Source organism: Pseudomonas fluorescens, assembly GCF_902497775.2.
Lineage (GTDB): Bacteria > Pseudomonadota > Gammaproteobacteria > Pseudomonadales > Pseudomonadaceae > Aquipseudomonas > Aquipseudomonas putida_F.
Genome location: NZ_OZ024668.1, coordinates 1 through 112,284, shown reverse-complemented (window position 1 = coordinate 112,284; position 112,284 = coordinate 1). Strand labels below are relative to the sequence as shown.

115 protein-coding genes, 5 tRNA genes and 1 riboswitch (1 of these 121 only partly in view) are annotated in these 112,284 nt (G+C 60.7%); of the genes, 30 read left to right on the top strand and 90 right to left on the bottom strand.

Features of this window, described 5'->3' with window-relative positions:
• From F8N82_RS00600 to ppa, 3 genes are all read left to right on the top strand, one after another.
• Positions 1 to 212, top strand: partial view of a DedA family protein gene (locus tag F8N82_RS00600; RefSeq protein ID WP_038998563.1) — the end only. The gene continues 439 nt to the left of window position 1, outside the view; the window shows 212 of its 651 coding nt (coding positions 440-651); the start codon falls outside the window, past its left edge; it ends in the stop codon at positions 210 to 212.
• A gap of 9 nt (positions 213 to 221) precedes the next feature.
• Complete coding sequence (locus tag F8N82_RS00595) at positions 222 to 1,037, top strand: zinc-dependent peptidase (protein ID WP_038998562.1); 816 nt, start codon at positions 222 to 224, stop codon at positions 1,035 to 1,037.
• 91 nt (positions 1,038 to 1,128) lie between these two features.
• Positions 1,129 to 1,656, top strand: coding sequence for an inorganic diphosphatase (gene ppa / locus F8N82_RS00590; RefSeq protein ID WP_038998561.1), 528 nt, complete (start codon positions 1,129 to 1,131; stop codon positions 1,654 to 1,656).
• A 156-nt stretch (positions 1,657 to 1,812) separates the two neighbouring features.
• Here ppa and F8N82_RS00585 read toward each other — a convergent pair whose 3' ends face one another.
• On the bottom strand, positions 1,813 to 2,079 hold the full coding sequence (locus tag F8N82_RS00585) for a DUF3077 domain-containing protein (protein WP_038998560.1): 267 nt from the start codon (positions 2,077 to 2,079) through the stop codon (positions 1,813 to 1,815).
• Complete coding sequence (locus F8N82_RS00580) at positions 2,076 to 2,363, bottom strand: hypothetical protein (protein ID WP_038998559.1); 288 nt, start codon at positions 2,361 to 2,363, stop codon at positions 2,076 to 2,078. Before F8N82_RS00580 ends, F8N82_RS00585 begins: the two co-directional genes overlap by 4 nt.
• 407 nt (positions 2,364 to 2,770) lie before the next feature.
• Between F8N82_RS00580 and F8N82_RS00575 the strand changes: the two genes are divergently transcribed.
• The 4 genes from F8N82_RS00575 to F8N82_RS00560 all read left to right on the top strand — a co-directional run bounded on the left by F8N82_RS00575 (position 2,771) and on the right by F8N82_RS00560 (position 5,675).
• Complete coding sequence (locus F8N82_RS00575) at positions 2,771 to 3,481, top strand: LexA family transcriptional regulator (RefSeq protein WP_038998558.1); 711 nt, start codon at positions 2,771 to 2,773, stop codon at positions 3,479 to 3,481.
• A 393-nt stretch (positions 3,482 to 3,874) separates the two neighbouring features.
• On the top strand, positions 3,875 to 4,504 hold the full coding sequence (locus tag F8N82_RS00570) for a LysE family translocator (protein WP_038998557.1): 630 nt from the start codon (positions 3,875 to 3,877) through the stop codon (positions 4,502 to 4,504).
• A gap of 62 nt (positions 4,505 to 4,566) precedes the next feature.
• Entirely contained in the window at positions 4,567 to 4,998 is a 432-nt protein-coding gene (locus F8N82_RS00565) for an Lrp/AsnC family transcriptional regulator (RefSeq protein WP_038998556.1), read from the top strand.
• Between the two features lie 62 nt (positions 4,999 to 5,060).
• Positions 5,061 to 5,675 (top strand): glutathione S-transferase family protein, encoded by a 615-nt coding sequence (locus F8N82_RS00560; RefSeq protein WP_038998555.1) that lies wholly within the window; start codon positions 5,061 to 5,063, stop codon positions 5,673 to 5,675.
• On the opposite strand, the gene F8N82_RS00555 is transcribed toward F8N82_RS00560, so the two are convergent.
• Positions 5,656 to 6,543, bottom strand: coding sequence for a LysR family transcriptional regulator (locus F8N82_RS00555; protein WP_038998554.1), 888 nt, complete (start codon positions 6,541 to 6,543; stop codon positions 5,656 to 5,658). The genes F8N82_RS00560 and F8N82_RS00555 overlap by 20 nt on opposite strands.
• 97 nt (positions 6,544 to 6,640) lie before the next feature.
• On the opposite strand from F8N82_RS00555, the gene F8N82_RS00550 reads away from it, so the two are divergent.
• Complete coding sequence (locus F8N82_RS00550; RefSeq protein WP_080764830.1) at positions 6,641 to 7,543, top strand: DMT family transporter; 903 nt, start codon at positions 6,641 to 6,643, stop codon at positions 7,541 to 7,543.
• Here F8N82_RS00550 and F8N82_RS00545 read toward each other — a convergent pair.
• From F8N82_RS00545 to F8N82_RS00525, 5 genes are read right to left on the bottom strand one after another with little or no spacing between them, the layout of a single operon-like run.
• Entirely contained in the window at positions 7,502 to 7,810 is a 309-nt protein-coding gene (locus F8N82_RS00545) for a hypothetical protein (protein ID WP_038998551.1), read from the bottom strand. The two genes, F8N82_RS00550 and F8N82_RS00545, sit on opposite strands and share 42 nt — an antisense overlap.
• 58 nt (positions 7,811 to 7,868) lie before the next feature.
• Positions 7,869 to 8,900: a DUF6708 domain-containing protein gene (locus tag F8N82_RS00540; RefSeq protein WP_080764829.1), complete on the bottom strand. Its 1,032-nt coding sequence runs from the start codon at positions 8,898 to 8,900 to the stop codon at positions 7,869 to 7,871.
• 49 nt (positions 8,901 to 8,949) lie between these two features.
• The gene (locus F8N82_RS00535) at positions 8,950 to 9,747 is read right to left on the bottom strand and encodes a nucleotidyltransferase domain-containing protein (RefSeq protein ID WP_038998550.1); all 798 of its coding nucleotides are present in this window, start codon (positions 9,745 to 9,747) and stop codon (positions 8,950 to 8,952) included.
• 13 nt (positions 9,748 to 9,760) lie between these two features.
• The gene (locus F8N82_RS00530; RefSeq protein WP_038998549.1) at positions 9,761 to 10,966 is read right to left on the bottom strand and encodes an RtcB family protein; all 1,206 of its coding nucleotides are present in this window, start codon (positions 10,964 to 10,966) and stop codon (positions 9,761 to 9,763) included.
• Positions 10,967 to 11,020: 54 nt separating this feature from the next.
• Positions 11,021 to 12,166: a slipin family protein gene (locus F8N82_RS00525; RefSeq protein ID WP_038998548.1), complete on the bottom strand. Its 1,146-nt coding sequence runs from the start codon at positions 12,164 to 12,166 to the stop codon at positions 11,021 to 11,023.
• A gap of 597 nt (positions 12,167 to 12,763) precedes the next feature.
• On the opposite strand from F8N82_RS00525, the gene rtcR reads away from it, so the two are divergent.
• The 3 genes from rtcR (at position 12,764) to ribB (ending at position 16,457) form a co-directional block, all read left to right on the top strand.
• Entirely contained in the window at positions 12,764 to 14,356 is a 1,593-nt protein-coding gene (rtcR, locus tag F8N82_RS00520) for an RNA repair transcriptional activator RtcR (RefSeq protein ID WP_038998547.1), read from the top strand.
• Between the two features lie 70 nt (positions 14,357 to 14,426).
• Complete coding sequence (locus tag F8N82_RS00515) at positions 14,427 to 15,515, top strand: alpha/beta hydrolase (RefSeq protein WP_038998546.1); 1,089 nt, start codon at positions 14,427 to 14,429, stop codon at positions 15,513 to 15,515.
• 67 nt (positions 15,516 to 15,582) lie between these two features.
• A riboswitch (FMN riboswitch) is annotated at positions 15,583 to 15,727 on the top strand.
• 79 nt (positions 15,728 to 15,806) lie between these two features.
• Positions 15,807 to 16,457 carry a 3,4-dihydroxy-2-butanone-4-phosphate synthase gene (gene ribB, locus F8N82_RS00510; protein WP_026001301.1) on the top strand — a complete coding sequence of 217 codons (651 nt, stop codon included), beginning with the start codon at positions 15,807 to 15,809 and terminating at the stop codon, positions 16,455 to 16,457.
• A gap of 211 nt (positions 16,458 to 16,668) precedes the next feature.
• On the opposite strand, the gene F8N82_RS00505 is transcribed toward ribB, so the two are convergent.
• From F8N82_RS00505 to F8N82_RS00495, 3 genes are read right to left on the bottom strand one after another with little or no spacing between them, the layout of a single operon-like run.
• Entirely contained in the window at positions 16,669 to 17,874 is a 1,206-nt protein-coding gene (locus F8N82_RS00505) for an SGNH/GDSL hydrolase family protein (RefSeq protein WP_038998545.1), read from the bottom strand.
• Positions 17,874 to 19,025, bottom strand: a complete 1,152-nt coding sequence (locus tag F8N82_RS00500; protein ID WP_038998544.1) for an SGNH/GDSL hydrolase family protein — start codon at positions 19,023 to 19,025, stop codon at positions 17,874 to 17,876. Before F8N82_RS00500 ends, F8N82_RS00505 begins: the two co-directional genes overlap by 1 nt.
• The gene (locus tag F8N82_RS00495; RefSeq protein ID WP_038998543.1) at positions 19,012 to 20,415 is read right to left on the bottom strand and encodes an MBOAT family O-acyltransferase; all 1,404 of its coding nucleotides are present in this window, start codon (positions 20,413 to 20,415) and stop codon (positions 19,012 to 19,014) included. The genes F8N82_RS00500 and F8N82_RS00495 overlap by 14 nt, the downstream gene beginning before the upstream one ends.
• Before the next feature lie 243 nt (positions 20,416 to 20,658).
• Between F8N82_RS00495 and F8N82_RS00490 the strand changes: the two genes are divergently transcribed.
• From F8N82_RS00490 to F8N82_RS00475, 4 genes are all read left to right on the top strand, one after another.
• On the top strand, positions 20,659 to 20,901 hold the full coding sequence (locus F8N82_RS00490; protein ID WP_038998542.1) for an exodeoxyribonuclease VII small subunit: 243 nt from the start codon (positions 20,659 to 20,661) through the stop codon (positions 20,899 to 20,901).
• A complete protein-coding gene (gene ispA, locus F8N82_RS00485; protein WP_038998541.1) occupies positions 20,898 to 21,785 on the top strand; it encodes a (2E,6E)-farnesyl diphosphate synthase in 888 nt (295 codons plus the stop codon). The genes F8N82_RS00490 and ispA overlap by 4 nt, the downstream gene beginning before the upstream one ends.
• A gap of 140 nt (positions 21,786 to 21,925) precedes the next feature.
• Positions 21,926 to 23,824, top strand: coding sequence for a 1-deoxy-D-xylulose-5-phosphate synthase (dxs, locus tag F8N82_RS00480; RefSeq protein WP_038998539.1), 1,899 nt, complete (start codon positions 21,926 to 21,928; stop codon positions 23,822 to 23,824).
• Positions 23,825 to 23,901: 77 nt separating this feature from the next.
• Positions 23,902 to 25,755, top strand: coding sequence for a TonB-dependent receptor domain-containing protein (locus tag F8N82_RS00475; RefSeq protein ID WP_038998538.1), 1,854 nt, complete (start codon positions 23,902 to 23,904; stop codon positions 25,753 to 25,755).
• Here F8N82_RS00475 and F8N82_RS00470 read toward each other — a convergent pair.
• The 12 genes from F8N82_RS00470 to nrdR all read right to left on the bottom strand — a co-directional run bounded on the left by F8N82_RS00470 (position 25,733) and on the right by nrdR (position 34,422).
• Positions 25,733 to 26,542: a cobalamin-binding protein gene (locus tag F8N82_RS00470; protein ID WP_038998537.1), complete on the bottom strand. Its 810-nt coding sequence runs from the start codon at positions 26,540 to 26,542 to the stop codon at positions 25,733 to 25,735. The two genes, F8N82_RS00475 and F8N82_RS00470, sit on opposite strands and share 23 nt — an antisense overlap.
• Positions 26,542 to 26,961 (bottom strand): hypothetical protein, encoded by a 420-nt coding sequence (locus F8N82_RS00465; RefSeq protein WP_038998535.1) that lies wholly within the window; start codon positions 26,959 to 26,961, stop codon positions 26,542 to 26,544. Before F8N82_RS00465 ends, F8N82_RS00470 begins: the two co-directional genes overlap by 1 nt.
• Positions 26,958 to 27,575: a GTP cyclohydrolase II gene (gene ribA, locus F8N82_RS00460; protein WP_010222848.1), complete on the bottom strand. Its 618-nt coding sequence runs from the start codon at positions 27,573 to 27,575 to the stop codon at positions 26,958 to 26,960. Before ribA ends, F8N82_RS00465 begins: the two co-directional genes overlap by 4 nt.
• A gap of 113 nt (positions 27,576 to 27,688) precedes the next feature.
• Positions 27,689 to 28,441 (bottom strand): substrate-binding periplasmic protein, encoded by a 753-nt coding sequence (locus F8N82_RS00455; protein ID WP_038998534.1) that lies wholly within the window; start codon positions 28,439 to 28,441, stop codon positions 27,689 to 27,691.
• 12 nt (positions 28,442 to 28,453) lie between these two features.
• Complete coding sequence (locus F8N82_RS00450; RefSeq protein WP_038998532.1) at positions 28,454 to 28,957, bottom strand: phosphatidylglycerophosphatase A family protein; 504 nt, start codon at positions 28,955 to 28,957, stop codon at positions 28,454 to 28,456.
• Positions 28,954 to 29,919: a thiamine-phosphate kinase gene (gene thiL, locus F8N82_RS00445; RefSeq protein ID WP_338918543.1), complete on the bottom strand. Its 966-nt coding sequence runs from the start codon at positions 29,917 to 29,919 to the stop codon at positions 28,954 to 28,956. The genes F8N82_RS00450 and thiL overlap by 4 nt, the downstream gene beginning before the upstream one ends.
• Before the next feature lie 18 nt (positions 29,920 to 29,937).
• The gene (gene nusB, locus F8N82_RS00440; protein ID WP_038998530.1) at positions 29,938 to 30,438 is read right to left on the bottom strand and encodes a transcription antitermination factor NusB; all 501 of its coding nucleotides are present in this window, start codon (positions 30,436 to 30,438) and stop codon (positions 29,938 to 29,940) included.
• Complete coding sequence (gene ribH, locus F8N82_RS00435) at positions 30,435 to 30,911, bottom strand: 6,7-dimethyl-8-ribityllumazine synthase (RefSeq protein WP_010222842.1); 477 nt, start codon at positions 30,909 to 30,911, stop codon at positions 30,435 to 30,437. Before ribH ends, nusB begins: the two co-directional genes overlap by 4 nt.
• Before the next feature lie 89 nt (positions 30,912 to 31,000).
• Positions 31,001 to 32,095, bottom strand: coding sequence for a bifunctional 3,4-dihydroxy-2-butanone-4-phosphate synthase/GTP cyclohydrolase II (ribBA, locus tag F8N82_RS00430; RefSeq protein WP_038998529.1), 1,095 nt, complete (start codon positions 32,093 to 32,095; stop codon positions 31,001 to 31,003).
• Between the two features lie 18 nt (positions 32,096 to 32,113).
• Positions 32,114 to 32,779 carry a riboflavin synthase gene (locus F8N82_RS00425; protein WP_038998528.1) on the bottom strand — a complete coding sequence of 222 codons (666 nt, stop codon included), beginning with the start codon at positions 32,777 to 32,779 and terminating at the stop codon, positions 32,114 to 32,116.
• Positions 32,780 to 32,824: 45 nt separating this feature from the next.
• A complete protein-coding gene (ribD, locus tag F8N82_RS00420) occupies positions 32,825 to 33,955 on the bottom strand; it encodes a bifunctional diaminohydroxyphosphoribosylaminopyrimidine deaminase/5-amino-6-(5-phosphoribosylamino)uracil reductase RibD (RefSeq protein WP_038998527.1) in 1,131 nt (376 codons plus the stop codon).
• Positions 33,956 to 33,957: 2 nt separating this feature from the next.
• The gene (gene nrdR, locus F8N82_RS00415; protein ID WP_010222838.1) at positions 33,958 to 34,422 is read right to left on the bottom strand and encodes a transcriptional regulator NrdR; all 465 of its coding nucleotides are present in this window, start codon (positions 34,420 to 34,422) and stop codon (positions 33,958 to 33,960) included.
• Positions 34,423 to 34,529: 107 nt separating this feature from the next.
• Between nrdR and F8N82_RS00410 the strand changes: the two genes are divergently transcribed.
• The 3 genes from F8N82_RS00410 to trxA are packed head-to-tail and all read left to right on the top strand — an operon-like array spanning position 34,530 to position 36,539.
• Positions 34,530 to 34,976, top strand: coding sequence for a lipoprotein (locus F8N82_RS00410; protein ID WP_038998525.1), 447 nt, complete (start codon positions 34,530 to 34,532; stop codon positions 34,974 to 34,976).
• Positions 34,976 to 35,635: a class I SAM-dependent methyltransferase gene (locus tag F8N82_RS00405; protein ID WP_038998524.1), complete on the top strand. Its 660-nt coding sequence runs from the start codon at positions 34,976 to 34,978 to the stop codon at positions 35,633 to 35,635. The genes F8N82_RS00410 and F8N82_RS00405 overlap by 1 nt, the downstream gene beginning before the upstream one ends.
• 31 nt (positions 35,636 to 35,666) lie before the next feature.
• On the top strand, positions 35,667 to 36,539 hold the full coding sequence (gene trxA, locus F8N82_RS00400) for a thioredoxin (RefSeq protein WP_038998523.1): 873 nt from the start codon (positions 35,667 to 35,669) through the stop codon (positions 36,537 to 36,539).
• 67 nt (positions 36,540 to 36,606) lie between these two features.
• On the opposite strand, the gene F8N82_RS00395 is transcribed toward trxA, so the two are convergent.
• Positions 36,607 to 36,951, bottom strand: coding sequence for a hypothetical protein (locus F8N82_RS00395; protein WP_095163161.1), 345 nt, complete (start codon positions 36,949 to 36,951; stop codon positions 36,607 to 36,609).
• Positions 36,952 to 37,083: 132 nt separating this feature from the next.
• On the opposite strand from F8N82_RS00395, the gene F8N82_RS00390 reads away from it, so the two are divergent.
• From F8N82_RS00390 to F8N82_RS00370, 5 genes are all read left to right on the top strand, one after another.
• On the top strand, positions 37,084 to 37,662 hold the full coding sequence (locus tag F8N82_RS00390; RefSeq protein ID WP_095163160.1) for a DUF2796 domain-containing protein: 579 nt from the start codon (positions 37,084 to 37,086) through the stop codon (positions 37,660 to 37,662).
• A gap of 46 nt (positions 37,663 to 37,708) precedes the next feature.
• Positions 37,709 to 38,428: an ABC transporter ATP-binding protein gene (locus F8N82_RS00385; protein WP_038998521.1), complete on the top strand. Its 720-nt coding sequence runs from the start codon at positions 37,709 to 37,711 to the stop codon at positions 38,426 to 38,428.
• Positions 38,428 to 39,693 (top strand): ABC transporter permease, encoded by a 1,266-nt coding sequence (locus F8N82_RS00380; protein WP_038998520.1) that lies wholly within the window; start codon positions 38,428 to 38,430, stop codon positions 39,691 to 39,693. Before F8N82_RS00385 ends, F8N82_RS00380 begins: the two co-directional genes overlap by 1 nt.
• 8 nt (positions 39,694 to 39,701) lie before the next feature.
• Positions 39,702 to 40,214, top strand: a complete 513-nt coding sequence (locus F8N82_RS00375) for a DUF3299 domain-containing protein (RefSeq protein ID WP_038998519.1) — start codon at positions 39,702 to 39,704, stop codon at positions 40,212 to 40,214.
• A gap of 110 nt (positions 40,215 to 40,324) precedes the next feature.
• On the top strand, positions 40,325 to 41,008 hold the full coding sequence (locus tag F8N82_RS00370) for an OmpW/AlkL family protein (RefSeq protein WP_038998518.1): 684 nt from the start codon (positions 40,325 to 40,327) through the stop codon (positions 41,006 to 41,008).
• Positions 41,009 to 41,086: 78 nt separating this feature from the next.
• Here F8N82_RS00370 and F8N82_RS00365 read toward each other — a convergent pair whose 3' ends face one another.
• Together F8N82_RS00365 and F8N82_RS00360 are read right to left on the bottom strand one after the other, a co-directional pair.
• Entirely contained in the window at positions 41,087 to 42,016 is a 930-nt protein-coding gene (locus tag F8N82_RS00365; RefSeq protein WP_038998517.1) for an NAD-dependent epimerase/dehydratase family protein, read from the bottom strand.
• Positions 42,009 to 42,893, bottom strand: coding sequence for a sugar nucleotide-binding protein (locus F8N82_RS00360; RefSeq protein WP_095163158.1), 885 nt, complete (start codon positions 42,891 to 42,893; stop codon positions 42,009 to 42,011). The genes F8N82_RS00365 and F8N82_RS00360 overlap by 8 nt, the downstream gene beginning before the upstream one ends.
• 295 nt (positions 42,894 to 43,188) lie before the next feature.
• Between F8N82_RS00360 and F8N82_RS00355 the strand changes: the two genes are divergently transcribed.
• Genes F8N82_RS00355 through F8N82_RS00345 form a run of 3 tightly spaced genes read left to right on the top strand, consistent with a single transcriptional unit; the run spans position 43,189 to position 45,116 of the window.
• Positions 43,189 to 43,455: a hypothetical protein gene (locus F8N82_RS00355; RefSeq protein ID WP_038998515.1), complete on the top strand. Its 267-nt coding sequence runs from the start codon at positions 43,189 to 43,191 to the stop codon at positions 43,453 to 43,455.
• Between the two features lie 17 nt (positions 43,456 to 43,472).
• A complete protein-coding gene (locus F8N82_RS00350; RefSeq protein WP_038998514.1) occupies positions 43,473 to 44,267 on the top strand; it encodes a TSUP family transporter in 795 nt (264 codons plus the stop codon).
• A gap of 9 nt (positions 44,268 to 44,276) precedes the next feature.
• A complete protein-coding gene (locus F8N82_RS00345; protein ID WP_038998513.1) occupies positions 44,277 to 45,116 on the top strand; it encodes an alpha/beta hydrolase in 840 nt (279 codons plus the stop codon).
• Between the two features lie 6 nt (positions 45,117 to 45,122).
• Here the strand turns inward: F8N82_RS00345 and F8N82_RS00340 are convergent, their stop codons facing one another.
• Entirely contained in the window at positions 45,123 to 45,941 is an 819-nt protein-coding gene (locus tag F8N82_RS00340) for a Cro/Cl family transcriptional regulator (protein ID WP_038998512.1), read from the bottom strand.
• Positions 45,942 to 46,117: 176 nt separating this feature from the next.
• Here F8N82_RS00340 and F8N82_RS00335 point away from each other — a divergent pair, with 176 nt between their 5' ends.
• Both F8N82_RS00335 and F8N82_RS00330 read left to right on the top strand, forming a co-directional pair.
• Complete coding sequence (locus F8N82_RS00335; protein ID WP_038998510.1) at positions 46,118 to 47,560, top strand: alanine/glycine:cation symporter family protein; 1,443 nt, start codon at positions 46,118 to 46,120, stop codon at positions 47,558 to 47,560.
• A gap of 1 nt (position 47,561) precedes the next feature.
• A complete protein-coding gene (locus tag F8N82_RS00330) occupies positions 47,562 to 48,554 on the top strand; it encodes an asparaginase (protein WP_038998509.1) in 993 nt (330 codons plus the stop codon).
• A 4-nt stretch (positions 48,555 to 48,558) separates the two neighbouring features.
• On the opposite strand, the gene F8N82_RS00325 is transcribed toward F8N82_RS00330, so the two are convergent.
• The 7 genes from F8N82_RS00325 to fdnG all read right to left on the bottom strand — a co-directional run bounded on the left by F8N82_RS00325 (position 48,559) and on the right by fdnG (position 57,715).
• Positions 48,559 to 48,654: transfer RNA gene (locus F8N82_RS00325), tRNA-Sec, on the bottom strand.
• Positions 48,655 to 48,662: 8 nt separating this feature from the next.
• On the bottom strand, positions 48,663 to 50,582 hold the full coding sequence (gene selB, locus F8N82_RS00320; RefSeq protein ID WP_038998508.1) for a selenocysteine-specific translation elongation factor: 1,920 nt from the start codon (positions 50,580 to 50,582) through the stop codon (positions 48,663 to 48,665).
• Entirely contained in the window at positions 50,579 to 52,009 is a 1,431-nt protein-coding gene (gene selA / locus F8N82_RS00315; protein ID WP_038998506.1) for an L-seryl-tRNA(Sec) selenium transferase, read from the bottom strand. Before selA ends, selB begins: the two co-directional genes overlap by 4 nt.
• Positions 52,010 to 52,121: 112 nt before the next feature.
• A complete protein-coding gene (fdhE, locus tag F8N82_RS00310; protein WP_038998504.1) occupies positions 52,122 to 53,045 on the bottom strand; it encodes a formate dehydrogenase accessory protein FdhE in 924 nt (307 codons plus the stop codon).
• 4 nt (positions 53,046 to 53,049) lie between these two features.
• Complete coding sequence (locus F8N82_RS00305) at positions 53,050 to 53,703, bottom strand: formate dehydrogenase subunit gamma (RefSeq protein ID WP_038998503.1); 654 nt, start codon at positions 53,701 to 53,703, stop codon at positions 53,050 to 53,052.
• Positions 53,700 to 54,650, bottom strand: a complete 951-nt coding sequence (gene fdxH / locus F8N82_RS00300) for a formate dehydrogenase subunit beta (protein ID WP_038998502.1) — start codon at positions 54,648 to 54,650, stop codon at positions 53,700 to 53,702. Before fdxH ends, F8N82_RS00305 begins: the two co-directional genes overlap by 4 nt.
• Complete coding sequence (gene fdnG / locus F8N82_RS00295) at positions 54,650 to 57,715, bottom strand: formate dehydrogenase-N subunit alpha (RefSeq protein WP_141231080.1); 3,066 nt, start codon at positions 57,713 to 57,715, stop codon at positions 54,650 to 54,652. The genes fdxH and fdnG overlap by 1 nt, the downstream gene beginning before the upstream one ends.
• Positions 57,716 to 58,061: 346 nt before the next feature.
• Here fdnG and F8N82_RS00290 point away from each other — a divergent pair, with 346 nt between their 5' ends.
• On the top strand, positions 58,062 to 64,550 hold the full coding sequence (locus F8N82_RS00290) for a DUF5801 repeats-in-toxin domain-containing protein (protein WP_338918538.1): 6,489 nt from the start codon (positions 58,062 to 58,064) through the stop codon (positions 64,548 to 64,550).
• 155 nt (positions 64,551 to 64,705) lie between these two features.
• Here the strand turns inward: F8N82_RS00290 and F8N82_RS00285 are convergent, their stop codons facing one another.
• The 6 genes from F8N82_RS00285 to F8N82_RS00260 all read right to left on the bottom strand — a co-directional run bounded on the left by F8N82_RS00285 (position 64,706) and on the right by F8N82_RS00260 (position 72,543).
• Positions 64,706 to 65,422, bottom strand: a complete 717-nt coding sequence (locus tag F8N82_RS00285; protein ID WP_038998497.1) for a response regulator transcription factor — start codon at positions 65,420 to 65,422, stop codon at positions 64,706 to 64,708.
• Between the two features lie 488 nt (positions 65,423 to 65,910).
• Positions 65,911 to 67,305 carry a TolC family outer membrane protein gene (locus F8N82_RS00280; protein WP_425328532.1) on the bottom strand — a complete coding sequence of 465 codons (1,395 nt, stop codon included), beginning with the start codon at positions 67,303 to 67,305 and terminating at the stop codon, positions 65,911 to 65,913.
• A complete protein-coding gene (locus F8N82_RS00275) occupies positions 67,302 to 68,615 on the bottom strand; it encodes an HlyD family type I secretion periplasmic adaptor subunit (RefSeq protein WP_038998495.1) in 1,314 nt (437 codons plus the stop codon). Before F8N82_RS00275 ends, F8N82_RS00280 begins: the two co-directional genes overlap by 4 nt.
• Positions 68,596 to 70,386, bottom strand: a complete 1,791-nt coding sequence (locus F8N82_RS00270; RefSeq protein WP_038998494.1) for a type I secretion system permease/ATPase — start codon at positions 70,384 to 70,386, stop codon at positions 68,596 to 68,598. The genes F8N82_RS00275 and F8N82_RS00270 overlap by 20 nt, the downstream gene beginning before the upstream one ends.
• A 237-nt stretch (positions 70,387 to 70,623) precedes the next feature.
• A complete protein-coding gene (locus tag F8N82_RS00265) occupies positions 70,624 to 71,139 on the bottom strand; it encodes a single-stranded DNA-binding protein (protein ID WP_038998493.1) in 516 nt (171 codons plus the stop codon).
• 9 nt (positions 71,140 to 71,148) lie between these two features.
• Positions 71,149 to 72,543: an MFS transporter gene (locus tag F8N82_RS00260; protein ID WP_038998492.1), complete on the bottom strand. Its 1,395-nt coding sequence runs from the start codon at positions 72,541 to 72,543 to the stop codon at positions 71,149 to 71,151.
• A 129-nt stretch (positions 72,544 to 72,672) separates the two neighbouring features.
• Here F8N82_RS00260 and uvrA point away from each other — a divergent pair, with 129 nt between their 5' ends.
• The gene (gene uvrA / locus F8N82_RS00255) at positions 72,673 to 75,507 is read left to right on the top strand and encodes an excinuclease ABC subunit UvrA (protein ID WP_038998491.1); all 2,835 of its coding nucleotides are present in this window, start codon (positions 72,673 to 72,675) and stop codon (positions 75,505 to 75,507) included.
• 130 nt (positions 75,508 to 75,637) lie between these two features.
• Here uvrA and bfr read toward each other — a convergent pair whose 3' ends face one another.
• The 50 genes from bfr to birA all read right to left on the bottom strand — a co-directional run bounded on the left by bfr (position 75,638) and on the right by birA (position 112,180).
• Positions 75,638 to 76,102, bottom strand: coding sequence for a bacterioferritin (gene bfr / locus F8N82_RS00250; protein WP_038998490.1), 465 nt, complete (start codon positions 76,100 to 76,102; stop codon positions 75,638 to 75,640).
• Positions 76,103 to 76,257: 155 nt separating this feature from the next.
• Positions 76,258 to 77,706 carry a catalase gene (locus tag F8N82_RS00245; protein WP_038998489.1) on the bottom strand — a complete coding sequence of 483 codons (1,449 nt, stop codon included), beginning with the start codon at positions 77,704 to 77,706 and terminating at the stop codon, positions 76,258 to 76,260.
• 173 nt (positions 77,707 to 77,879) lie between these two features.
• Positions 77,880 to 78,266 (bottom strand): 50S ribosomal protein L17, encoded by a 387-nt coding sequence (gene rplQ, locus F8N82_RS00240; protein WP_002555463.1) that lies wholly within the window; start codon positions 78,264 to 78,266, stop codon positions 77,880 to 77,882.
• A 43-nt stretch (positions 78,267 to 78,309) separates the two neighbouring features.
• Complete coding sequence (locus F8N82_RS00235; RefSeq protein WP_003186012.1) at positions 78,310 to 79,311, bottom strand: DNA-directed RNA polymerase subunit alpha; 1,002 nt, start codon at positions 79,309 to 79,311, stop codon at positions 78,310 to 78,312.
• Positions 79,312 to 79,333: 22 nt separating this feature from the next.
• Positions 79,334 to 79,954, bottom strand: a complete 621-nt coding sequence (gene rpsD, locus F8N82_RS00230) for a 30S ribosomal protein S4 (RefSeq protein ID WP_010220321.1) — start codon at positions 79,952 to 79,954, stop codon at positions 79,334 to 79,336.
• A gap of 15 nt (positions 79,955 to 79,969) precedes the next feature.
• Complete coding sequence (gene rpsK / locus F8N82_RS00225; RefSeq protein ID WP_002555466.1) at positions 79,970 to 80,359, bottom strand: 30S ribosomal protein S11; 390 nt, start codon at positions 80,357 to 80,359, stop codon at positions 79,970 to 79,972.
• Between the two features lie 30 nt (positions 80,360 to 80,389).
• Entirely contained in the window at positions 80,390 to 80,746 is a 357-nt protein-coding gene (rpsM, locus tag F8N82_RS00220) for a 30S ribosomal protein S13 (RefSeq protein ID WP_038998488.1), read from the bottom strand.
• A 131-nt stretch (positions 80,747 to 80,877) separates the two neighbouring features.
• Positions 80,878 to 80,994 (bottom strand): 50S ribosomal protein L36, encoded by a 117-nt coding sequence (gene rpmJ, locus F8N82_RS00215; protein ID WP_002555468.1) that lies wholly within the window; start codon positions 80,992 to 80,994, stop codon positions 80,878 to 80,880.
• Positions 80,995 to 81,022: 28 nt separating this feature from the next.
• Positions 81,023 to 82,354, bottom strand: coding sequence for a preprotein translocase subunit SecY (gene secY / locus F8N82_RS00210; protein ID WP_010220319.1), 1,332 nt, complete (start codon positions 82,352 to 82,354; stop codon positions 81,023 to 81,025).
• The gene (gene rplO, locus F8N82_RS00205) at positions 82,355 to 82,789 is read right to left on the bottom strand and encodes a 50S ribosomal protein L15 (protein WP_010220318.1); all 435 of its coding nucleotides are present in this window, start codon (positions 82,787 to 82,789) and stop codon (positions 82,355 to 82,357) included.
• Between the two features lie 3 nt (positions 82,790 to 82,792).
• Positions 82,793 to 82,969 carry a 50S ribosomal protein L30 gene (gene rpmD, locus F8N82_RS00200; RefSeq protein ID WP_010220317.1) on the bottom strand — a complete coding sequence of 59 codons (177 nt, stop codon included), beginning with the start codon at positions 82,967 to 82,969 and terminating at the stop codon, positions 82,793 to 82,795.
• 2 nt (positions 82,970 to 82,971) lie between these two features.
• Positions 82,972 to 83,472, bottom strand: coding sequence for a 30S ribosomal protein S5 (gene rpsE, locus F8N82_RS00195; protein ID WP_010220316.1), 501 nt, complete (start codon positions 83,470 to 83,472; stop codon positions 82,972 to 82,974).
• Positions 83,473 to 83,475: 3 nt separating this feature from the next.
• A complete protein-coding gene (gene rplR, locus F8N82_RS00190; RefSeq protein ID WP_009397496.1) occupies positions 83,476 to 83,826 on the bottom strand; it encodes a 50S ribosomal protein L18 in 351 nt (116 codons plus the stop codon).
• Positions 83,827 to 83,836: 10 nt separating this feature from the next.
• Positions 83,837 to 84,370 (bottom strand): 50S ribosomal protein L6, encoded by a 534-nt coding sequence (gene rplF / locus F8N82_RS00185; protein ID WP_010220314.1) that lies wholly within the window; start codon positions 84,368 to 84,370, stop codon positions 83,837 to 83,839.
• A 12-nt stretch (positions 84,371 to 84,382) separates the two neighbouring features.
• The gene (rpsH, locus tag F8N82_RS00180) at positions 84,383 to 84,775 is read right to left on the bottom strand and encodes a 30S ribosomal protein S8 (protein WP_010220313.1); all 393 of its coding nucleotides are present in this window, start codon (positions 84,773 to 84,775) and stop codon (positions 84,383 to 84,385) included.
• Positions 84,776 to 84,984: 209 nt separating this feature from the next.
• Complete coding sequence (gene rpsN / locus F8N82_RS00175; protein WP_038998487.1) at positions 84,985 to 85,290, bottom strand: 30S ribosomal protein S14; 306 nt, start codon at positions 85,288 to 85,290, stop codon at positions 84,985 to 84,987.
• A 13-nt stretch (positions 85,291 to 85,303) separates the two neighbouring features.
• A complete protein-coding gene (rplE, locus tag F8N82_RS00170) occupies positions 85,304 to 85,843 on the bottom strand; it encodes a 50S ribosomal protein L5 (RefSeq protein ID WP_010220311.1) in 540 nt (179 codons plus the stop codon).
• A 20-nt stretch (positions 85,844 to 85,863) separates the two neighbouring features.
• Positions 85,864 to 86,178, bottom strand: coding sequence for a 50S ribosomal protein L24 (gene rplX, locus F8N82_RS00165; protein ID WP_009397501.1), 315 nt, complete (start codon positions 86,176 to 86,178; stop codon positions 85,864 to 85,866).
• A gap of 11 nt (positions 86,179 to 86,189) precedes the next feature.
• Positions 86,190 to 86,558 (bottom strand): 50S ribosomal protein L14, encoded by a 369-nt coding sequence (rplN, locus tag F8N82_RS00160; RefSeq protein ID WP_002555479.1) that lies wholly within the window; start codon positions 86,556 to 86,558, stop codon positions 86,190 to 86,192.
• 23 nt (positions 86,559 to 86,581) lie between these two features.
• Positions 86,582 to 86,848: a 30S ribosomal protein S17 gene (rpsQ, locus tag F8N82_RS00155; protein ID WP_028944481.1), complete on the bottom strand. Its 267-nt coding sequence runs from the start codon at positions 86,846 to 86,848 to the stop codon at positions 86,582 to 86,584.
• A gap of 2 nt (positions 86,849 to 86,850) precedes the next feature.
• On the bottom strand, positions 86,851 to 87,042 hold the full coding sequence (rpmC, locus tag F8N82_RS00150) for a 50S ribosomal protein L29 (RefSeq protein ID WP_002555481.1): 192 nt from the start codon (positions 87,040 to 87,042) through the stop codon (positions 86,851 to 86,853).
• Entirely contained in the window at positions 87,042 to 87,455 is a 414-nt protein-coding gene (gene rplP / locus F8N82_RS00145; protein WP_003255479.1) for a 50S ribosomal protein L16, read from the bottom strand. The genes rpmC and rplP overlap by 1 nt, the downstream gene beginning before the upstream one ends.
• A 12-nt stretch (positions 87,456 to 87,467) precedes the next feature.
• The gene (gene rpsC / locus F8N82_RS00140; RefSeq protein ID WP_010220308.1) at positions 87,468 to 88,154 is read right to left on the bottom strand and encodes a 30S ribosomal protein S3; all 687 of its coding nucleotides are present in this window, start codon (positions 88,152 to 88,154) and stop codon (positions 87,468 to 87,470) included.
• Between the two features lie 13 nt (positions 88,155 to 88,167).
• On the bottom strand, positions 88,168 to 88,500 hold the full coding sequence (rplV, locus tag F8N82_RS00135; protein WP_003103908.1) for a 50S ribosomal protein L22: 333 nt from the start codon (positions 88,498 to 88,500) through the stop codon (positions 88,168 to 88,170).
• Positions 88,501 to 88,511: 11 nt separating this feature from the next.
• The gene (gene rpsS / locus F8N82_RS00130; RefSeq protein ID WP_002555486.1) at positions 88,512 to 88,787 is read right to left on the bottom strand and encodes a 30S ribosomal protein S19; all 276 of its coding nucleotides are present in this window, start codon (positions 88,785 to 88,787) and stop codon (positions 88,512 to 88,514) included.
• Positions 88,788 to 88,803: 16 nt separating this feature from the next.
• Positions 88,804 to 89,628 carry a 50S ribosomal protein L2 gene (gene rplB, locus F8N82_RS00125; RefSeq protein ID WP_038606161.1) on the bottom strand — a complete coding sequence of 275 codons (825 nt, stop codon included), beginning with the start codon at positions 89,626 to 89,628 and terminating at the stop codon, positions 88,804 to 88,806.
• Between the two features lie 14 nt (positions 89,629 to 89,642).
• Positions 89,643 to 89,942: a 50S ribosomal protein L23 gene (rplW, locus tag F8N82_RS00120; protein ID WP_010220306.1), complete on the bottom strand. Its 300-nt coding sequence runs from the start codon at positions 89,940 to 89,942 to the stop codon at positions 89,643 to 89,645.
• On the bottom strand, positions 89,939 to 90,541 hold the full coding sequence (gene rplD, locus F8N82_RS00115; protein WP_010220305.1) for a 50S ribosomal protein L4: 603 nt from the start codon (positions 90,539 to 90,541) through the stop codon (positions 89,939 to 89,941). Before rplD ends, rplW begins: the two co-directional genes overlap by 4 nt.
• 12 nt (positions 90,542 to 90,553) lie before the next feature.
• The gene (gene rplC / locus F8N82_RS00110; protein ID WP_010220304.1) at positions 90,554 to 91,189 is read right to left on the bottom strand and encodes a 50S ribosomal protein L3; all 636 of its coding nucleotides are present in this window, start codon (positions 91,187 to 91,189) and stop codon (positions 90,554 to 90,556) included.
• 80 nt (positions 91,190 to 91,269) lie between these two features.
• Positions 91,270 to 91,581, bottom strand: coding sequence for a 30S ribosomal protein S10 (gene rpsJ, locus F8N82_RS00105; RefSeq protein WP_003186070.1), 312 nt, complete (start codon positions 91,579 to 91,581; stop codon positions 91,270 to 91,272).
• 143 nt (positions 91,582 to 91,724) lie between these two features.
• Entirely contained in the window at positions 91,725 to 92,918 is a 1,194-nt protein-coding gene (tuf, locus tag F8N82_RS00100; protein WP_038998486.1) for an elongation factor Tu, read from the bottom strand.
• 30 nt (positions 92,919 to 92,948) lie between these two features.
• Positions 92,949 to 95,096, bottom strand: coding sequence for an elongation factor G (fusA, locus tag F8N82_RS00095; protein WP_038998485.1), 2,148 nt, complete (start codon positions 95,094 to 95,096; stop codon positions 92,949 to 92,951).
• A gap of 30 nt (positions 95,097 to 95,126) precedes the next feature.
• A complete protein-coding gene (gene rpsG / locus F8N82_RS00090; RefSeq protein WP_008089143.1) occupies positions 95,127 to 95,597 on the bottom strand; it encodes a 30S ribosomal protein S7 in 471 nt (156 codons plus the stop codon).
• Between the two features lie 120 nt (positions 95,598 to 95,717).
• A complete protein-coding gene (rpsL, locus tag F8N82_RS00085; RefSeq protein ID WP_003186084.1) occupies positions 95,718 to 96,089 on the bottom strand; it encodes a 30S ribosomal protein S12 in 372 nt (123 codons plus the stop codon).
• Between the two features lie 210 nt (positions 96,090 to 96,299).
• The gene (rpoC, locus tag F8N82_RS00080; RefSeq protein ID WP_038998483.1) at positions 96,300 to 100,499 is read right to left on the bottom strand and encodes a DNA-directed RNA polymerase subunit beta'; all 4,200 of its coding nucleotides are present in this window, start codon (positions 100,497 to 100,499) and stop codon (positions 96,300 to 96,302) included.
• Between the two features lie 64 nt (positions 100,500 to 100,563).
• On the bottom strand, positions 100,564 to 104,637 hold the full coding sequence (gene rpoB / locus F8N82_RS00075) for a DNA-directed RNA polymerase subunit beta (RefSeq protein ID WP_038998482.1): 4,074 nt from the start codon (positions 104,635 to 104,637) through the stop codon (positions 100,564 to 100,566).
• A gap of 219 nt (positions 104,638 to 104,856) precedes the next feature.
• The gene (gene rplL, locus F8N82_RS00070; RefSeq protein WP_033703494.1) at positions 104,857 to 105,222 is read right to left on the bottom strand and encodes a 50S ribosomal protein L7/L12; all 366 of its coding nucleotides are present in this window, start codon (positions 105,220 to 105,222) and stop codon (positions 104,857 to 104,859) included.
• Positions 105,223 to 105,300: 78 nt separating this feature from the next.
• Positions 105,301 to 105,801, bottom strand: a complete 501-nt coding sequence (rplJ, locus tag F8N82_RS00065) for a 50S ribosomal protein L10 (protein ID WP_038998480.1) — start codon at positions 105,799 to 105,801, stop codon at positions 105,301 to 105,303.
• A gap of 200 nt (positions 105,802 to 106,001) precedes the next feature.
• On the bottom strand, positions 106,002 to 106,697 hold the full coding sequence (gene rplA / locus F8N82_RS00060) for a 50S ribosomal protein L1 (RefSeq protein WP_010220296.1): 696 nt from the start codon (positions 106,695 to 106,697) through the stop codon (positions 106,002 to 106,004).
• Positions 106,697 to 107,128 (bottom strand): 50S ribosomal protein L11, encoded by a 432-nt coding sequence (gene rplK, locus F8N82_RS00055; RefSeq protein WP_010220295.1) that lies wholly within the window; start codon positions 107,126 to 107,128, stop codon positions 106,697 to 106,699. The genes rplA and rplK overlap by 1 nt, the downstream gene beginning before the upstream one ends.
• 119 nt (positions 107,129 to 107,247) lie before the next feature.
• The gene (gene nusG, locus F8N82_RS00050) at positions 107,248 to 107,781 is read right to left on the bottom strand and encodes a transcription termination/antitermination protein NusG (RefSeq protein ID WP_010220294.1); all 534 of its coding nucleotides are present in this window, start codon (positions 107,779 to 107,781) and stop codon (positions 107,248 to 107,250) included.
• 9 nt (positions 107,782 to 107,790) lie between these two features.
• Positions 107,791 to 108,159 (bottom strand): preprotein translocase subunit SecE, encoded by a 369-nt coding sequence (secE, locus tag F8N82_RS00045; protein WP_028944936.1) that lies wholly within the window; start codon positions 108,157 to 108,159, stop codon positions 107,791 to 107,793.
• Positions 108,160 to 108,204: 45 nt separating this feature from the next.
• Positions 108,205 to 108,280: transfer RNA gene (locus F8N82_RS00040), tRNA-Trp, on the bottom strand.
• A gap of 53 nt (positions 108,281 to 108,333) precedes the next feature.
• Positions 108,334 to 109,527, bottom strand: a complete 1,194-nt coding sequence (gene tuf, locus F8N82_RS00035) for an elongation factor Tu (RefSeq protein ID WP_038998479.1) — start codon at positions 109,525 to 109,527, stop codon at positions 108,334 to 108,336.
• An 85-nt stretch (positions 109,528 to 109,612) separates the two neighbouring features.
• A tRNA-Thr gene (locus F8N82_RS00030) sits at positions 109,613 to 109,688 on the bottom strand.
• A 26-nt stretch (positions 109,689 to 109,714) separates the two neighbouring features.
• Positions 109,715 to 109,788 (bottom strand) — tRNA-Gly (locus F8N82_RS00025).
• A 24-nt stretch (positions 109,789 to 109,812) separates the two neighbouring features.
• Positions 109,813 to 109,896, bottom strand: a tRNA-Tyr gene (locus tag F8N82_RS00020).
• Between the two features lie 152 nt (positions 109,897 to 110,048).
• Positions 110,049 to 110,477, bottom strand: a complete 429-nt coding sequence (locus F8N82_RS00015) for a hypothetical protein (protein ID WP_038998478.1) — start codon at positions 110,475 to 110,477, stop codon at positions 110,049 to 110,051.
• A gap of 7 nt (positions 110,478 to 110,484) precedes the next feature.
• The gene (locus tag F8N82_RS00010) at positions 110,485 to 111,231 is read right to left on the bottom strand and encodes a pantothenate kinase (protein WP_038998477.1); all 747 of its coding nucleotides are present in this window, start codon (positions 111,229 to 111,231) and stop codon (positions 110,485 to 110,487) included.
• Complete coding sequence (gene birA, locus F8N82_RS00005; protein WP_038998476.1) at positions 111,221 to 112,180, bottom strand: bifunctional biotin--[acetyl-CoA-carboxylase] ligase/biotin operon repressor BirA; 960 nt, start codon at positions 112,178 to 112,180, stop codon at positions 111,221 to 111,223. Before birA ends, F8N82_RS00010 begins: the two co-directional genes overlap by 11 nt.
• Positions 112,181 to 112,284 lie beyond the last annotated feature (104 nt).

Here is a 112,284-nt window from a genome sequence, read left to right as displayed (position 1 = left end):
TGCATTACCCGCGTTTTCTCGGTTTCAGTGTCGCCGGCACCGTGCTCTGGGTCGGCGGCCTGGTTACCCTGGGTTACTTCTTCGGCAACGTGCCGTTCATCAAGCAGAACCTGTCGCTGATGATCGTCGCCATCATCCTGTTGTCGCTGGTACCGATGATCATCGGCATCGTGCGCAGCCGCATGGGCCGCAACGAAGCCAAGGTTCACTAAGCCCGGCTTATGTGGTCGCTGAGCGCCTGGCGCCGTCGCCGCACCCTGGCCCGACACCCGCTCGACCCGCAGCGCTGGCAGCGGGTGCGCGAGCGCCTGCCGCTGCTCGATGGCCTCAGCGACGAAGAGGACCGGTGGCTGCGTGAAGCCTGTGTATTGTTCCTCGACAACAAGCACCTGACCGCCCTGCCCGGGGTCGAACTGGACGGCGAGCAACGCCTGTTTCTTGCCGCCCAGGCGCAACTGCCGCTGCTGCACCTTGGCGAGCTGAACTGGTACCAGGGTTTTCACGAAATCATCCTCTACCCCGACGACTTCGTGAGCCCCCAGCGCCATCGCGACGCCAGCGGCATCGAACACGAATGGGACGGCGAGCACAGCGGCGAAGCCTGGCAGCAGGGCCCGGTGATCCTGGCCTGGCCCGGCGTGCTGGCCAGCGGCGGCTGGGAAGGCTACAACCTGGTGATTCACGAACTTGCGCACAAGCTCGACATGCTCAATGGCGATGCCAATGGCCTACCGCCGCTGCACAACGATTTGCGCGTCAGCGACTGGGCCCAGGTCATGCAAGCGGCCTTTGACGACCTCAACGCCCAGCTCGACCGCACCCCCGACGCCGAGACTGCCATCGACCCTTATGCCGCGGAAAACCCGGCAGAATTCTTTGCCGTCACCAGCGAATACTTCTTCAGCGCCCCCGACCTGCTCAACGACGCCTACCCCGCGGTGTACCAGCAATTGCGCGGCTTTTACCGCCAGGACCCGCTGGCCCGCCTGCAGCAGTTGCAGCGCCACCACCCGCATTACCAGGACGCGCAGGACTGAGCCTGCCGGACATCCGGCCGGGCGTGGCAAGCGCGCTGGAATGTGCCTATAATCGCGACCAATTTTTGGCCAAACATGGGGGCACTGCCCAATGAGCTACAGCAAGATTCCGGCTGGCAAAGACCTGCCGAACGACATCTACGTCGCCATCGAGATTCCAGCCAACCACGCGCCGATCAAGTACGAGATCGACAAGGACAGCGACTGCCTGTTCGTTGACCGTTTCATGGCTACCCCGATGTTCTACCCGGCCAACTACGGCTACATCCCTAACACCCTGGCCGACGACGGTGATCCCCTCGACGTACTGGTTGTTACCCCGTACCCGGTAGCGCCAGGCTCGGTCATCCGCGCCCGTCCGGTCGGCATCCTGAACATGACCGACGACGGCGGCGGCGACGCCAAAGTCATCGCCGTACCGCACGACAAACTGTCGCAACTGTACGTCGACGTCAAAGAATACACCGACCTGCCTGCCCTGCTGATCCAGCAGATCGAGCACTTCTTCGCGAACTACAAAGATCTCGAGAAAGGCAAGTGGGTCAAGATCGAAGGCTGGGATGGCGCTGACGCCGCCCGCGCTGCGATCATCAAATCGGTTGCCGCTTACAAAGGCTAAGCAACCCTCAACAAAAAGCCCCGCACCTGCGGGGCTTTTTGTTTCAGGGCAAGAACACCCCATCACGGTGGGAGCGGGCTTGCCCCGCGATAGCTGACTGTCAGCCACATCGCATCGCGGGGCAAGCCCGCTCCCACAGCACAGGCAGCTACCTTCTTAAGCCCTATTCATTCCCAAACCCACATCATCAACAATCGCCTTGGCGAACCCGCTCAGATAAAAAGCGGCCCACATCATGTCGCCGTCTTCATCCATACCCCCCGCCCGGATCAGCTTGTGCACACATCCCAGCAGGGTTGAAGCCTGCTCCAGCGCGTAATCGCACGGCACGCCCGGCGTAATCCGAAACAGCCCCATGGGCAATTGCTGGCTGCTGATAAAGCTCGCGATACCTACCGTCTCGTCGTACGAATCCTTGCTCATGCCATTACTCCCTCTTCCACGGCCTGCAGCTTGCTCAACGCATGCTCGACCAGCGCCCTGGCCATCTCGGCCGAATGCAGCACATTCATCAGCATGCCCTGGCCGGGTGCATTGGCGTGGGCTCGGCAGAATTCGTCGGTAGTGTCGTGGATACCGCGCAGCAGTTCGCTGGCAAAGGCCAGGGAGTCAGGAGGGATCAGGTCGCTGTGGATGGAGAAGTAGGGGGTGGTGATGTTGTCGCGGGATATATCGGAATACGGTGGGTCGGGGACGATCTTCTTCATGACGTACCTCCTATATCTATCAGGAGCTACCTCCGCATCCCTCTCACAGGATTAGGGTGGCAGCCGTACGCGGGGTGAGAGACCGGTAGACATAGGAAACCCGGCCAGACCGAGGTCTGCCCGCGCACAGCTGCCATAACTAGCTGCTTCTACTATCTACTCGAGCTCTCACACCCGGTCGCCAACGTAGCGACCCGAGGAAACTAGCCCTGTAGCACCTTTATCACAACAGTGAAAAGGCAGCAGCATGCGTAGGATAGTTCCGAACGCCATCCAAGTGGATTTTTTTGCCAGGAAACCTCCTACGCAAGCCTAAGCAAACGCCTGTAAGCCAGCCATTTTCCCGCCTTGAAAATGAACTTCGCGTTTATAGCCTGGGCCGTGCAAGCCCACTAGACTCGGGCCTCATGAATACATCTGGTGATCGACTCAAAGCGCTCCTGAGCGAGTGCAACCTGTCCCCTTCCGACTTTGCCGCGCAGCGCAAGGTTACGCCGCAGCACGTCAACAACTGGTTCAAGCGCGGCGTGCCCCTGGCCCGGCTGGATGAAATCGCTGAACTGCTGTGCGTGCGCAGCCGCTGGCTGCGCAACGGCGAAGGCCCCAAACACCCCAACCCCTTGCCACGCCTCAACAGCCAGGCCGCCCGTCCCGGCGTCGAAGGCCCCGATGCTGGCCTGCTGGCGGCGCACAACCACAACGACATCCAGCTGCCGTTCTACAGCATCCAGGCCCGCCAGCTAAAACCCGTCGAAGACCGTTACCTGCGCCTGCCCCTGCGCGCCCTCGACTCTCTGGGCGTCGACCCGGGCGATGCCCTGTGCCTGAACATGCCCGGGCACAACATGTGCCCGCTGCTGCCGCGCGGCACCACCCTGGCCATCGATCGCAGCCTCACCCGCGTGGTCGAAGGTGAAATCTACGCCCTGCTGCACAACGGCCGCCTGCGCATCAACAGCCTCAGCCGCCGTGCCAATGGCGCCTTGCGCCTGCACAGCCAGGACAGCGACGAATACCCCACCGAAACCTACAGCCCGGCGCAACTCAAGACCCAGCACCTGGAAGTATTTGGCTGGGTGTTCTGGTGGGGGCATCTGCGCGACAGCCGCCCGGCCTGAGCGCCGCGGGTGATTTTTTGCTGGGCATCGCCGGCCAATCCCAGTATGCTACGCCGCACATTTAGCCCGACGGCCCAGCCCGTCCGCGGCCCTGGCGCGGCACTCCACAGCTTGCCCGCCACCTCCCGGCCCCAGCGCCGGAGCAACGATTTTAAGGCGGTTGCGGCTTACCAAAAATTAGCCAAGCCCGTCCCCGGAAGCCGGCCACAAGCCGGCTTTTTAATGCCTGCGATTCCCCACCGCTCGGCCACGTACTCGCCTACCCATTTTCAGCAACCAAGCCGCCGCCGCCTTAAATCCTTCCGTCATCCCCGTAGAAAACCTTCAATCCCACATTAACCAAGCGCACCTGCGGCTTTAGCCTTGAGTCACCGCTCACCGGAGGCTCCGCCCATGTTGCTGTTCCTGAAATCCCTGCTCATCGGCCTGTGCATCGCCGCCCCAGTCGGCCCGATTGGCTTGCTGTGCATTCAACGCAGCCTCGCCCAGGGCTGGCGCGCCGGGTTTGCCACTGGCTTGGGCGCGGCAACGGCGGATGCGATCTATGGATTTATCGGAGCACTGGGCATCAGCGCGTTAGTCGCAACGCTGGTGGGCTGGAAACCCTGGCTGTGCATGTTCGGCGGTGCTTTTCTGGCTTATGTGGGCTATCGAATCATCAGGTCTGAAGCCGCTTCGAACAGGTCATCCGGGGAGTACTTCAAACCGCTTAAGGCCTACTCCTCGACCTTGTTGCTGACCTTGTCCAACCCGATGACCATCCTGTCGTTCATTGCCATATTCGCCGCACTCAGCGATGGCGTCGGTGCTGGCCAAAGTAGCAAGTACAGCCTTGGTTTGATGGTCGCAGGCATCTTCCTCGGCTCCGCCGCTTGGTGGCTGGGGTTGAGCGGATTTTCGTCGCTGTTCGCCAGCAGGCTCTCAAATGCCAGGCTAAAGCTGATCAACATGCTTTGCGGCTCGACCATCACCCTGCTGGGTGCCTACCAGATCATCACCGGCGTTCTGCTGCGGGGCGGTTAATTTCAGATTGCTCAAGGCTTGCAAGTTTCACTACTGTCAGTGTTCTTGCAGAGGAGATCGACATGGACCGTATCGACAGCAAAATCCTCGCCGCTGTGCAGCGCTCGGGACGGATGTCCATCACCGAGCTGTCAGGCCATGCCGGGCTGTCGATTCCGGCCACCACCGAGCGCCTGCGCAAGCTCGAAGAGGCAGGGGTGATCAAGGGCTATGGCGCCCTGGTCGATCCAGTGAAACTTGGCTATGGTGTTTCTGCGGTGGTGGGCATGACCACCTTCAAGCCGGCCAAGGCCAAGTTGCTCGCCTTGCTTGAACAAATCCCTGAAGTGGTCGAGTGCCTGCATGTTACCGGCAACGACTCCTACCTGATCCGCCTCTATGCAAGGTCCATGGCCGACATCGAAAGCATCATCGCCAGGATCAACCCGTACGGGGAAACCCGCACCAGCATCGTGCTTTCCGAACCCATCGAGCGGCGCAACCTGGTGCCGTGAGGTACAGCGCCAATTTTCAACTACCTTCTACCCAGCCCGGATTTTTCTGAAATGGAGGCCTCATGAAACTGATCGGCATGCTCGACTCCCCTTACGTGCGCCGCGTTGCGGTATCGCTGGAGCTGTACGGCATCACCTTCGAGCACCAGAGCTTGTCGGTGTTTCGCAATTTTACCGAGTTCGCCGCGATCAACCCGGTGGTCAAGGCGCCGAGCCTGGTGCTGGACGACGGCACGGTGCTGATGGATTCGACGCTGATTCTGGACTACTTCGAAGCCCTCGCCGTGCCTGCCAAAAAGCTCATGCCGCAAGACGCGCTGGCGCGTGCCAGCGATTTGCAGGTGATCGGCCTGGCGCTGGCAGCCAGTGAGAAGTCGGTGCAGATTTACTACGAACACAACCTGCGCCCGCAGGAGAAACTGCACACGCCCTGGCTGGAGCGGGTGACCGGGCAGTTGCTGGCGGCGTATGCGCAGCTCGACGGTTTGCTTGCCGAACAGCCGACCAAATGCCCCAGCCTGCCCTTGAGCCAGGCAGAAATCAGCACGGCGGGGGCTTGGTCATTCACGCAATACGTATGCGCCGAGGTAGTTGCGGCCAGCGACTATCCGCATGTGCAGCGCCTGGCTCAGAAGATCGAAGCGCATCCGGCGATGCTCAAGTACCCGATCGAATAGCGCCGGGCGCCAACCCCTCGCGCAGCATCTGCACGAAGGCATCCCTTGCCGGATGCCTTCCTGCCTGGGCATGCCAGTAGAAGGCATTGCTGATGGCCTTGAGTTCGGCGAACTCATGGCCGCTCCAGCCGGCGCCCTTGCGGTATTGCTCGAAGATGCCCCGAGGCACCAGCGACACGCCGGCGCCCGCACTGACGCAACTGACGATGGCGCCATAGCTGGCAATGCCGACAATCGGCAGCTTTTGCCCCTGCTCAAGCAACCAGTGCTCCAACGCCGCACGATACGGGCAACCTTCCGGCCACATGAAAATGGTCTTGCCCTGCAGGTCTTCGGCGCTGCGGATCGCCCCCAGGGATTCGGGGGCGATCAGCACCAGGTCTTCCTGGTACATGGGCGTGCGCTTGAGCAATGGCCGCTCGACCTCGACCGCGACAATCGCCCCATCGAGGCGATGGTTGAGCACGTCATCGAGCAGTTGCGACCAGGTGCCCGTGCTCAGTTCCAGTGAAACCTGCGGGAAGCGCGCATGATACTCGGCCAGCAATCGCGGAAGCCGGCCACTGGCCGAGGACTCGATAGCGCCAATGCGCAAGCGTCCACTGGGCACGGCTTGTGGGCTCAAGGCTGCCTTGGACTCTTCGGCCAGGGCGAGCATTTTGCTGGCGTATTCGAGGAAGGTTTCCCCCGCCGGGCTGACCTTCAAGCCGCGCCCATGGCGAAAGAACAACGCCACGCCCAGCTCCTCTTCCAGCGCCTTGATCCGTGCGGTGATGTTCGACGGTACGTAGTGCAACACCTCGGCCGCACGAGCGATGCTGCCGGTATCGTAAACCGTCTTGAACATGCGAATCTGCATCAGCTCCATACATCACCCAAAGTGAACGATCAGCTCAGTATAAGTCGATTGTGGTGAGCAGAGGCCTTTCTGATACTGAAGCTCCCTGCCTCTGGAGCGACTTTCAATGCCACGCACCCACCCCCTGAAAATCGTCCTGGCGACACTGTTCGTGGTGATGTGCTGGGCGTACTCACCCGCCGGTATTCATATCGCCCTGCAAGGTTACGACCCAGGCCATCTGGCCCTGGCGCGGTTTATCGTGGCGTCGGTGTTCATGGCGATTGTCGCGCTGTGGCGCGGCATCAGCCTGCCGCAGCTCAAGGACCTGCCGCTGTTGATGCTGCTTGGGCTGTTCGCGGTGTTTTTGCATCATGTGGCGATTAATTTCGGCCAGCGCGGGATCAGTGCCGGGGCGTCCAGTGTGCTGGCGCAATCCACACCGTTGTTCAGCCTGTTGATAGCCTGTTTTGTCCTGCGCCAGAAGGTCAGTGCCTGGCACTGGGGCTGCCTGGTGCTGGGTATGCTCGGCGCAGCGATGGTCGTTGCAGGTGATCACGGAGTAGGAGCGCTCGACGCCCATGGCCTGCTGGTACTGTTGGCCGCGCTGTCTTGGAGTATCTACTTCACCCTGCAGAAACTGCACGGTCATCGTTACGACGGCCTGACCATGGTCAGCTACACCATCTGGGCCGGCACGGCACTGCTATTGGTGTACTTGCCAGGCCTGGCCGCTGCGGTGAGCGCCGCGCCGCTGCAGGCAAACCTGGCCGTGCTGATGCTGGGTGTATTTCCCAGCGCCCTGGCCTATCTGGGCTGGGCTTATGTGCTGAGCCACACTGAGGTCAGCCGGGCAACCATGGCGCTGTACCTGATCCCACCCTGCGCCATGCTGATCGCGGCCTTGCTGCTCGGTGAGCAACCTTCGCTGCTGGTGATAGCCGGCGCTGTGGTTGTGTTGATCAGTGTGCTGGCATTGAACGCGCCATCAAGGTTGCGTATTCAGCGGCCTGAACAACTGCACCAGTAGCCGGCCGAGCATATAGAGCAGCGGCGCGGCGAACAGCAGGCCGAACAGCACGATGTTCATCGCCTCACCCATGATGACCTGCGGATCACAACTGATCGGCCCGCTAGTGCCACGGCCCAGACGAATGCAACCGGATGTGGGGTTGGCCGTCCAGATCGCCGCCCCGATGCACAACCCGACCATCACTGAAAGCAGCAGCATCACCACCTGATCGCTGCCGCTTATCTGCAAACGTTGCCAGCGTTCTCGCAAGCGCAGTTTCAACATGCTGCCCTCTCAACCACGTCCTTGTTCATGCTCAATTCCTATGAATAACACCGAACGGTTAGGCCGGTTCGGCAAATTTCACCTTGAAGTAATCCAGCAGGTTCTGCCCACGGCGAAAGGCCTTGCGCACCTCGTCACTTTCTTTGAGTAGCGCCTCGCTGGGCCGCGCATGCTGGTCCACCGGCAAGGGTTTGGACCACTCCCGCACCGCTTTGGGAAACTTTGCTCTGGGGCGATTGTTAACCCAGTTGGAGAGATGGCACGGCAAGGTCCAGCCACCGAACGCCTGAACGAACAGAAAGCCAAACACATACTGCAGCCACGGAAAGTTGTCGCGATAGCCGATGCGGGCCATGTGGAAAAACGCCACCGTGCCCTCTTCGAACTCTTCTGACGGCGGTTCCGGCAAGGCTGCCGGGCCCTCTTCCATGTAGGCGCGAATCGCCTCCCATTCGGCCACTGCACCGCGCAGGCTGCCACAGGCCACGGTCAGCCACAGGACATTGCCGCTTGTGGCGTCACGCAGGCCGATCATCAGTTTGAACTCGGGCATCACCGCGTATTCGGTGACCAGTTGCCCGGCCGAGACACAGGCGATGACCTCTTCCCAGGGCACATACTGGGGTGCGACGCCCTTCTTCGGCACCATGGCCACTTCACGGCGCTGGCGATTGAAGCGGATCGGCGGCTGGACGCTGAGCTGGCGCACGGCCAGGCAAAATATGACCACGTACATCGACGCCAATAGCCCAATAAAACCCCAGATAGGCGGTGTTGCGAGAAAGTCGTAGACCCCCTCCCAGAACGGCTCACGCATACGCCGCACCCAGGCCCCGAGAAACGCCGTCATCACAAAGCAGCTCACCACAGCCATAACGGCGGCGATACCGCAGCGGGCCATGAATTCGAAGTTGCCCCGGCCGATACCGAAGTCCAGGTAAACCTCATTGGCATCACGATGCAAATGCCGGTAGCTGTAGGCTTCTACACCCGTGGGCAACGGCTTGGGCGACAGGTAGACGATCTGGGTACCGGAGACGTGTTCGAAGTCTCCGGCATGGGGGAGGCGCTGGTATTTACTGTCAGGCATGAAAACGTTTCGAGTCCTTTCGACAGGGAAGACACGCCAGGCGCGCTTCCTATGAATAACACCGCACAGTATCGCGCAAATAGTCATCCAGCAGTTGCGTATCACCGCGCAACCTCGGCAACGTCGGCGAGGTTTCAGCACGCAGCAACGCATTATCGATGAACTGGTGCAGCAACACCCGCCGAGGCCCGTAGTCAGCCTCGACCGCCTGGCGCTTGATACGCAGCAACTCATCGATCTCGGCGAGCATTTGCGGCTCGCTCAAGGTGCCCGCCAGCAGATCGGCAAAGGCCGTCGGCGGCATGCCCAGGCCCAGGTCGATCCAGCGCACGGCCAACAGCGAGCGCAGTACGTACAGGTACTTTTTGAAGCGCACCTGCGCGCCCTGGAGGAAGTCGCGGTGGTTCTTTTTCGCCATCGACAGGTAATGATGCCGCGCGGCCCTTGCGCTGTAGAACCTCAGCGCCAGCGCGCGCAGTGACTCCACCGCACCGGGCTCGGCACGATACACCAGCGGCGAACCGAGCCACTCAAGCAGGGTCGGGTTGGAGTTGCGCAGCAGCTTCAAGGTCTTGCGCAGTTCCCAGCCGCTGATGTCCAGCTCGTCGGTCAGTGGCCGTTCGATCACGTCGCGCGGCTCATCGACGCGCAGGTACCAGTCCTGGCGCGGCACGTAGATGAAGCGCACGTCGAAGTCGCTGTCGGTGGAGGCAAAGCCCCAGGCGCGGCTACCGGATTCGCAAGCGTAGAGCACGGTAACGTCGTGCTCGCGCTCGACCCGGCGCAACTCATCAAGCACCCACTCGCGCATGGCGCCCGGCAGTGGGTGACGGTCTTCCTTGTTCATGGTGTATCCCTTCCTATCCCTTTACGCACACTACCTGACGCAGGGTGTGCACCACTTCCACCAGCTCGCGTTGGGCTTGCATCACCGCGTCGATGTCCTTGTAGGCCATGGGGATCTCATCGATCACGTCCTTGTCCTTGCGGCATTCGACATGGGCAGTGGCGCGGCGCTGATCCTCGACGGTGAACGCCTGCTTGGCCCGGGTGCGGCTCATCACCCGCCCGGCACCGTGACTGCAGGAGCAGAACGCCTCTTCGTTGCCCAAGCCGCGAACGATGAAACTCTTCGCCCCCATGGAGCCAGGAATGATCCCTAGCTCACCCTTTTGGGCCGACACCGCGCCCTTGCGGGTGACCAGCACGTCGTGGCCAAAGTGATGCTCGCGCTGCACATAGTTGTGGTGGCAGTTGACCGCTTCGAGGTTGGCCTCGAAGGGTTTGCCAAGCACTTTGCGCGTCGCGGCGATCACCGCATGCATCATCAACGCACGGTTCTGCCGGGCGAAGTCCTGGGCCCATTCCACCGCTTCGACGTAGTCGGCAAAGTGCCGGCTGCCTTCTTCGAAATAGGCCAGGTTGCGGTCCGGCAGGTTGGCGATGTGCTGGCGCATATCAGCCTGGGCCAGTTCAATGAACAGGTTGCCGATGGCATTGCCAACCCCGCGCGAACCGCTGTGCAGCATGAACCAGACGCGGTTGGCTTCATCCAGGCACACCTCGATGAAATGATTGCCGCCGCCAAGGGTGCCCAGGTGCTGGCGGTTGTTGGTTTTCTCAAGCTTCGGGTACTTGTCGGTGATCGCCTTGAAGCGCGCCGCCAGGTCGTGCCAGGCATGGTCGGCCAGGCTCGGTACGCTGTCCCAGGCGCCCTGGTCGCGACGCCCGAAGGTCTTGCCGTGGGGCACGGCCTTTTCGATCGCCGAGCGCAGGCCGTGCAGGTTGTCCGGCAGGTCGCTGGCGGTCAGCGAGGTACGCGCAGCGATCATGCCGCAGCCGATGTCGACGCCGACCGCCGCCGGGATGATTGCGCCCAGGGTCGGGATCACGCTGCCGATGGTCGAGCCCTTGCCCAGGTGCACATCGGGCATCACCGCCAGGTGCTTGAAGATGAACGGCATCTTCGCGGTGTTCAGCAGTTGCTCACGGGCGCCCTCATCCACCGGGACGCCGTCGGTCCAGAGCTTGATCGGCTTGCCGCCGGCCACTTCAAGTATGTTCATTGTCGTATTTCCAGTTTTATCTGTTGCTGCCGGGCTGCTTGAGCCCGGCAAACCTCATCCGGCCTTGATGCTGACCAGACCATTCAACACCTGATCCAGGCCGCCGAACACCGAAATCCGGTCGATGCGCTCGGCTACCCGCTCCAGGGTTTCCAGTTCCTTCAGGCGCAGGGCCGTCGGGTTGTCTTCCATGACCTTGGCGGTGTTGAGCAGCGAACGGGTCGCCGAGGTCTCTTCACGGCGGCGGATGACGTTGGCTTGCGCCGCTTTCTCCGCCTCCACCACCTGCGCCAGCAAGGTTTTCATCTCGCCCGGGAGGATGATGTCGCGCACCCCCAGGCCGCTGACTTCGATGCCGCTACCGGCGAGTTTTTCCTGCAGGTACTGGCCGACCGAATCGTCGATCAACTGCTTGTTTTCCAGCAACTCATCGAGGGTGCGGGTGCCCACCGCCGCCCGCAGGCCGAACTGCACCTCGCGGTACAGATGCTCCAGCGGCTTGCTCAACTGCGCGAACGCACCGAGCACATCGCTGTAGCGCCAGTTGGCCGCAAGATTCAGGCGCAGGCTGACTTTGTCGCGGGTAAGGATTTCCTGCCCGCTGATTTCCATGGCCTGGATACGCATATCGACCATCTCGACGCTGACCTGACGGTTGAAGCGCCAGAAGCCGTACTGCCCGGCCCCGAGCAATTCGACCACCACGCCATCGACCTTGAGCACACCCACATGGAACGCAGGGACCGCCGCCAACAACGCCGCATCCAGCCCGGCCAGATTACGGCCACGCAGTTTCGGCTGGTTGAGCTGGGCCACCAGGGTGGCATCCAGGCGATAGGTCTGGCTCAGGTCGATGCGCTGCAGGGTCTGCGCGCTCTGGCCTTTCCAGTACAGCTGGCGGCTGCCGGGGGCCAACAACTCGACCAGGGCGCCGTCTTCAAAACGCAGGCCGGCTTCGTTTTCCGCCAGGTCCATGCGCTGGAAATACTGCTCGACCAGGGCCGGCTCGCTTTGGCGCAGGTAGCCGGCCAGGCGATGTTCGAACAGCGAAGTATTGAGGCTGAAGGTTTCTACCGTCAGCCGGTTGTGCAGGTCGAAACGCTTGTGCACGCCCGGCTCCAGGATCGACACAAAGTCGCCTTCGCAAAACAACAGGCCGCGTTCGTTCTTTTTCACGATAAAGCGTTTCAACAGTTTCATCTGGGTCATCCTGTGCAATTAAGTCCTTGGTGCCGGTGTTGCCAAAGAGCCGAGCGTTGCGGGCGTGGCCCGGAGGAGTCGGTTGCCGGGACGTCCTGTCCACTGACCGCGTCCTGCGGTCCGGCAACTGCCTTGCTCCGGGCCCGGCCGGCAAGCCGGGCAAATCGGCGGTGGGCGTGTACGCTCCTTGCGCACCTTGCAGCCTTCCCTGGCTACGCCCCACCGGCGGGTACAACATTCGAGATACCTTGGAGGGTATGAGAGGTTCGAGTCAGGCCTCGAGACCAGCGTCTCCGTGAGGAGCCACGCTAGCGACTGCTCGTTGCGGCGGCGGCATGCACGACACCAACACCTGGGGTGGGCTCGTGCACCGGCGGGGATGTAAACCCCGTCCCGTTGGCCTGCTTGGCGATGCGGTCGAGGAAGATATTGCGAGGGGCGTGCCAGGTTTTGAATTCAGAGCCGAATTAACTTTTAACTTATTGATTTATATAAGTTTTATTTTTAATTTTTTGATCTCTTGTATTTTTTTGGCCCACAGAAGACAAGATTTTTATATATCATCAGATACGTATTTATCTCTTGAGCTAAAACGACATGGACAAGCGTAGCGTCGCCATCGGCTTTCTTGGCACCACACTCGATCGCAACGGCAAAGGCGCGGCGCGCTGGCAACGCTGGCGACCGACCATCAGCCTGTGCCAGCAAGCGAGCATGCCGATCGATCGCCTGGAACTGATCCACGGCACCAGCGCCCGCGACCTGGGCCTGGCCGAGCGCATTCGCGACGACATCCAGAGCATCTCGCCACACACCGAGGTGCGCCTGCAGCCCCTGGTGCTGCGCAACCCCTGGGACTTCGAGGAGGTCTACGGCGCGCTGCACGATTTTGCCAGCGCCTACCCGTTCGACACCGAGCACGAGGACTACCTGGTGCACATCACCACCGGCACCCACGTCGCGCAGATCTGCTGGTTCCTGCTCACCGAAGCGCGCTACCTGCCGGCGCGACTGATCCAGACCTCGCCAGCGCGCGGCAAGGAAGACACCGCCGACCCGGCCGGCACCAGCACGCTGATTGACCTCGACCTGTCGCGCTACGATCACATCGCCTCGCGCTTTCAACGCGAGCAGGCCGACAGCCTGAATTTTCTCAAGGCCGGCATCGCCACCCGCAACGCCGCCTTCAACCGCTCCATCGAGCAGATCGAGCGAGTGGCCTTGCGCTCGCGGGCGCCGATGCTGCTGGTCGGCCCGACCGGCGCCGGCAAGTCCTTCCTGGCCCGGCGCATCTATGAGCTCAAGCGCGGTCGCCATCAGCTGGAGGGGCGCTTTGTCGAGGTGAACTGCGCCACCTTGCGCGGCGACGGCGCCATGTCGACGTTGTTTGGCCATAGCAAAGGCGCCTTCACCGGCGCCCAGAACGCCCGCGAAGGCTTGCTACGCGCAGCCGACGGCGGCATGTTGTTCCTCGATGAAATCGGCGAACTGGGCGCCGACGAACAGGCCATGCTGCTCAAGGCCATCGAAGAAAAACGCTTCTTCCCGCTGGGCTCGGACCGTGAAGTCGAGAGCGACTTCCAACTGATCGCCGGCACCCACCGCGACCTGCGCAGCCGGGTTGCCGAAGGGCTGTTCCGCGAAGACCTGTACGCGCGCATCAACCTGTGGACCTTCGAGCTGCCGGGGTTGGCCGGGCGCCGCGAAGACATCGAGCCGAACATCGATTTCGAACTGCAGCGCCATGCCCGCGAACAGAACCGCCAGGTGCGCTTCAATCTCGAAGCCAAGCGCCGCTACCTGGCCTTTGCCAATTCGCCGCAGGCGCGCTGGGCCGGCAACTTTCGCGAGCTGTCGGCCTCGATCACGCGCATGGCCACCCTGGCCGACAGCGGGCGTATCGACGAAGTGCTGGTGCTGGAGGAAATCCAACGCCTGCAGCATGCCTGGGGCCTGGCCCAGGAGGCCGACCCGCTCGCGGCATTGCTCGGCGACAAGGCGCTGGACCAGTTCGACCGCCTGCAACTGCAAGCCGTGCTCAAGGCTTGCCGCAACGCCCGCACCTTGTCCGAAGCCGGGCGCCAGCTATTCGATGTGTCACGCCTGGAAAAGGACAAACCCAACGACGCCGACCGCCTGCGCAAATACCTGGCCCGTTTTGGCCTGGAGTGGAATCAACTCAAGGACTGAACAGGGTGCTAGAATCCGCGCCCTCTTCGGCCGCACCTGGCCGAGCACTACCGAAAAAGGACTCTCGGCCATGTCATTGCTGACAGCGACCCGCCTGCACCTCTGCTCCTTCGGCCTGCTGGCCAGCCTCAGCCTCACCGCCACCACCGCCTTCGCCGACGAAGCCACCGACCAGGCCCTGCACAAAGGCCGCTGGCAAGGCATGGCCGCCATGGCCAACCTGTACCTCAACGACGCTACCCCGGCCGAGTTCATGGATGCCGGTGACAAAGAAAAGAGCGAACACGACAACTATGCCGGCGCCCTGGCCTTCTACCTGACTGCCGCCCGCCTGGACCCGAAGAACGCCTTCGCCGCCTACCAGGCCGCTGCCGCACTGTCGTCCATGGACAGCCCGGAACTGGCCGCGCAATACCTCGACGAAGCCCGCGAGCGCGGCTTCTGGCAAGCAGTGATCCTCAAGGAAGACGACGAACTGGAGCCGATGAAAAACGACCCGGCCTACCAGAAGCTGCTGCAAGCCGCCGAGAAGAACTACCCGATCCAGGCCAAGGACGCCGGCCTCGCCGCGTTCAGCATCCCTGAAGGCAAGGCCCCGGCCGGCGGCTGGCCAGTGGTGGTGTGGCTGGCAGGCTTCGGCACCGAAGGCGTCAAGGGCACCAAGATGCGTGCCGACCTGGTGGGCGACAAGGCCGTACTGGTGGCCCTGAACGGCACCCTCAAGCGTGACGAGCATCAGTTCATGTGGCAGCAGCAGTCGGTCGAGCCGACCGAGCAAGCAGTGGCCGCAGCCCTGAAGAAACTGGAAAAAGACACCCGCATCGACCGCTCGAAAGTCGCCCTGATCGGTTTCTCGCAAGGCGCCGAACACGCCGCCCACCTGATCGCCCAGTACCCGCAAAACTACAGCGGTGCGGTGCTGCTGTCGCCTGGCGGCTTCAAGATCCCGTTCACCGTGCAAAAGGCCAAGGACAAGCGCCTGGTCGTGGTCCACGGCGCCCAGGAGCATGAAAGCAACCTGCAGCTGACCGCCACCACCGAAAAAGCCTTCGCCAGCAACAACAAGGTACAGAGCCACGAACACCCTGAAGGGCACACCTTCCAGGACGACTGGCGCAAAGCCTACCCGGGCTACCTGGATTACGCCCTGGGCCTGTAACGGTCGAATTAGACCTAGGTCGTAAGGCTGGGACTTGCAAACCTGATGGCACTCTGATGTATGCTTGGTCGGTCTTCAGGGCGGGGTGCAAGTCCCCACCGGCGGTAAATCGAAAGATGAGCCCGCGAGCGCTTCGGCCTTTTGGTCGAGGGTCAGCAGATCTGGTGAGACTCCAGAGCCGACGGTTATAGTCCGGATGAAAGAAGGCGTCAGGTCAGGGCCATCAGGCGCCCTGGCGCACGCATTTTGTTCGCCCTGAAACGTTCATCGATCACTTACGAGGAGCGTTTCATGTCCCCTTTGCACCGCAAGCAATTCCCTAACGTCGCTGCCGCCGTCGCTGCCTACCAGGCCGGTAAACCCGTGCTGTTGCTCGATGACGACGACCGCGAGGACGAGGCGGATATCATTGCCGCCGCCGAAAACATCAGCCTCGAAACCATGGCCATGATGATCCGCGATTGCAGCGGCATCGTCTGCCTGTGCCTGGATGAAACCACCGTTGACGAGCTGTCGCTGGCACCCATGGTGCCGAACAATCGCGCCCGCCACGGCACCGGATTCACCGTGACCATCGAAGCCGCTGAAGGTGTGTCCACCGGCGTCTCGGCCCAGGACCGCATCACCACTATCCAGGCAGCACTGGACTCGACCAGCGCCGACATGCGCATCGTCAGCCCTGGCCACGTGTTCCCGCTGCGTTCGCGTGATGGTGGCGTACTCACCCGCCGCGGTCACACCGAAGGCTCGGTGGACCTTGCACGCCTGGCGGGCCTGCGCCCAGCGGCAGTGCTGTGCGAACTGATGAACCCCGACGGCAGCATGGCCCGTGGTGAACAGGTGGCCGTGTACGCCAAGCAGTATTCGCTGCCGGTGCTGACCATCGACGAGCTGGCGCGCTATCGCCAGGCCGCCTTGACGCCAGCCCTGGAAAGCGCCTGAAAAATATTCTGTTCGAGAAAATTTACAGCCCTGCAGACAGCTACTAAGGTGAATGCAGAGGAGTGAATCGCGGCTGATTCAAGGCAGTCGCATCGTGCTGAGCGGGAGCAGTTTCATGCCCCCGGATTTGCCTCTATTAGGGGGCGGGAAGACGACTTCATGGGGCGCCGCAAGCCAACCCGGAGTCGTCCCCGCCTCTACTTTTTTCTGCTTACTTCAAGCCCAGCTGAGTGCGCAAAAAGTCGTGCAGGCCGACTGCGCTTTTCTTGTAGCCGTCTGCAGTCAGGTGCACCAGATCGCCACGGGCCAGTCCCGAAGCCTGCCAGCCGGCAATCGAACACTGCCCGCCCATATACGCCTGCCAGTCCCAGAACAGCGCGTTGGCCTGCTTGGCCGCCTGACGCTGGATGCGGATCACCTGGGCCAGCTGTTGCGGCTGGCGCGCGGCGCAGCTACGGGCCTTGCGCTGCTTGATCGAATCCGGCGGACCGACCAGCAGTATCACCGCGCGCGGCAGGTCCTTGCGCAGGCGCTTGAGGGTATTGCGCAATTGCGTCTGGTACAGGCTCAGGTCCAGGGTGTCGTCAAAGGCTTCGTTGGTGCCGTAGGCAAGGATCACCAGGTCCGGGCGCAGGGTCTTGAGGTTGTCCTGCCAACCGGCCTGCCATTTGTCCTGCACGTCAAGGCGCGCGCCATTGATGCCCAGCGCCGAATAGATCACCCCGGCATTCTTCTGACTCTGGATGTACCAGCCACCCAGCAGCGTGCCTGGCCGACTGTTGACGGTCAGGTCCAGCGGCAGGCCAAGGTTGCTGACCTGCGGACCGAAGCGCCACTGCCCGCCGGTGGCCGCCAGCATGCGCTGGTTACGGCTACGGCCATCGCGCAGCACCAGGCTGCTGTTCTCGCGCGCCTGGTACAGGGCCTGCACCCGATAGCGTTGCGCGGTAGGCTCGCGGGCCTCGATACGTACGCTGGGGTTGGCCGCCGTCGGCACCGACAGGTAACCGCCAAGCGGGAACTGGGTGCTCTGCTGATTACGCGCCGACACCAGCTCCCACTGGCGCTTGGCGGTTTTCAGGATGACCTGGTCGTAGCGGGTGCCCGGCACTGGCGAGGCAGCGATCAGGCCGATGCCGCCGTCGCCATAGCGTGCTTGCAGCAGGCGGCGCATCTCGCCACTGAACAGGTCGGCAGCGGTATGCGAGTCGCCGAACTGGATGATATTGACCGGCGCGCGGTTGGCGTTCTTGAACTTGCCCGCCAGTACCGCCAGGTTGCCATCGACGCGGTTGGCCGGGGCTTTGGCCGCCGTATTGGCTGGCTTGGCCGTGGTATTGACCGCCGCCACCGGGCTACAGCCCGGTAGCGCGCAGATCAGCAGGGCCAGCCCCAGAATGTTGTGCAGTCGCCGCATCAGTGTCCCGTTACAGTGAGGCCGGGAAAGGCGATCATCGAGAGAATCCGTTCCGAGATCAGCTTCTGTCCGGTGGTGGTGAAATGGATGCCGTCATCGACCCGGGTCTTGATCCGTTTACCCTCTGCGTTCTGCAAGGTATAGGAGAAGCTGTCGTCGGTGTAACCGAGGACCGGGTTGGCCGAGACGTAATGCTGTTGATACAGGCCGGCCTGTTGTTCGTACAGCCCGCTCAGATAAGCCATGGCCGTAGACAGCTTGGGCTTCTGCATGTTCGGTGGCCCGACCCAGATCACCTGCACATTGTGCGCACGGGCCTGTTCGAGGATCGAGTCGATACGCTGGCGGTAGGTGACTTCCCACTCCGGCGATTTGAAGCGCAAGAACGGCTTGCCCTTGCCCTGGGGCATGTCCCACGGGTCGTTGGGGCCGAGGAAGATCACCATCAGGCGAATGTTCGGCTCGCTCTCCAGGGTCTTGGCCACGGTCTGCGGCCAGTTGAAGAAACCTGGATAGGCAAGGCCGGTGCTCTGCCGGCTGAGGTTGACGCTCTTGATCTGGTAGCGCTTGCGCAGGCTGTTGGCCAGGTGCGGGGCAACGCCCTGCATCAGCGAATCGCCGACCAGGAACACTTCATCCCCCGCCGCCAGGGACACCACGGTGCCCGCTTGCAGAGGCGCCGCCTGGGTAACCGGTGCAATCGGCTGGGCCACAGGGGCTGCGACAGGTGCCGCCACCGCCGGCGCAACGGCCACGACCTTGACTGGCGCCGGCTTGCTGACCGCCGGGTGGGCAGCGACTGGTGGTTTGTCCAGATGCACCGGAACCACCGGCATCGGCAACGGCAGCTCGACCGTGTCGCTGGCCTCAACCTTGGCGACCATCACCGCTTCGCTGCGTTTATCCAGGCTGTCGATGAAGCTGTCGCGGGCATCGCCCAGGGCATGGGTCAGGTTGCCGCCCAGGCGCCAGGCCGGGCTCTGGCCGAGCACCGGCAGCTCGCAGCTCTGGTGATACTTCTGCTGGCAGTACAGGCTGATCGAGTCCTGGTTCAGCCAGAACAACAACAGCGTGGTGATGACAATGGCGTAGAAAGCCTTGGCGGCTCCCAGCTGCGAAGACAGCAAACGACCGGCATTAGAAGCTTGCATAGATGAACCCCGGCACGCCCGATTGCGAAGCAAAAATGACCAAGGAAATGAACAGCCCCAGCGGTATTGGATACAGCTGCCAGGGCAAGCGCGTAGTCGTTGCGAAGAACTGGCGCAGCAGCACCAGCAACTGCGGGTAGACGGCAACATACAGCACGCTCACCAGCAACAGCAGGCCCGTGCTGGAGAACAATCCATCGAAGCTCAGACCGCCAATACCGGCAAGCATGTCCATGGCTTCATCAAGGCTCGCGTTGCGGAAGAAGATCCAGGCAAAGGCCACGTAGTGGAAGGTCAGCAAGCGCGCCGCCAAACCGGCGCCCGGCCAGCGCATCGGCTGCGGCAGGATGTAGGTCGAGGCCTTGTACAGCGCCAGACCGATGCCGTGCAGCGCACCCCAGATGATGAAGTTGATGCTCGCCCCGTGCCACAGGCCGGAAATCAGCATCGCCAGCAGCATGTTCAGGTTGCCGCGCCACACTCCCTGGCGATTGCCGCCCAGGGGAATGTAGACATAGTCGCGAATGAACAGCGACAGGCTGATGTGCCAGCGGCCCCAGAATTCCTTGAGGTTGTGCGCGGCATAAGGGGCATTGAAGTTGTCAGGCAGGCGAAAGCCCAGCAGCAAGGCGATGCCGGTGACCAGGTTGGTGTAGCCGCTGAAGTTGAAATAGATCAGGAAGCTGTAGCCATACACGCTCAGCAGGATCTGCTCGGGCGAGTAACTGCCCGGCGTCTCGAACACCGGGTCGACCCACTCGCTGGCCAGCCAGGCGCTGCAGAAGAACAGCTTGACCACTGCCAGGGCAATCAGGCCCAGGGCCCGTTGCGGCTCGAGCACTTCACGGATACTGCTTGAGCGAATCTGCGGCAGCATATGGCTGGCGCGGTTGACCGGGCCGGCAATCAGGCTGGGGAAGAACGCCAGGTACAGCGCCAGGTCGAACGCCGAGGCCGAGGGCATTTCGCGGCGATTGATCGACACCAGGTAGCTGACCGAGTGAAAGGCGTAGAACGACAGGCCGATCGGCACCAGCACTTCCAGCACCGGCAACGACACATCGAGCCCGGCACTGGCCAGGGCGCCCTGCACGCCACCGACAAAAAATTCCTGGTACTTGAACAGATAAAAGCAACCGAGCACCAGCAGCAACACCAGCAAATAGCTGAAGCGCCGCCCGGGATAACGCTCACCGACCAGGCCCAACAGGTACACCAGGGCGCTGTAGCCCAGCAGGATATACAGGGAGTTGAAGCTGAAACTGGCCACCAGGCCGTAACTGGCCGCCAGCAGCAGGACGTTCTGCAGGCGGACGCTCCAGCACAGGCTCCAATAGACGATGAAAAACAGTGTGAAGCAGAGGCCGAACTCGATCGAAAGGAAGCTCACAACGTAGTCCATTACGTGACAACAGAAATAGGAGGCTTCACCGCCAGAAAGCCACGGGGTAAAGCGGGCGCGATTATGGCAGAGAGCCACAACCCCTCACAATGCGAGCCCTGCAGAAAAATCAAGACTTCGTCGCTGGCCTTTGTGCAACAGAATGCGACCAAAGATCGCCCCTATCGATTTGCTCCCCCCGCCCCGCTCTGCTAGTGTCGCGCCGTTTATACTGCCACCGAGACAGCCGCCATGGCCCGAAAAAAAGCCTCCATTGATTTCGAGCAATCCCTCGCCGACCTGCAGGTCCTGGTCGAGCGCCTGGAGAACGGCGAGCTGTCGCTGGAAGACTCGCTGACCGCCTTCGAACAGGGCATCAGCCTGACCCGCGACTGCCAGAGCGCCCTGGCCCAGGCCGAACAGAAGGTCCAGGTGCTGCTGGAGCGCGATGGCGAGCTCGCTGCCGAGCCTTTCGACGCGGACCAGCCAGAATGATCGGCGCGTACCAGGCCAGTTGCCAGGCGCGGGTCGATGCCGCCCTCGAACAACTGTTCATCGCCCCTTCGGTTGAGCTTACCCGCCTCTATGAAGCCATGCGCTACAGCGTCATGAACGGCGGCAAACGGGTGCGCCCGCTGCTCGCCTACGCCGCTTGCCAAGCCCTTGGGGCAGCGCCGGAACAGGCCAACGGTGCGGCCTGCGCAGTTGAACTGATTCACGCCTATTCGCTGGTGCACGACGACTTGCCGGCCATGGACGATGACGACCTGCGCCGCGGACAGCCAACCACCCACAAGGCCTTTGATGAAGCCTGCGCGATCCTCGCTGGCGACGGTCTGCAGAGCCTGGCCTTCAGCGCCCTGCTCGACCCGCAGCTGAGCCCGCAGCAAGACAGCATCCGCCTGGCCATGGTCCAGACCCTGGCGTTGGCGGCAGGCCCGGCCGGCATGGTCGGCGGCCAGGCCATCGACCTGGGTTCGGTGGGCCTCAAGCTCGACCAGACGGCGCTGGAGTTCATGCACCGGCACAAGACCGGCGCGCTGATCGAAGCCAGCGTCAGGCTCGGCGCCCTGGCCAGCGCCCGCGCCGACCAGACCCAGCTCAAGGCCCTGCAAACTTATGCCCAGGCCATCGGCCTGGCCTTTCAAGTCCAGGACGATATCCTCGACGTCGAGAGCGACACCGAAACCCTGGGCAAGCGCCAGGGCGCCGACATTGCCCGCGACAAGCCGACCTACCCGGCCCTACTCGGGCTCGACGCGGCCAAGGCCTATGCCCTGGAACTGCGCGACCAGGCCCTGCATGCCCTGCGTCCGTTTGACGCGGCGGCCGAGCCGCTGCGCGAACTTGCGCGTTATATCGTTGAACGGCGTAATTAAGCGCAAACCGCATCGCGGGGCAAGCCCGCTCCCACAGAGATCACTGTAGGAGCGGGCTTGCCCCGCGATTAGCTCAAATGGGCAGCCAACACCGCAATAAGGTAAACTGCCGCCACTTCATATCTATAACGATTCGCCTGATGCCCACGACGTTTCAAGAGATCCCCCGCGAACGCCCGGTCACGCCGCTGCTTGACCGTGCCGATACGCCCGCCGGCTTGCGCCGCCTGGCTGAAGCCGACCTGGAGAGCCTGGCCGACGAGTTGCGCCAGGAATTGCTCTATACCGTTGGTCAGACCGGCGGGCATTTCGGTGCCGGCCTGGGCGTCATCGAGCTGACGATCGCCCTGCACTACGTCTTCGACACCCCGGACGACCGCCTGGTGTGGGACGTCGGTCATCAGGCCTATCCGCACAAGATCCTCACCGGTCGCCGCCAGCGCATGAACACCCTGCGCCAGAAGGACGGCCTGGCCGCCTTCCCGCGCCGCGCCGAGAGCGAGTACGACACCTTTGGTGTCGGTCACTCCAGCACCTCGATCAGTGCGGCCCTGGGCATGGCCATCGCCGCCCGTCTGCAGAACGATCCGCGCAAGTCCATTGCCGTGATCGGCGACGGCGCGCTGACCGCCGGCATGGCGTTCGAGGCGTTGAACCACGCCCAGGAAGTCGACGCCGACATGCTGGTGATCCTCAACGACAACGACATGTCGATTTCGCGCAATGTCGGCGGCCTCTCCAACTACCTGGCCAAGATCCTCTCCAGCCGCACCTACTCGAGCATGCGCGAGGGCAGCAAGAAGGTCCTGTCGCGCCTGCCGGGCGCCTGGGAAATCGCCCGGCGCACCGAAGAGTACGCCAAGGGCATGCTGGTGCCCGGCACCCTGTTCGAAGAGCTGGGCTGGAACTACATCGGCCCGATCGATGGCCACGACCTGCCGACCCTGATCACCACCTTGCGCAACATGCGTGACCTCAAGGGCCCGCAGTTCCTGCATGTGGTGACCAAGAAAGGCAAGGGCTTCGCCCCGGCCGAAGTCGATCCGATCGGCTACCACGCGATCACCAAGCTCGAGCCTGTGGACAAACCCGCCACCGCGCCGAAACAAGCCGCTGGACCGAAGTACTCGGCAGTGTTTGGCCAATGGCTGTGCGACATGGCAGCCGCCGACCAACGCCTGGTCGGCATCACCCCGGCGATGAAAGAAGGCTCCGACCTGGTGGCCTTCAGCGAGCGTTACCCGGATCGCTACTTCGACGTGGCCATCGCCGAACAGCACGCGGTAACCCTGGCCGCGGGCATGGCCTGCGAAGGCGCCAAACCGGTGGTGGCGATCTATTCGACCTTCCTCCAGCGCGCCTACGACCAGCTGATCCATGACGTCGCGGTGCAGAACCTCGACGTGCTGTTCGCCATTGACCGCGCCGGCCTGGTCGGCGAAGACGGCCCGACCCACGCGGGCAGCTTCGACCTGTCGTTCCTGCGCTGCATCCCCGGCATGCTGGTGATGACCCCGAGCGACGAAAACGAGCTGCGCAAGATGCTCAGCACCGGCCACCTGTACAACGGCCCGGCAGCGGTGCGCTACCCACGTGGCAGCGGCCCGAACGCGACCATCGAGAGCAACCTCGAGCCGCTGGAAATCGGCAAGGGCATCGTGCGCCGCCAAGGCAGCAAAGTCGCCCTGCTGGTATTCGGCGTGCAACTGAGCGAAGCCCTGAAGGTTGCCGAGCAGATCGACGCCACCGTGGTCGACATGCGTTTTGTCAAACCACTGGATGAGGCCCTGGTGCGCGAGATCGCCGGCAGCCACGAACTGCTGGTGAGCATCGAAGAGAACGCCATCATGGGCGGCGCCGGTGCGGCCGTGAGCGAGTTCCTCACGCGTGAAGCCGTGCTCAAGCCGATGTTGCACCTGGGCCTGCCCGATGTGTATGTCGAGCATGCCAAGCCTGCCCAGATGCTCGCCGAGTGCGGCCTGGATGCGGCCGGGATCGAGGCTTCGGTGCGTCAGCGGATGCAACTGCTCGGTCTTTAGGACCTCATCGCGGGTCAAGCCCGCTCCTACAGGTCTTGTAGGAGCGGGCTTGACCCGCGATAGCAATGGAACACCCCATGCCCTACCTGCGCCTCGCCCCCTTCCTGCTATGCCTGCCGAGCACCCTGCTGGCCGCCCCGATCGACCGCGAAAGCGCCCTGAAGCTGCCCAATACGCTGATCAGCGCCAACCGCCAAGTCGAAGACCGCACACAAACCAGCGCCGCCAACACGGTCTTCACCCGTGACGACATCGACCGCCTGCAGCCTTCCAGCGTCACTGACCTGCTGACCCATGTACCCGGCGTTCAGGTCTCGCGCACCGGCGGACGGGGCAGCTTGCCCGGTATCTTCATTCGCGGCACCAAGTCGGCCCAGAGCCTGGTACTGGTCGACGGCGTACGCATCGCCAACACTTCGTCCGGCGACAGCGGCCTGCAGTTTCTCAACATCGATCAGATCGAACGGATCGAAGTGCTGCGCGGTTCGCGCTCGGCGATCTACGGCAGCGATGCGATTGGTGGGGTGATCCAGATCTTTACCCGCCGCGCCGCCAAGCCCGGCCTGCAACCACGCCTGCACCTGGCCGGCGGCAGCAACCAGAGCTGGCAACGAGACGTTGGCCTCTCGGGCGGTGACGAGCGCACCCGTTTCAACCTCGCCGCCGGTCTCGACGAAACCGCCGGCATCAACGCCACCCGTGAGTCGTTCCCGGCCAACGGCGATCACGATGCCTACCGCAACAAGAGCCTGAGCCTGAACCTCAGCCATGTCGCCAGCGACGCGCTGGAGCTGGGCCTGAACCTGCTCGACAGCCGTGGGCGCAGCGAGTACGACAACCTGTTTGGCGACCGCAGCCAACCCTATACCGACTTCAATCTCAGCAGCATCGGCACCTACGCCGACGCACAGCTCACCGAGATGTGGCATTCACGCCTGGAACTGGGCCACAGCGAGAACCGCGATACCAAGCGCGACTCATTGCAGCCGGGCGGGAGCGAGTTCAACACCTACCGCGACTCGATCAACTGGCAGAACGATCTGAGCCTGGATGAGCGCAACAACCTGCTGCTGGGTGGCGATTGGTACCAGGACCGTCTGCACGCCAGTACGCCTCTGGACGAAGACAGCCGCTGGAATCGCGCCGCCTTCGTGCAACATCGCTACAAGGGCGACAACTTCAGCACCGAAGTGGGCGTGCGCCGCGACCAGAACCAGCAGTTCGGCAGCCAGAACAGCTGGAGCGCCAGCCTTGGCTTGCCGCTCAACGCCGACAACGACCTGCTGCTGTCCTACAGCGAAGGCTTCCGTGCGCCGACTTTCAACGATCTCTACTACCCGGACTACGGCAACCCTGACCTTAAACCCGAACGCTCGAAGAGCTACGAGCTGCAATGGCGCAGCCAACTGGCTGAAACCACCCGGCTGGAGGCGTCGCTGTACCGCACCGACCTGCGCAATGCGATCTCCCTGGGCCCCAACTTCATCCCACACAATGTCGGCTCGGCGCGCATCAATGGTGTTGAAGCGAGCCTGCATCAGGATTGGTTCGGCTGGCAGAGCAGCCTCGGCCTGGCGCTGATCGACCCACGTGACCGCGACTCCGGGCACACCCTGGAACGCCGCGCCCGCCGCACCCTGAGCCTGGACCTTGATCGCCAGTTCGAACGCCTGGGCCTCGGCGCCAGTTGGCAGGCGGTCAGCAGCAGTTACGCGGACGCCGACAACAAACGCTCACTCAGTGGCTACGGCCTGCTCGGCTTGCGCGGCAGTTGGAACCTGAGCCGCGAGATTCGCCTGGAGCTCAAGGCCGATAACCTGCTGGATAAAGCCTACAGCCGCGCGCAGTACCGTTATGGCGCAGGCTTCGCTGACTACCGCGAAGAAGGTCGCACCTGGCTGCTGGGCGTCACCTGGACGCCGGCGCTTTAGCCTGCAGCAGCGCACACAGCTTCGCCGTCGCTTCGATCATCTGCCCGCTGGGACGCTCAAGACCCTTGTCCGGTACCTGCAACAGCAGGCCATCGCGCACGGCAGCGACGTGCGGCCAAGCCTTCCAGGCATCGAGCTGAAGCTGGTCGGGAGCGAGGATCACCTGGGGATTGCGCGCCAGCACGGTCTCCAGATTGACCTGTGGCGCCGGCTGAGTGAGGTCGGCAAACACGTTACGGGCACCGCAGACGCTCAGCGCATCGGAGATGATCTGGTAACCGCCAACGGTATACAGCGGCTTGTCCCAGACCTGATAGAACACTGTCAGGGCACGCTCGCGATGGTACTGCTGGCGCAGCGCGGCAAGGCGGTTGCGCAGGGCTGCGGACAGCTGCCTGCCTTGCTCCTTGCGCCCGATGCGCACACCAATTTCGTCGACCTGGGACACCAGGTCATCCAGCTCGTACACATCGACGCTATACAGCGGGATACCCAGGCGTTCGAGCTGCGCACGCTGGGCCGCCGGCACGCTGCCCGGCCAGTACAACACCAGGTCCGGGCGTACGCTGAGCAGGCGCTCCATGTCCAGCTGACCGTAGCGGCCCACCAACGGTACGGCGCTTAACTGTGCCGGTCGTTCGTGCCACTCGGCCATGCCTACCAGCAGGTCGGCGGCCTGCAGGTCGAGGATGATTTCGCTGATCGAGGGCGCCAGGCTGACCACCCGCGGCGCTGCCGCCAGCGGCATGCCGAGGGCCAGGAGCAACAACCACAGGTAACGGCGCATCAGCCGAGCTGGCGAGGGATACGGTAGAGGTAAAGCAGGACCACGCTGGAAATCGCCAGGAGGATCTGCGGCACCGCCTCAAGCCCGACGAATACCGACAGCGCGGCAACCCAGGCCGGCAGGCAGGCGAACAGCATGCCCAAGCGACGAATGCGCGCCAGCTCGATCCAGGCCGCAGGCTCGTCGTCTGTATTGAGGGCTTTCTGGGTGGCGATCAACCCATGCTTGTAGGCGCCGAAGCGCGGCAGGCTGAGGAACATTGAGGCCACACCGGCGATGAACATCGGCATGGCCAGGATCGGGATCAGCGCCTGCACACCGCCAAAGGCCCAGGCAAACACCAGCAACGGCGCCAGCGCCACAGCCAGGTACTGCCACCAGGCCAGCTCCAGGCGACGACGAACCTGGGCACGGGTCACGCCCGACCGGCCTCGCCCTGGTGCTCGTTGCCCATCATGTGGCCGAGCTTGCCGGCTTTGGTCGCCAGGTAGTGTTTGTTGTGCGGGTTGTGGCCGGTGTGCAGCGGCACACGCTCGGCAACCGGGATACCCATGCCGGTCAGCGCTTTGACCTTGCGCGGGTTGTTGGTCATCAGCCGCAGCGACTTGACCCCCAGGTGTTCGAGCATCGGCTGGCACATGCCGTAGTCGCGCTGGTCGGCGGCAAAGCCCAGGCGCTCGTTGGCTTCGACGGTATCGGCACCGCCATCTTGCAGTTCGTAGGCGCGGATCTTGTTCAGCAGGCCAATGCCCCGACCTTCCTGGCGCAAGTACAGCAGCACGCCCCGGCCTTCACGAGCGATGGCCTGCAGCGCGGCCTCAAGTTGTGAACCGCAGTCGCAGCGTTGGCTGAACAAGGCATCGCCGGTCAGGCATTCGGAATGCAGGCGCCCCAGAACCGGCTGTCCGTCGGCCACATCACCCAGGCTGAGCACGACGTGCTCGCGACCGGTGGCTTCATCGAGAAAACCATGCATGGTGAAGGTTGCAAACGGGGTAGGCAGCTTGGAAGCGGCAACAAAAACGACGGGCACGTTGTGCTCCTGATCTGAAAGCTTGATAAAAAAAGTCAACCGATTGTATCAGTATGTGGCCGGGGTGCTCAGGTGGAATGTTTGTTCAAACCCATCGAGACGTACGATTGGACCTACTCAGCCCGGCCTCCCTTGTCGAACGGATAAGGCTGCGACCAACGACGGAAAATATCGCGCAGCTCACCACTGGCGACCAGCTTGTCCATGCGCTGGTCGAACAAGTTGCGCAATGCCTTGCCTTCGGCACTGCGGGAAAACGCCAGGTACAGCGGCAATTCGGCCAGGTGGGAGCGGCGAAAAAGCTGCGGTTTGGCGGCCTGCCCGAGCACATAGTCGACTTCGGTCAGGGCATCGATGTAGAAGTCGACGCGATCATGTTCAAGCATCGGCAGGATGCCCTCGCGACGTTGAATCTCACGAAAGCGCCCGACATTGGGCAGGTAATTCTTGTAGTCGTAGCCACGCACCCAGGCCAGGCGAAACTGCCCGAGGGTCTGTTGGGTGGGGACAGGACGGGTCGCCAGGCCCAGGGCATAGATATGGTCCATATCGAAATGCCAACGCGGGTAGAGGTTATCGGCGTTCTCTTCGTGATAGGAGCCAACCCAGGCATCCGCCTCACCGCGCTTGACCAGACCGACCGCACGGCTGTAAGGCGCACTCTGGATCCGGACCTTGACCCCGGCCGGCTCGAACACCTTGCGCAGCACTTCCCAGGCCAGGCCGCTGCCATCGGCGTTGGTGTAGTCGAGCCACTCCTCACTGACCAGGCGGACCTGACCCGGCGTCGTTGCAGGCGCATCAGCCGCCCGTACCGCACTTCCCACCAGGACCAGCAATAACAGCAACAGCCGCCATCCAGTCATCGCCCAGCTCCCTTAAGTAAAGCTCCATACCAGAACCTGCATGCCCAGCCAGGCAAATACCCCGGCCAGCACGTCGTCGAGCATGATACCCACACCGCCATGCACATGGCGGTCAACCCAGCGAATAGGCCAGGGCTTGAGGATGTCGAAAAAGCGGAACATCAAAAAGCCCGCCAGCAGCCACTGCCACCCTTCCGGCACCAGCCACAGGGTAATCCACATGCCGACCATTTCGTCCCAGACGATGCCTTCGTGGTCGTGCACTTTCAAATCGTCGGCAACCTTGCCGCACAGCCAGAAGCCGAACAGCATGGTCAGGCCGAGCATCAGCCAGTAGCCCCAGTCGGGCAGCATCTGCCACAACGGGATAAAGGGTAGAGCCACCAGCGAACCCCAGGTTCCCGGGGCCTTGGGCAAGGTCCCGGAGCCGAAGCCGAAAGCCAGGAAATGCCAGGGATTGCGCCAGACCGACGGCGGAACGAACTCCGCTGGCACCTGTTTGGGGTGATCGGTCACGGTGTCTCCTTAAAATGTTGATAGCCCCGGGTATGCGGGGTGATGTCCTGGCCACAGCCATCGAGCAGGCGCACGCCGATGCCGGCAGTGACCCGCCCGACCACATGGATCGGCCAGCCGGCCGCCAGCAGCGGCGCAAGTTCGGTTTCGGGCAGGGTAAAAGCCAGGACGTAATCGTCGCCCCCGGCCAGTGCCGCCTGTTGCGCGCCTTCGCGGCCGCAAAAGGCCTGCAAGGCCGCCGACAACGGCAGCCGCTCCAACTCGACCTGCAAAGCCACCTGCGACGCCTTGGCGATATGGCCACAATCAGCGAGCAGGCCGTCGGAGATGTCCAGTGCAGCCGTAGCCTTGCCGCGCAGCGCCTGGCCCAGTGCCAGTTGCGGCTGCGGCGACCAGTATTGAGCGAGCAGCGGACCTGCTTGCACAGCATCGCCCGAGCGCTCGCCCAGCACCAGCGGCAAGGCCCCAGCGGCATTGCCCAGGTCGCGGCCAACGCACAGCAGGTCACCGGCGCGGGCACCGCCGCGGGTCAGGGCCTGGCCAGCCGGGACGCGGCCGAAAACGGTCATGGTCAGGCTCAGCGGGCCACGGGTGGTGTCACCGCCGATCAGGCTCAGGCGGCAGCTTTCAGCCATCTGGTTCAAACCACGGGCATAGCCCTGCAGCCAGTCGGCGCGAACCTCCGGCAGAGTCAGGGCAAGGGTAAAACCGATGGGCGTGGCGCCCATGGCCGCCAGGTCACTGGCAGCGACGGCCAGCGAACGCTGACCGAGCAGAAAAGGGTCGCAGACAGCCGGGAAATGCACCCCGGCCACCAGCGTATCGGTGGAGATCGCCAACTGTTCGCCAGGCGGCAGGCTGAGCAAGGCGCAATCATCGCCTATACCCAGTGCCACATGTTCGCCGCCTTGCGCACAGGACGCGGCGGCGAAGTAATGACGGATCAGCTCGAACTCACCCATTGGTGCAAAGCGCCGGAATCAGCGCTTGAACGCCTTGACTTCGGCTTCACGCAGGCGTGGTGCCAGCTTGTCGAGCACGCCGTTGACGAACTTGTGGCCGTCGGTGGCGCCAAACACTTTGGCCAGTTCCACGCCTTCGTTGATCACGACGCGGTACGGCACATCCGCGCGCATCATGAACTCCCAGGTGGACAGGCGCAGCACCGCCAGCTCAACCGGATCGAGCTCTTCAAGGGCCAGGTCCAGGCAAGGCTTGAGTGCTTCGTCGATTTCGACTTTCTTCGTCGGAACTCCGTGAAGGATTTCGCGGAAGTAGGCACCGTCGACATCGGTGAAATCGTTATCGACCCGGAACTGCGCTTCGATCTCGTTCAGCGACTGCTTGGCCATGTGCCATTGGTACAGGGCCTGAGTCGCGAGCTGACGGGCTTCGCGACGCTTGGCGCTTTTCGATGGCTTGCCAGCATCCGCAGGTTTTGGATCGCGCGGGTTGAAACGATCGCTTTCGTCGCTAATCACTTGGCCTCCAACTGCGCCAGCAGGCTGACCATTTCCAGAGCGGACAGGGCAGCTTCGGCGCCCTTGTTGCCGGCCTTGGTGCCGGAACGCTCAATGGCCTGTTCGATCGAATCGACGGTCAGGACACCGAAGGAGACCGGCACGCCGAACTCCATGGACACCTGGGCCAGGCCCTTGGTGCATTCGCCCGCAACGTATTCAAAGTGCGGAGTACCACCACGGATCACGGCGCCCAGGGCGATGATCGCGGCATATTCGCTTTGCTGGGCGACTTTCTGTGCTACCAGCGGGATTTCGAAGGCACCCGGGGCACGGATGATGGTGATGTCGCTTTCGTTCACACCGTGGCGAACCAGGGCGTCAACGGCACCGCTCACCAGGCTTTCGACGACGAAGCTGTTGAAGCGGCCAACCACCAAAGCATAGCGACCTTTGGGGGCGATGAAGGTACCTTCGATGGTCTTCAGGGTCATTCCGGAGTTCTCATCTTAAAGAGCCAGGCCGCAAACGGGCGGCCTGTGGGGGTTTGGGACACGAATGGCAGCGCGACAAACCGCCTGCTTTATTCGGAGGGCACGTATTCTACAACTTCCAGATCGAATCCGGATATCGCATTGAACTTCATTGGCGAACTCATCAGACGCATTTTGCGCACGCCGAGGTCGCGCAGGATCTGCGAACCTGCACCCACAGTGCTGTAGGTGGTCGGGGTTTTCGCTTGCGCGCCAGCGTCGGCGCTTTCGCGAATGTGCGCCAGCAGCACGTCGCCATCGAGCGGGTGACCGAGCAGCAGCACCACACCGCTGCCAGCGTCTGCAACGGCGCTCATGGCCGCGCGCAGGCTCCAGCGGCCCGGTTGCTTGACCATCAGCAGGTCGCGCAGCGGGTCCATGTTGTGCACCCGTACCAGGGTCGGTTCTTCGGCGCAGATGTTGCCCAGGGTCAGGGCCATGTGCACGTCGCCCTCGACCGAATCACGGTAGGTGACCAGGTTGAAATGGCCCAGCTCGCTGTCCAGCGGCTGCTCGGAAACCCGCTGAACGGTACGTTCGTGGATCATCCGGTAGTGGATCAGGTCGGCAATGGTGCCGATCTTGATGTTGTGTTCGGCAGCGAAGGTCTCAAGCTCGGCGCGACGGGACATGGTGCCGTCATCGTTCATCACCTCGCAGATCACCCCGCTCGGCTCGAAACCGGCCATGCGCGCCAGGTCGCAGGCCGCTTCGGTGTGACCGGCACGGGCCAGGGTACCGCCAGGCTGAGCCATCAGCGGGAAGATGTGGCCGGGGCTAACGATGTCTTCGGCCTTGGCATCACGGGCGGCGGCCGCCTGCACGGTGCGCGCGCGGTCGGCGGCGGAAATGCCGGTGGTGACGCCGGTGGCGGCTTCGATCGACACGGTGAACTTGGTGCCGAAGCCCGAGCCATTGCGTGGGGCCATCAACGGCAGCTTGAGCGTTTCGCAGCGCTCGCGCGACATCGGCATGCAGATCAGACCACGGGCGTGCTTGGCCATGAAGTTGATGTGTTCGGCCTTGCAGCACTCGGCGGCCATGATCAGGTCGCCTTCGTTCTCGCGGTCTTCGTCATCCATGAGGATGACCATTTTGCCCTGGCGAATGTCTTCGACCAGTTCTTCGATGCTGTTGAGCGCCACTGGGCACCCCCTTTCAAATCAGGATTTCAGGTAGCCGTTGGCGGCCAGGAAACTTTCGGTGATACCGCTGCCTTTACTTGGCTCGGCGGCCTTGTCACCCAGCAGCAGGCGCTCCAGGTAACGTGCCAGCAGGTCGACCTCAAGGTTCACCCGACGACCTGGACGGTAGTCGGCCATGATAGTTTCGGCCAAGGTGTGCGGGACGATGGTCAGCTCGAACTCGGCGCCATCGACCACGTTCACCGTCAGGCTGGTGCCGTCGACGGTGATCGAGCCCTTGTGGGCAATGTATTTGGCCAGCTCTTTGGGCGCACGGATGCGGAACTGGATGGCGCGGGCGTTATCGCTGCGCGAGACCACTTCGCCAACGCCGTCGACGTGGCCGCTGACCAGGTGACCGCCCAGGCGGGTGGTCGGCGTCAGGGCTTTTTCGAGGTTGACCCGGCTGCCGCTTTTGAGCTCGCTGAAAGCGGTGCAGTCGAGGGTTTCACGGCTGACGTCGGCCCAGAAGCCATCGCCAGGCAGCTCGACCGCAGTCAGGCACACGCCGTTGACGGCGATGCTGTCGCCCAGTTTGACGTCGCCCAGGTCGAGCTTGCCGGTTTCGACATACACCCGCACGTCACCGCCTTTGGGGGTCAGAGAACGGATGCTGCCAATCGATTCGATGATGCCGGTGAACATGGAGTCCTCCTCGAAAACAGGGCTGCGCGTGGCGCTAGCCGCAAATTATACGCCGGGCGCAGGCTTGGGTACTGCAGTGACTCGCCAGTCATCGCCTACTGCGCGCATTTCGGTGATCTGCAAATGGGGCGCCTGGCTCATTGTATCCAGGGGCCAGTCGAGCAATGGCCGGGCACTGGAGCCAAGAATGCGCCCGGCGACAAAAATCTGGTACTCGTCGATCAGGCCTTGGCGGGCAAAGGCGCCAACCAGGCCGGCACCGGCTTCGACCAGCACTTCGCTGGCGCCGCGGGCCGCCAGCTCGAGCATCAGCGCCGGCAGGTCGACGCGGCCATCGCGGCCGGGCAGGCTTAGCAGCTCATGGCCGGCCTGGGCATAGCGCGGGTCGGCTGCCGCAGCAGTCACCACCAGGGCCGGACCGGCTGTAAAGAACGGCGCATCCAGCGGCACACGCAAGCGGCCGTCGATCAACACCCGCAAAGGCGGACGGGCCAGGGCCAGCGCAGTAGTTTCAGGGTCCAGGCCCAGCTCGTCACCGCGCACAGTCATCCGCGCGTTGTCGGCCAGCACGCTTTCGGCGCTGGTCAGCACCACGCTGGAACGTGCGCGCAAACGCTGCACTGCCGAGCGCGCCGCCGGGCCGGTAATCCACTGGCTCTCGCCGCTGGCCATGGCCGTGCGGCCGTCCAGGCTCATCGCCAGCTTGGCCCGAACGAACGGCAGGCCGTGTTCCATGCGCTTGAGAAAGCCCGGGTTCAAGGCGCGGGATTCAGCTTCGAGCACACCGCTGGCGACCTCGACACCCACATCGGCCAAACGCTTGAGGCCGTTGCCGGCGACTTGCGGATTGGGGTCTTGCATGGCTGCTACCACCCGCGCCACACCAGCCTTGACCAGCGCCTCGGCACAGGGCGGCGTGCGCCCGTGGTGGCTGCACGGCTCAAGGGTGACGTAGGCGCAGGCGCCGCGGGCCAGCTCGCCGGCCTGGCGCAAGGCATGCACTTCGGCATGGGGCTCGCCGGCACGCACGTGCCAGCCTTCGCCGACGATCTGGCCGTCACGGACGATCACGCAGCCGACGCGCGGGTTCGGGTGGGTGGAGTACAGGCCCTTGCGGGCCAACTCGATGGCCCGGGCCATGTAATACGCATCAAGGACCGCGCGTTCGCTGGACATGCTCACTCTTTAGCCGGCACACGGGCCAGGCGGTCGATTTCTTCACGGAACTCGTTGAGGTCCTGGAAGCGCCGGTACACGGAGGCAAAGCGGATATAGGCGACTTCATCGAGCTTTTGCAGTTCGGCCATCACCAGCTCGCCGACGACCAGCGACTTGATCTCGCGTTCGCCGGTGGCCCGCAGCTTGTGCTTGATGTGCGCCAGCGCCGCTTCCAGGCGCTCGACGCTGACCGGACGTTTTTCCAGGGCGCGCTGCATACCGGCGCGCAGTTTTTCTTCGTCGAAAGGCTGACGGCTGCCGTCCTGCTTGATCAGCCGGGGCAGAACCAGTTCGGCGGTTTCGAAGGTGGTGAAGCGCTCACCGCAGGCTACGCATTCGCGCCGACGGCGCACTTGCTCGCCCTCGGCAACCAGTCGCGAGTCGATGACCTTGGTGTCGTTGGCACCGCAGAAGGGACAGTGCATGGTGGCAGGCAACAAAAAAAGGGAGGGCCATGGTAGCGCATCCCACTGGCAAGACAAGCCAAAGGGGTTACCATCCAGTGAGGAAATATGCCGCGAAGGAATTCCCCATGCCATTAAGAGCGCTTGTCGTGCTCAGTTTCGCCGCCCTGCTGGCCGCTTGCAGTAGCGATAAACCCCAGCCAGTACCGGCACCAAAAGCCCCTGTAGCCAGCAAACCGGCCAAGGAGCTCGGGCCCTTGCCGGCCTATCAGCGCGAGTTGAGCGGCACCTTGCTGAACATCCCGGCCGGCGCCGACGTCGAACTGGCCCTGCTGGTGATCGATGAACGTGGCCGCCCGCAAGGCTTGCTGGCCAGCAGCTCGTTCAGCGGCAACGGCCTGGACCTGCCGTTTCGCCTGCGTTTCAACCCCGAGGCCTTTCCGGCCGGGGCGCGGGTTGAGCTGCGTGGTCGCGCGAGCAAATCCGGACAACTGATTCTGCACCTGCCGCCTCTGCGTATCGCCCAGGCCCAAACCCAGGCCACCGGCCCGCTGCGCTTCGAAAAGGCGCCATGATGGCACCGGCTCCGCTGCAACAGGCCTTGAGCGAACTGCTAGGTGACGCGCAACTGGTGGTCAGCGAACTGCCCGAGTGCGCGTTGAAATTGTGGTTGATCGACGCACGGAACATGGACCGCGCCTTCAGTTCCGAGGAAACCCGGCGCATCCTCCACGAGCCGCCATACTGGAGCTTCTGCTGGGCCAGCGGCCTGGCCATGGCGCGCTACCTGGATGAGCATCGGCATTGGGTAACAGGCAAGCGCGTGCTGGATTTTGGCGCAGGCTCCGGGGTTGCCGGGATTGCTGCCGCCAAGGCCGGCGCGCTGGAAGTGGTGGCCTGCGATCTTGATCCGCTGGCGCTGCAGGCCTGCCGGGCCAATGCCGAGCTCAATGAGGTAGAACTGAGCTATTCCAGCGATTTCTTCCAGGAGGCCGACCGTTTCGACCTGATCCTGGTCGCCGATGTGCTCTACGACCGCGCCAACCTGCCGCTGCTGGATGAGTTCCTCAGCCGTGGCCAGCAGGCCTTGGTGGCCGATTCGCGGGTACGGGATTTCAGTCACCCGCTGTACCGGTCGCTGGGTGTGCTGGACGCCCTGACCCTGCCGGACCTGGCCGAGCCCCACGAATTGCGCCGGGTCAGCCTGTACCACGCCAGCCGTCAGCCTTTATAGTGATGCCATTCACGGATTTTCGAGAGTCGCGATGAACCCTGCCACCCCGTACATATTCGACGCCACTGCCGCCGACTTCGATCAGTCGGTGATCCAGAACTCTTTCCACAAACCAGTGCTGGTCGACTTCTGGGCCGAGTGGTGCGCGCCGTGCAAGGCGCTGATGCCGTTGCTGGCGCAGATCACCGAGAGCTATCAGGGCGAGCTGCTGCTGGCCAAGGTCAATTGCGATATCGAGCAGGACATCGTCGCCCGCTTCGGCATCCGCAGCCTGCCGACCGTGGTGTTGTTCAAGGATGGTCAGCCGGTCGACGGCTTTGCCGGTGCCCAGCCGGAGTCGGCGATTCGCGCCCTGCTCGAGCCCCATGTGCAGATGCCACCACCGGCTGCCGCCGATCCGCTGGAACAAGCCCAGGCGCTGTTTGCCGAAGGTCGTTTCAGCGAAGCCGAAAGCACCCTCAAGGCGCTGCTCACTGAAGACAACAGCAATGCCGGCGCGCTGATTCTCTATGCCCGCTGCCTGGCTGAACGGGGCGAGCTGGGTGAAGCCCGGACCGTGCTCGATGCGGTCAAGAGCGACGAGCACAAGGCCGCCCTGGCCGGCGCCAAGGCGCAGCTGACCTTCCTGGGCCTGGCCGCCAGCCTGCCGGAAGTCGCCGACCTGAAAGCGCGCCTGGCGCAGAATGGCGAAGATGATGAAGCGGCCTATCAGCTGTGCATCCAACAGCTGTCGCGCCAGCAATACGAAGCGGCGCTGGAAGGCTTGCTCAAGCTGTTCAAGCGCAATCGCGGCTATGACGGCGCAGTGGCGCACAAGACCTTGCTGCAGGTGTTCGACCTGCTGGGTAACGAGCATCCGCTGGTCGGCACCTACCGCCGCAAGTTGTTTGCTGCCTTGTATTGAATTGATCGCGGGGCAAGCGCGCTCCTACAGATTTTGTAGGAGCGCGCTTGCCCCCGCGATACCCTCATCACCCCACCCAGTGATAAACCGGCGCATCCGCCCCGCTTTGCACCTTCACCTCGGCACTATGACGCAGGCGCACCAGCAAGCGCTTGCCGGCCGCGGTATTCCCCGCCAGCCCTTCCAGATGCTCGAGCAACTCCGGCCCGTTGAGCTGCCCGGCCTTGCGCAGCACCTCGCGCGCCGCCTGCCATAACGCATCATCCGGCCGCGCCGCTGCCACTGGCGCTGCAGCCAGCGCAGGCGCTGGCGTCACCGCGGCCAGCTGACCGCCCAGTTGCGCCCATTCCGCCGGGTCCAGCTCCAGGGTCAGGTCTACCGGCCAGTCGCCGATGTGTCCGCGAATTCGCATGGGTGTGTCCTTGTGCGCAATCAATGGGCCCATGCTCCCACGCCGACGCCTCATCGCCAAGCACACTGGCGCACGCAGAACAAGTTGTTATAACATTACTAAACCTATCCAGTGCCTCTGCGGAGTCCGCCCATGCGTCGTCTGTTGCTTGCCTTGCCGTTTGCCTTGTTGCCCCTGGCCGTCGCCCATGCCCATGAAGACCACGACCACGATCATGACCACGCCCATGGCAGCCTCGCCGCCCATGAGCACGGCGCCGCGCGCCTGAATGTGGTGCTGGACGACAAGACCCTGGAGCTGGAGCTGGACAGCCCGGCGATGAACCTGCTCGGCTTCGAGCATCCGGCCACCAGCGCCGCCGACAAAGCCAAGGTCGCGGCTGTGCGCACACAATTGGAAAAACCATTGGCCCTGTTCGGCCTGGCCAAGACAGCCAACTGCAGCGAAAGTGATCAGGAACTGGAAAGCCCGCTGTTCGGCGACAAGCCGGCAGCCGATGATGACGGCGACGCGCACGAAGGCCACGAGCACAGTGATATCCATGCCCATTACCGGCTGGTCTGCGACAAGCCCGGCGAGCTCAAGAGCCTCGACCTGAGCCCATTGTTCAAGGCGTTCCCCGCCACCCAGAAAATTGCGCTACAACTGATCGGACCCAACGGCCAGCAAGGTGTCGAAGCGACCCCGGCCAAGGCCACGATCAACTTCTGATAGCCCTTTTGCAGCGAAACGCCCGGGGTAACCCAGGCGTTCATTTATGAGCCAGGCACTGATTGAACTGACCGACCTGGGCTTTGCCTGGCCGGGCCAAGCCCCTTTGCTGGATATTCCCGCCCTGCGCCTGGAAGCCGGCGAATCGTTGTTTCTCAAAGGCCCCAGCGGCAGCGGCAAGACCACCCTGCTCGGCCTGCTCGGCGGCGTGCAAAAGCCAGATCGCGGCAGCATCCGCTTGCTCGGCCAGAACCTGAGCGAATTGAAACTGGCCGCCCGCGACCGCTTTCGGGTCGATCACACCGGCTATATCTTCCAGCAGTTCAACCTGCTGCCGTTCCTCTCGGTACGGGAGAACGTCGAACTGCCCTGCCGCTTCTCGCGCAGCCGCGCGCAACGCGCCGCCGAGCGTCACGGCAGTATCGACCAGGCCGCCGCCAGCCTGCTCGCGCACCTGGGCTTGAAAGACCCGGCGCTGCTCGCCCGCCGTGCCGACAGCCTGTCGATCGGCCAGCAGCAGCGCGTTGCCGCTGCCCGCGCCTTGATCGGCCAGCCGGAACTGGTGATCGCTGACGAGCCCACGTCCGCCCTCGACGCCGACACCCGCGAAGCGTTCATCCGCCTGTTGTTCGCCGAGTGCCGGGCGGCTGGCTCCAGTTTGCTGTTCGTCAGCCACGACCAGAGCCTGGCACCGCTGTTCGACCGCCAGCTGTCCCTTGTCGAACTCAACCGCGCGGCCCAGCCGGCCAACGACCTGGAGGCCTGATGTACCTGCTCCGCCTTGCCCTGGCCAGCCTGGCCAACCGCCGCTTCACCGCATTCCTGACCGCCTTTGCCATCGCCCTCTCGGTGTGCCTGCTGCTGGCGGTGGAGCGGGTGCGCACCGAAGCTCGCGCCAGTTTTGCCAGCACCATCAGCGGCACCGACCTGATCGTCGGCGCCCGTTCAGGTTCGGTGAACCTGCTGTTGTATTCGGTGTTTCGCATCGGCAACGCCACCAACAACATTCGCTGGGAAAGTTTCGAACACTACGCCAGCGACAAACGGGTGAAATGGGCCATCCCCCTCTCCTTGGGCGATTCGCACCGCGGCTACCGGGTAATGGGCACCGACGCGCGTTACTTCGAGCACTATCAGTACGGCCGCAAGCAGAACCTGCAACTGGCCGAGGGCCGGCCCTTCGCCAGTGATCCGTTCGAGGTGGTACTCGGCGCTGAAGTGGCCGATGCCCTGCACTACAAGCTTGGCGACAAGCTGGTGCTGGCCCATGGCGTGGCGGCCATCAGCCTGGTCAAGCACGATGACAAGCCCTTCACCGTGGTCGGCGTGCTGCAACGCACCGGCACCCCGGTCGACCGCACCCTGCACATCAGCCTTGGCGGCATGGAAGCCATTCACATCGACTGGCATAACGGCATGCCGGCCCGTGGCGCCGGGCGCATCAGCGCCGAACAGGCACGTAACATGGACCTCAAGCCCACCGCCATCACCGCCTTCATGCTCGGTCTGAACAACAAAGTGGCAACCTTCAGCCTGCAGCGGGAAATCAACGAGTACCGCGGCGAACCGCTGCTGGCGATCCTCCCGGGCGTCGCCCTGCAAGAGCTCTGGAGCCTGATGGGCACGGCTGAGCAGGCGCTGTTCGTGGTCTCGTTGTTCGTGGTGCTGACCGGCCTGATCGGCATGCTCACGGCGATCCTCACCAGCCTCAATGAACGGCGCCGGGAAATGGCCATCCTGCGCTCGGTAGGAGCGCGCCCCTGGCATATTGCCGGACTGCTGGTGCTCGAAGCCCTGGCCCTGGCGGTGGCGGGTATCGTCGCCGGGCTGGCCTTGCTGTACGCCAGCATCACCGTGGCCCAGGGCTACGTGCAGGCCAACTACGGCCTGCTGCTGCCGCTGGCCTGGCCGAGCGCCCATGAGTGGACCCTGCTGGGCATCATTCTTGGCGCCGCCCTGCTAATGGGCAGCGTGCCGGCCTGGCGCGCCTATCGCCAGTCACTTGCCGACGGCCTGTCCATTCACCTGTGAGCACTTCGATGACCCGCGCCCTGCTGCTGTTGCTGTTGATCGCCTCGCCCTTATGGGCAGCCGAACCGCGTACCCTGGAATGGCAGCAACTGATCCCGGCCGGGGCGCCGGTGATCCAGCCGCAGCTGGCGCCGCTGCATGACCTCTCGCAATTGAGCGACGCCCTGGCCGCCGAAGCGGCGCCAGCGGCGCGGCAAACCGCGCCGAATGCACCGGTGGTCAAGGCCCTGGATGGCCAGCAGGTAAAACTGCCGGGCTATATCGTGCCGCTGGAAGTCAGCGAAGAAGGCCGCACCACCGAGTTCCTGCTGGTGCCTTACTACGGCGCCTGCATTCATGTGCCGCCACCGCCGTCGAACCAGATCGTTCACATCTTCAGCGAGATCGGCGTGAAGGTCGAAGACCTCTACCAGCCGTACTGGATCGAAGGCCAGATGCAGGTCAAAGCCACCAGCAGCGAACTGGCCGATGCCGGATACCAGATGGAAGCCGAGAAGATCTACGCATACGAGCTAGAATGAATGGCCGCGTGTCAGCCTTTGACGATTTCATTGAGCTGCGTCAAAAGTCACCGTCCGTCAGCTCCTTACCATTGGACTCATTAAATTCTAAACGTCCTTTGGGAGCTTCCATGAACAAGTCCTTGCTTGGCGCCTCGCTCGTTGCTCTGGCGCTTGCAGCCCCTGTTGCCCACGCCCACCAGGCTGGCGACTTCATCCTGCGTGCCGGTGCGATCACTACCGCTCCCAACGAGAACAGCGGCGACATCAAGCTCGACGGCACCAAGATGTCCGGGACCAAGGCAACTTTGGATAGCGACACCCAGTTGGGCCTGGCTTTCGCCTACATGCTGACCGACCACATCGGCCTCGAGCTGCTGGCCGCCACTCCGTTCCAGCACACCGTGGGCGTCAAGGGCCTGGGCGCTGGCCTGGATGGCAAGCTGGGCGACATCAAGCAACTGCCACCGACCCTGTCGCTGCAGTACTACCCGATGGAAGCTTCGTCGAAGTTCCAGCCTTACGCGGGTATTGGCCTGAACTACACCATGTTCTTTGACGAAGACCTGAGCAGCAACCGCAAGGCTCAAGGCTTCAGCAACATGAAGTTGAAAGATTCGGTCGGCCTGGCCGGTCAGTTGGGCATGGACTACATGATCAACGACAACTTCCTGATCAACGCCGCGGTCTGGTACGTCGATATCGACACCAAGGCCACCATCGACGGCCCGAGCGCCCTGGGCGTTGGCAAGACCAAGGTCGACGTCGATGTCGATCCATGGGTCTACATGGTAGGTGTGGGTTACAAGTTCTAAACGTCGTTTAGACGCACATCGCGGGGCAAGCCCGCTCCTACAGAGGCATGTAGGAGCGGGTTTGCCCCGCGATGCGTTTCAACGGCCTAAAAGACGCGCCAGCCCAACGTGCAGTGGCGTCGGTTCGGGAAATTCAAAACGCGCCAGCAAGCGCTGATTGCTCGCCCGCGAGTGGCGGATATCACCCGAGCGCGCCGGCCCATGGCTGATCGCCGGCAGGTCACCGACCACCGACTTCAACGCGGCCAGCAACTGGTTCAGCGAAGTGGCCTGGTTCAGGCCAATGTTCACCGCCCCCTCCTCGACTTCGGCCAGCTCCAGCGCCTGGACCATGACCGTGACCAGATCGCCGACATAGAGAAAGTCGCGGGTCTGCTCACCATCGCCAAACAGGGTGATCGGCGTACCGTTCAAGGCACGCTCGCAGAAAATGCTGATGACCCCGGAATACGGCGAGGAAGGATCCTGGCGCGGGCCGAAGATATTGAAGAAGCGGAACACCACCGGTTCCAGGCCATGCTGACGGCGATAGAAGTCCAGGTACTGCTCGCTGGCCAACTTATCCACAGCGTAAGGGGTCAACGGCGCCTTGGGCGTGTCTTCCTCAATCGACTGGCCTTCGCCATTGTTGCCATACACCGCTGCGCTGGAGGCGAAAAGCACGCGTTTGATGCCGGTCAGACGCATGGCCTCGCACACGTTGAGGGTGCCGATAAAGTTGCTCTGGTGAGTTTTCACCGGGTCTTCCACCGACGCCTGCACCGAGGCGACAGCGGCCAGGTGCACGACCGCCTGGCAACCGGCTGCGGCGCGCTTGACCAGCTCCGCGTCGGCGACGTCGCCTTCGAGCAGGTGCAGGCGCGGATTGTCCATCTGCAGGTTGCTGCGCTTGCCAGTCGACAGATCGTCGAGAATGCGCACGGTGTAGCCTTTTTCCAGCAACGCATCGCTGAGGTGAGAACCGATGAAGCCGGCGCCACCGGTGATCAGAATAGGGGCATCAGCCATGACGATAGAAGCGATCCAGTAAGGGCGGCAAACCGGCGCGCCAGGCGCGGGGTTTGATGCCAAAGGTGTGGAGGATTTTCTTGCAGGCCAGTACCGCGTGTTGCGGTTCTTCGCTGGCGTCCGGACGCGCGGCATGGGCCTGCGCGGTCGGAGCCTGTACCGCCAGCTTATGCAACTGGGCCGCTTCAGTGAGGATAGCCTGCCCCAGCACCAGCGGCGTGGTCGCCTCGTTGCCGGCGTAGTGATAGGTGCCCCACAAGGGCGCGGCGCAATCGAGTTGCTTGAGCACGGACAGGATTACCCGCGCGGCGTCATCCACCGGCGTCGGGTTGCCGCGACGGTCATCGGCCAGCAGCAGCTCCTGCGGTTGCTCGGCGCGGGTCAAGAAGCGCCCCAGCACGCCATCGATGCTCTCGTCGAGTACCCAGCCAAAGCGCAGCAATACATGTTGCGGGCAGGTGGCGCGCACGCTTTGCTCGATGCGCCACAAAGCCTGGCCACGCAGGCCCAACGGCACCGGTTCGTCCTTTTCGCTGTAGGCCGTGGCCCGCGAGCCATCGAAGACCCGGTAGCTGGACGGCTGGACAAGGATGATGTTGTGGTGCTGACACAGCTCGGCCAGGCGCTCGACGGCACGCTCCTGCTGGGCCAGGCGCTGCTCGCTGACCGCTTCGGCCTGGAACCAGTCGAAATAGTAGGCCAGGTTGATCAGCGCATCGGGGCGGGTGTCATCGAGCAACTGGGTCAGGCTGGCCGGATCCCAACCGCTGTCCGGCGGGCGCGGCGCCAGAAAGCCGATATCTTCCTCGGCCCCGAGGCGAATCAGCGCTTGCCCGAGGGCACTTCCACCACCCAACAGCATCAGGCGCATTCGCATAGAGTCAGCAGGTCCGATCAGATTATTGGAAGAGAGCCTTCATTTTGCGGTTTCCGGCAGGGGAAGTCCAACACAGGGGCGCCCGTACCGCCCGCGGCTGTGTCGAGGGCAAGGTTTTTTCTGCACTTACACAACTCCGGAAACTGCCTATACTGCGCCCGGAATGAGCTGACTCGCCTGGATGGATTAACCAGGAGAATAATTAGCTTTTTCGTTCGCCGGGGAGCAGAAGCGTTTTCTCAAACCCGGTCGGCACGGATTACCAGATAAAACCAATAACAAAGGAATGTTTCCCATGCAGGATTCGGAAGTCGCGTACCTGAGTTTCGACCAGGACCAGGCCCGTACGCTGGCAACTGCCAGCCAGCACCTCGCAGAATTCGGCGGCCCTCAGGCAGCCGGCGTCACCAGCAAGGCCCGCCAGTGGGCACAGCGCCTGCACCTTACCCTCGATACCAGCAAGAAGGCCGCGCTGCAACGCTTTGACGATGGCCAGCTGTCGGCCCTGATGTGCTCGCAGATAACCTGTCCCGGTAGCGATCCACTACGGGTACGTGGCTGAACAAGGGAACCTCCCAGATGATGGAAATTGATATCACCCTGCTGCTAACCCTGGCGTCGGTGGCGCTGATGGCCGGCTTTTTCGATGCCATCGCCGGTGGCGGCGGCCTGATCACCCTGCCGGTGCTGTTCGTTGCCGGCATTGACCCGCTGGCCGCGATCGCCACCAACAAGTTCCAGGCCGCTTCGGCTACGGTCTCGGCAACATTTGCCTTTGCCCGCAAGGGCATGATCGACTGGAAAAGCGGCCTGCCCATGGCCGCCATGGCCTTTGCCGGTGGCGCCCTGGGAGCGCTGTCGGTCAGCCTGGTGCCCAAGAGTTTCCTCCAGGCCTGTGTACCAGTGCTGCTGATTCTGGTGGCCGCCTACTTTGCCTTCAGCCCCAAGCCGGACGAGCAGCAGCGCAAGGCGAGGATCTCGATCAGCCTGTTCTGCCTGGCGGTGGCGCCTGTGATCGGCTTCTACGACGGGGTGTTCGGACCGGGAGTCGGCTCGTTCTTCATGGTGGCCTGCGTGATCCTGCTCGGCCAACCCATGCTACGCGCGGTGTGTAACAGCAAGCTGCTCAATGCTGCCTGTAACCTCGGGGCGCTGTCGGTGTTCTCCCTCAGCGGGGCGATCGTCTGGCCCCTGGCCCTGGCGATGGCCTGTGCAGCCTTCGTCGGCGCACAACTGGGGGCTCGCTGCGCGGTGCATTTCGGTCCTAAACTGATCAAGCCGCTGCTGGTCTGCGTGTGCTGCATCATGGCCCTCAAGCTGCTGCTAAGCACTGGCAATCCACTCGGCGAATGGCTGCATCATCAGTTTCTATAGGCAGTGTCCATGCACCTGGAAGCAATCTCGACGCAACGCTCCACTTGGCAATACGACGAACCCGCGCCCGCTACCGAGCGCTTTATCAGCGAAACCTTCGATGGTTTCCAGCAACAGGCACGGCTGCTGATACCTGATCAGGAGCGCGTCGCGCCACTGTTTGTGATCGGTGGTGCACGCTCTGACTTCACCCGCCTCAACCCGCTGCTGTATCGCCTGCAGCAGCAAGGTATCGGCTCGCTGACCGGCAACCTCTCAGGCCACAGCCTGGCGGCCGAGCCCGGCGCGCCGCAGCCGTCACTGACCACCAACCTGGAGGAAGCGCAGCGCTTTCACCAGCATATCGCCGATCGCTGCCAGACCCTGCTCGGCCATAGCCTGGGCGGCGCCATCGCGCTGAAACTGGCTGCGCAGACACCAGCCATCGACAAGCTGGTGCTGATCTGCCCGGCGGTTTATCCGGACGCCGCCCACCAGGCGCCCTTCGGCCCGGCCTTCACTGCGGCGATTCGCCAGCCCTTCGGATTTCTCGATTGCGACAGCTACGAATTCCTGCGTACGTTTCAGGGGCGGGTGCTGCTGGTGATCGGTGAGTTCGACGGGCTCAACTCCAAGACCTACGGGCAAGCCGAAGGCACCTCGGCCGGCACCTTGTGGCTGGCCGGCGCCCAGCGTTACAGCCCGATCCCCGAAGAAGTCACCCAGGCCCTGCTGCGCGCCGTGCCCGCGCCGCACCTGGAATGCCTGCTACTGACCGATTGCGATCACGGTATCGCCGCGCATCTACGCGACAAGCCGGCCGTAGCCGATCAAGTAGCGCAGGTGGTGGCCGAGTTCATCCTTGGCTGAGCGCGATCATTCGATCTCGAACAGGCCATTGCGGATCGGCCCGGCGCTCAGACGTTCGCGCACGTCGTCGTCGATGCGCGGATCATCCGGGCGGTACAGCTTGACCTGGCGATAAGCGCTGATGCGGTTGATCTCGGTGCCCAGGTATTCCCACACCACCCGGGTGCAAGCCGGGGTGCGCCGGTCACCGCTGGAAACCCCGGTCTTGAGGCCGTTGAGGCGGGTGATGCGGCTTTTGAAGCTGGGAATCAGGATGGTCTGGCTCATCTCGTTGACGGTCAGCGACTCGTAGTCGAGCAGGAACAACCGGTCCTGCAACTGAAACGCCGCGCCCAGGTAACGGCAGCGCACCCAGTCTTCGGCCTGGACGTCCGTGCTGCTGGAGCGTTCCTGGCGCTCCTGGCGCTCGAACAGAAAGCTGCCACGCTCTTCGCGCAGGTGCACCAGCGACAGCAGGATCGAGCCAGGCACCGACATGCAGTTGGAATATTCGAAGTAGTAACCGCAGTAGCGCGACAGGTTGCCGGCGTGTTCACGCAACGGCCGCAGCAGTTCGGCCAGCGGGTCGTCCTGGCTGACCGCAAGGTTCGCTGCGCTGCGGGCACCGATCAGGCGGGCGAACTGTTCCGGCGGCAAACCCAGCTCGTAATCTTCGACACCAAAAAAATCACCGATACGCTTGAGGTTGTACGCCGTCGGCTGGCTTTGCCCGCTCAAGTACTTGTTGAACTGTGCGCGGTTGAACGACAGCTGGCGGCAAACTTCCGAGATAGAGCGGTAGTGGCTGCAGGCAAGCTTGAGATTGGTGCCAAGATTTTCGCTCATGCGAGCCGTTCCAAGTGATGCGACAGACGCCAGTTTAGCATCAAGTCGCATCAACTCAGAGCAACCCGCGAAATTGTAACCAGCCTTGTCATGACCAACCATGCGCCCCCACGGACACGGCGCATCGACGCCGACCTGTCGTCTTTCATACGAAGAATAAGAATCGAGGTCATTTCATGCTCGAAGCGCTCAACGATTTCCTCTCGGGGAAACTCCTCATCGTGCTTATCGTCGGACTCGGCAGCTACTTCACCCTGCGCTCCCGTTTCGTCCAGTTCCGCCATTTCGGCCACATGTTCAGCGTCTTCAAGGAATCCCTGCGCGGCCAGGCAGGCCAACTGAGCTCGTTTCAGGCCCTGATGCTGAGCCTGGCCGGCCGTGTCGGGGCCGGTAACATCGCCGGTGTCGGTATCGCCGTGACCCTCGGCGGCCCGGGCGCGGTGTTCTGGATGTGGGTGACCGCGCTGGTGGGCATGTCCAGCAGCTTTTTCGAGTGCACCCTGGCTCAGGTCTACAAGCGTAGCGACGGCGACGGCCTGTACCGTGGCGGCCCGGCATACTACATCCAGCACGGCCTGAAGCTGCGCTGGATGGCGATGGTGTTCGCGATCCTGCTGCTGGTGACCTACGGCTTCACCTTCAACGGCCTGCAGTCCTACACCGTGACCCACTCGCTGCAGAACGCCTTCGGCTTCGAGCCCAAATACACCGGTATCGCCCTGGCGGTGCTGCTGGGCCTGGTGTTCCTCGGCGGCATCAAGCGTATCGCCTCGGTCTCGGACCTGCTGGTGCCGATCAAGACCCTGGCCTACATCGGCGTAACCCTGTACGTGATCTTCACCCAGATCGAACACGTGCCCGCTATGCTCGAAACCATCATCAAGAGCGCTTTCGGCCTTGATCCGGCCTTTGCCGGCCTGCTCGGCAGCGCCATCGTCATGGGCGTGAAACGTGGCGTGTTCGCCAACGAAGCCGGCCTAGGCAGTGCGCCGAACGTCGCCGCCGTTGCGGCTGTGCGCCATCCGGCGGCCCAGGGCGTGGTCCAGGCCTTCTCGGTGTTCCTCGATACCTTCGTGATCTGCACCTGCACCGCGCTGCTGATCCTGCTCTCGGGCTTCTACACCCCGGGCTTCGAAGGCGACGGCATCGCCCTGACCCAGAACTCCCTGGCCGCAGTGGTCGGTGACTGGGGGCGGATCTTCGTCAGTGTCGCGCTGTCGCTGTTCGTCTTCACCTGCATCCTCTACAACTACTACCTGGGCGAAACCAGCCTGCAGTTCTTTACCCGTAACCGCCTGGTGCTGCTGGGCTACCGCGGCCTGGTACTGCTGCTGATCCTCTGGGGCTCGGTGCAGAACCTGTCGACCGTATTCGCCTTCGCCGACATCACCATGACCTGCCTTGCCTTCGTCAACCTGGTAGCCCTGGCCCTGCTGTTCAAGGTCGGCCTGCGGGTAATGCGCGACTACGACGAACAGCGCCGCGCCGGGGTCGCCCAGCCGGTGTTCGATGCGTCGAAGTTTTCCGACCTGGACCTGGACCCGGCTGCCTGGCCAGTGAACCCGCAAGTCCAGCCCCAGACCGAAGTCAACGTCGCCAGCGCACAGACGCAGAACTGACATGCGCGCCGTCAACAACCTTCTGGTGCTGTACACCGGCGGCACCATCGGCATGCTGGAAACACCCCAGGGCCTGGCGCCTGCCGGCGGCTTCGAAGCGCGCATGCGTGAACACCTGCAGCAGTTGGCCGACGCGCCGCAGCTGAGCTGGCGCCTGCACGAGCTGCGGCCGTTGATCGACAGCGCCAACATGCAGCAAGGCAACTGGCTGGCCATGCGCGAAGCGATTGTCGAAGCGGTGGAGCGCGATGGCCACGACGGCATCCTCCTGTTGCACGGCACCGACACCCTGGCCTACACCGCAGCGGCACTGTCGTTTTTGCTGCTCGGCCTGCCAGTACCCGTGCTGCTGACCGGCTCGATGCTGCCGGCCGGCGCGCCCGACAGCGACGCCTGGGACAACCTCTGCGGCGCCCTGCGCTTGATGGCGACAGGTATCGACGATGGCGTGCAGCTGTATTTCCACGGCCAGTTGTTGCACGGCGCGCGCGCTTCGAAGCTGCGCAGCGAGGCTTTCGATGCCTTCGCCGCGTTGCCGCGTGAGCGCGATGGGCAACGGCTTGAAGCGATCCCGACCTGCCTGGATTACCGCCAGCCACGCCAAGCGGTAAACCTGATGGTCTTGCCGGTGTTCCCCGGGCTTCAGGTCGGCCATTTGCGCGACCTGCTGGCCAGCGGCGTGCAAGGTTTGCTGCTGGAGTGTTATGGCAGCGGCACCGGGCCGTCGGACGATCAGGACCTGCTCGATGCACTGCACGATGCGCGCCAGGGGGGCGTATTGATCGCGGCCATCAGCCAGTGCCCGGAAGGTGCGGTGCACTTCGACACCTACGCGGCCGGCAGTCGCTTGCGCGACACCGGCCTGGTCAGCGCTGGCGGCATGACCCGCGAAGCTGCATTGGGTAAGATGTTCGCCTTGCTCGGCGCCGGGCTGGATGTGCAGGCGGCGGAGCACTGGTTCGCCCTGGACCTGTGCGGCGAGCGCGCTCAGTAGAAATTGGCGGAAGGCAGCGGGAGTCGAACCTGCCCGGGAACGGCTGCCGTCCCCAACCGGGTTTGAAGCCCGGCCGCGCCACCGGGCGCGATTGCCTTCCTTGAACAGTTACTGCCCGGGCGCTTGGGCCAGGGCATTGTCGGCGCGAATCTGGCGTCGATCACCAACACGCCGGGTCAGGCCGATACGGTCAAAGTACTCGAGTATCTGCACGCTGCGTTTGCGTCCAATCCCCAGCACATCGCGAAACGCCGCAACCTGCACCACCGGATCGTCGCTGGCCAGTTGCAAGAGCATAGCCGCCATTTGCCGGATCGTGGCCTCAGGATAGAACAGATCGCGCACCACCTGGTGCACCAGGCCCAAACGCCCAAGCTTGCGCAGCAACAAGCGCACGTCGGCTTCATCGGTTTTTACTGACCTGGCCAGATCACGCACCCAGGGCGGATCGAAGGTGCCTTCTGCAAGCAACGGTTGCAACTGGTTCCACAGTTGCGAGTCATCCTCGCTCAGGCGTATCTGGTGCTCGGGCAGATGGAGCCAGGGCCCACTGCTGACCAACTTGCCGCTGGCGAGCAACTCATCCACCAGGCTGATAAAGGCCGGACGCTCCAGAGCCAGGGCAATGAAGCGCCGCAAACGGTCGCGATCAGGACCGAGCTGATCCGGTTCCTGCGCGTGAAAGCGCGCCAACCCTTCCAGCACCGAGGCTTGTAATGCTTGCCAATGCTCATCCGTGAACAGCAGCGGGCCTTGCCGGGTGGCGATGACCTGGACGTTGGCGGCCAGTTGCCAACTACTGCGCAGGCGGTTGAACTGACGCTCCAGGCGTTGTGGATCCAGACCCATATCGTCGCTGGCGAGCAGCGCCGGCAAGGCCTGCTCCAGGCTGGTGGCGCCGGCCAATGCCTGCAACTGGGCAATGCGCGCATCGCTACGGCGCTGGCGGGCAGGCGCAAAGGGATCGAGCACGCGACCACCACCGAGGGTGCGTTGCGCACGCTGGTCACGCAGCACCAGCCGATCACCATGCACCGCTTGCAACGGTGCATTGGTGAGCAACTGGGCGAACATGCGCCCGCCCGGCAGCAACTGCTCACCTTGCAACAACGCCACCCGGGCGGTGACGTCCTGGGTCCCCAGGTGCACGTGCACCGGGCTGAAATGCTCAAAGGCGCGCAGTTCGCTGGCCAGTAGCTGCAACTCGATATCCACACGCTGGGTTGGCGCGTGCAGCCACTCGGCAAGCAGCCAGTCGCCACGGTGGATCTGCTCAAGTGCCAGGCGTTCGGCACTGATGTTCAAGGCCACCCGCTGCCCGGCATGGGCCTCGGCGGCCGCCTGGTTCTGCGCATGCAAGCCACGCACCCGCACCGGTTTGCCGGCCTTGCCCAGCAACAGGGTGTCGCCCAGTTGCACACGCCCGTCCAGGGCGGTGCCGGTGACCACGATACCGGCGCCAGCAACGGCGAACGCGCGGTCGATGGCCAGGCGAAAACCGCCCTGGCTGCTGCGCTGAGACACCTCGCCCTGGGCCGCCAGCAAGGCCAGGCGCAGCGGTTCGATACCCTCGCCGGTCACGCTGGAAACCACGTACTGCCTCGCCCCCGCATAAGGCCCGGCGGCCAGCAACACGCTGAGCTGGGCTTGCACTTTCTGTATCCGCTGCGGCTCGACCCGATCACACTTGCTGATCACCACCAACGCCCGGGGAATACCGAGCAATTCGACAATCGCCAGATGCTCGCGGGTCTGCGGCATCACCCCGTCATCGGCGGCCACGACCAGCAGCACCAGGTCGATGCCCTGGGCGCCCGCGAGCATGTTGTGGATAAAACGCTCGTGGCCGGGCACATCGATAAAGCCGCTCAGAGCTGCACCAGGGCTCAGGGCGGCATAGCGATAACCGAGGTCGATGGTCATGCCGCGCTCGCGCTCTTCCCGGCGCTGGTCGCCAGCCTGGCCGGTCAGGGCTTCGAGCAAGGCGGTCTTGCCGTGATCGATGTGCCCGGCGGTTCCGACGATCACGCCTCAAGCTCCGGCAACTGCAGCTGGGGTAACTGCGCCAGCCAGCCTGACTCGTCATCCAGTTGGCGCAGATCCAGCCACAAGGCATCGTCATCAATGCGCCCGAGCACCGGGATCGGCAAGGCCCGCAGCGCACTCTCCAGCCCGTGCAAAGTGCGCCCGCGCAAGCGCTTGGACACCTGCGGGCGCAAACACAAGGCCGCACTGGGCAAGCGCGCCACCGGCTGGCTGCCGCTGCCGATCATGCCCAGCGCAGGTTCGGCACTGACCGTCCAATGCTCGCCCAACTGTCGCGCCAACGTCGGCAGCAAGCGCTCGGCCTGCTGCTGGATATCGGCTTGCGGCCGAGTCAGCAGGCGCAGGCTGGGCAGGCGCTCGGCCAGTTGATCGGGGTTGCGGTACAAACCCAGCACGGCTTCAAGCGCCGCAAGAGTCAGTTTGTCGACCCGCAGGGCGCGTTTAAGCGGGTTCTTCTTGATCCGCGCGATCAAGTCCTTATGCCCGACAATGATGCCGGCCTGGGGCCCGCCCAGCAGCTTGTCACCGCTGAAGGTGACGATATCGGCGCCATCGGACAGGGCCTGGCGCACGGTGGGCTCGGCTGGCAGGCCCCAACGGGTAAGGTCGAGCAAGCTGCCGCTGCCCAGGTCTTCCAGCAATGGTAATCCATGGCAATGAGCCAACTGCGCCAGTTCCACGGTCGGCACCTGGGTGGTGAAGCCCTGAATGCTGTAGTTGCTGCAATGCACGCGCATCAACAGGCCGCTGCGCGGGCCGATGGCCGCTTCGTAATCGCGGGCGTGGGTGCGGTTGGTGGTGCCCACTTCATGCAGCTTGACCCCAGCGCGGGCCATGATATCGGGAATGCGAAAAGCGCCACCGATCTCGATCAGCTCACCGCGCGAGATGATCCCCTCCTTGCGTGCGCCCAGGCTGTTGAGCGCCAACAGCACGGCAGCGGCGTTGTTGTTGACCACGGTAACGGCTTGGGCGCCGGTGAGTTCGCGGATCAGCCCTTCGATCAGGTCATCGCGGTCACCGCGCTTGCCGCTGGCCAGGTCAAACTCGAGGTTGAGCGGGTAGCGGGCCGCCAGTTGCACGGCGTCGATGGCTTCCTCGGGCAGCAAGGCCCGGCCCAGGTTGGTGTGCAGCACTGTGCCGGTGAGGTTGAAGACCCGCCGGACCTGGCTGCGGTGCTGAGCAATGAGGCGCTCGCCGGCGCGGCCAAGCAGCACGGGCGCGGCCAGCTCGGCGGCGGCCAATTGACCGCGCCTGGCGTCGTCACGCAGATCGTCGAGGAGCTGGCGCAGGCTGGCCAGCAGCGCATCGCGGCCGTAGCGGTCGATCAGCGGCTGGCTGGCGGGGTGGCGCAACAGGGTGTCGATGGAGGGCAGGCGGGTCGGGAGCTTGGCGAGGTTGGACGACATTCAGAAAATCACCTTCGACAGGGGCGGCCTGATCGCGGGTCAAGCCCGCTCCTACAGGCGCCTGTGGGAGCGGGCTTGACCCGCGAAGCAAAACCTCAGTGTAGACCCGATCTCACTCCCCTCCCGGCGCCAGCAACAGGTTCGGCGCCAGGCGCTGGAATCCCTCCTGATCCAGGCGCATATCCAACGCCAGGCTGGCGAGGTCCGCCGACAGCGCTTCGGCATCGGCGTCGTTTTCCAGGTAGATGTGCTTGAGGTAGGTGTTGCAGCCTGGGCAGCACTCGGCCTGCAGCGGCGCCTTGCCGCTGGCGTAACGATCATCCTCGAGGTTGAAGTACTTGAGGTCCTTGCTCTGCTCGCAATACACGCATTTGACCCGCACCACATGCCATTCGCAGGCACACAGCGAACACACCAGGTACCGCAGGCCGTTGTACCTGCCGCGATGACGGATGACCCCGGCCATGGCCGGCGAGCCACAGGCCGGGCATTGGCAGAGGCTGTCTGCGGCTTTGAGTTCGACACCCTGCAGGCTCAGCAGCCAATGGCTCCAGGCTGCCTGCAGCGCCGCGCCGAGAAACGGCACCAGCGCCGCCGGTACCAGGCTGAACTGGCCCGCGAGCAAGGCAATGGCCCACAGCTTGCGCTGCCCGTCTGCGGCCCTTTGCAGCGTTGACACGGCATCGGCCACTGCGCCACTGGAAGCCGGATAGCACTGCAACAACGCCTGCAGATAATCCAGCCAATGCCCATCGCGCACCAGGCTGTCGGCCGCCAGCGGTGGCAAGCCGTGCTCGACACACAGGCGCTGGCGCTCGATGTCGCTGGGGGCTGCGGCAGGCGGCTGGTCCAGCAGGTTCTGCTGTACCAGGCAAAGGCCGGCGAGCAGCCGCAGGTAATCCGCCAGCGGATTGCCTTCGGCCAGTTGTTCCAGGCGCTGCGCGCGCAGGGCGAACAGGTTTTTCGGTGGCAGGTAGAGGAACGGCGGCGTACTGGCCGCCGCTTCGATCTGCCCGGGTTCCAGAAGGGTGCTCAAGCGCTCATCCTTTTTTGTTGATCGGCGGCTCCGGCTGCTTGTCGCCGGTTACGTCCCGATACCATAGCTCATGATGCTTTTTCGCCCAGGCACGGCTGACCCAGCCATGCAGCATGGCGCTGACCGAACCCTTGATCCAGATGCCGGCATAGATGTGGACGATGATGCTCAGCACCAGCACGAACGCCGCCAGGGCATGCAGCAGGGTTGCCAGGCGAATCGAGCCGATGCCGAAGTAGCTGCTGAAGTAGGCGCGCCAGATCACCACGCCGCTGATCAGCAGCACCAGCATGCACAGCAACAAGGTCCAGAACAGCAACTTCTGCCCCGGGTTGTACTTGCCGATTGGCGGCACCCCCTCCTCTTCGTTGCGCATCACCCGATCGATGCGCTTGAGCCACAGACGGTCGTTGGCGATGAAGTAATTGGCCCGCCAGAAGCGCAGCACCAGGCCGAGAAAGAACACGAACATCAACACACCCATGAACGGGTGCAGGATGCGCGTCCACGGCCCGCCGCCGAACAGATGGCTGAGCCAGAACAGCGCCGGATGGAACAGCGCCAGCCCCGACAACGCAGCCATGATGAACAGGATCGCCACCAGCCAGTGGTTGGTCCGCTCGTTGGCGTTGTAGCGCAGGATAGGTTTGTCGTTCATGGTCGTTCCTCCCCTTGCCCTGCTGGCCGGTTCGGGTCATAGACATGCACCGCAGGGTCGACCACCTGCACGCTGGTATCCGGCGGGCTCGGGTGTTCATCCTCTTCGACCCGTTGCGGGCCGACGCGCACATAGTGGAAGAACCCGGCCAGCACTGCCGCGCCCATGGCCAGCAACGCCAGCGGCTTGGTCACGCCCTTCCACAGGCCCACCAGCGGGCTGATGATCGGCTGGTCCGGCAGGCCCGCATACAAGCGCGGCGTATCGGCGTGGTGCAGCACGTACATCACGTGGGTGCCGCCGACACCGTCGGGGTCATACAGGCCGGCGTTGTCGAAACCGCGCGACTTGAGGTCGACGATGCGCTCGGCGGCATGCTCCTTCATGTCCTGCTTGCTGCCGAAGACGATGGCGCCGGTCGGGCAGGTTTTTACGCAGGCCGGCTCCAGCCCCACCGAAACACGGTCGGAGCACAAGGTGCACTTGTAGGCCTTGTGGTCCTTCTGCGAGATCCGCGGGATGTTGAACGGGCAACCGGTGATGCAGTAACCGCAGCCGATACAGTGGTCCTGGTTGAAGTCGACGATGCCGTTGGCGTGCTTGATGATCGCCCCCGGGCTCGGGCAGGCTTTCAGGCAACCTGGCTCGGCGCAGTGCATGCAGCCGTCCTTGCGGATCAGCCACTCCAGATTGCCTTCGCTGGTCTCATGCTCGGTGAAGCGCATCAGCGTCCAGGTTTCGGCGCTCAGGTCCTGCGGGTTGTCGTAGGTGCCATGGTTGTGACCGACCTCGTCACGCAGCTCGTTCCATTCCGAGCAGGCGACCTGGCAGGCCTTGCAACCAATGCACTTGGTGGTGTCGATCAGCTTGGCCACCTCCTCCAACTGGCGTATCGACGAGGGCGACGTGGTGGTGGCCGAACGGGCGACGATGTCTTGGCTAGCCATCAGACTTTCTCCACGTTGACCAGGAATGACTTCGATTCCGGCGTCTGGGTGTTGCCGTCACCGAGGAACGGCACCAGGGTGTTGGTCAGGTAGCCGTGCCGGGTTACCCCGGTAAAGCCCCAGTGCAACGGGATGCCGATCTGGTGCACGGTCTGGTTGTTGACCTGCAGCGGACGAATCCGCTTGGTCACCACCGCCACGGCTTCGATATGCCCCCGTTTGCACGAGACCCGAACCCGGTCGCCTGCGGCAATGCCCTTTTCCTTGGCCAGGACTTCGCCGATTTCGACGAACTGCTCCGGCTGGGTCACGGCGTTGATCGGGCAATGCTTGGTCCAGAAGTGGAAGTGCTCGGTCAGCCGGTAGGTGGTCGCGGCATACGGGAAATCCTTGGCATGGCCCAGGGTGTCCCATACCGAATCGAACACCCGGCCCGCCGGGTTGCTGATCGCCTGCTTGTTGTTCGGGTGCAGCGGGTTGACCCCGATGGGCGTTTCGAATGGCTCGTAATGCTCGGGGAACGGCCCCTCGGCCATCTTGTCCAGGGCGAAGAAGCGCGCCACCCCTTCGGGATTCATGATGAACGGGTTCATCCCCGACTCCGGCGCCGCATCAACCTTGAAGTCAGGCACATCCGTACCGCCCCAGGCCTTGCCGTTCCACCACACCAGGCGCTTGTTCGGCGCCCAGGGCTTGCCTTGCGGGTCAGCCGATGCACGGTTGTAGAGAATCCGCCGGTTCATCGGCCAAGCCCAGGCCCAGCCCAGGTTCTGCTTCATCCCGTACGGATCGGCGTTGTCACGTCGGGCCATCTGGTTACCTTGCTCGGTCCAACTGCCACAGAAAATCCAGCACCCGGACGCGGTGCTGCCATCGTCCTTGAGTTGGGCGAAGCCGGCCAGTTGTTGCCCGGCCTTGACCACCGCCCCCGAGGCATCGGTGACATCGGCCACGGCGTAGCCGCTGAATTCTTTGGCGATCTCTTCCGGCGACGGCTCTTCGGGCACTTTGTAAGGCCAGTTGAGCTTGAGGATCGATTCGGCCCAGGCACCACCGTCACGCTGATACCGCTCGCGCAGACGCAAGAACAGCTCGCTCATGATGCGCACATCGGTACGCGCCTGACCCGGCCCTTCCGCGCCCTTCCAATGCCATTGCAACCAACGGCTGCTATTAACCAGCGAGCCGTCCTCCTCGGCAAAACAGGTCGTCGGCAGGCGGATGACTTCGGTCTGGATATTGGCCGTCTGGACATCGTTGAACGGCCCGGCGTTGCGCCAGAACTCCGAAGTCTCAGTGGCCAACGGGTCCATCACCACCAACCATTTGAGCTTGCTCAAGGCCGCGGTAACACGGTTCTTGTCCGGCAAGGCGGCAATCGGGTTGAAGCCCTGGCAGAAGTAGCCGTTGACCTGTTCCTTGCCCATCATGTCGAACATCTTCAACACGTCGTAGCCAGGAATATCCAGCTTCGGCAGGTAGTCGTAGCCCCAATGGTTCTCGGCCGTGGCATTCGCGCCGTACCAGGCTTTCATCAGGCTGACGTGGAACTTGCCGTAGTTCTGCCAGTACGAAAGCTGCCCGGGGCGCAGTGGCTTGGGCGCACGTTTGGCGATATAGGTGTCGTAGTCCTGCTCGGCATCCGCCGGCAGGGTCAGGTAACCGGGCAGCAAGTTGGACAACAGCCCCAGGTCGGTCAGCCCCTGGATATTGGAGTGCCCACGCAAGGCGTTAACTCCGCCACCCGGCATGCCGACATTACCCAGCAGCAACTGGACCATCGCCGCACTGCGGATCATCTGCGAGCCGATTGAGTGCTGGGTCCAGCCCAGGGCGTAGAGAATCGTCATGGTCTTGCCCGGTTGCGAGCAGGTGGCGATCTCTTCCCAGATCTTGCGCATGCTGTCGACCGACATGCCGCAGATCTGGCTGGCCAGTTCCAGGGTGTAACGGCTGTAGTGCTGCTTCATCAACTGGTAGACGCAGCGTGGGTCCTGCAGGGTCGGATCAACCTTGGCAAAGCCGTCCTCGCCGATTTCGTAGCCCCAGCCGGACTTATCGATATAGCTGCGTTTGGCCGCGTCGTAACCGCTGAACAGGCCATCTTCAAAGCTGAATCCGGCTTTGACGATAAACCCCACGTCGGTGTAGTTGCGCACGTACTCGTGCTGGATCTTGTCGTTGCTCAGCAGGTAATTGATCAGGCCGCCCATGAAGGCGATGTCGCTACCGGTGCGGATTGGCGCGTAATAATCGGCCACCGACGCGGTTCGGGTAAAACGCGGGTCGACCACAATCAGCCGGGCCTTGTTGTGGGCCTTGGCCTCGGTTACCCATTTGAAGCCACACGGATGGGCTTCTGCAGCGTTGCCACCCATCACCAGGATCAGATTCGCGTTGGCGATATCGGTCCAGTGGTTGGTCATGGCTCCACGGCCGTACGTCGGGGCAAGACTTGCCACCGTCGGGCCATGTCAGACACGTGCCTGGTTATCGAACCCCAGCATGCCAAGACTGCGAACAACCTTGTGGGTCATGTACCCGGCTTCGTTGGATGACGCCGACGCCGCCAGGAAACCCACGCTCAGCCAGCGATTAACCGTCTGGCCCTGGGCGTTCTTCTCGATGAAGTTGGCGTCGCGGTCGGCCTTCATCAGGTCGGCGATGCGGTCCAGCGCCTCATCCCAGGAAATCCGCGTCCACTCGTTGCTCCCGGCCTTGCGCACCTGCGGGTACTGCAGGCGGTTGGGGCTGTGGACAAAGTCGAGCAGGCCGGCGCCTTTCGGGCACAGTGTGCCGCGGTTCACCGGATGATCGGCGTCACCCTCGATATGGATGATGTTCTGCGCAACGTTCTTGGCCCCATCGCCCTGGCTGTACAGGATCAGGCCGCAGCCGACCGAGCAATAGGGGCAGGTGTTGCGGGTCTCGATGGTGTGCGCCAGCTTGAAGTGGCGCACCTGCTCGGCGAAGGCAGGTGTCGGGGCCATGCCCAACGCCGCCAGGCTCGAGCCTCCAAGGCCTACAGCTGCGACCTTGAAGAACTGCCGACGGTTGAGATCCATCGTGCACTCCTGATCAGGTGGTGGACGCGCGGGTCGTTGCCGGCGTCTCTTGAACGATCACGGTGGCGACACTGGTAGTAGTCACCAGTTGATACTGTAGTCAAGATTCCTGACCAGCGTGCTGAAAATGGCTCATTGCCGCTGGTATTGCTCGTTACAGGTTGCGCACGACATTGAGCAGCTGCGCTGCGTCATCGCGCTTCCCCTCCCAAGTAGTCCGAAACTCCCATCTCGCCTGGGAGTATCGGCCGATGCACAAGTTCCGACGCTTATCCATAGTTGCAGCGTGTATCGGAACTAGGTCCACGGTCCAGCCCCTATGCCTGGAGTTGCTCTGGAGAATGTCATGACTACCCGCAAAAAAATAACAACACCCACGAGCGACCTGACCGGTGACAGCAGTACCGATCTGTTACCCATTCACCAGAATGCCGTTGCGAGCAAAGACCAAAACGCTACAGTCGTAAGCGATCCGCCGCCCCAACAGACGCCGACCGTCACAACCGATCAAGCAGATTACGCCCCCGGCAGCACGGCCATCATCACGGCCAGCGGCTTCGCCGCCGGCAGCACAGTGGCGCTCGAAGTGGAGCACGCCACCGGCCCCGGCGCGGATAACCTGTGGGGCACGCCTGACGATGTACTCAAAACCAACACCGGCGAGGGACATGAGCCTTGGTACGTGACCGACGGCGGAGCCGGCGATCTCGACGGCCAAGTCAACGGCAGCATCACGACCTCGTGGTACGTGAATCCTGACGACTCGGCAGGCGCGACGTTCCTGCTCACCGCAGCCTCTGCCGGTGCCGATGGCAAGTTTGCTACCCGTGACGACGTCGTCGCGACAACGTCGTTTACCGACAGTGCCCTGAGTGTCGTGGCGACGGGGGTGAACGTGTCGTTGGACGAAACAGCCGGTTTGCAGAACAGCACGGCCACCCCAGCCCCTGCGGGAGACGCTGACGACAATGACATTCTGCTGACGGCGCTGCCCTCGGCCTTCGCTACCCGGCTGACAGCGCTTGGGGCAGGCACCGCAACAGGTGCGGCCTTGAGTGGCTATACGGGGGCGGTGGGCAACACGGGCAGCAATGCGTTCACCATCACCGCAGCGCCCGGAGCCAGCGTTACCGATATCAGCTTCACCGACAGCCTTGGCGCAGCGCTCAATGGCCTGGACAGCGGACTCGATACCCTCAATGGCACCGATATCCTTCTTTATACCGATACCAATAACAACATCCTGCTCGGCCGAGCCGGGGGCCCGGCCGGCGCGATCGTGTTCGCGGCCTACATTGAAGAAACCGGATCACCGGCCACCGGCGGCAAGATCTGGACCGTGGAATACCAACCGCTCAAGCATCCGGACGCCAGCAACCCGGACGATGCCCTCAACCTGCTGAACAAGGTGTTCATCGGTGCTAGCCAGGACCTGGTATTCAGCCTGGCCAATGCGCCTTCCGGGCAAAACCTGTTCCTGATGTTCACGACGGCGAACCCGACCGTTGTCGACGTAGGTGGGGTCTTGCGGATCACGGACCCGACAATTATCGCCACCGGCAAGAACCCCGCTGACCAGTCGAGCGGCGCCAATATAACGACTGGCGACACGATCAATACCAGCCAGGCGGGTGGCCCGACCACCTTCGGCACCAACAATCAGATGATTACGGAACAGGAAGGCATCCGCTTTTCGTTCGTCACCGGTGCCAGGCAGAATGTGACCATTCCTAACCTGGATCAGAACGAAGCCGATGTTGAATCCAACATCGACTTCACCGCCGTGTTCAATACGAGGTCGGCCACTTTCGACGTCGTGCAGTTGCAAAGTGGTAAGAGCGCGGTGGTAAAAATCAGCGCATTCAGCACCGCGGCTGAACCTGGCGTGAATTTCATCAACGGCTATGTGGGTGATACATCGGTTGCAATCGGTAATGTCCGCGTCATCAACATCAGCACCGGGCTGGTGATCGAGAACTCGGACGGATCGGCGAATGATCCGGCCATTGTCATCAGCTTTGCTTCCGGGGTTGCAACCATCACCGGCGTTAAAGCCGGCTACAAGATTGAATACACCACAACGGCAGACCACAATCGCGTGCTCATCGAGAACGGCGCGGCCACCGACGCCAAGGGCAATAACCACGCCGATTTCGATATCGGTGGCTTCAAGCTGCTCCAAGCCTCTACTACGACCGCCGAAATTGGTTCGAAGATGATCTTCGAGGACGACGGCCCGAGCATCAGCACCACCGGCACGGAACCGACGCTGACAGTCGACGAAACCGTGCTGGCAACCAACGCCACGCAGAGCTTCGCCGCCAACTTCACCTCGGCGTTTGGCGCCGATGGCGCCGGTACGTTGACCTATGCACTGGGCGCGGTAGCGGGGGCTTCCGGGCTGACCGACTCCGCTACCGGTGAGGCAGTGAATCTGTCGCTCAATGGCGGCGTGGTGGAAGGCCGCACGGCCACGACTAACGAACTGGTGTTCACCGTCAGCGTCGCCACCAACGGTGACGTCACCCTTGACCAACTGCGCGCCGTAGTACACCCCAACACGACCAATCCGGATGATTCGACCAGCCTGACCTCGGACAACCTGGTTACCCTCACCGCAACCAAAACCGACAGGGACGGTGACAGTGCCCAAGCCACCTTGAACATCGGGCAAAACCTGGTGTTCAAGGACGACGGCCCGAGCGTCAGCACCACCGGCACCGAGCCGGTGCTGACAGTCGACGAAACCGTGCTGGCAACCAACGCCACGCAGAGCTTCGCCGCCAACTTCACCTCGGCGTTTGGCGCCGATGGCGCCGGCACGTTGACCTATGCGCTGGGCGCGGTAGCCGGGGCTTCCGGGCTGACCGACACCGCCACCGGTGAGGCCGTCAACCTGTCGCTCAACGGCACCGTAGTTGAAGGCCGCACCGCCACGACCAACGAGCTGGTGTTCACCGTCAGCGTCGCTGCCAACGGTGACGTCACCCTTGACCAACTGCGTGCCGTAGTACACCCCAACACGACCAATCCGGATGATTCGACCAGCCTGACCTCGGACAACCTGGTTACTCTCACCGCAACCAAAACCGACAGGGACGGCGACAGCGTCCAGGCCACCCTCAACATCGGGCAAAACCTGGTGTTCAAGGACGACGGCCCGAGCGTCAGCACCACCGGCACCGAGCCGGTGCTGACAGTCGATGAAACCGTGCTGGCAACCAACGCCACGCAGAGCTTCGCCGCCAACTTCACCTCGGCGTTTGGCGCCGATGGCGCCGGTACGTTGACCTATGCCCTGGGCGTGGTAGCGGGGGCTTCCGGGCTGACTGACACCGCCACCGGTGAGGCCGTCAACCTGTCGCTCAACGGCACCGTAGTCGAAGGCCGCACCGCCACGACCAACGAGCTGGTATTCACCGTCAGCGTCGCCGCCAACGGTGACGTCACCCTCGACCAACTGCGTGCCGTAGTACACCCCAACACGACCAATCCGGATGATTCGACCAGCCTGACCTCGGACAACCTGGTTACCCTCACCGCAACCAAAACCGACAGGGACGGTGACAGCGCCCAAGCCACCCTCAACATCGGGCAAAACCTGGTGTTCAAGGACGACGGCCCGAGCATCAGCACCACCGGCACGGAACCGACGCTGACAGTCGACGAAACCGTGCTGGCGACCAACGCCACGCAGAACTTCGCTGCCAACTTCACCTCGGCGTTCGGCGCCGATGGCGCCGGTACGTTGACCTATGCACTGGGCGTGGTAGCGGGGGCTTCCGGGCTGACCGACTCCGCTACCGGTGAGGCAGTCAACCTGTCGCTCAACAGCACCGTAGTCGAAGGCCGCACCGCCACGACCAACGAGCTGGTATTCACCGTCAGCGTCGCCGCCAACGGTGACGTCACCCTTGACCAACTGCGTGCCGTGGTACACCCCAACACGACCAATCCGGATGATTCGACCAGCCTGACCTCGGACAACCTGGTCACTCTCACCGCAACCAAAACCGACAGGGACGGCGACAGCGTCCAGGCCACCCTCAACATCGGGCAAAACCTGGTGTTCAAGGACGACGGCCCGAGCGTCAGCACCACCGGCACCGAGCCGGTGCTGACAGTCGATGAAACGGTACTGGCGACCAACGCCACGCAGAGCTTCGCCGCCAACTTCACCTCGGCGTTTGGCGCCGATGGCGCCGGTACGTTGACCTATGCCCTGGGCGTGGTAGCGGGGGCTTCCGGGCTGACTGACACCGCCACCGGTGAGGCCGTCAACCTGTCGCTCAACGGCACCGTAGTCGAAGGCCGCACCGCCACGACCAACGAGCTGGTATTCACCGTCAGCGTCGCCGCCAACGGTGACGTCACCCTCGACCAACTGCGTGCCGTAGTACACCCCAACACGACCAATCCGGATGATTCGACCAGCCTGACCTCGGACAACCTGGTTACCCTCACCGCAACCAAAACCGACAGGGACGGCGACAGTGCCCAAGCCACCCTCAACATCGGGCAAAACCTGGTGTTCAAGGACGACGGCCCGAGCATCAGCACCACCGGCACGGAATCGACGCTGACGGTAGACGAAACCGTGCTGGCGACCAACGCCACGCAGAGCTTCGCCGCCAACTTCACCTCGGCGTTTGGCGCCGATGGCGCCGGTACGTTGACCTATGCCCTGGGCGTGGTAGCGGGGGCTTCCGGGCTGACTGACACCGCCACCGGTGAGGCCGTCAACCTGTCGCTCAACGGCACCATAGTCGAAGGCCGCACCGCCACGACCAACGAGCTGGTATTCACCGTCAGCGTCGCCGCCAACGGTGACGTCACCCTCGACCAACTGCGTGCCGTAGTACACCCCAACACGACCAATCCGGATGATTCGACCAGCCTGACCTCGGACAACCTGGTTACCCTCACCGCAACCAAAACCGACAGGGACGGTGACAGCGCCCAAGCCACCCTCAACATCGGGCAAAACCTGGTGTTCAAGGACGACGGCCCGAGCATCAGCACCACCGGCACGGAACCGACGCTGACAGTCGACGAAACCGTGCTGGCGACCAACGCCACGCAGAACTTCGCTGCCAACTTCACCTCGGCGTTCGGCGCCGATGGCGCCGGTACGTTGACCTATGCACTGGGCGTGGTAGCGGGGGCTTCCGGGCTGACCGACTCCGCTACCGGTGAGGCAGTGAATCTGTCGCTCAATGGCGGCGTGGTGGAAGGCCGCACGGCCACGACTAACGAACTGGTGTTCACCGTCAGCGTCGCCACCAACGGTGACGTCACCCTTGACCAACTGCGCGCCGTGATCCATCCCGACGCGACCAATCCGGATGATTCGACCAGCCTTGCGTCCGACAACCTGGTCACTCTCACCGCAACCAAAACCGACAGGGATGGCGACAGCGCCCAGGCCACCCTGAATATCGGGCAGAACCTGGTTATCAAGGACGACGGCCCGGCACTCGCCTTTGGCAACCTGATCGGGACCGGTAGCGTCCTTGCGCAATACGGCTTCTGGAGCATGGCCGCCGGCGCTGATGGACTGGGGGCGGCGGGTCTGGACATCTCGTTGGTCAATGGCCAGTTCACCCTTGTCAGGCCAGACAACACGACCACGACCGGGACCGGCACGCTCACCGAACTGGTGCCCTCGCCGGACGTCAATGGTGCGTACCAGTTCGCCGGGACGTTGACCGGCGACTTCGACAACAACGCAGCAACGGCGAACACCACCGTCGACTACACGCTGACCGCCTATGCCAATGGCAGCTATGCACTGGATCTGGTGCAAGGTTTTGCTTCGACGATCGTGCTCAGCAGTGCCGACGGCTCGCTCGGTGCCGGCGGCCCGGACCCCGTGCGCACCTTGTTGATTCCGGCGCAGGATCCGCCGACTATTCCTTCGCCATCTGAGGAGATTGTGTTCTTCGGTGTTAACGCGACCACTAGCGCAAGCGATATATTTTCTGCCATCACCCCGGGAGCGTCCGACCTCACCGAAGCACAGATAGAGGCTGGCGGGTTTGCATTCATCGGCAGCGCGAACATGAACGTCAGCACGTCCGGCATTGGCATTACCAACAACAATCTGGATGGAAACGGGACGGCAGGCATCAATGCCGGTGACGAGAGCTTCGTCATCAATCCCGAGACCCTGTTGACGGGCATGAAGATTTTCATCGACAACTCGGTCCAGGGGTACAACCCGGCAACGGAGGAGCTGTACTACACGATCTTCTACGATGACGGCACGACGTCAGGTTCGCCGACGAAAGTTCTTGCCGCCGATCTGACCTCGGAGGATGGAGGACAGACGTCCTTCGTCATCGAAAGATCGGACTCGAAGCTCATTGACGCGGTCCAGCTCACCATGGGCCTGGGCGTGATCAAAATACCGGTGATCCAGTTCATCCAGGAGAGCGAGAGCCTGGCCAGCGATATCAAGCTGGCGTTCAATGCGACACTGACAGACAAGGACGGGGACACGGCGACCAGTGCATTCGACGCCAACCTGTTCGCCAACGACTCGGCCGAGGCAGAATTCGACTTCACCCTGGTCGGCACGGGCGGTGAGCGGGATGCCTTCAACATCGATCTGTCGGTCGCCGAGAACCTGTACCAGGTCACCGGCTTCGATGCGGGCCTGAGCCTGCGCGACACGCTGGTGCTCAACGGCGACCAGAGCGCCGTTGTCCAGTCGATCGACAACAGTGGCGCAAACAGCATCGTGACGGTTGCCGAGACTGGCGGACAAACAACGACCATCACCTTGGTCGGAGTCGACCTTCTCAATAGCGACATTGTGTTTGGCGGCGCCTGAGGCAGCGCAAGTGTGAAAGGATGCGAGGGTGGCGTGACAACTACCCTCGCATTGCTTTTTGAACCTGCGACAACGTTATCTCCATCAACCAGGGGCCTCGGTGGTTGCCTAGACGCCAAAAAGATCGCTCAGAGCGTGTTGTTTTGACGTGAAGCTCAATCGCGCTCCACCCGAATAGACTCGGGTGGTTCTTCGTTATTGGTAAGCCCGTGTTTCAGCGCATACATCAGCAAATCGATGCGATTGATCAGATTGAGCTTTTGATAGATGTTGCTGAGGTGGTTGTGCACGGTGTGCTCACTGATCCCCAGGCGCCCGGCGATGCTCACGTATTTGGCGGAGGGGTCCCCCACGATGGCGCGAATCAGTTCCCTCTCGCGCAGCGTCAGCCGCGCCTGCTTCGCCCGCTCCAGATTGCACTTCAAGGGGGTATGCACGGTCGCGGCATATCCGGAAAGCCCACCGACCCAGGCCCTGTCCAGCCCACTGTTGTGATGATGGGCCTTGATGATGGCCTGGATAATCGATTCCGTCGGGTCTTCCGCCAGCACGATGCCGCGTGCGCCCGCCTCTATCGCCTGGACAAAGGGGACGGCTTCGTACAGGCCTTTGAGCACCAGCACTTTGGTTTCAGCGCTGCGAGCCAACCCCGCGACGACCTCCAGCGGGTTCAGCGCATCCGGAAAGAAACTGAAAAGAATGACATTGGGATGCAACTGATCGGCAAGATCCAGCGCATTGGTATAGGTGCTGGCCTCACAGCTCACCTCCATCCGCGGCTTCCTGGCATTGATCAAGTCATGAAGCCCCATGAGAACCAGGGGACGACAATCGACCAACATCACACGTATCGGTTTTCTGTGGTTAGGCATGATGTTCCTGCCTCCCATGAAAAACGATCTATGACCTGCATCCGTTGAGCGTTCTGAGTCAACGACCCTGGAAGCATTTTTACCTGTGGTATCGAAAAGGGTTGCAGACGTTTTCCATCGCTGGAAGACGCCACCGAGACAATACAAATACAAATAACTATCAATAGCTTACGCACGATTCTGTGCTCCCTAGAGCCCTCTACTGAGTCTAGGTCAGCACAACACGCCGCCTGTACAGCCACCCACCAGCCATTGACTCGAACCTTAGGCGAGTAGCCGGGTTGATGTTTCTGGGAGTTGGCCCTAGTCCTCGGAAATCAAGGTCTTAGGCGGGCCACAGGCGACCTGCAAGCAGCGTTTGACAGCGAGCAGAATCGTCAATTAACAGACGAATGGTGTGTAGTTACATGCCCTAAAAATGCACCTGTCAATTTCTCGTCCAAACCGCTTGGCGATTCATCCGCTGGAATGGCCAGGCACGCTTTCTACTAATAATCGGATCCAACGCCCGCTGCTTGGGACGGGCTGCCGGGGCTCAACCAGTTGTTCACACTGCCTACACTTTCGGCTGGTGGTTTTCCCGCCCAACGGTTGAGGGTAAACACATTGCTGAGGAACTCGTATTGCGTCTTGAGCAGGTCACGCCTGGCGCGGAATTCGTTGCGTACACTGGCCAGAACATCGACGGCATTGACCATTCCATAGGTCAACGCTTTCTCTGCCGCCACCCTGGAAAGTTTTGCCGAGTCCAGGGCCAGACGATTTGCGTCGATTTTCTCGCCGTTCGAATTGGCAGTCAGGTAAGCGCTGGTGATCTCCTTGACCACCCGGCGCCGAATCGCTTCCAGCTCCTGCTCGGCGGCCAACTGATCCTGGTAAAGCCCACGGACCCGCGCCGAGGTCGAGCCGCCGCTGTACAGCGGCACCTGAACGCCGACGCCAGCGACATAGCTGTCAGTTCGCGGCGCCAGGGAGTTGTTGTAGCCCTCGTTGGTTTCTTGTGCGCTCAGGTTCAGGCTCACGGTCGGATAGTGCCCACCCTTGCCACTGCGCAACGCTGCACCCGCTGCTTCGACTCCACTCTCGCTGGCCTTGAGCGCCGGGTTTAGCGCTATACCCTCGCGGACCCAGTTTTCCAGACTCTGCGCCGAAACCCGTAGGTGTGCGTCATCGCGAATGCGGTTGAGCTTCTCTTTGACCGGCCGGCCGACGATCTCCGCCAGCGCCTCACGACTGATTCTGGCCTGGTTGCGGGCATCCACTTCCTGCGCCGCAAGTAAATCCACCCGGGCCTTGAGGTCGAGCTGATCCGTCACCAACGCCAGCTGCTTTTCGTACAACGCATTGACTCGATCCAGGCTCTTTTGCGTGGTTCGGCGTTCCGCCCTCACCAACTCCAGCTCATCCTCGGCCGCCAACGCAGTGAAGTAACGCCGCGCCAACTCCACAGCGGCCTCGGCTTGGGCATCCAGCGCTTGCGACTCCGACTGCCTGGCCAGGCTTTTGAATTTCTGATAGTTCTCCCACGCGGCCTTGTTGTAGAGATACTGACGCAGTACCAGGCTGTAGCTTTCACTATCGTAACTCTGCTGTATCAGGTCGTTTTCCTGGTGAATACGGTTCGATCCGGCATTGAGTGATAATTGCGGCAACAGTGCCCCCATGGCCTCGCGCTGATGTTCCTTGCCCGCCTGCGCTTGCGCAAAAGAGGCCAATACCTGCGGGTCCTCCAGTCGCGCCTCGCGATACAACTGCATGAGATCGGTGGAGAACGTAGAGGCACTGACCCCGGTCGACGCTTGTGCAGCGGGTTGCCCCAGGGCAGCCCCCACTGCAAGCATGCACACTCCCCCCAGAAGAACCGACGACATACCCACGGTCATTCCTCGATCATCGATTGAGACATGACATCGCGGGCCGGCTGCATCAAGTACTGCAATAGCGTGCGTTGCCCGGTGATGATCAACACGTCCGCCGGCATCCCTGGCAACAACTTGCGCTCACCCAAGGTGCGCGCGCCCTTCTCGGTTACCCGGACCCGCGCCAGGTAATAGGCAGCCCCGGTCTTTTCGTTGGTCAGCCGGTCAGCCGACACGCTGCTGACCTCACCTTCGATCACCGGGGTGGTCGAACTCTTGAACGCACCGAAACGGATATCGGCGCGTTTGCCGATGGCGATGCGATCAATATCCACCGGTGCCACCTGGGCCTCTATGACCAGCTCGGAAACCGATGGAACGATGTCCAGCAACGGCGTCGCTGGGCGCACGACACCACCAATGGTGTGCACTGTCATGCCAATCACCATGCCCGCGTCGGGCGCGCGGATGACGATATGGTTGAGCCGGTCTTCCAGGGCCGAGGTTTTCTCTTGCAGGTCGTATATCCGGGTCTGGACCTCAGCCAGCTGCTTGGCAACATCGGCATTGAAGTCCTTGTCGACTTGCAGAATCTGCAACTGCGTTTCGTTGATTTGCAGGCGCGTCCTGTTAATAGCGGAACGGTGATCAGCCACCTCCGACCTGAGCATCCCCAGCTTGCGCTCCTGCTCAAGCAGACGTTGTTTGTCGACGAACCCCTGCTGCAGCAGATCGGTCAATTCATTGATTTCACCGCTGTAGGATTTCTCCAGACCAACCTTGGCAGCAATCATCGACTCCAATCCCTTGATCTGTTGATTCAATTGGCCAATGCGCTCACGCAGCACCGCTATCTGGCCCAGCCGCGAACCCTGCCGGGCGTTGAAAACCTGAGTCTCGCCCTGGCGCGCTTCCTCTCCTCGCAGGCTGGCGGGGTCGGCGATCTGTCCAAAACCGATCACCGGGAGCGTGTCACGCTCGGCGATGAGCCTCGCCTCCATGGCACTGGCCGCAACAAGCTGGCCTCTGGCCATCTCGTACTCGAAGCGCAGCTGGGAATCATCGAGAATGATCAACGGGTCATCACGCTTGACGATGTCACCGTCATGGGCCAGCACCTCTTTGACAATCCCGCCCTCAAGATGCTGGACCGTTTTGCGATAGGCCTGCACGGTGACCACCCCCGGCGCGTAAGCGGCTCCGTCGAGGGGCGCAATTGCCGCCCAGGTGCCGAACAGGCCAAAAGTAATCCCGACAATGCCAAGGCCCAGGCGGCGGATTTTTCGATCTGCTATGGGCAGGTCGGCGAAGCTTTCAATTTGACGGTTGGGCATCGTAGGGGTCATTGCCATTGCCCTTGCTGGTCTCGACCGAGGTCACGCTGGCACCTACTGGTGCGGGCATGGCGGGCTTTTGTACCGGCGGTTGCTGCGCGTTGAGTTCGGCCAACACATGGTCGCGTGGCCCATAGAGACTGATAACCCCAGCCCTCATCACCATGAGCCGGTCAAGTTGCGAGACGATGTTGGTTCGGTGAGTAATTACAAAAAGGGTCGCGCCGGTCTGCTTGAGCTGCTGGATGGCTGCAGCCAGGGCGCGATCACCAACTTCGTCAAGATTGGAGTTGGGCTCGTCGAGAATAATCAGCCGCGGGTTGCCATACAGGGCGCGAGCCAGCCCGATGCGCTGGCGCTGCCCTCCCGACAGCATGACGCCCTCGCTGCCAATGATGGTGTCGTAGCCATCAGGCAACAGCAAAATCATTTCGTGAACGCCAGCCGTCCTGGCAGCTTGAATGACTTTCGCCGAATCGACCTCGGCGAAACGGGCAATGTTCTCGGCGACGCTGCCTTCGAACAGTTCAATATCCTGAGGTAAATAACCAACATGCGGGCCAAGCTCCTGTTTGTCCCAGGCACTGATGTCCGCGCCATCCAGCCGGACCACGCCCTGCTGGGGCGCCCATACACCCATCAGTGCTCTGGCCAGTGTCGACTTGCCCGAGGCGCTTGGACCGATGATTCCCACCACGCAACCGGCAGGTACGCTGAAACTGATATTTTTGATGATCGGCGTTTTCGAGCCAGGTGCCGCAACAATCAGATTCTCGACCTGCACGTGCCCCTGGGGCGCAGGTAAAGACAGACGCTCGGGTTGCGCTTGTTGTTTATCAAGGATGTCGTTCAGACGCTTGTACTGCGAGCGAGCGGCAATAAAGCCTTTCCAGCCACCGATGATCAGATCGATTGGGGCCAGTGCACGCCCCAGCAACACAGCGCCAGCAAACACCATACCTGCGCCCACCTGATGATCCACCGCCAGGTAGGCCCCCAGTCCCAGTACCAGTGATTGCACCAGGAGCCGGAACGACCGGGAAAGCGTGCTGACCAGCGCAGCTCTATCACTGGCCAGGGACTGCAGCAACAGCACGCTCCTCTGCCGACGCCCCCACCGATCCATCAGGGTTTCAAGCATGCCCATGGACTCGATGACTTCGGCGTTGCGCAGGTTCTTGGTGGTATAGAGCGTCGCGCCGATATGCTCCTTGTTGGCTTGGGCCAATACCGGTCCGGTCAGCTTCTCATTGATCAATGCGAGTAGTAGCAACAACAAGGCGCTGCCCGTCGCTACCCAACCAAACCAGGGGTGAAACGCGAACATCACCGCGATATAGATCGGCAACCAGGGCGCATCGAAAAAGGCGAACAGACCGTTGCCGGAAAGAAACTGCCTCAAGCCCGTCAAGTCGTTGAGCGACTGTGCCGAAGCATCCATGCCGCCACTTTCCAGAGCCCGCTTGAAACTGGCCTTGTAAACCTGGCGACTCAACAACACATCCAGGCGGGTACTGACCCGAATCATGATCCGCGAACGAACCCACTCCAGAGAGGCGAGCGTGATCAGCAGCCCAGTCATGATCAGCGTTAGCATGGCCAGGGTCGTCAGGCTTCCGCTCGCCATCACTCGGCCATATACCTGAAGCATATAGAAGGTAGGGACGAGCATTAACGCGTTAATGAAAAAACTAAAAAATCCAACAGAAACAAAGCTGTCTCTACAGGTTTTCAACGCATGCTTCAAACTGTTTTCAGGTGTGCTTCGCATGGAAACCCCTGCTCGAAACGCCATCCTGCTTGGAGCTTAGATCATGCCAAGCACTGCGTGTAGCAATTGGCCAGATCGCCTCAGACAAGTCGCCTGCAGCAGCACAAAACTCGCCTCAAGAAGCATCGAGGGGCGCTAGCAGAACTGGGTCAACAGAAAACTTCCCCCTGAAATGACAAAGCCCCCGCAGTGCGGGGGCTTTTAGAAGAAACTTTACGGAAAAGTCTCTACGACTCCTCAGAACGGAATGTCGTCATCGAAGCTGTCGAAGTCCGGAGCCGGCTGTGGTGCGGCCTGCTGAGGTGCTGGACGCTGCTGCGGTGCGGACTGCTGCGGGCGCGGAGCCTGCTGGCGTGGTGCCTGGTTGTAGTTGTTGCCGCCGCCTTGCGGGGCGCCGTCCTGGTTCTGTGGACGGCCGCCGAGCAACTGCATGGTGCCCTGCATGTCGACGACGATTTCAGTGGTGTAACGCTTGATGCCGTCCTTTTCCCACTCGCGAGTCTGCAGCTTGCCTTCGATGTAGACTTGCGAGCCTTTGCGCAGGTACTCACCGGCGATTTCGGCAACCTTGCCGAACATCGAAACACGGTGCCATTCGGTGCGCTCGACCTTCTGGCCGGTCTGCTTGTCGGTCCACTGCTCGCTGGTCGCCAGGCTCAGGTTGGTGACGGCGTTACCGTTAGGCAGGTAGCGGACTTCGGGATCCTGGCCGCAGGTACCGACCAGAATGACTTTGTTAACCCCACGGGCCATAACGTTCTCCTAGGCTTCGCACGCGGAGGAAGCCGGGTTTACCAGGCGTTCCAGGGTCGTGCGATCCAAAATTTGTGTATCAAGTTTGATATAGATGGCGGCTTCATCGGCCACCACCACTGCGTCGGTCACACCCGGGACGGCCATCAGCCGCTCGGTCAGCCCCGCTTCCCGTACCGCCTCGGCCGATAACGGCATGCGCAGGCTGGTCACGTACGGCGGTTCACGCATGCTCAGCGCCACGACCCACCACAGGGCACACAACGCTGCGCAGCCAAGGAACACCGTGCTCAGGCCACCGTGCTGGAACAACCAGCCACCGAGAATTCCTCCCAACGCGGCACCAAGGAACTGGCTGGTGGAGTACACCCCCATGGCCGTGCCCTTGCCGCCGGCGGGCGACACCTTGCTTACCAGTGAAGGCAAGGATGCCTCCAGCAGGTTGAAGGCAGTAAAGAATATCACGGTGCCGATCACCAGTTCGTGCAAGTTGTCTGCCGATAACCAGAAGTACAGCTCGGTGAGCATCAACACACTGACCGCGCCCAGCAGGACACGTTTCATCTTGCGCTTTTTTTCGCCGTAGATGATGAACGGGATCATTGCAAAGAATGAAATCAGCAAGGCGGTCAGGTACACCCACCAGTGCTCTTCCTTGGGCAGACCGCCACGCTCGACGAACGCCAGCGGCAAGGCGATGAAACTGGCCATCAAAATGGCATGCAGGACGAAGATGCCCACGTCCAGGCGCAGCAGGTCCGGGTGGCGCAAGGTCGGCAGCAGCGCCTGCTTGGCGACCCCGGATTCGCGATGCTGCAGGGCGCCGTGAGATGGCGGCACCACAAAGGCAATGATCGCGATACCCACCACGGCCATCGCCGCAGTGGCCAGGAACAGCCCGGACAGGCCGAAGGCGCGGGTCAGCAGCGGGCCGACGACCATGGCCACGGCGAACGACAAGCCGATGCTCATGCCGATCATGGCCATGGCCTTGGTGCGGTGTTGTTCGCGGGTCAGGTCCGAGAGCAAGGCCATGACCGCGGCCGAAATCGCCCCGGCGCCTTGCAGGATGCGCCCGGCAATCACCCCCCAGATCGAGTCGGCCTGGGCCGCCAGCACGCTGCCCAGGGCAAAGATCACCAGGCCCAGGTAAATCACCGGGCGGCGGCCGATGCGATCGGATATCACCCCGAACGGAATCTGCAGGAAAGCCTGGGTCAGGCCGTAGGCGCCAATGGCCAGGCCGATCAGTGCCGGGGTTGCACCGGCCAGGTCCATGCCATAGGTCGCCAGTACCGGCAGGACCATGAACATGCCCAGCATACGGAAGGCGAACACCAGGGCCAGGCCGCCTGCGGCGCGGGTCTCGCTGCCACTCATGCGTTCGCTGTGGGGATCGTGCATGGATAAACCTCGTGTGAACCGGCGGCGATTCTACCAGTCCCATCGCTTAACGGCATATACGCGACGCTTTGCCGCGTAATGGCATGGAGCCGTATACTCAACCGTTTATGCCCGCCGAGCGAGGCCGCAGTGGACAAGATCCTGATTCGTGGGGCACGTACCCACAACCTGAAGAACATCGACCTGACCCTGCCCCGGGACAAGTTGATCGTCATCACCGGCCTGTCCGGTTCCGGCAAGTCGTCCCTGGCCTTCGATACCCTGTACGCCGAAGGCCAGCGCCGCTATGTCGAATCCCTGTCGGCCTACGCCCGGCAGTTCCTGTCGATGATGGAAAAACCCGACGTCGACACCATCGAAGGTTTGTCACCGGCAATTTCCATCGAGCAAAAGTCGACCTCGCACAACCCGCGTTCGACCGTCGGCACCATCACCGAAATCTACGACTACCTGCGCCTGCTCTACGCCCGCGTCGGTACCCCGCGCTGCCCGGATCACGACATTCCCCTGGAAGCGCAGACCGTCAGCCAGATGGTCGACCTGGTACTGGCCCAGCCCGAAGGCAGCAAGCTGATGCTGCTGGCGCCGGTGATTCGCGAGCGCAAGGGTGAACACCTGGCGGTGTTCGAAGAGCTGCGCGCCCAGGGCTTCGTGCGGGCACGGGTCAACGGCAAGCTGTTCGAACTCGATGAACTGCCCAAGCTCGACAAGCAGAAAAAACACACCATCGAAGTGGTGGTCGACCGCTTCAAGGTGCGTGAAGACCTGCAGCAGCGCCTGGCCGAATCGTTCGAGACCGCGCTGAAGCTGGCCGACGGCATCGCCCTGGTCGCGTCGATGGACGACGAGCCGTTCGAAGAGATGATCTTCTCCGCGCGCTTCGCCTGCCCGATCTGCGGCCATGCGATCAGCGAGCTGGAACCCAAGCTGTTCTCCTTCAACAACCCGGCTGGCGCCTGCCCGACCTGCGACGGCCTGGGGGTCAAACAGTTTTTCGACACCAAGCGCCTGGTCAATGGCGAGCTGACCCTGGCCGAAGGCGCGATTCGCGGCTGGGACCGGCGCAACGTCTATTACTTCCAGATGCTCGGCTCGCTGGCCGCACATTATGACTTCAGCCTCGAAATTCCCTTCGGCGAGCTGCCGGCCGAGCAACAGAAAGTCATCCTCCACGGCAGCGGCAAGCAGAACGTCGACTTCAAGTACCTCAATGACCGTGGCGACATCGTCAAGCGCTCGCACCCGTTCGAAGGCATCGTGCCGAACCTGGAACGCCGCTATCGTGAAACCGAATCGGCGACCGTGCGTGAAGAGCTGGCCAAGTTCCTCAGCACCCAGCCCTGCCCGGATTGCCGCGGCACCCGCCTGCGTCGTGAAGCACGGCACGTGTGGGTCGGCGAGAAAACCCTGCCGGCGGTCACCTGCCTGCCGATTGGCGATGCCAGCGGCTACTTCGCTGGCCTGAAGCTGACCGGTCGACGTGGCGAAATTGCCGACAAGATTCTCAAGGAAATCTGCGAGCGCCTGCAGTTTCTGGTCAACGTCGGCCTCGACTACCTGACCCTCGACCGCAGCGCCGATACCCTCTCCGGCGGTGAAGCCCAGCGTATCCGCCTGGCCAGCCAGATCGGCGCGGGCCTGGTCGGGGTGATGTACATCCTCGACGAACCGTCCATCGGCCTGCACCAGCGCGACAACGACCGTTTGCTCGGCACCCTCAATCACCTGCGCGACATCGGCAACACGGTGATCGTGGTCGAGCACGACGAGGACGCCATTCGCCTGGCCGACTACGTGGTCGACATCGGCCCGGGCGCCGGCGTGCATGGCGGCCAGATCGTGGCTGAAGGCACGCCCGCCGAAGTCATGGCCCACCCTGACTCACTGACCGGCAAGTACCTGTCAGGCCGGGTCAAGATTGCCGTACCGGCCAAGCGTACGCCGCGTAACAAGAAACTCTCGCTCAAGCTCAAGGGCGCGCGTGGCAACAACCTGCAAAACGTCGACCTGGAAATTCCGATCGGCCTGCTGACGTGCGTAACCGGCGTGTCCGGTTCGGGCAAATCGACGCTGATCAACAACACCCTGTTCCCGCTCAGCGCTACCGCCCTCAACGGCGCCAGTACTCTGGAAGCGGCGCCGCACGACAGTTGCGACGGCCTGCAGCACCTGGACAAGGTGGTCGACATCGACCAGAGCCCGATCGGCCGCACCCCGCGCTCGAACCCGGCGACCTACACCGGGCTGTTCACCCCCATCCGCGAACTGTTCTCCGGCGTCCCGGAATCGCGTTCGCGCGGCTACGGCCCCGGACGTTTCTCCTTCAACGTCAAGGGCGGGCGCTGCGAGGCGTGCCAGGGCGATGGCCTGATCAAGGTCGAAATGCACTTTTTGCCGGACATCTACGTGCCTTGCGATGTGTGCAAGAGCAAGCGCTACAACCGCGAAACCCTGGAGATCAAATACAAGGGCAAGAACATCCACGAGGTCCTGGAAATGACCATCGAGGAAGCCCGCGAGTTCTTCGACGCGGTCCCGGCGCTGGCGCGCAAGCTGCAGACACTGATGGATGTCGGCCTGTCCTACATCAAGCTCGGGCAGTCGGCGACCACCCTGTCGGGAGGCGAGGCACAGCGGGTCAAGCTGTCACGCGAGCTGTCCAAGCGCGACACCGGCAAGACCCTGTACATCCTCGACGAGCCGACCACCGGCCTGCACTTTGCCGATATCCAGCAACTGCTCGACGTGCTGCACCGTCTGCGCGATCACGGCAACACTGTGGTGGTGATCGAGCACAACCTGGACGTGATCAAGACCGCCGACTGGATCGTCGACCTAGGCCCCGAGGGCGGCTCCAAGGGTGGGCAGATCATCGGCTTTGGTACCCCGGAAGAAGTGGCCGAGATGAAGCAGTCGTATACCGGCTACTACCTCAAGCCGCTGCTGGAGCGCGATCGCGCCTGATGTGGGAGCGGGCGTCCCTGCGATTGCGGTTTGTCTATCGAATCGCATCGCGGGGCAAGCCCGCTCCCACCGGGTGGACTCCACAAAACAAAAAGCCCCGCACTGGCGGGGCTTTTTTTATTCCGGAAAATTACATCTGCGATTGCAGGTAGTTTTCCAGGCCGATCGACTTGATCAGGCCCTGCTGCTTTTCCAGCCAGTAGGTGTGGTCTTCTTCGGTATCGGCCAGTTGCACGCGCAGGATGTCGCGGCTGATGTAGTCCTTGTGCAGCTCGCACAGCTCGATGCCTTTGCACAACGCGGCTCGCACCTTGTACTCCAGGCGCAGGTCGGCGGCGATCATGTCCGGCACGGTGGTGCCCACGTCCAGGTCATCAGCACGCATGCGCGGGGTGCCTTCGAGCATGAGGATACGACGCATCAGGGCATCGGCGTGTTGTGCCTCTTCTTCCATTTCGTGGTTGATACGCTCGTAGAGCTTGCTCAAGCCCCAGTCTTCGTACATCCGCGAGTGGATGAAATATTGGTCACGTGCCGCCAGTTCGCCCGTCAGCAACGTGTTGAGATAATCGATTACGTCCGGGTGACCTTGCATCGCCCTGCCTCTCCCTGTGTGAAAGTCATAGTTTGAACCAGGATGACCGGAAGGTCACTGAGAATTGGGCAAAAAAGTGCAAAAAAGCGGGTGAACAGTAGTGATATTCATTGAAAAACCGCCCAAATGAGGGCGGTTCTTCTTATCACTTCGACTTAGGCGAGATTTATGCCCAAAGCCTTGGCAATCCCTTCGCCATAGGCCGGATCGGCCTTGAAGAAGTGCTGCAACTGGCGCTGGACCACATCTTCAGAAACACCGCCCATGGCACCGGCGATGTTGCTGATCAGCAGCGCCTTCTGCTCCGGGTTCATCAAGCGGAACAGCGCACCGGCGTGGCTGTAGTAGTCGGTGTCTTCACGGTGATCGTAACGATCAGCGACACCGTTGAGCGCCAGCGGCGGCTCAGCGTACTGCGGGGCCTGCTTCGGTGCATTGGCGTAGCTGTTTGGCTCATAGTTCGGTGCCGCACCGCCGTTGCTGCCAAATGCCATGGAACCATCACGCTGGTAGCTGTTCACCGGGCTGCGTGGGGCGTTTACCGGCAGTTGCTGGTGATTGGTACCGACACGGTAGCGATGGGCGTCTGCATAGGCGAATACACGGCCCTGCAGCATACGGTCTGGCGACAGGCCGACACCCGGCACCATGTTGCTCGGGCCGAACGCGGCTTGTTCGACTTCGGCAAAGTAGTTCAGCGGGTTACGGTTGAGCTCCAGTTCGCCAATCTCGATCAACGGGTAGTCCTTCTGCGACCAGGTCTTGGTCACGTCGAACGGGTTCTCGTCGCGGCTGGCCGCTTCTTCTTCGCTCATCACCTGGATGCACACGGCCCATTTCGGGAAATCACCACGCTCGATCGCTTCGAACAGGTCGCGCTGGGCGTAATCCGGGTCGGTGCCAGCCAGGCGCGCGGCCTCGGCAGGCGCCAGGTTCTTGATGCCCTGCTTGGTCTTGAAGTGCCATTTGACCCAGGTACGCTGGCCCTGTGCGTTGATCAGACTGTAGGTATGGCTGCCGAAGCCGTGCATGTGCCGGTAGCCGTCCGGGATCCCGCGGTCGGAGAACAGGATGGTGACCTGGTGCAGTGCTTCGGGCGAGTGCGACCAGAAGTCCCACATCATCTGCGCGCTTTTCAGGTTGCTTTGCGGCAGACGCTTCTGGGTGTGGATAAAGTCGGGGAATTTCAGCGGGTCACGGATGAAGAACACCGGGGTGTTGTTGCCAACGATGTCCCAGTTGCCTTCCTCGGTGTAGAACTTCAGGGCAAAACCACGTGGGTCACGCTCGGTATCGGCCGAACCGCGTTCGCCACCAACCGTGGAGAAGCGCAGGAAGGTTTCGGTCTGCTTGCCAACGTTGCCGAACAGCTTGGCGCAGCTGTACTGGGTGATATCGCGGGTAACGGTGAAGGTGCCATAGGCACCCGAGCCTTTAGCGTGTACACGGCGCTCAGGGATGTTCTCGCGGTTGAAGTGCGCAAGCTTCTCGATCAGGTGGAAGTCATCCAGCAACAACGGGCCGCGCGGGCCTGCCGAACGCGAATTCTGGTTGTCGGCCACCGGTGCCCCGCTGGCGGTGGTCAGTATTTTGTTCTGGCTCATGCTCTCTCTCCCTATCGGTCTTGAACGGCCGGCTAATCGGCTTGGGATGAGTATCGACCACAACTATGACAACAACAAATTCATTACCTGACTCAGATCAATAGATTATTACAATACATGCAGACACAAAAAACCGGGCGCTAGGCCCGGTTTCTTGTTACAGACTGTTCGCCTTACTCAGCAGCTTCAACCGAGCCACCGACAGGACGATCAACCAGCTCGACGTACGCCATAGGTGCGTTATCGCCAGCGCGGAAGCCGCACTTGAGGATACGCAGGTAGCCGCCCTGACGGGTGGCATAGCGCTTGCCCAGATCGTTGAACAACTTACCGACGATTTCTTTCGAACGGGTACGGTCGAAAGCCAGACGACGGTTAGCAACGCTGTCTTCCTTGGCCAGGGTGATCAGCGGCTCGGCAACGCGGCGCAGTTCCTTGGCTTTTGGCAGAGTAGTTTTGATCAGCTCGTGCTCGAACAGCGACACCGCCATGTTTTGGAACATGGCCTTACGGTGAGAGCTAGTACGGCTCAGGTGACGTCCACTTTTACGATGACGCATGGGTTCATTCCTTACCAAACACTACGTTCGGTGATTACGACGATCAGGCAGTCGCCTTGTCGTCCTTCTTAAGACTTGCAGGCGGCCAGTTGTCGAGGCGCATGCCGAGGGACAGACCGCGGGAGGCCAGAACGTCCTTGATTTCAGTCAAGGATTTCTTGCCCAGGTTCGGAGTCTTCAACAGCTCTACTTCGGTACGCTGAATCAGGTCGCCGATGTAGTAGATGTTTTCCGCCTTAAGGCAGTTAGCCGAACGTACAGTCAGTTCCAGATCGTCAACCGGGCGAAGCAGGATCGGATCGATCTCGTCTTCCTGCTCGACAACCACTGGTTCACTGTCACCTTTGAGGTCGACGAACGCAGCCAACTGCTGTTGCAGAATGGTTGCAGCGCGACGGATAGCCTCTTCAGGATCCAGGGTACCGTTGGTTTCCAGATCAATTACCAGCTTGTCCAGGTTGGTACGCTGCTCGACACGGGCGTTTTCCACCACGTATGCGATACGGCGAACCGGGCTGAACGAAGAGTCGAGCTGCAAGCGACCAATGCTGCGGCTTTCGTCTTCATCGCTCTGACGCGAATCGGCCGGCTCATAACCACGACCACGAGCTACGGTGAGCTTCATGTTCAAGGCGCCATTCGACGCCAGGTTAGCGATTACGTGATCGGGGTTAACGATCTCGACATCATGATCCAGCTGAATATCGGCAGCGGTAACCACCCCCGAACCCTTCTTCGACAAGGTCAGCGTAACTTCGTCACGACCGTGCAGTTTGATAGCCAGGCCTTTCAGGTTCAACAGGATTTCAATGACATCTTCCTGTACACCTTCGATTGCCGAGTACTCGTGGAGTACACCGTCAATCTCGGCCTCGACTACTGCACAGCCAGGCATGGAGGACAACAGGATGCGACGCAGCGCGTTGCCCAGGGTATGGCCAAAGCCACGCTCGAGAGGCTCGAGCGTGATTTTAGCGCGGGTTGGACTGACGACCTGCACATCGATGTGGCGGGGCGTCAGGAACTCATTTACCGAAATCTGCATGGATGCACCTATTTTCTAGCCCTTACTTGGAGTAGAGCTCGACAATCAGGCTTTCGTTGATGTCGGCGGACAGGTCGCTGCGAGCAGGAACGTTCTTGAAAACGCCCGACTTCTTAGCAGCATCCACATCTACCCACTCAACGCGGCCACGCTGGGCGCACAGTTCAAGGGCTTGAACAATGCGCAGCTGGTTCAGCGACTTCTCGCGAACCGCGACCACGTCACCCGGACGAACTTGGTAGGACGGAACGTTTACAGTCTTGCCGTTTACGCTGATCGCTTTGTGCGAAACCAGCTGACGGGATTCGGCACGAGTAGCGCCAAAGCCCATACGATAAACGACGTTATCCAGACGGCACTCGAGCAGTTGCAGCAGGTTCTCACCAGTAGCGCCCTTCTTGGAGGCCGCTTGCTTGTAGTAACCGCTGAATTGACGCTCAAGTACGCCGTAGATACGACGAACTTTTTGTTTCTCACGCAGCTGGGTGCCGTAGTCGGACTGACGACCGCGGCGCTGACCGTGGATACCTGGGGCTGCTTCGATGTTGCACTTCGATTCCAGAGCGCGAACGCCGCTCTTCAGGAACAGATCGGTGCCTTCACGACGAGACAGTTTGCATTTTGGACCAATGTAACGTGCCATTTATCTGTCTCCTGATTACACGCGGCGCTTCTTCGGCGGACGGCACCCGTTATGCGGGATTGGCGTCACGTCGGTGATGCTGGCGATCTTATAGCCACAGCCGTTCAGAGCACGAACAGCGGACTCACGACCTGGACCTGGACCCTTGACGTTGACGTCGAGGTTCTTCAGACCATATTCCAGCGCAGCTTGACCAGCACGTTCAGCAGCTACCTGAGCAGCGAACGGGGTGGACTTGCGGGAACCGCGGAAACCCGAACCGCCGGAGGTAGCCCAGGACAGAGCGTTACCTTGACGATCGGTGATGGTCACGATGGTGTTGTTAAAAGAGGCATGGATGTGGGCGATGCCATCAACCACTGTCTTTTTGACTTTTTTACGAGGACGAGCAGCAGGTTTTGCCATTTCTAAATTCCTGTCGATTCGCTGGTGCGATTACTTGCGGATCGGCTTACGCGGGCCCTTACGGGTACGCGCGTTGGTCTTGGTACGCTGACCGCGTACTGGCAGACCCCGACGATGACGCAGGCCGCGGTAGCAACCCAGGTCCATCAACCGCTTGATTTTCATGTTGATGTCACGGCGCAGATCACCTTCGGTGATGTACTTCGCAACTTCAGTACGCAGCGATTCAACCTGCTCGTCGCTCAGATCCTTGATCTTTGCGGCTGGGTTGACCCCAGTGTCTGCACAGATTTTCTGTGCAGTAGTGCGACCAACACCATAGATGTAGGTCAGCGAGATAACAGTGTGCTTGTTATCTGGAATGTTGACGCCTGCAATACGGGCCATTCAGTGGGACTCCAATTGACAGCTACCTACGCCCCGGAAGCCAAGAAATAGGGCGCGAGATAATATCGCTGTAGAAACAAATAATCAACCCAGCAGCGCACTAGCTGCTGGGTTTGAAGCGCAGATCACAATCAGCCTTGGCGCTGCTTGTGACGTGGTTCCGCACTGCAAATTACTCGAACGACACCTTCGCGGCGAATAATTTTGCAGTTACGGCACAGCTTTTTCACCGATGCACGAACTTTCATCACCAACTCCTCGAACCTTAAGGGTCAATCAGCGCAGCAGACCGCTGCCACCGTAGCCTTTCAGGTTGGCTTTCTTCATCAGGGATTCGTACTGGTGCGAAACGAGGTGCGATTGTACTTGGGACATGAAGTCCATCACAACCACTACCACAATCAGCAACGAGGTCCCGCCAAGGTAGAACGGAACGTTTGCCGCAACCACCAGGAACTGGGGAAGCAGACAGACGGCCGTCATATAAAGAGCACCGAACATGGTCAAGCGGGTCAGAACGCCATCAATGTAGCGCGCCGACTGCTCACCTGGACGGATACCCGGAATAAAGGCACCGGACTTCTTCAGGTTTTCCGCTACGTCTTTCGGATTGAACATCAACGCCGTATAGAAGAAGCAGAAGAAAATAATCCCTGCACTAAACAGCAGAATATTCAACGGCTGACCAGGAGCGATCGACTGCGAGATGTCCTGCAACCAGCCCATACCTTCGGACTGACCGAACCAGGCACCCAGCGAAGCCGGGAACAGCAAGATGCTGCTCGCGAAAATGGCAGGGATTACACCCGCCATGTTCACTTTCAACGGCAAGTGGCTGGTCTGCGCAGCGAAGACCTTGCGGCCCTGCTGACGCTTGGCGTAGTGAACGGCGATACGACGCTGACCACGCTCAATGAACACCACGAAACCGATAATCGCTACTGCCAGCAAACCGATAGCGACCAGGGCGAAAATGTTGATATCGCCTGTGCGTGCAGACTCGAAAGACTGCCCGATTGCTCTCGGAAGACCGGCGACGATACCTGCGAAAATCAACATCGAGATACCGTTGCCTACACCGCGCTCGGTGATCTGCTCGCCCAGCCACATCATGAACATCGCGCCGGCCACAAACGTGGACACCGCAACGAAATGGAAGCCAAAGTCAGCAGAAAACGCCACGCCCTGACCGGCCAGACCAATGGACATGCCAATGGCCTGGACCAGCGCCAGGATAACGGTGCCGTAGCGGGTGTACTGGCTGATCTTGCGACGGCCAGCTTCACCTTCCTTCTTCAACTGCTCCAGCTGCGGGCTGACGGCGGTCATCAGTTGCATGATGATCGATGCCGAAATGTACGGCATGATCCCCAATGCAAAGATGCTCATCCGTTCCAGCGCGCCGCCGGAAAACATGTTGAACAAGCTAAGAATGGTCCCCTCATTCTGTCGAAACAGTTCCGCCAGCCGGTCCGGGTTGATACCTGGAACTGGGATGTGTGCGCCTATCCGGTAGACGATGATCGCCAGGAACAGAAAACGCAGACGAGCCCAGAGTTCAGACATCCCGCCTTTGCCGAGCGAAGAGAGAGCACCTTGCTTAGCCATTTATTCCTCGAACTTGCCGCCAGCTGCTTCGATAGCCGCACGCGCACCTTTGGTGGCTGCGATACCCTTGATGGTGACCGCGCGAGTAACTTCGCCGGACAGCATGATTTTCACACGCTGTACGTTTTGGTTAATCACGTTGGCATCCTTCAGGGATTGCACGGTGACAACGTCGCCTTCCACTTTGGCCAGCTCGGACAGACGCACTTCTGCGCGGTCCATGGCTTTCAGGGAAACGAAGCCGAATTTCGGCAGACGACGGTGCAGCGGCTGTTGACCGCCTTCAAAGCCTGGAGCAATGGTGCCACCGGAACGGGAGGTCTGACCTTTGTGGCCGCGGCCACCAGTCTTACCCAAACCGCTACCGATACCACGGCCCGGACGATGCTTCTCGCGACGGGAACCCGGCGCTGGACTCAGATCATTGAGTTTCATCGATTAACCCTCGACGCGCAGCATGTAGTAAGCCTTGTTGATCATCCCGCGATTCTCGGGAGTATCCAGGACTTCTACAGTGTGACCGATGCGGCGCAGACCCAGACCCTTAACACACAGTTTGTGGTTAGGGAGACGGCCGGCGGTGCTTTTGATCAGCGTTACTTTAACGGTAGCCATGATCAGCGGATCTCCTCAACGCTCTTGCCGCGCTTGGCAGCAATGGACTCAGGAGATTGCATAGCCTTCAGACCCTTGAAAGTGGCATGAACCACGTTCACTGGGTTGGTCGAGCCGTAGCACTTGGCCAGGACGTTCTGAACGCCAGCAACTTCCAGGACGGCACGCATTGCGCCACCGGCGATGATACCGGTACCTTCCGAGGCAGGCTGCATGTACACCTTCGACGCGCCATGGGCGGACTTGGTGGCGTACTGCAGAGTAGTGCCGTTCAGGTCTACCTGAATCATGTTGCGACGAGCAGCTTCCATGGCTTTCTGGATCGCAGCAGGTACTTCGCGCGATTTGCCACGGCCGAAGCCAACACGACCTTTACCATCACCAACCACGGTCAACGCGGTGAAAGTGAAGATACGGCCGCCTTTGACGGTTTTAGCAACGCGGTTAACTTGAACCAGCTTCTCGATGTAGCCTTCGTCGCGCTTTTGATCGTTATTTGCCATAACTTAGAACTCCAGCCCGCCTTCACGAGCAGCATCAGCCAGCGCTTTGACGCGGCCATGGTACTTGAAGCCGGAACGGTCAAAGGCAACTTGAGATACACCGGCGGCTTTCGCACGCTCAGCTACCAGCTTGCCAACCTTAGTGGCCGCGTCGATGTTGCCGGTGGCACCATCACGCAGTTCTTTGTCCAAGGTCGAGGCACTGGCCAAAACCTTGCTGCCGTCGGCCGAAATGACCTGGGCGTAGATGTGCTGCGAGGAGCGGAACACGCAGAGACGCACGACTTCGAGTTCGTGCATTTTCAGGCGTGCTTTGCGAGCGCGACGCAGTCGAGTAACTTTTTTGTCGGTCATTTGCTAGGCCCTACTTCTTCTTGGCTTCTTTACGACGGACGACTTCGTCCGCGTAACGCACACCCTTGCCTTTGTACGGCTCTGGTGGACGGAAGTCGCGGATTTCAGCGGCCACCTGACCTACCAGCTGCTTGTCGATACCCTTGATCAGGATATCGGTCTGGCTTGGGGTCTCTGCGGTGATACCGGCCGGCAGTTCGTAATCCACTGGATGCGAGAAGCCGAGTGCCAGGTTCAGCACGGTGCCTTTGGCTTGTGCTTTGTAACCAACACCGACCAGCTGGAGCTTGCGCTCGAAGCCTTGGCTTACGCCCTGGACCATGTTGTTCACCAGGGCGCGGGTAGTACCGGCCATAGCGCGAGTTTGTTGATCGCCATTGCGAGCAGCGAAACGCAGCTCACCAGCTTCTTCAACAATTTCAACCGACGAGTGAACGTTCAGTTCGAGAGTGCCCTTGGCACCCTTCACCGAAAGCTGTTGGCCGACGAATTTGACTTCGACACCGGCTGGCAGCTTAACGGGGTTCTTAGCGACGCGAGACATGCTTATCCCCCCTTAGAACACTGTGCAGAGAACTTCGCCGCCGACACCGGCAGCGCGCGCAGCACGATCAGTCATCACACCTTTGTTGGTGGAGACGATAGACACGCCCAGACCGCCACGTACTTTCGGCAGTTCTTCGACGGACTTGTACTGACGCAGGCCTGGACGACTTACGCGCTTGACTTCCTCGATGACCGGACGGCCTTCGAAGTATTTCAGCTCGATGGAAAGCGATGGTTTTACTTCGCTGCTGACTTGGTAGCCAGCGATGTAACCTTCATCTTTCAGAACTTTGGCTACCGCAACCTTCAGAGTCGACGAAGGCATGCTTACGACGGACTTTTCAGCCATCTGGGCATTACGGATGCGAGTTAGCATGTCCGCTAACGGGTCCTGCATACTCATGGGCTAGACGCTCCTGATACAAGAAAAATTAGCCTCTCGGCTACTACAGTCCCCTGAAAACGCCGGACGTAAAAACCCGGGCTCAGGAGAGCCGGTCATTCTAGACAGTTCCCAGAAACGAAACAAGCCCCAGAAGGGGCTTGTTTCGTTGCAAGGTCACCGGTGGTCGGAAGATTGCTCCCCCGCCACCTGGACGCTGCCGGTACGTCTTACCAGCTGGCTTTAACCAGACCTGGAACGTCACCGCGCATTGCTGCTTCACGCAGCTTGTTACGGCCGAGGCCGAACTTGCGGTAAACGCCGTGTGGACGACCGGTGATGCGGCAACGGTTACGCAGGCGCGCAGCGCTGGCGTCACGTGGTTGCTTCTGCAGAGCTACGACGGCGGCAAAACGCTCTTCTGGAGTTGCTTCCAGGTTCACGATGGTCGCTTTCAGCTCGGCACGCTTCTTGGCGTACTTGGCAACAGTGAGCTGACGCTTCAGCTCACGGTTTTTCATGCTCTTCTTGGCCATTTTCCTACTCCAATCAGTTGCGGAACGGGAATTTGAAAGCACGCATCAGAGCGCGGCCTTCGTCATCGTTCTTGGCAGTGGTGGTCAGGGTAATGTCCAGACCGCGCAGAGCATCGATCTTGTCGTAGTCGATTTCCGGGAAGATGATCTGCTCTTTCACGCCCATGCTGTAGTTGCCACGACCATCGAAGGACTTGGCATTCAGGCCGCGGAAGTCGCGAACCCGAGGCAGGGAGATCGCCAGCAGGCGGTCCAGGAATTCGTACATACGATCACGGCGCAGAGTAACTTTAACGCCGATCGGCCAGCCCTCACGGACTTTGAAGCCCGCGATGGATTTCCGAGCGAAAGTCACAACGGCTTTCTGACCGGTGATCTTCTCCAGGTCAGCAACAGCGTGCTCGATGACTTTTTTGTCGCCGACAGCTTCGCCCAGACCCATGTTCAGGGTGATCTTGGTAACGCGCGGAACTTCCATCACGTTCGCCAGCTTAAGTTCTTCCTTAAGCTTGGGAGCAATCTCGTTCCGGTAAATCTCTTTCAGTCGTGCCATGGTCTTCTACCTAGCAGTGTTCAAGCATCAACCGCTTTTTGGGTCGACTTGAAGACACGAATTTTTTTGCCGTCTTCTACTTTGAAACCAACGCGGTCAGCCTTGTTGGTTTCGCCGTTGAAAATGGCGACGTTGGAAGCGTGCAGTGGCGCTTCTTTCTCGACGATACCGCCCTGTACGCCCGACATCGGGTTAGGCTTGGTATGACGCTTCACCAGGTTGATCCCACCAACGACCAGACGGTCGTCAGCGAGAACCTTGAGCACCTTACCGCGCTTACCTTTGTCTTTGCCGGCGATCACGATGATCTCGTCGTCACGACGAATCTTTTGCATGTCGGATCTCCTTACAGCACTTCTGGGGCGAGCGAGACGATCTTCATGAACTTCTCAGTACGAAGTTCACGGGTCACTGGCCCAAAGATACGGGTGCCGATCGGCTCTTGCTTGTTGTTCAGCAGAACAGCAGCATTGCCATCAAAGCGGATGATGGAGCCGTCAGCGCGACGGACACCGTGGCGAGTGCGGACTACAACAGCAGTCATCACTTGGCCTTTCTTCACTTTACCGCGAGGAATTGCTTCCTTTACGGTTACCTTGATGATGTCACCGATGCCGGCGTAACGGCGGTGCGAACCGCCGAGAACCTTGATGCACATGACGCGACGAGCGCCGCTGTTATCGGCCACATCGAGCATGGATTGAGTCTGAATCATAAAATTTCTCCGACCCTTAGCCCTTAGACTTCAACAGCGCGTTCGAGAACTTCAACCAGTGCCCAAGCTTTGGTCTTGGCCAGCGGACGGGTCTCACGGATGGAGACCTTGTCGCCGATATGGCACTGATTGGTTTCGTCGTGCGCGTGCAGCTTAGTCGAACGCTTAACGTATTTACCGTAGATCGGGTGCTTTACGCGACGCTCGATCAGTACGGTGATGGTTTTGTCCATCTTGTCGCTGACGACACGGCCAGTCAGCGTACGGACGGTTTTTTCAGCTTCAGCCATGATCACTTACCTGCCTGCTGGTTGAGCACAGTTTTCACGCGAGCGATGTCACGCTTAACTTGCGAGAGCAGGTGCGACTGCCCCAACTGGCCAGTTGCTTTCTGCATACGCAGATTGAACTGGTCGCGCAGCAAGCCGAGCAGTTGCTCGTTCAGCTGCTGTGCTGATTTTTCACGAAGTTCATTCGCTTTCATCACATCACCGTCCGCTTAACAAAGGAGGTGGCGAGAGGCAGCTTTGCAGCCGCCAAGGCGAAAGCCTCACGCGCCAGCTCTTCAGAAACACCCTCGATCTCGTACAGGACTTTGCCTGGCTGGATCTGGGCAACCCAGTACTCCACGGAACCTTTACCTTTACCCATCCGCACTTCGAGAGGCTTCTTGGAGATCGGCTTGTCCGGGAACACACGGATCCAGATTTTACCGCCACGTTTTACGTGACGGGTCAGAGCACGACGTGCCGACTCAATCTGGCGGGCGGTGAGACGACCGCGAGCAACAGCTTTCAGAGCAAATTCGCCGAAGCTAACTTTGCTACCGCGCAGTGCCAGACCACGGTTGTGGCCAGTCATCTGCTTGCGGAATTTTGTACGCTTTGGTTGCAACATTTGGCGTACCCCTTACTTAGCAGCTTTTTTACGAGGCGCTGGTGCTTGTGGTTTCAGTTCTTCTTGGCGACCACCAATTACTTCGCCTTTGAAAATCCAAACCTTCACACCGATCACACCGTAAGTGGTGTGAGCTTCGTAGGTGGCATAGTCGATATCGGCACGCAGGGTGTGCAGTGGCACACGACCTTCGCGATACCATTCAGTACGTGCGATTTCAGCACCGCCGAGACGACCGCTCACTTGGATCTTGATGCCTTTGGCACCAATGCGCATGGCGTTCTGTACGGCGCGCTTCATGGCGCGACGGAACATCACACGACGCTCCAGCTGCTGAGCTACGCTCTGAGCTACCAGCATACCGTCGAGTTCCGGCTTGCGGATCTCTTCGATGTTGATGTGCACAGGCACACCCATTTGCTTGGTCAGGTCCTGACGCAGTTTCTCAACATCTTCACCTTTCTTCCCGATAACGATACCAGGACGAGCGGTGTGGATGGTGATGCGTGCAGTTTGGGCCGGACGATGGATATCGATACGGCTAACGGACGCGCTTTTTAGTTTGTCTTGGAGGTACTCACGCACATTCAGATCTGCGAGCAAATAGTCCGCATAAGTCCGACCGTCTGCGTACCAGACGGAGGTGTGCTCCTTGACGATTCCCAGGCGAATGCCAGTGGGATGTACTTTCTGACCCATCTGATCGACTCCGTTACTTGTCCGCAACCTTGACAGTGATATGGCAAGACCGCTTGACGATGCGATCAGCGCGGCCTTTGGCACGCGGCATGATGCGCTTCAGCGAACGCCCTTCGTTGACGAAAACGGTGGAGACCTTCAGGTCATCAACGTCTGCGCCTTCGTTATGCTCGGCGTTGGCTACGGCCGACTCGAGGACTTTCTTCATGATTTCAGCGGCTTTTTTGCTGCTGAAAGCCAACAGGTTGAGCGCTTCGCCCACCTTCTTCCCGCGGATCTGGTCGGCGACCAAGCGGGCTTTCTGGGCGGAGATTCGAGCGCCCGACAACTTAGCGGCTACTTCCATTTCCTTACCCCTTAACGCTTGGCTTTCTTGTCAGCCACGTGCCCACGATAAGTGCGGGTACCGGCAAACTCGCCCAGTTTATGGCCGACCATGTCTTCGTTCACAAGAACTGGGACGTGTTGGCGACCGTTGTGTACCGCGATGGTCAGACCGACCATTTGTGGCAGGATCATCGAACGGCGCGACCAGGTCTTAACTGGTTTGCGATCGTTCTTTTCCGCCGCCACTTCGATCTTCTTCAGTAGGTGAAGATCGATAAAAGGACCTTTTTTCAGAGAACGTGGCACTGTCGTATCCCTCTATTTACTTGCGACGACGGACGATCATGTTGTCGGTACGCTTATTACCACGAGTCTTCGCGCCCTTAGTCGGGAAGCCCCATGGCGATACCGGATGACGACCACCGGAGGTACGACCTTCACCACCACCATGTGGGTGGTCAACCGGGTTCATGGCAACACCACGAACGGTTGGGCGAACGCCACGCCAGCGTTTGGCACCAGCTTTACCCAGCGAACGCAGGCTGTGCTCGGAGTTCGAGACTTCACCCAGGGTCGCACGGCATTCAGCCAGGACTTTACGCATTTCACCAGAGCGCAGACGCAGGGTCACATAGACACCTTCGCGAGCGATCAGCTGAGCCGAAGCACCAGCGGAACGAGCGATCTGTGCACCTTTGCCCGGCTTCAGTTCGATGCCGTGAATGGTGCTACCCACTGGGATGTTGCGCAGTTGCAGGGAGTTGCCTGGCTTGATTGGAGCCAGAGCGCCTGCGATCAGCTGGTCGCCAGCAGCAACGCCTTTAGGGGCGATGATGTAGCGGCGCTCGCCGTCTGCGTAGCACAGCAGTGCGATGTGAGCAGTACGGTTTGGATCGTATTCGATACGCTCGACAGTGGCGACGATGCCATCTTTGTCGTTGCGACGGAAATCGACCATACGGTAATGCTGCTTATGACCACCACCTACGTGACGAGTAGTGATGCGGCCATTGTTGTTACGACCACCAGACTTCGATTTCTTCTCGAGCAGCGGTGCGTGAGGAGCGCCTTTATGCAGCTCCTTGTTGACCACCTTGACCACGAAACGGCGGCCAGGGGAAGTCGGTTTGCATTTAACGATTGCCATGATGCACCCCTTCCTTACTCAGCACTGCTGCTGAAATCGAGATCTTGGCCTGGCTGAAGCGAAACGATCGCTTTCTTCCAGTCATTGCGCTTGCCCAGACCACGTGCGGTACGCTTGGTTTTACCCAGAACGTTTACAGTCGACACGTTTTCGACTTTTACGCCGAACAGGCCTTCGACAGCTTTCTTGATTTCCAGCTTGGTTGCGTCAGTAGCAACCTTGAATACGAACTGGCCTTTTTTCTCAGCCAGAACGGTAGCCTTCTCGGAAACATGCGGGCCAAGGAGGACTTTAAATACGCGTTCCTGGTTCATCCCAGCAGCTCCTCGAATTTCTTCACGGCCGACACAGTGATCAACACTTTGTCGTATGCGATCAGACTGACCGGATCGGAACCCTGTACGTCACGTACGTCGACGTGCGGCAGGTTACGAGCAGCCAGGTACAGGTTCTGATCAACAGCGTCCGAAACGATCAGAACGTCGCTCAGACCCATGCCGTTCAGCTTGTTCAGCAGGTCTTTGGTTTTCGGTGCTTCAACAGCGAAGTCCTGAACCACGACCAGACGGTCGGTACGCACCAGCTCAGCGAGGATGGAACGCATTGCTGCGCGGTACATCTTCTTGTTGAGCTTCTGCGAGTGATCCTGAGGACGAGCTGCGAAAGTGGTACCGCCGCCACGCCAGATTGGGCTACGGATAGTACCGGCACGAGCACGGCCAGTGCCTTTCTGACGCCATGGGCGCTTACCGCCACCAGCAACGTCGGAACGGGTTTTCTGCTGCTTGGTGCCCTGACGGCCGCCGGCCATATAGGCCACGACTGCTTGGTGTACCAGCGTCTCGTTGAATTCGCCGCCGAAAGTCAGTTCGGAAACTTCGATCGCTTGAGCGTCATTTACATTTAGTTGCATGTCAGCTTCCCCTTAACCGCGAGCCTTGGCAGCCGGACGCACAACCAGATCGCTGCCAGTTGCGCCTGGAACGGCACCCTTGACCAGCAACAGATTGCGTTCAGCGTCGACGCGCACTACTTCGAGGGACTGAACGGTCACGCGCTCGGCGCCCATGTGACCGGACATTTTTTTGCCCTTGAATACACGACCAGGAGTCTGGCACTGGCCGATAGAGCCCGGGACGCGGTGGGAGACGGAGTTACCGTGGGTGTTATCTTGACCGCGGAAATTCCAGCGCTTGATGGTACCGGCAAAGCCTTTACCCTTGGACTGGCCGGTAACGTCTACCAGCTGACCTGCAGCGAAGATTTCAGCGTTGATCGAATCTCCGGCCTGGAACTCACCTTCTTCAAGGCGGAATTCCCAGACACCGCGACCCGCGGCAACGTTCGCCTTAGCGAAGTGACCTGCTTGAGCAGCAGTCACGCGCGAAGCGCGACGCTCACCGACAGTGACTTGCACTGCACGATAGCCATCGGTTTCTTCAGTTTTGAACTGGGTGACGCGATTCGGCTCGATCTCAATGACCGTGACCGGAATGGAGACACCTTCTTCGGTGAAAATACGGGTCATACCGCATTTACGACCGACTACACCAATAGTCATGTTGTAAACCTCATGAGTGTACGGGGCTTTCACCCGCTATGGCCGCCCATTTCAGAGCGTTACACGACTAAGACCGTGTCTTAGCCGAGGCTGATCTGCACTTCCACGCCGGCCGCAAGATCAAGCTTCATAAGAGCATCAACGGTTTTATCCGTTGGCTGGACGATGTCCAGAACGCGCTTATGAGTACGGATCTCGTACTGGTCACGCGCGTCTTTGTTGACGTGCGGGGAGACCAGAACGGTGAACCGCTCTTTACGGGTAGGCAGTGGAATTGGACCACGCACTTGAGCACCAGTACGTTTCGCGGTTTCCACGATTTCCTGGGTGGATTGGTCGATCAGGCGATGGTCAAAAGCCTTCAACCTGATACGGATTTGCTGATTTTGCATTGGATTTCAGACTCCAGGCTGCTATTCCCACCGGGCGCACTACGCCCGTTAAAAGGAGGCGTGATTCTATAGAGGGCCCCACTGAGTGTCAACCCAATAAAAAAGCCCCCGCTGAGCGGGGGCCTTTTTTAAGCGATCAACGATTACTCGATGATTTTGGCTACGACGCCGGCGCCGACGGTACGACCGCCTTCACGGATAGCGAAGCGCAGACCGTCTTCCATCGCGATGGTCTTGATCAGGGTGACAACCATTTTGATGTTGTCGCCTGGCATGACCATTTCAACGCCTTCTGGCAGCTCGCAGTTGCCAGTTACGTCGGTGGTACGGAAGTAGAACTGTGGACGGTAGCCTTTGAAGAACGGAGTGTGACGACCGCCTTCTTCTTTGCTCAGCACGTACACTTCAGCTTCGAACTTGGTGTGCGGCTTGACCGAACCTGGCTTGACCAGAACCTGGCCACGCTCAACGTCGTCACGCTTGGTGCCGCGCAGCAGCACGCCGCAGTTCTCGCCAGCACGACCTTCGTCCAGCAGCTTGCGGAACATCTCAACACCGGTGCAGGTGGTGGTGGTGGTGTCACGCAGACCAACGATTTCCAGGGCGTCTTGAACGCGGACGATACCACGCTCGATACGACCGGTAACAACGGTACCACGACCCGAGATCGAGAATACGTCTTCGATTGGCATCAGGAACGGCTTGTCGATCAGACGAACTGGCTCTGGGATGTAGGTATCCAGAGTTTCAACCAGTTTACGAACGGCAGTGGTGCCCATTTCGTTGTCGTCTTTGCCTTCCAGAGCCATACGAGCCGAACCGATGATGATCGGAGTGTCGTCGCCTGGGAAGTCGTAGGTGGACAGCAGGTCGCGAACTTCCATCTCGACCAGTTCCAGCAGCTCAGCGTCGTCTACCAGGTCAGCCTTGTTCAGGAAGACCACGATGTACGGAACGCCAACCTGACGGGACAGCAGGATGTGCTCACGGGTTTGCGGCATCGGACCATCAGCGGCCGAGCAAACCAGGATCGCGCCGTCCATCTGGGCAGCACCGGTGATCATGTTCTTCACGTAGTCAGCGTGACCTGGGCAGTCAACGTGAGCGTAGTGACGAATAGTCGAGTTGTACTCAACGTGCGCGGTATTGATGGTGATACCGCGAGCTTTCTCTTCTGGAGCGCTGTCGATCTTGTCGAAGTCGACGATTGCGGAACCGAAAACTTCGGAGCAAACGCGAGTCAGAGCTGCGGTCAGAGTGGTTTTACCGTGGTCAACGTGACCGATGGTGCCAACGTTGACGTGCGGAAGGGAACGATCAAATTTTTCTTTAGCCACGACAGTGAACCTCTTGCCTAAAGGGCTGGATTAGCCTTGTTTTTTAACGAGTGCTTCGACGATATTCGACGGAGCTTCGGCGTATTTGGAGAATTCCATGGAGTAGCTCGCGCGACCCTGAGACATGGAACGAACGTCGGTCGCATAACCGAACATTTCTCCGAGCGGAACTTCAGCACGGACAACCTTGCCGGACACCGAATCTTCCATACCCTGGATCAGACCACGACGACGGTTCAGGTCACCCATCACGTCACCCATGTAGTCCTCAGGGGTCACAACTTCTACCTTCATGATCGGCTCAAGCACTTTACCGCCGCCTTTGGCTGCGAGTTGCTTGGTCGCCATGGAGGCCGCCACCTTGAACGCCATCTCGTTGGAGTCGACGTCGTGGTAGGAACCATCAAACACGGTTGCCTTCAGGCCGATCAGCGGATAGCCGGCAACGATGCCGTTCTTCATCTGCTCCTCGATACCCTTCTGGATCGCCGGGATGTATTCCTTAGGAACCACACCACCTACAACCTCGTTGGTGAATTCCAGGCCTTCGGTGATGTTGCCTTGTGCGTCCACTGTTGGCTGCGAGAAGCGAATCCAGCAGTGACCGAACTGACCGCGACCACCGGACTGACGAACGAACTTACCTTCGATCTCGACGTTGTCCTTGGTGATCTGCTCGCGGTACGAAACCTGCGGCTTACCGATGTTGGCTTCGACGTTGAACTCGCGCTTCATGCGGTCAACGAGGATGTCCAGGTGAAGCTCGCCCATACCGGAGATGATGGTCTGGCCGGTTTCTTCGTCGGTTTTGACGCGGAACGACGGGTCTTCCTGAGCCAGTTTGCCCAGTGCGATACCCATCTTCTCCTGGTCTTGCTTGGTCTTCGGCTCAACAGCAACCGAAATCACAGGCTCCGGGAAGTCCATACGCTCGAGGATGATCGGCTTGTCGGCGTTGCACAGGGTGTCACCGGTAGTGACGTCCTTCATGCCGATCAGAGCAGCGATGTCGCCTGCCAGTACTTCTTTGATTTCTTCACGCTGGTTGGCGTGCATCTGCACCATACGACCAACGCGCTCTTTCTTGCCCTTGACCGAGTTGATCACGGAGTCGCCAGACTGCAGCATGCCCGAGTAAACGCGCACGAAAGTCAGGGTACCCACGAACGGGTCAGTTGCAATCTTGAACGCCAGAGCCGAGAACGGCTCGTTGTCGTCTGCATGACGCTCGTCGTAGTCGGCGTCAACCAGCTCGTCTTTCGGCTTCTCGATCAGATCAGGGTGGATACCCTTGATCGCCGGGATTTCGGTCGGAGCAGGCAGGAAGTCGATAACGGCGTCGAGAACCAGGGGAACGCCCTTGTTCTTGAACGACGAACCGCAGACAGCCGGAACGATCTCGCTGGCCAGGGTGCGCGCACGCAGACCGGCTTTGATTTCTTCGACGGTCAGCTCACCTTCTTCAAGGTACTTGTTCATCAGCTCTTCGTTGGCTTCAGCAGCGGCTTCGACCATATTGGCGCGCCACTCTTCGGCCAGCTCCAGCATATCGGCAGGAATTTCTTCCTCGCGATAAGTGGTGCCCTTGTCGTCGTCGTTCCAGTAGATAGCCTTCATCTTGATCAGGTCAACCTGACCCTGGAAGTTATCTTCCGAACCGATGGCCAGTTGAACAGGAACCGGGGTGTGACCCAGACGGTTCTTGATCTGACCTACGACGCGCAGGAAGTTGGCACCAGCACGGTCCATCTTGTTCACGTAAACAACACGTGGAACGCCGTACTTGTTGGCTTGACGCCATACGGTTTCGGACTGTGGCTCAACGCCGGAAGTGCCGCAGAAAACAACGACCGCGCCGTCGAGTACGCGCAGCGAACGTTCTACTTCAATGGTGAAGTCAACGTGGCCGGGGGTATCGATGACGTTTACGCGGTAGTTGTCATACTGGCCACGGGAACCCTGCCAGAAGGTGGTTACAGCAGCGGAGGTAATGGTAATACCCCGCTCCTGCTCCTGCACCATCCAGTCGGTGGTCGCGGCGCCGTCATGCACCTCGCCCATTTTGTGGCTCAGGCCTGTGTAGAACAGGATCCGCTCGGTAGTGGTAGTTTTGCCCGCGTCAACGTGCGCGCAAATACCAATGTTACGGTAGCGGTTGATTGGAGTAGTACGAGCCATAGAGCCCTCGCAAAAATAGTGATGCCAGAATTAGAAGCGGTAGTGCGAGAACGCTTTGTTGGCTTCAGCCATACGGTGTACGTCTTCACGCTTCTTGACTGCAGCACCTTTGCCTTCAGCGGCATCCAGCAGCTCGCCAGCCAAGCGCAGAGCCATGGACTTCTCGCCACGCTTGCGGGCGTAGTCTACCAACCAGCGCATTGCCAGGGCGTTACGACGGGATGGACGAACTTCAACAGGGACCTGGTAAGTGGCACCGCCAACACGGCGCGACTTAACTTCGACCAGCGGAGCGATGGCGTCGAGAGCTTTCTCGAAGATTTCCAGGGGATCGCTGTTCTTGCGTTCTTTAACCTTGTCCAGTGCACCGTAAACGATACGCTCGGCAACGGCTTTTTTGCCGCTTTCCATTACGTGGTTCATGAACTTGGCGAGGATCTGGCTTCCGTATTTTGGATCGTCCAGAATCTCACGCTTGGCTGCTACACGACGTCTTGGCATTGATAAGCCCTCAAACGGTCTTCAGGTTAGCCCGGGACAGTGCCCCCTAAGGGTGCGTGCCCGACCTTACTCTTATCGACTCAATAAAATTGATAACTGCAAACTGCAACAAACGGCCGATTACTTCGGACGCTTGGTACCGTACTTCGAACGACCTTGGTTACGACCTTTGACGCCGGAGGTATCCAGGGAGCCGCGAACGGTGTGGTAACGAACACCTGGCAAGTCTTTTACACGACCGCCACGGATCAGTACGACGCTGTGCTCTTGCAGGTTGTGGCCTTCACCGCCGATGTACGAGGAAACCTCGAAACCGTTGGTCAGACGCACACGGCATACTTTACGCAGTGCCGAGTTAGGTTTTTTCGGCGTGGTGGTGTACACACGGGTGCACACGCCACGACGTTGCGGGCAGTTCTGCAGCGCAGGAACGTCGGATTTCTCGACGATACGCTTACGCGGCTGACGTACCAGCTGGTTGATAGTTGCCATCTACTAGCTCCACTGTTGTCTTGCGACGCTATTGTCTTGCAAGAAAAGCAAAAATTGGCAGGACGGAGTCCCACCAAATTTAGGGGTACAAGAGTCTAAAGAGGATCTTGCCCCCAGTCAAGACAAGGCCCCGGCCCTCCCCTTCCGGTCATCGGCAACAAATTATGTCACCGATGGCCAAAACAGGCTTGCCGAGGCCCCGTCCTACTTTCAGTTACCGCTGGAATTCAGCGCTTCGGTCAGTGCGGCTTCCACCTCACTGGCACTTACGCGCAGCGGCTTGTCGGCATCACGGCGACGCTTGCGCTCGCTGTGGTAGGCCAGACCGGTACCGGCCGGGATCAAACGACCCACGACCACGTTTTCTTTCAGGCCGCGCAGGTAATCGCGCTTGCCGGTTACCGCCGCTTCGGTCAGTACGCGGGTGGTTTCCTGGAAGGAAGCCGCCGAGATGAACGATTCGGTGGACAGCGAGGCCTTGGTGATACCCAGCAGTACGCGAGTGAACTTGGAGACAAACTTGTCTTCGGCGCCAAGGCGCTCGTTCTCTACCAGTACATGGGTCAGTTCCATCTGGTCGCCCTTGATGAAGCTGGAATCACCCGACTCGGCAATCTCAACCTTGCGCAGCATCTGACGCAAAATGGTTTCGATGTGCTTGTCGTTGATCTTCACGCCTTGCAGACGGTAAACGTCCTGAATCTCGTTGACGATGTACTTGGCCAGCGCGCTGACACCCAGCAGACGCAGGATGTCGTGCGGATCGCTCGGACCGTCGGAGATAACTTCGCCGCGGTTCACTTGCTCGCCTTCGAAGACGTTCAGGTGACGCCACTTCGGAATCAGCTCTTCGTACGGATCGCTGCCATCGTTCGGGGTGATGACCAGACGGCGCTTGCCCTTGGTCTCTTTACCGAAGGCGATGGTGCCGCTGACTTCAGCCAGAATCGAGGCTTCTTTCGGACGACGGGCTTCGAACAAGTCGGCAACCCGCGGCAGACCACCGGTGATGTCACGGGTCTTCGACGTTTCTTGCGGGATACGCGCGATAACGTCACCGACACCGATCTGGGCACCGTCGGCCACACCAACCAGGGCGTTCGCCGGCAGGAAGTACTGAGCCGGTACGTCGGTACCTGGCAGCAGCAGATCCTTGCCATTAGCGTCGACCATCTTGATTGCAGGACGGATTTCCTTACCTGCAGCCGGACGGTCTTTGACGTCCAGAACTTCAATGTTGGTCAAACCAGTCAATTCGTCAGTCTGACGCTTGATGGTGATGCCTTCTTCCATGCCCACGAAGGTCACGGTACCTTTCATTTCGGTAACGATCGGGTGGGTGTGCGGGTCCCACTTGGCGACGATTGCGCCAGCGTCGACCTTGTCGCCTTCCTTCACGGAAATGACCGCACCGTAAGGCAGCTTGTAGCGCTCACGCTCACGACCGAATTCGTCGGCAATCGCCAACTCACCGGAACGCGATACGGCAACCAGATTACCGTCGGCACGCTCAACCTGTTTCAGGTTGTGCAGGCGAACCATACCGCCGTTCTTCACCTGGACGCTGTCGGCAGCCGAGGTCCGGCTTGCAGCACCACCGATGTGGAACGTACGCATGGTCAGCTGGGTACCCGGCTCACCGATCGACTGGGCAGCGATAACGCCGACCGCTTCACCGATGTTCACCTGGTGACCGCGAGCCAGGTCACGACCGTAGCACTTGGCGCAGATGCCGTAGCGGGTTTCGCAGCTGATCGGCGAACGCACGATCACTTCGTCGATGCTGTTCAGCTCGATGAACTCGACCCACTTCTCGTCGACCAGGGTACCGGCCGGAACGATAACGTCGTCGGTGCCTGGCTTGAACACGTCACGGGCAATAACACGACCCAGTACACGCTCACCCAGCGGCTCTACAACGTCGCCGCCTTCAATGTGCGGCGTCATCAGCAGGCCTTGCTCGGTGCCGCAGTCGATCTCGGTCACGACCAGATCCTGGGCAACGTCTACCAGACGACGGGTCAGGTAACCGGAGTTCGCGGTTTTCAACGCGGTATCCGCAAGACCTTTACGAGCACCGTGAGTCGAGATGAAGTACTGGAGAACGCTCAGACCTTCACGGAAGTTCGCGGTGATCGGCGTCTCGATGATCGAGCCGTCCGGCTTGGCCATCAGACCACGCATACCGGCCAACTGACGAATCTGAGCTGCCGAACCCCGGGCACCGGAGTCAGCCATCATGTACATCGAGTTGAAGGACTCTTGCTCGACTTCGTCGCCATTGCGGTCGATGACTTTCTCTTTCGAGAGGTTGGTCATCATCGCCTTGGACACTTCGTCGTTCGCCTTGGACCACAAGTCGATGACTTTGTTGTACTTCTCGCCCTGGGTTACCAGGCCGGAGGCGTACTGGCTCTCGATCTCTTTCACTTCATCGGTGGCAGCACCGATGATGCGGGCTTTTTCATCCGGGATAACGAAGTCGTTAACACCGATGGAAACACCGGAGATGGTCGAGTAGGCAAAACCGGTGTACATCAGCTGGTCAGCGAAGATCACGGTCTCTTTCAGACCAACCACGCGGTAGCACTGGTTGATCAGCTTGGAGATCGCCTTTTTCTTCATTGGCTGGTTGACCACGTCGTACGACAGACCTGGTGGAACAACCTGGAACAGCAGAGCACGGCCGACGGTGGTGTCGACGATACGGGTGTTCTTGACGCTGCCGCCATCACGATCGTTTACGGTTTCGTTGATACGAACCTTGATCTTGGCGTGCAGGGCAGCTTCGCCGGCGCGGAACACGCGGTCGACTTCCTGCAGGTCGGCGAATACGCGACCTTCGCCCTTGGCGTTGATGGCTTCGCGGGTCATGTAGTACAGACCCAGTACAACGTCCTGCGACGGAACGATGATTGGCTCACCGTTGGCTGGCGACAGAATGTTGTTGGTCGACATCATCAGCGCGCGCGCTTCGAGCTGGGCTTCCAGCGTCAGCGGCACGTGAACGGCCATTTGGTCACCGTCGAAGTCGGCGTTGTACGCAGCACAGACCAGCGGGTGCAGCTGGATAGCCTTACCTTCGATCAGTACCGGTTCAAACGCCTGGATGCCCAGACGGTGAAGGGTCGGTGCACGGTTGAGCAGTACGGGGTGTTCGCGAATCACTTCGGCGAGAACGTCCCAAACCTCTGGCAGCTCGCGCTCGACCATCTTCTTGGCAGCCTTGATGGTGGTCGCCAGACCACGCATTTCCAGCTTGCCGAAAATGAACGGTTTGAACAGCTCGAGAGCCATCTTCTTCGGCAGACCGCACTGGTGCAGACGCAGGGTCGGACCTACGGTAATTACCGAACGGCCGGAGTAGTCAACGCGCTTACCGAGCAAGTTCTGACGGAAACGACCTTGCTTACCCTTGATCATGTCGGCCAGGGATTTCAGAGGACGCTTGTTCGAGCCAGTGATGGCACGACCGCGACGGCCGTTATCCAGCAAGGCGTCGACCGCTTCCTGCAGCATGCGCTTTTCGTTGCGCACGATAATGTCCGGCGCGGACAGGTCGAGCAGGCGCTTCAGACGGTTGTTACGGTTGATCACCCGACGATACAGGTCGTTCAGGTCGGAAGTCGCGAAGCGACCGCCATCCAGCGGAACCAATGGACGCAGGTCTGGCGGCAGAACCGGCAGAACGGTCAGGACCATCCACTCAGGCAGGTTGCCCGAGCCCTGGAAGGCTTCCATCAGTTTCAGGCGCTTGGACAGCTTCTTGATCTTGGTTTCCGAGTTGGTCTGCGGAATCTCTTCGCGCAGGCGACCGATCTCGTGCTCCAGGTCGATAGCGTGCAGCAGCTCGCGGACAGCTTCGGCACCCATGCGGGCGTCGAAGTCATCACCGAACTCTTCCAGCGCTTCGAAGTACTGCTCGTCGTTGAGCAGTTGGCCTTTTTCCAGAGTGGTCATGCCCGGGTCGATAACGACGTAGCTCTCGAAGTAGAGAACGCGCTCGATATCACGCAGGGTCATGTCCATCAGCAGGCCGATACGGGACGGCAGCGATTTCAGGAACCAGATGTGGGCAACCGGCGAAGCCAGTTCGATGTGCGCCATGCGCTCACGACGAACCTTGGCCAGGGCGACTTCAACGCCGCACTTCTCGCAGATCACGCCGCGGTGTTTCAGGCGCTTGTACTTACCGCACAGGCACTCGTAGTCCTTGACTGGGCCAAAGATCTTGGCGCAGAACAGGCCGTCACGCTCAGGTTTGAACGTACGGTAGTTGATGGTTTCCGGCTTTTTAACTTCACCGAACGACCACGAACGGATCATCTCAGGCGAGGCCAATCCGATACGGATGGCGTCGAACTCTTCGACTTGACCCTGGTTTTTCAGCAAATTCAGTAGGTCTTTCAAGGCCTTTCCTCCTGGCGGAGCAGGGAGCGGGCTTTTCAGCCACGCTCCCGATTCGCGTCACGTGTTATTCGGTTTCCAGATCGATATCGATACCGAGCGAACGGATCTCTTTGATCAACACGTTGAAGGACTCGGGCATGCCCGGCTCCATACGGTGATCGCCGTCCACGATGTTTTTATACATCTTGGTCCGACCGTTCACGTCGTCCGACTTCACTGTGAGCATTTCTTGCAGGGTGTATGCCGCGCCGTATGCTTCCAGCGCCCACACTTCCATCTCCCCGAAACGCTGACCACCGAACTGCGCCTTACCACCCAGCGGCTGCTGGGTAACCAGGCTGTAAGAACCAGTGGAACGCGCGTGCATCTTGTCGTCCACCAAGTGGTTCAGCTTGAGCATGTACATGTAGCCAACGGTCACATGACGCTCGAACTTGTTGCCGGTACGGCCGTCGAACAGCTGCATCTGACCGCTTTCTGGCATGTCTGCCAGTTTCAGCATGGCCTTGATCTCGCTTTCCTTGGCACCGTCGAAGACTGGAGTGGCCATTGGCACACCGCCTTTGAGGTTCTTCGCCAGGTCCAGGATTTCCTGGTCGGAGAAGGTCTCCAGTTCTTCCTGACGACCACCGATCTCGTTGTAGATCTCGGTGAGGAACTTGCGCAGCTCGATGACCTTGCGCTGCTCTTCGAGCATGCGGTTGATCTTCTCGCCCAGACCTTTAGCCGCCAGGCCCAGGTGGGTTTCAAGGATCTGACCAACGTTCATACGCGATGGTACACCCAACGGGTTGAGTACCACGTCGACCGGAGTACCGTTGGCGTCGTGCGGCATGTCTTCAACCGGCATGATCACCGAGACCACACCCTTGTTACCGTGACGACCGGCCATCTTGTCGCCCGGCTGGATGCGGCGACGGATTGCCAGGTAGACCTTGACGATCTTCAGTACGCCCGGTGCCAGGTCATCGCCCTGCTGCAGCTTGCGCTTCTTGTCTTCGAACTTGTCGTCCAGCAGACGGCGACGATCAACGATGTAGGCCTGGGCCTTCTCGAGCTGCTCGTTCAGCGCGTCTTCGGCCATGCGCAGCTTGAACCACTGGCCGTGCTCCAGACCGTCCAGGACTTCGTTGGTGATCACAGTGCCTTTCTTCAGGCCTGCACCACCGTCGACAACCTGGCCGTTCAGGGCCGAACGCAGACGTTCGAAGGTTGCGCCTTCGACGATGCGGAACTCTTCGTTGAGGTCCTTGCGGATCTCGTCCAGCTGCATCTTCTCGATGGACAGCGCACGGCTGTCGCGCTCGACGCCATCACGGGTGAAGACCTGCACGTCGATGACAGTACCTTTGGTGCCGGTAGGCACGCGCAGGGAGGTGTCTTTGACGTCGCTGGCCTTCTCACCGAAGATCGCGCGCAGCAGTTTCTCTTCCGGAGTCAGCTGGGTTTCGCCTTTTGGCGTTACCTTGCCGACCAGGATGTCGCCAGCGCCAACTTCAGCACCAACATAAACGATACCGGCTTCGTCCAGCTTGTTCAGCGCAGCTTCACCGACGTTCGGGATGTCCGCGGTGATTTCCTCTGGGCCAAGCTTGGTGTCACGGGCCACACAGGTCAGTTCCTGGATGTGGATCGTGGTGAAGCGGTCTTCCTGAACCACACGCTCGGACAGGCAGATGGAGTCTTCGAAGTTGAAGCCGTTCCACGCCATGAACGCGATGCGCATGTTCTGACCCAGAGCCAGTTCACCCATGTCGGTGGACGGGCCGTCGGCCATGATGTCGCCACGCTGAACCGCATCACCCTTGTTCACCAGCGGACGCTGGTTGATGCAGGTGTTCTGGTTCGAACGGGTGTATTTGGTCAGGTTGTAGATGTCGACACCGGCTTCACCGGTCTCAACTTCGTCATCGGCAACACGAACAACGATACGGCTGGCATCGACGGAGTCGATGACGCCACCACGACGAGCCACGACGCAAACGCCGGAGTCACGGGCAACGTTGCGCTCCATGCCGGTACCGACCAGCGGCTTGTCGGCACGCAGGGTTGGTACAGCCTGACGCTGCATGTTCGAACCCATCAACGCACGGTTGGCGTCGTCGTGCTCGAGGAACGGAATCAGCGACGCTGCAACCGAAACTACCTGTTTCGGCGAAACGTCCATCAGGGTGACGTCTTCCGGCGCCTTGACGGTGAATTCGTTCAGGTGACGAACAGCTACCAGCTCGTCGATCAGGTGCTTCTTCTCGTTCATCGTGGCCGAAGCCTGGGCGATGACGTGATCAGCTTCTTCGATCGCCGACAGGAACACGATGTCGTCGGTAACCACGCCCTCTTTCACCACGCGGTACGGGCTTTCCAGGAAGCCGTACTGGTTGGTGCGAGCGTACGCAGCCAGGGAGTTGATCAGACCGATGTTCGGACCTTCAGGAGTCTCGATCGGGCACACACGGCCGTAGTGGGTCGGGTGTACGTCACGGACTTCGAAGCCTGCGCGCTCACGGGTCAGACCACCAGGGCCGAGTGCGGAGACACGACGCTTGTGGGTGATCTCGGACAGCGGGTTGTTCTGGTCCATGAACTGCGAGAGCTGGCTGGAGCCGAAGAACTCTTTCACCGCCGCCGCAACCGGCTTGGCGTTGATCAGGTCCTGAGGCATCAGGCCTTCGCTTTCAGCCATCGACAGGCGCTCTTTGACCGCGCGTTCTACACGCACCAGGCCAACGCGGAACTGGTTCTCGGCCATCTCGCCGACACAACGGACGCGACGGTTACCCAGGTGGTCGATGTCGTCGACGATGCCTTTGCCGTTACGGATGTCGACCAGGGTCTTGAGGACCTCGACGATATCTTCCTTGCTCAGCACGCCCGAACCTTCGATCTCGGTGCGACCGATACGACGGTTGAACTTCATGCGACCAACGGCCGACAGGTCGTAACGCTCGGCGCTGAAGAACAGGTTGTTGAACAGGGTCTCGGCGGCATCCTTGGTTGGCGGTTCGCCAGGACGCATCATGCGATAGATCTCGACCAGCGCTTCCAGTTGGTTGCTGGTGGAGTCGATCTTCAGGGTATCCGAGATGAACGGACCGCAGTCGATGTCGTTGGTGTACAGGGTCTCGATACGGACAACCTGGGCCTTGGCGATTTTCACCAGGACGTCGGTGGACAGTTCGGTGTTGCACTCAGCCAGGATCTCGCCGGTAGCCGGGTGCACGATCGCCTTGGCGGTGGTGCGACCCAGGACGTATTCCAGCGGCACGTCCAGTTGCTTGACGCCAGCTTTTTCCAGCTGGTTGATGTGACGAGCGGTGATACGACGACCTTGCTCGACAATGACCTTGCCGGTTTCGTCATGGATGTCCATGACCGCAACTTCACCACGCAGGCGCTGAGGCACCAGTTCCAGGCTGAGCTTCTCGCCCGACACGTGGAAGACGTTGGTGGTGTAGAAGGCATCCAGCACTTCTTCAGTGCTATAGCCCAGCGCGCGCAGCAGAACCGACGCAGGCAGTTTGCGACGACGGTCGATACGGACGAATACACAGTCTTTCGGATCGAATTCGAAGTCCAACCACGAGCCGCGGTAAGGAATGATCCGCGCCGAGTACAGCAGTTTGCCAGAGCTGTGCGTCTTGCCGCGGTCGTGATCGAAGAACACGCCCGGCGAACGGTGCAGCTGGGAAACGATAACACGCTCGGTACCGTTGATTACGAAGGTACCGTTTTCAGTCATCAGGGGGATTTCACCCATGTAGACTTCTTGCTCTTTGATGTCCTTGATCGCTTTGTTCGACGATTCTTTGTCGAAAATGATCAGGCGGACTTTTACCCGCAGCGGAACCGCGTAGGTCACGCCACGCAGTACGCATTCTTTGACATCAAAAGCCGGTTCGCCCAGACGATAGCCAACGTACTCCAGGGCAGCATTGCCGGAGTAGCTGATGATCGGGAAAACCGATTTGAAGGCCGCATGCAGGCCCACGTCGCGGAACTGATCTTTGGTCGCTCCCGCTTGCAAGAATTCACGATACGAATCCAGCTGGATGGCCAGGAGGTAAGGCACATCCATGACGTCCGGCAACTTGCTAAAGTCCTTGCGGATACGTTTTTTCTCAGTGTATGAGTAAGCCATCAGCGTTCCCCAGCTTGGTCACCTGCTTGTTTGGCTTCTCCCGACGGGAGCAGCCAGAAAATCGTGCAAACCCCTTGGTTTGCGCCACCATCATTGGTGGTTGCAGCTCGTTATCGGCGCCGACCTGGTCAGCTGCCAATAACGGAAAAAGGCCGGTGGCAAGAGCCACCAGCCATCAGCCGTTTGCTTAGCGCTCGGGCTGGAGTCGCAAAGTCGAAATTACTTGAGTTCGACTTTAGCGCCTGCTTCTTCCAGCTTCTTCTTGGCGTCTTCAGCGGCTTCTTTCGAAACGCCTTCAGCGACAACCTGAGGAGCGCCGTCAACTTTCTCTTTGGCTTCTTTCAGGCCCAGACCGGTCAGTTCACGAACGGCCTTGATCACGTTGACTTTCTTCTCGCCAGCTTCAAGCAGAACCACGTTGAATTCGGTTTGCTCTTCAACAACGGCAGCGGCAGCAGCTGGGCCAGCAGCGGCAACAGCAGCGGTAACGCCGAAGGTTTCTTCCATTGCTTTGATCAGCTCAACAACTTCCAGAACGGTTTTCTGGCCGATTGCTTCGATGATTTGTTCGTTAGTCAGAGACATGACTTGAATCCTGTATTGGGGTGACAGCTTACGCAGCCATCAAATTAAACATATGATTTTGAAAGGGCTTGCGGTGCCTTAGGCAGCAGCAGCTTCTTTCTGGTCGCGAACGGCTGCCAGGGTACGAGCCAGCTTGCTGGTAGCGCCTTGGATCACGCTCATCAGCTTCGCAATGGCCTCGTCGCGGGTCGGCAGGGTAGCCAACACGTCGATCTGGTTAGCGGCAAGGAACTTGCCATCAAACGCAGCTGCCTTGATCTCGAACTTGTCCTGACCCTTGGCGAACTCTTTGAACAGACGAGCAGCAGCGCCCGGGTGTTCGTTGGAGAAAGCGATCAGGGTCGGGCCGGTGAAGACGTCGTTGAGGACACTGAATTCAGTGTCAGCAACAGCGCGCTTGAGCAGGGTGTTACGTACGACACGTACGTATACGCCAGCTTCACGAGCCTCTTTACGGAGTCCGGTCATTGCGCCTACAGTCACACCACGGGCATCAGCCACGACAGCGGACAGAGCGACTTTGGCAGCCTCGTTGACTTCAGCGACGATGGCCTTCTTGTCTTCGAGTTTAATTGCCACGGGTTTAACTCCTGCTTGTTACCGTTTCATCTGGCCGAAGCCGGATGTCGTTTTGGTGTCTGATTCGGTAAGGAACCGGGAGCACCATCTGCGTAGGCTTGAGGTTTAAGACTTGCGCCGCCTACGGTCTTGGATAGCCCCCGCCAGGCAGGGACCCCAATTTTTTCAACCTGGTGCGATCGCTCGCACCGGGTTTTGTCTTACGCGCTCAGCGAGCTCTGGTCGATGACCAGACCTGGGCCCATGGTGGTGCTCAGGGTAACGCGCTTGACGTAGATACCTTTCGAGGAAGCTGGCTTGATACGCTTCAGATCAGCGATCAGGGCTTCAACGTTTTCCTTCAGCTTGCCAGCTTCAAAGCCGACTTTGCCAACGGAGGTGTGGATGATGCCGTTTTTGTCGGTGCGATAACGAACCTGACCAGCCTTGGCGTTTTTAACCGCGGTGGCTACGTCTGGAGTTACGGTACCGACTTTAGGGTTAGGCATCAGGCCGCGAGGACCCAGAACCTGACCCAGCTGACCTACAACACGCATTGCGTCCGGGGAAGCAATTACGACGTCATAGTTCAGGTCGCCGCCTTTCATTTCGGCAGCCAGATCGTCCATACCAACGCGGTCAGCGCCGGCAGCCAGAGCGGCTTCAGCAGCAGGACCCTGGGTGAAGACAGCTACACGTACGGTCTTGCCAGTGCCGTGTGGCAGCACGGTAGCGCTACGAACGACCTGGTCGGATTTACGTGGGTCAACACCGAGGTTGACAGCAACGTCGAAGGATTCGCTGAACTTCACGGTGGACAGTTCGGCCAGCAGTACTGCTGCTTCTTCGAAGTTGTAGACTTTGCCTGCTTCGATTTTCGAAGCAATGGCCTTTTGGCGCTTGGTCAGCTTAGCCATTACACACCCTCCACGTTGAGGCCCATGCTGCGAGCGGAACCGGCGATGGTACGCACGGCCGCATCCATGTCAGCAGCGGTCAGATCAGCATTTTTGGTTTTTGCGATCTCTTCCAGCTGAGCACGGGTCACAGTACCGACTTTAACGGTGTTCGGACGTGCAGAACCGCTGGTCAGGCCAGCTGCTTTCTTCAGCAGAACCGAAGCAGGGGTGCTTTTGGTTTCGAAGGTGAAGCTGCGGTCACTGTAAACAGTGATGATCACAGGAGTCGGCAGGCCGGCTTCTTGACCCTGAGTACGGGCGTTGAAGGCCTTGCAGAATTCCATGATGTTCACACCGTGCTGACCCAGTGCTGGACCAACGGGTGGGCTTGGGTTGGCCTGGCCGGCCTTTACTTGCAGCTTGATGTAAGCCTGAATCTTCTTAGCCATGAGCTACTCCAATATCGGGTACGAACGCCAGAAGGCTCCCCGGATGACTTGCGTTTTATCCCAGTGACGACAAAACCCCGCAGCACATAGGGCTGCGGGGTATGGGATGCTTTGTTCGGCTAGACCTTCTCGACCTGGCTGAACTCGAGCTCTACCGGGGTAGAGCGACCGAAAATAAGCACGGCCACTTGGATCCGGCTCTTCTCGTAGTTAACTTCTTCAACGGTACCGTTGAAATCAGCAAACGGACCGTCGATAACACGAACCACTTCGCCCGGCTCGAACAGAGTCTTCGGCTTCGGCTTGTCGCTGCCATCGGCAACACGACGCAGAATGGCCTCGGCTTCTTTGTCGGTGATCGGCGCAGGCTTGTCTGCAGTACCACCAATGAAGCCCATGACGCGAGGGGTATCCTTGACCAAGTGCCAAGTCCCTTCGTTCATGTCCATCTGGACCAGCACATAACCTGGGAAGAACTTACGCTCACTTTTGCGCTTCTGGCCATTGCGCATCTCAACCACTTCTTCAGTGGGGACCAGAATTTCGCCGAAGCCATCTTCCATGCCAGCCAGCTTTACGCGCTCGATCAGCGAGCGCATTACATGCTTCTCGTAACCCGAGTAAGCATGCACAACGTACCAACGCTTAGCCACGGGACACCCTTAGCCAACAATCAAGGAAATCAACCAACCGAGCAGGGAGTCGAGACCCCACAGCAGCAACGCCATTACCAGGACAACCGCCACTACGATGAGCGTGGTCTGCATGGTTTCTTGACGGGTTGGCCATACGACTTTACGAATCTCGGTGCGAGCTTCCTTTGCCAGCGCAAAGAACGACTTGCCTTTGGCAGTCTGCAGGGCAACGAAGCCAGCTACAGCAGCAAGGGCGAGCAGTGCAAGTACGCGGTACAGAATCGGCGAGGCAGAGTAATACTGGTTACCCACAACACCAACGACCACCAAAGCGACAACAGCCAGCCACTTGAGCAGATCAAAACGAGAGTCTTGGGCTTCAGCCTTGGGAGTCATCTAGGAAAATCCTGTGAAAAGAAAGCCAGACACACGAGGTGAATCTGGCAGGTCAGGAGGGAATCGAACCCCCAACCTACGGTTTTGGAGACCGTCGCTCTGCCAATTGAGCTACTGACCTAAAAGCTTATCAGGCCGGCCATTATGCCGGCCTGATCGAGAGAAATCAACTACTTATTCGATAATCTTCGCTACTACACCGGCACCGACGGTACGACCGCCTTCACGGATAGCGAAACGCAGACCGTCTTCCATTGCGATGGTTTTGATCAGGGTAACAATCATCTGAATGTTGTCACCTGGCATTACCATTTCAACGCCTTCTGGCAGCTCGCAGTTACCAGTCACGTCAGTAGTACGGAAGTAGAACTGTGGACGGTAGCCTTTGAAGAACGGAGTATGACGACCGCCTTCTTCTTTGCTCAGAACGTAAACTTCTGCGGTGAACTTGGTGTGCGGCTTGACCGAACCCGGCTTGACCAGAACCTGGCCACGCTCAACGTCGTCACGCTTGGTGCCACGCAGTAGAACGCCGCAGTTTTCACCAGCACGACCTTCATCCAGCAGCTTGCGGAACATCTCAACGCCGGTGCAGGTGGTGGTAGTGGTATCACGCAGACCAACGATTTCCAGGGCATCCTGAACGCGGACGATACCACGCTCGATACGACCGGTAACAACGGTACCACGACCCGAGATCGAGAATACGTCTTCGATTGGCATCAGGAACGGCTTGTCGATAGCGCGCTCAGGCTCTGGAATGTAGCTATCCAGAGTCTCAACCAGCTTTTTGACAGCGGTGGTGCCCATTTCGTTGTCGTCTTTGCCTTCCAGAGCCATACGAGCCGAACCAATAATGATCGGAGTGTCGTCGCCCGGGAAGTCATAGGTGGACAGCAGGTCGCGAACTTCCATCTCGACCAGCTCCAGCAGCTCAGCGTCGTCTACCAGGTCAGCCTTGTTCAGGAAGACCACGATGTACGGAACGCCAACCTGACGGGACAGCAGGATGTGCTCACGGGTCTGCGGCATCGGACCATCGGCGGCCGAGCAAACCAGGATCGCGCCGTCCATCTGGGCAGCACCGGTGATCATATTCTTCACGTAGTCAGCGTGACCTGGGCAGTCAACGTGAGCGTAGTGACGAATGTTCGAGTTGTACTCGACGTGCGCGGTATTAATGGTGATACCACGAGCTTTTTCTTCTGGAGCACTGTCGATCTTATCGAATTCAACGACGGCCGAACCGAAAACTTCGGAGCAGACGCGGGTCAATGCCGCAGTCAGCGTGGTCTTGCCATGGTCAACGTGACCAATGGTGCCGACGTTTACGTGCGGCAGACTACGATCGAACTTTTCCTTAGCCATCGAGACAATCCTCAGCAATAAGAAACAAGCAAGTCATTACGACCATTAAAACAAAGGCAGATATTTTCATATCTGCCTTGTTATATGGAGCTCTTGAGCGGATTTGAACCGCTGACCTCACCCTTACCAAGGGTGTGCTCTACCAACTGAGCTACAAGAGCGAAACACTGTGCAACAGCAGCAAACTTGGAGCGGGTAGCGGGAATCGAACCCGCATCATCAGCTTGGAAGGCTGAGGTTCTACCACTAAACTATACCCGCGGAGCTTGCGGCTCTCGCTAAAACTGGTGGAGGGAGAAGGATTCGAACCTTCGAAGCTCTCGCAACGGATTTACAGTCCGTCCCCTTTGACCGCTCGGGAATCCCTCCAGATTTGGCCGGCATTCTATTCAGATGCCAATCCAGTGTCAAGCGTTTTTTCAAATTTTTTCAATCAAATCTGAAACTTAGCTGCTTTGACACCGCCTCCAGCTCTACCACCTGAGTGGTGTTCCCTGTGAAGCGGGCGCCATTCTATCAAGCTATTCGCCAGTTGCAATACCCTCGCACAACATTATTTTGTGTTTTAAGTCTTTGAAATCATGGGAAAGTGTCCCGAGCACGGTTTGGTCCAGCAAACGCTGGCTCTGGGGCGCAATCTGCAGCCACAAACCGGTGCTGTCACCCAGGCGACCGGTCACCGGAACAGCGGCAATATCGAGGCTCAGCAAGCGCTGACGCAATGCTTTTAGCTGTTCCTGCTCCACCAGCCCACCTACATAGAGGCATTCCTGGCCCCGCTGAGGTGCTGTTTTACCCTTGGTCGACTCACTCAACAGACGAATATCCTGCTGATTCCCCTTGTACAGCGACAACGGCGCCACTTCCTTGGCCTTCAACGGCGCTTCCTGCTGGTGCCAGACGTAATAAAAGACGTTGAGCACCACCAACAACAGAAACAACCAACGCATAGGCACCTCAATCCAGGGGACAAGCCATGGCCAGGCCAACGAATACCAGGTCCGGAACCACCCGGGCCTGTGGAGCGGCCTTTTGCACCAGGAGCGCATCGCCCCCGGTCAGCAACACAGTGAAATCATCACCCCACAACTCATGGGCATGCTCAAGCTGCGAGCGGACAAAACCCTGGAGCATGTGCACGCAGCCACGTTCAACCGCCTCGACGGTAGAACGCCCAGGCGCGAGGCTCGACAGTGCGCGCTCAGCGGAGGCATCGTCATAGCGGATGCGTCGCGTGTGGGTACGCAGCTGGCTACGCATCAACGGCATGCCCGGGCAGATGAAGCCACCCAGGTGCTCACCGTCGGCAGAAACGAAGTCAGCCTTGGCCGCCGTACCGAAATCCATCACCAGGCACGCGCCACGGGCCAGGTGAAAACCGCCCAGCACCGCAAGCCAGCGATCCAGGCCGAGGCGCTGGTAATCTTCATAGCCATTACGTACACCAGCGACCTCCTTCGAAGGCTGGGCCACCACAACGTTCAAGCCAAAGTGCTGGGCGAGCAGCGCCGAAAGGCCGGCTGTCTCCTCCTCACTTCTCACACTGACCAGGCGGCAGCGCCGTGGCGCTGCAGGGAGCGCCGTGACGGCAGCTACCAGGGCCTGGTCGGAGTCCACAATGCCGCCGGCAACAACGGCGCCCTCAGCAGCACTGATGACTCGCCACTTGATAAAGCTGTTGCCGCAATCGAGCTCAAGAATCATCACGCAACCTCAAACTGAGCTCACCACCACTAAAGCTCTTTTCAACACCATCAACCTCGAGGCGCAACGCCCCTTGCCGGTCAATGCCTAAAACAATGCCATCGATCCGGTTGACCCCGGCAATCAAGGATACCGCAGCCCCTTGCCACAGGTGGGACTGCTCCCATTCGGCCTGGAATGCGGCGAAACCGGATTGCCGATGACGCTGCAGATCCTGCTGCAAGTTGTAACTGAGCGTAGCTACCAGCTTATTGCGATCGACCGCTACGCCGGTCTCACGCCGCACGGACGTCCATAGCTGATCGATCTGCTCATTGACCTGCATATTGACGTTGATACCGATCCCCAGCACAACGTGACAGACGTCCGCGGGATCACCGACCAGTTCCAGGAGGATACCGGCGATCTTCTGATTGTTTACCAGAACATCATTTGGCCATTTGAGCCCCGCGCCGGAAACACCAAAGGCCTGCAGCGTACGCATTACAGCCAGGCCAACCACCAGGCTCAAACCCTCTAGCTGGCGCATACCGCCTTCGATACGCAACACCAGGCTGAAGTAGAGGTTTTCCGCGAACGGGCTGACCCACTGGCGACCGCGCCGACCGCGCCCCGCCGCCTGACGCTCAGCCAGCACCAGGAACGGCGCCGCCTGGCCTTCACCGATCGAGCGCAGGGCCTGGGCGTTGGTCGAGTCGATGGATTCGAATATCAACGCTGGCCACTGCTCACCCCGGGAGAGCTCGGCTATGGCCGATTCTTCCAGCAACGACAACGGCGTGGCCAACTGATATCCGCGGCCACGGACTTTATGAATGGGCAGGTTCAGCTCAGCCTCAAGAAGCTGCAATTGCTTCCAGACAGCGGCGCGACTGACGCCCAAGGCCGCGCCCAGGTCTTGCCCGGAATGGAACCGGCCATCCTTGAGGAGCTTCAACAACTTCAGCATGCCAATCTCGACTCACAATGAGGAGGGCATGATAGCCATGCAGGTGGGGATTGCATAGAAAACTGAGCTGTAGGAACGGCGCTCTGTGGGTACCGCCCACAGAG

Coding starts and splice junctions, on each gene's coding strand:
- secE (WP_028944936.1), bottom strand. CDS start 108,159: ATGACTCCCAAGGCTGAAGCCCAAGACTCTCGTTTTGATCTGCTCAAG.
- F8N82_RS00565 (WP_038998556.1), top strand. CDS start 4,567: ATGGACCGTATCGACAGCAAAATCCTCGCCGCTGTGCAGCGCTCGGGA.
- rplK (WP_010220295.1), bottom strand. CDS start 107,128: ATGGCTAAGAAGATTCAGGCTTACATCAAGCTGCAAGTAAAGGCCGGC.
- F8N82_RS00535 (WP_038998550.1), bottom strand. CDS start 9,747: ATGAACAAGGAAGACCGTCACCCACTGCCGGGCGCCATGCGCGAGTGG.
- bfr (WP_038998490.1), bottom strand. CDS start 76,102: ATGCAAGGTCACCCGGACGTAATCGATTATCTCAACACGTTGCTGACG.
- F8N82_RS00470 (WP_038998537.1), bottom strand. CDS start 26,542: ATGCGCCGTTACCTGTGGTTGTTGCTCCTGGCCCTCGGCATGCCGCTG.
- F8N82_RS00335 (WP_038998510.1), top strand. CDS start 46,118: ATGCTCGAAGCGCTCAACGATTTCCTCTCGGGGAAACTCCTCATCGTG.
- F8N82_RS00265 (WP_038998493.1), bottom strand. CDS start 71,139: ATGGCCCGTGGGGTTAACAAAGTCATTCTGGTCGGTACCTGCGGCCAG.
- rpsM (WP_038998488.1), bottom strand. CDS start 80,746: ATGGCCCGTATTGCAGGCGTCAACATTCCAGATAACAAGCACACTGTT.
- F8N82_RS00500 (WP_038998544.1), bottom strand. CDS start 19,025: ATGCAAGCTTCTAATGCCGGTCGTTTGCTGTCTTCGCAGCTGGGAGCC.
- F8N82_RS00525 (WP_038998548.1), bottom strand. CDS start 12,166: ATGAAACTGTTGAAACGCTTTATCGTGAAAAAGAACGAACGCGGCCTG.
- ribB (WP_026001301.1), top strand. CDS start 15,807: ATGTCCCCTTTGCACCGCAAGCAATTCCCTAACGTCGCTGCCGCCGTC.
- rplF (WP_010220314.1), bottom strand. CDS start 84,370: ATGTCTCGCGTCGCTAAGAACCCCGTTAAGCTGCCAGCCGGTGTCGAA.
- F8N82_RS00595 (WP_038998562.1), top strand. CDS start 222: ATGTGGTCGCTGAGCGCCTGGCGCCGTCGCCGCACCCTGGCCCGACAC.
- rpsK (WP_002555466.1), bottom strand. CDS start 80,359: ATGGCAAAACCTGCTGCTCGTCCTCGTAAAAAAGTCAAAAAGACAGTG.
- rpmD (WP_010220317.1), bottom strand. CDS start 82,969: ATGGCTACCGTTAAAGTAACGCTGATCAAAAGCACCGCCGGCCGTCTC.
- F8N82_RS00585 (WP_038998560.1), bottom strand. CDS start 2,079: ATGAGCAAGGATTCGTACGACGAGACGGTAGGTATCGCGAGCTTTATC.
- F8N82_RS00390 (WP_095163160.1), top strand. CDS start 37,084: ATGCGTCGTCTGTTGCTTGCCTTGCCGTTTGCCTTGTTGCCCCTGGCC.
- fdxH (WP_038998502.1), bottom strand. CDS start 54,650: ATGGCTAGCCAAGACATCGTCGCCCGTTCGGCCACCACCACGTCGCCC.
- F8N82_RS00270 (WP_038998494.1), bottom strand. CDS start 70,386: ATGCGAAGCACACCTGAAAACAGTTTGAAGCATGCGTTGAAAACCTGT.
- rplW (WP_010220306.1), bottom strand. CDS start 89,942: ATGAACCAGGAACGCGTATTTAAAGTCCTCCTTGGCCCGCATGTTTCC.
- trxA (WP_038998523.1), top strand. CDS start 35,667: ATGAACCCTGCCACCCCGTACATATTCGACGCCACTGCCGCCGACTTC.
- F8N82_RS00380 (WP_038998520.1), top strand. CDS start 38,428: ATGTACCTGCTCCGCCTTGCCCTGGCCAGCCTGGCCAACCGCCGCTTC.
- rpsG (WP_008089143.1), bottom strand. CDS start 95,597: ATGCCAAGACGTCGTGTAGCAGCCAAGCGTGAGATTCTGGACGATCCA.
- secY (WP_010220319.1), bottom strand. CDS start 82,354: ATGGCTAAGCAAGGTGCTCTCTCTTCGCTCGGCAAAGGCGGGATGTCT.
- F8N82_RS00245 (WP_038998489.1), bottom strand. CDS start 77,706: ATGAGCCAGAACAAAATACTGACCACCGCCAGCGGGGCACCGGTGGCC.
- ribD (WP_038998527.1), bottom strand. CDS start 33,955: ATGTCCAGCGAACGCGCGGTCCTTGATGCGTATTACATGGCCCGGGCC.
- F8N82_RS00235 (WP_003186012.1), bottom strand. CDS start 79,311: ATGCAGATTTCGGTAAATGAGTTCCTGACGCCCCGCCACATCGATGTG.
- rplD (WP_010220305.1), bottom strand. CDS start 90,541: ATGCAACTAAATGTAAATGACGCTCAAGCGATCGAAGTTTCCGAACTG.
- F8N82_RS00370 (WP_038998518.1), top strand. CDS start 40,325: ATGAACAAGTCCTTGCTTGGCGCCTCGCTCGTTGCTCTGGCGCTTGCA.
- F8N82_RS00350 (WP_038998514.1), top strand. CDS start 43,473: ATGATGGAAATTGATATCACCCTGCTGCTAACCCTGGCGTCGGTGGCG.
- F8N82_RS00285 (WP_038998497.1), bottom strand. CDS start 65,422: ATGCCTAACCACAGAAAACCGATACGTGTGATGTTGGTCGATTGTCGT.
- tuf (WP_038998479.1), bottom strand. CDS start 109,527: ATGGCTAAGGAAAAGTTCGATCGTAGTCTGCCGCACGTAAACGTCGGC.
- F8N82_RS00515 (WP_038998546.1), top strand. CDS start 14,427: ATGTCATTGCTGACAGCGACCCGCCTGCACCTCTGCTCCTTCGGCCTG.
- rpsD (WP_010220321.1), bottom strand. CDS start 79,954: ATGGCACGTTACATTGGTCCAAAATGCAAACTGTCTCGTCGTGAAGGC.
- F8N82_RS00360 (WP_095163158.1), bottom strand. CDS start 42,893: ATGCGAATGCGCCTGATGCTGTTGGGTGGTGGAAGTGCCCTCGGGCAA.
- F8N82_RS00015 (WP_038998478.1), bottom strand. CDS start 110,477: ATGCGTTGGTTGTTTCTGTTGTTGGTGGTGCTCAACGTCTTTTATTAC.
- F8N82_RS00275 (WP_038998495.1), bottom strand. CDS start 68,615: ATGCCCAACCGTCAAATTGAAAGCTTCGCCGACCTGCCCATAGCAGAT.
- F8N82_RS00550 (WP_080764830.1), top strand. CDS start 6,641: ATGCCACGCACCCACCCCCTGAAAATCGTCCTGGCGACACTGTTCGTG.
- F8N82_RS00345 (WP_038998513.1), top strand. CDS start 44,277: ATGCACCTGGAAGCAATCTCGACGCAACGCTCCACTTGGCAATACGAC.
- birA (WP_038998476.1), bottom strand. CDS start 112,180: ATGCTGAAGTTGTTGAAGCTCCTCAAGGATGGCCGGTTCCATTCCGGG.
- rplE (WP_010220311.1), bottom strand. CDS start 85,843: ATGGCACGACTGAAAGAGATTTACCGGAACGAGATTGCTCCCAAGCTT.
- dxs (WP_038998539.1), top strand. CDS start 21,926: ATGCCCACGACGTTTCAAGAGATCCCCCGCGAACGCCCGGTCACGCCG.
- rplP (WP_003255479.1), bottom strand. CDS start 87,455: ATGTTGCAACCAAAGCGTACAAAATTCCGCAAGCAGATGACTGGCCAC.
- rplA (WP_010220296.1), bottom strand. CDS start 106,697: ATGGCTAAGCTGACCAAGCGCCAAAAGGCCATTGCTTCGAAAATCGAA.
- rpsQ (WP_028944481.1), bottom strand. CDS start 86,848: ATGGCTGAAGCTGAAAAAACCGTCCGTACGCTGACTGGCCGTGTCGTC.
- F8N82_RS00575 (WP_038998558.1), top strand. CDS start 2,771: ATGAATACATCTGGTGATCGACTCAAAGCGCTCCTGAGCGAGTGCAAC.
- rpsL (WP_003186084.1), bottom strand. CDS start 96,089: ATGGCAACTATCAACCAGCTGGTACGTCAGCCGCGTAAGCGTATCGTC.
- rpsH (WP_010220313.1), bottom strand. CDS start 84,775: ATGAGTATGCAGGACCCGTTAGCGGACATGCTAACTCGCATCCGTAAT.
- rplV (WP_003103908.1), bottom strand. CDS start 88,500: ATGGAAGTAGCCGCTAAGTTGTCGGGCGCTCGAATCTCCGCCCAGAAA.
- F8N82_RS00305 (WP_038998503.1), bottom strand. CDS start 53,703: ATGAACGACAAACCTATCCTGCGCTACAACGCCAACGAGCGGACCAAC.
- F8N82_RS00455 (WP_038998534.1), bottom strand. CDS start 28,441: ATGACTGGATGGCGGCTGTTGCTGTTATTGCTGGTCCTGGTGGGAAGT.
- ppa (WP_038998561.1), top strand. CDS start 1,129: ATGAGCTACAGCAAGATTCCGGCTGGCAAAGACCTGCCGAACGACATC.
- rplN (WP_002555479.1), bottom strand. CDS start 86,558: ATGATTCAGACTCAATCCATGCTCGATGTGGCCGATAACAGCGGCGCT.
- F8N82_RS00475 (WP_038998538.1), top strand. CDS start 23,902: ATGCCCTACCTGCGCCTCGCCCCCTTCCTGCTATGCCTGCCGAGCACC.
- thiL (WP_338918543.1), bottom strand. CDS start 29,919: ATGGGTGAGTTCGAGCTGATCCGTCATTACTTCGCCGCCGCGTCCTGT.
- rpoB (WP_038998482.1), bottom strand. CDS start 104,637: ATGGCTTACTCATACACTGAGAAAAAACGTATCCGCAAGGACTTTAGC.
- nrdR (WP_010222838.1), bottom strand. CDS start 34,422: ATGCACTGTCCCTTCTGCGGTGCCAACGACACCAAGGTCATCGACTCG.
- F8N82_RS00405 (WP_038998524.1), top strand. CDS start 34,976: ATGGCACCGGCTCCGCTGCAACAGGCCTTGAGCGAACTGCTAGGTGAC.
- rplB (WP_038606161.1), bottom strand. CDS start 89,628: ATGGCAATCGTTAAATGCAAACCGACTTCCCCTGGCCGCCGTTTCGTG.
- rplQ (WP_002555463.1), bottom strand. CDS start 78,266: ATGCGTCATCGTAAAAGTGGACGTCACCTGAGCCGTACTAGCTCTCAC.
- F8N82_RS00010 (WP_038998477.1), bottom strand. CDS start 111,231: ATGATTCTTGAGCTCGATTGCGGCAACAGCTTTATCAAGTGGCGAGTC.
- F8N82_RS00570 (WP_038998557.1), top strand. CDS start 3,875: ATGTTGCTGTTCCTGAAATCCCTGCTCATCGGCCTGTGCATCGCCGCC.
- F8N82_RS00280 (WP_425328532.1), bottom strand. CDS start 67,305: ATGACCGTGGGTATGTCGTCGGTTCTTCTGGGGGGAGTGTGCATGCTT.
- rplC (WP_010220304.1), bottom strand. CDS start 91,189: ATGACTATTGGTGTAGTCGGTCGTAAATGCGGTATGACCCGTATTTTC.
- F8N82_RS00365 (WP_038998517.1), bottom strand. CDS start 42,016: ATGGCTGATGCCCCTATTCTGATCACCGGTGGCGCCGGCTTCATCGGT.
- F8N82_RS00290 (WP_338918538.1), top strand. CDS start 58,062: ATGACTACCCGCAAAAAAATAACAACACCCACGAGCGACCTGACCGGT.
- F8N82_RS00560 (WP_038998555.1), top strand. CDS start 5,061: ATGAAACTGATCGGCATGCTCGACTCCCCTTACGTGCGCCGCGTTGCG.
- F8N82_RS00545 (WP_038998551.1), bottom strand. CDS start 7,810: ATGTTGAAACTGCGCTTGCGAGAACGCTGGCAACGTTTGCAGATAAGC.
- F8N82_RS00385 (WP_038998521.1), top strand. CDS start 37,709: ATGAGCCAGGCACTGATTGAACTGACCGACCTGGGCTTTGCCTGGCCG.
- F8N82_RS00555 (WP_038998554.1), bottom strand. CDS start 6,543: ATGGAGCTGATGCAGATTCGCATGTTCAAGACGGTTTACGATACCGGC.
- fusA (WP_038998485.1), bottom strand. CDS start 95,096: ATGGCTCGTACTACTCCAATCAACCGCTACCGTAACATTGGTATTTGC.
- F8N82_RS00425 (WP_038998528.1), bottom strand. CDS start 32,779: ATGTTCACCGGCATCATCGAATCGATTGGCAGCATCCGTTCTCTGACC.
- rtcR (WP_038998547.1), top strand. CDS start 12,764: ATGGACAAGCGTAGCGTCGCCATCGGCTTTCTTGGCACCACACTCGAT.
- F8N82_RS00375 (WP_038998519.1), top strand. CDS start 39,702: ATGACCCGCGCCCTGCTGCTGTTGCTGTTGATCGCCTCGCCCTTATGG.
- F8N82_RS00410 (WP_038998525.1), top strand. CDS start 34,530: ATGCCATTAAGAGCGCTTGTCGTGCTCAGTTTCGCCGCCCTGCTGGCC.
- rpsJ (WP_003186070.1), bottom strand. CDS start 91,581: ATGCAAAATCAGCAAATCCGTATCAGGTTGAAGGCTTTTGACCATCGC.
- F8N82_RS00330 (WP_038998509.1), top strand. CDS start 47,562: ATGCGCGCCGTCAACAACCTTCTGGTGCTGTACACCGGCGGCACCATC.
- F8N82_RS00355 (WP_038998515.1), top strand. CDS start 43,189: ATGCAGGATTCGGAAGTCGCGTACCTGAGTTTCGACCAGGACCAGGCC.
- rpsC (WP_010220308.1), bottom strand. CDS start 88,154: ATGGGTCAGAAAGTACATCCCACTGGCATTCGCCTGGGAATCGTCAAG.
- F8N82_RS00490 (WP_038998542.1), top strand. CDS start 20,659: ATGGCCCGAAAAAAAGCCTCCATTGATTTCGAGCAATCCCTCGCCGAC.
- rplX (WP_009397501.1), bottom strand. CDS start 86,178: ATGCAAAAGATTCGTCGTGACGACGAGATCATCGTGATCGCCGGCAAA.
- rpsN (WP_038998487.1), bottom strand. CDS start 85,290: ATGGCCAAGAAGAGCATGAAAAACCGTGAGCTGAAGCGTCAGCTCACT.
- rpmJ (WP_002555468.1), bottom strand. CDS start 80,994: ATGAAAGTTCGTGCATCGGTGAAAAAGCTGTGCCGTAACTGCAAAATT.
- ispA (WP_038998541.1), top strand. CDS start 20,898: ATGATCGGCGCGTACCAGGCCAGTTGCCAGGCGCGGGTCGATGCCGCC.
- F8N82_RS00260 (WP_038998492.1), bottom strand. CDS start 72,543: ATGCACGATCCCCACAGCGAACGCATGAGTGGCAGCGAGACCCGCGCC.
- F8N82_RS00505 (WP_038998545.1), bottom strand. CDS start 17,874: ATGCGGCGACTGCACAACATTCTGGGGCTGGCCCTGCTGATCTGCGCG.
- rplL (WP_033703494.1), bottom strand. CDS start 105,222: ATGTCTCTGACTAACGAACAAATCATCGAAGCAATCGGCCAGAAAACC.
- F8N82_RS00580 (WP_038998559.1), bottom strand. CDS start 2,363: ATGAAGAAGATCGTCCCCGACCCACCGTATTCCGATATATCCCGCGAC.
- rpsE (WP_010220316.1), bottom strand. CDS start 83,472: ATGGCAAATAACGATCAAAAGCGCGACGAAGGCTACATCGAGAAGCTG.
- F8N82_RS00340 (WP_038998512.1), bottom strand. CDS start 45,941: ATGAGCGAAAATCTTGGCACCAATCTCAAGCTTGCCTGCAGCCACTAC.
- rplO (WP_010220318.1), bottom strand. CDS start 82,789: ATGAAACTCAATGATCTGAGTCCAGCGCCGGGTTCCCGTCGCGAGAAG.
- ribH (WP_010222842.1), bottom strand. CDS start 30,911: ATGACCCTGAAGACCATCGAAGGTACCTTCATCGCCCCCAAAGGTCGC.
- F8N82_RS00540 (WP_080764829.1), bottom strand. CDS start 8,900: ATGCCTGACAGTAAATACCAGCGCCTCCCCCATGCCGGAGACTTCGAA.
- F8N82_RS00395 (WP_095163161.1), bottom strand. CDS start 36,951: ATGCGAATTCGCGGACACATCGGCGACTGGCCGGTAGACCTGACCCTG.
- rpmC (WP_002555481.1), bottom strand. CDS start 87,042: ATGAAAGCGAATGAACTTCGTGAAAAATCAGCACAGCAGCTGAACGAG.
- F8N82_RS00530 (WP_038998549.1), bottom strand. CDS start 10,966: ATGAACATACTTGAAGTGGCCGGCGGCAAGCCGATCAAGCTCTGGACC.
- selA (WP_038998506.1), bottom strand. CDS start 52,009: ATGTCGTCCAACCTCGCCAAGCTCCCGACCCGCCTGCCCTCCATCGAC.
- rplR (WP_009397496.1), bottom strand. CDS start 83,826: ATGACCGACAAAAAAGTTACTCGACTGCGTCGCGCTCGCAAAGCACGC.